102 protein-coding genes, 1 other RNA gene and 2 riboswitches (1 of these 105 running past the window's edge) are annotated in these 115,343 nt (G+C 31.0%); of the genes, 90 read left to right on the forward strand and 13 right to left on the reverse strand.

The features are described 5' to 3' along the window. From grdA to ssrA, 36 genes are all read left to right on the forward strand, one after another. On the forward strand, positions 1-284 hold a 284-nt coding region (gene grdA / locus RT714_RS07520), incomplete at its 5' end, for a glycine/sarcosine/betaine reductase complex selenoprotein A (RefSeq protein ID WP_313756962.1). Between the two features lie 48 nt (positions 285-332). Beyond that, positions 333-1,649, forward strand: coding sequence for a glycine reductase complex selenoprotein B (grdB, locus tag RT714_RS07525; RefSeq protein WP_313756963.1), 1,317 nt, complete (start codon positions 333-335; stop codon positions 1,647-1,649). A 109-nt stretch (positions 1,650-1,758) separates the two neighbouring features. Next, positions 1,759-3,297 carry a glycine/sarcosine/betaine reductase complex component C subunit beta gene (grdC, locus tag RT714_RS07530; RefSeq protein ID WP_313756964.1) on the forward strand — a complete coding sequence of 513 codons (1,539 nt, stop codon included), beginning with the start codon at positions 1,759-1,761 and terminating at the stop codon, positions 3,295-3,297. 10 nt (positions 3,298-3,307) lie between these two features. Then, a complete protein-coding gene (gene grdD / locus RT714_RS07535; RefSeq protein WP_313756965.1) occupies positions 3,308-4,495 on the forward strand; it encodes a glycine/sarcosine/betaine reductase complex component C subunit alpha in 1,188 nt (395 codons plus the stop codon). 145 nt (positions 4,496-4,640) lie between these two features. After that, complete coding sequence (locus RT714_RS07540) at positions 4,641-5,834, forward strand: BMP family ABC transporter substrate-binding protein (protein WP_313756966.1); 1,194 nt, start codon at positions 4,641-4,643, stop codon at positions 5,832-5,834. Positions 5,835-6,008: 174 nt separating this feature from the next. Then, positions 6,009-7,535 (forward strand): ABC transporter ATP-binding protein, encoded by a 1,527-nt coding sequence (locus tag RT714_RS07545; RefSeq protein ID WP_399326386.1) that lies wholly within the window; start codon positions 6,009-6,011, stop codon positions 7,533-7,535. Beyond that, complete coding sequence (locus RT714_RS07550) at positions 7,525-8,697, forward strand: ABC transporter permease (RefSeq protein WP_313756968.1); 1,173 nt, start codon at positions 7,525-7,527, stop codon at positions 8,695-8,697. The genes RT714_RS07545 and RT714_RS07550 overlap by 11 nt, the downstream gene beginning before the upstream one ends. Continuing rightward, positions 8,697-9,662: an ABC transporter permease gene (locus RT714_RS07555; RefSeq protein WP_313756969.1), complete on the forward strand. Its 966-nt coding sequence runs from the start codon at positions 8,697-8,699 to the stop codon at positions 9,660-9,662. The genes RT714_RS07550 and RT714_RS07555 overlap by 1 nt, the downstream gene beginning before the upstream one ends. Positions 9,663-9,809: 147 nt before the next feature. After that, positions 9,810-11,186: an RNA polymerase factor sigma-54 gene (rpoN, locus tag RT714_RS07560; protein ID WP_313756970.1), complete on the forward strand. Its 1,377-nt coding sequence runs from the start codon at positions 9,810-9,812 to the stop codon at positions 11,184-11,186. Between the two features lie 165 nt (positions 11,187-11,351). Continuing rightward, the gene (locus RT714_RS07565) at positions 11,352-12,386 is read left to right on the forward strand and encodes a sugar-binding domain-containing protein (protein WP_313756971.1); all 1,035 of its coding nucleotides are present in this window, start codon (positions 11,352-11,354) and stop codon (positions 12,384-12,386) included. Between the two features lie 47 nt (positions 12,387-12,433). After that, positions 12,434-13,438 carry a type I glyceraldehyde-3-phosphate dehydrogenase gene (gene gap / locus RT714_RS07570; protein ID WP_313756972.1) on the forward strand — a complete coding sequence of 335 codons (1,005 nt, stop codon included), beginning with the start codon at positions 12,434-12,436 and terminating at the stop codon, positions 13,436-13,438. Positions 13,439-13,526: 88 nt separating this feature from the next. Beyond that, positions 13,527-14,720 (forward strand): phosphoglycerate kinase, encoded by a 1,194-nt coding sequence (locus RT714_RS07575; RefSeq protein ID WP_313756973.1) that lies wholly within the window; start codon positions 13,527-13,529, stop codon positions 14,718-14,720. A gap of 11 nt (positions 14,721-14,731) precedes the next feature. Then, positions 14,732-15,475: a triose-phosphate isomerase gene (gene tpiA, locus RT714_RS07580; RefSeq protein WP_313756974.1), complete on the forward strand. Its 744-nt coding sequence runs from the start codon at positions 14,732-14,734 to the stop codon at positions 15,473-15,475. Positions 15,476-15,489: 14 nt separating this feature from the next. Then, entirely contained in the window at positions 15,490-17,019 is a 1,530-nt protein-coding gene (gene gpmI, locus RT714_RS07585) for a 2,3-bisphosphoglycerate-independent phosphoglycerate mutase (RefSeq protein ID WP_313756975.1), read from the forward strand. Between the two features lie 118 nt (positions 17,020-17,137). Then, entirely contained in the window at positions 17,138-18,430 is a 1,293-nt protein-coding gene (eno, locus tag RT714_RS07590; protein ID WP_313756976.1) for a phosphopyruvate hydratase, read from the forward strand. Between the two features lie 119 nt (positions 18,431-18,549). After that, positions 18,550-18,736: riboswitch (cobalamin riboswitch) on the forward strand. A gap of 135 nt (positions 18,737-18,871) precedes the next feature. Beyond that, positions 18,872-19,891, forward strand: a complete 1,020-nt coding sequence (locus RT714_RS07595; RefSeq protein WP_313756977.1) for a DUF4430 domain-containing protein — start codon at positions 18,872-18,874, stop codon at positions 19,889-19,891. Between the two features lie 19 nt (positions 19,892-19,910). After that, the gene (locus RT714_RS07600; protein WP_313756978.1) at positions 19,911-20,588 is read left to right on the forward strand and encodes an ABC transporter ATP-binding protein; all 678 of its coding nucleotides are present in this window, start codon (positions 19,911-19,913) and stop codon (positions 20,586-20,588) included. 20 nt (positions 20,589-20,608) lie between these two features. Further along, positions 20,609-22,438 (forward strand): hypothetical protein, encoded by a 1,830-nt coding sequence (locus tag RT714_RS07605; RefSeq protein WP_313756979.1) that lies wholly within the window; start codon positions 20,609-20,611, stop codon positions 22,436-22,438. A gap of 3 nt (positions 22,439-22,441) precedes the next feature. Beyond that, positions 22,442-23,752, forward strand: a complete 1,311-nt coding sequence (locus tag RT714_RS07610) for an ABC transporter permease (RefSeq protein ID WP_313756980.1) — start codon at positions 22,442-22,444, stop codon at positions 23,750-23,752. 207 nt (positions 23,753-23,959) lie between these two features. Beyond that, positions 23,960-24,838 carry a DUF4430 domain-containing protein gene (locus RT714_RS07615; protein WP_313756981.1) on the forward strand — a complete coding sequence of 293 codons (879 nt, stop codon included), beginning with the start codon at positions 23,960-23,962 and terminating at the stop codon, positions 24,836-24,838. Between the two features lie 71 nt (positions 24,839-24,909). Then, entirely contained in the window at positions 24,910-29,349 is a 4,440-nt protein-coding gene (locus RT714_RS07620; RefSeq protein ID WP_313756982.1) for a DUF5018 domain-containing protein, read from the forward strand. A gap of 13 nt (positions 29,350-29,362) precedes the next feature. Next, positions 29,363-32,815: an InlB B-repeat-containing protein gene (locus RT714_RS07625; protein WP_313756983.1), complete on the forward strand. Its 3,453-nt coding sequence runs from the start codon at positions 29,363-29,365 to the stop codon at positions 32,813-32,815. 46 nt (positions 32,816-32,861) lie between these two features. Then, positions 32,862-33,884, forward strand: a complete 1,023-nt coding sequence (locus RT714_RS07630) for a prenyltransferase/squalene oxidase repeat-containing protein (RefSeq protein WP_313756984.1) — start codon at positions 32,862-32,864, stop codon at positions 33,882-33,884. A gap of 25 nt (positions 33,885-33,909) precedes the next feature. Then, complete coding sequence (locus RT714_RS07635; RefSeq protein ID WP_313756985.1) at positions 33,910-34,590, forward strand: DUF4430 domain-containing protein; 681 nt, start codon at positions 33,910-33,912, stop codon at positions 34,588-34,590. Then, positions 34,590-35,480 (forward strand): energy-coupling factor transporter transmembrane component T, encoded by an 891-nt coding sequence (locus RT714_RS07640; protein ID WP_313756986.1) that lies wholly within the window; start codon positions 34,590-34,592, stop codon positions 35,478-35,480. The genes RT714_RS07635 and RT714_RS07640 overlap by 1 nt, the downstream gene beginning before the upstream one ends. Further along, positions 35,453-37,084, forward strand: a complete 1,632-nt coding sequence (locus RT714_RS07645) for an energy-coupling factor transporter ATPase (RefSeq protein ID WP_313756987.1) — start codon at positions 35,453-35,455, stop codon at positions 37,082-37,084. Before RT714_RS07640 ends, RT714_RS07645 begins: the two co-directional genes overlap by 28 nt. Further along, entirely contained in the window at positions 37,066-37,797 is a 732-nt protein-coding gene (locus RT714_RS07650) for an ECF transporter S component (protein ID WP_313756988.1), read from the forward strand. The genes RT714_RS07645 and RT714_RS07650 overlap by 19 nt, the downstream gene beginning before the upstream one ends. Positions 37,798-37,977: 180 nt before the next feature. After that, positions 37,978-38,205 carry a preprotein translocase subunit SecG gene (gene secG / locus RT714_RS07655; RefSeq protein WP_313756989.1) on the forward strand — a complete coding sequence of 76 codons (228 nt, stop codon included), beginning with the start codon at positions 37,978-37,980 and terminating at the stop codon, positions 38,203-38,205. A gap of 17 nt (positions 38,206-38,222) precedes the next feature. Further along, complete coding sequence (locus RT714_RS07660) at positions 38,223-40,217, forward strand: sodium-translocating pyrophosphatase (RefSeq protein WP_313756990.1); 1,995 nt, start codon at positions 38,223-38,225, stop codon at positions 40,215-40,217. A 110-nt stretch (positions 40,218-40,327) separates the two neighbouring features. Further along, positions 40,328-41,092, forward strand: a complete 765-nt coding sequence (locus tag RT714_RS07665) for an alpha/beta hydrolase (RefSeq protein WP_313756991.1) — start codon at positions 40,328-40,330, stop codon at positions 41,090-41,092. A 75-nt stretch (positions 41,093-41,167) separates the two neighbouring features. Then, positions 41,168-42,541: a UDP-N-acetylmuramoyl-tripeptide--D-alanyl-D-alanine ligase gene (gene murF, locus RT714_RS07670; protein ID WP_313756992.1), complete on the forward strand. Its 1,374-nt coding sequence runs from the start codon at positions 41,168-41,170 to the stop codon at positions 42,539-42,541. Further along, positions 42,532-42,669 (forward strand): hypothetical protein, encoded by a 138-nt coding sequence (locus RT714_RS07675; protein WP_313756993.1) that lies wholly within the window; start codon positions 42,532-42,534, stop codon positions 42,667-42,669. The genes murF and RT714_RS07675 overlap by 10 nt, the downstream gene beginning before the upstream one ends. Positions 42,670-42,690: 21 nt before the next feature. Beyond that, a complete protein-coding gene (locus RT714_RS07680; protein WP_313756994.1) occupies positions 42,691-43,854 on the forward strand; it encodes a D-alanine--D-alanine ligase family protein in 1,164 nt (387 codons plus the stop codon). Between the two features lie 117 nt (positions 43,855-43,971). Further along, the gene (gene rnr, locus RT714_RS07685) at positions 43,972-46,083 is read left to right on the forward strand and encodes a ribonuclease R (protein WP_313756995.1); all 2,112 of its coding nucleotides are present in this window, start codon (positions 43,972-43,974) and stop codon (positions 46,081-46,083) included. A gap of 116 nt (positions 46,084-46,199) precedes the next feature. After that, a complete protein-coding gene (gene smpB, locus RT714_RS07690) occupies positions 46,200-46,664 on the forward strand; it encodes an SsrA-binding protein SmpB (RefSeq protein WP_313756996.1) in 465 nt (154 codons plus the stop codon). Between the two features lie 80 nt (positions 46,665-46,744). Further along, positions 46,745-47,073, forward strand: a transfer-messenger RNA (tmRNA) gene (ssrA, locus tag RT714_RS07695). Between the two features lie 306 nt (positions 47,074-47,379). Here ssrA and RT714_RS07700 read toward each other — a convergent pair. Then, on the reverse strand, positions 47,380-47,895 hold the full coding sequence (locus tag RT714_RS07700; protein WP_313756997.1) for an LAGLIDADG family homing endonuclease: 516 nt from the start codon (positions 47,893-47,895) through the stop codon (positions 47,380-47,382). On the opposite strand from RT714_RS07700, the gene RT714_RS07705 reads away from it, so the two are divergent. From RT714_RS07705 to RT714_RS07880, 36 genes are all read left to right on the forward strand, one after another. Beyond that, positions 47,882-48,133 carry a hypothetical protein gene (locus RT714_RS07705; RefSeq protein WP_313756998.1) on the forward strand — a complete coding sequence of 84 codons (252 nt, stop codon included), beginning with the start codon at positions 47,882-47,884 and terminating at the stop codon, positions 48,131-48,133. The two genes, RT714_RS07700 and RT714_RS07705, sit on opposite strands and share 14 nt — an antisense overlap. A 311-nt stretch (positions 48,134-48,444) precedes the next feature. Continuing rightward, a complete protein-coding gene (locus tag RT714_RS07710; protein WP_313756999.1) occupies positions 48,445-48,915 on the forward strand; it encodes a GNAT family N-acetyltransferase in 471 nt (156 codons plus the stop codon). 95 nt (positions 48,916-49,010) lie between these two features. After that, positions 49,011-49,322, forward strand: coding sequence for an AraC family transcriptional regulator (locus RT714_RS07715; protein WP_313757000.1), 312 nt, complete (start codon positions 49,011-49,013; stop codon positions 49,320-49,322). Positions 49,323-49,391: 69 nt separating this feature from the next. Then, positions 49,392-49,871: a GyrI-like domain-containing protein gene (locus tag RT714_RS07720; protein WP_313757001.1), complete on the forward strand. Its 480-nt coding sequence runs from the start codon at positions 49,392-49,394 to the stop codon at positions 49,869-49,871. 166 nt (positions 49,872-50,037) lie between these two features. Further along, positions 50,038-50,964 carry a LysR family transcriptional regulator gene (locus tag RT714_RS07725; RefSeq protein WP_313757002.1) on the forward strand — a complete coding sequence of 309 codons (927 nt, stop codon included), beginning with the start codon at positions 50,038-50,040 and terminating at the stop codon, positions 50,962-50,964. A gap of 255 nt (positions 50,965-51,219) precedes the next feature. Then, positions 51,220-52,560, forward strand: a complete 1,341-nt coding sequence (locus RT714_RS07730; protein WP_313757003.1) for a 2-hydroxycarboxylate transporter family protein — start codon at positions 51,220-51,222, stop codon at positions 52,558-52,560. Between the two features lie 80 nt (positions 52,561-52,640). Beyond that, entirely contained in the window at positions 52,641-53,315 is a 675-nt protein-coding gene (locus RT714_RS07735) for an RraA family protein (protein WP_313757004.1), read from the forward strand. A 69-nt stretch (positions 53,316-53,384) separates the two neighbouring features. Then, a complete protein-coding gene (locus RT714_RS07740) occupies positions 53,385-55,328 on the forward strand; it encodes an aconitate hydratase (protein WP_313757005.1) in 1,944 nt (647 codons plus the stop codon). A gap of 245 nt (positions 55,329-55,573) precedes the next feature. Then, the gene (locus tag RT714_RS07745) at positions 55,574-55,939 is read left to right on the forward strand and encodes a metalloregulator ArsR/SmtB family transcription factor (protein WP_313757006.1); all 366 of its coding nucleotides are present in this window, start codon (positions 55,574-55,576) and stop codon (positions 55,937-55,939) included. Beyond that, positions 55,929-57,263: an MATE family efflux transporter gene (locus RT714_RS07750; RefSeq protein ID WP_313757007.1), complete on the forward strand. Its 1,335-nt coding sequence runs from the start codon at positions 55,929-55,931 to the stop codon at positions 57,261-57,263. The genes RT714_RS07745 and RT714_RS07750 overlap by 11 nt, the downstream gene beginning before the upstream one ends. Before the next feature lie 565 nt (positions 57,264-57,828). Beyond that, entirely contained in the window at positions 57,829-59,259 is a 1,431-nt protein-coding gene (gene nhaC, locus RT714_RS07755) for a Na+/H+ antiporter NhaC (protein ID WP_313757008.1), read from the forward strand. Between the two features lie 193 nt (positions 59,260-59,452). Then, the gene (gene mprF / locus RT714_RS07760) at positions 59,453-62,035 is read left to right on the forward strand and encodes a bifunctional lysylphosphatidylglycerol flippase/synthetase MprF (RefSeq protein ID WP_313757009.1); all 2,583 of its coding nucleotides are present in this window, start codon (positions 59,453-59,455) and stop codon (positions 62,033-62,035) included. 17 nt (positions 62,036-62,052) lie between these two features. After that, positions 62,053-62,805, forward strand: a complete 753-nt coding sequence (locus RT714_RS07765) for a sugar phosphate isomerase/epimerase (RefSeq protein WP_313757010.1) — start codon at positions 62,053-62,055, stop codon at positions 62,803-62,805. An 11-nt stretch (positions 62,806-62,816) separates the two neighbouring features. Continuing rightward, positions 62,817-63,674, forward strand: coding sequence for a cobyric acid synthase (locus RT714_RS07770; RefSeq protein WP_313757011.1), 858 nt, complete (start codon positions 62,817-62,819; stop codon positions 63,672-63,674). Between the two features lie 57 nt (positions 63,675-63,731). Beyond that, positions 63,732-64,664 carry an adenosylcobinamide-phosphate synthase CbiB gene (gene cbiB / locus RT714_RS07775; RefSeq protein ID WP_313757012.1) on the forward strand — a complete coding sequence of 311 codons (933 nt, stop codon included), beginning with the start codon at positions 63,732-63,734 and terminating at the stop codon, positions 64,662-64,664. A gap of 47 nt (positions 64,665-64,711) precedes the next feature. Continuing rightward, a riboswitch (cobalamin riboswitch) is annotated at positions 64,712-64,895 on the forward strand. Between the two features lie 159 nt (positions 64,896-65,054). Next, a complete protein-coding gene (locus RT714_RS07780; RefSeq protein ID WP_313757013.1) occupies positions 65,055-65,783 on the forward strand; it encodes an energy-coupling factor ABC transporter permease in 729 nt (242 codons plus the stop codon). After that, a complete protein-coding gene (locus RT714_RS07785; RefSeq protein WP_084725356.1) occupies positions 65,767-66,060 on the forward strand; it encodes an energy-coupling factor ABC transporter substrate-binding protein in 294 nt (97 codons plus the stop codon). The genes RT714_RS07780 and RT714_RS07785 overlap by 17 nt, the downstream gene beginning before the upstream one ends. After that, the gene (gene cbiQ, locus RT714_RS07790; protein WP_216543947.1) at positions 66,044-66,724 is read left to right on the forward strand and encodes a cobalt ECF transporter T component CbiQ; all 681 of its coding nucleotides are present in this window, start codon (positions 66,044-66,046) and stop codon (positions 66,722-66,724) included. The genes RT714_RS07785 and cbiQ overlap by 17 nt, the downstream gene beginning before the upstream one ends. Further along, positions 66,725-67,528, forward strand: a complete 804-nt coding sequence (locus RT714_RS07795) for an ATP-binding cassette domain-containing protein (RefSeq protein WP_313757014.1) — start codon at positions 66,725-66,727, stop codon at positions 67,526-67,528. After that, positions 67,525-68,274, forward strand: a complete 750-nt coding sequence (locus RT714_RS07800; protein WP_072976055.1) for a sirohydrochlorin cobaltochelatase — start codon at positions 67,525-67,527, stop codon at positions 68,272-68,274. Before RT714_RS07795 ends, RT714_RS07800 begins: the two co-directional genes overlap by 4 nt. Beyond that, positions 68,274-68,927, forward strand: a complete 654-nt coding sequence (locus RT714_RS07805; RefSeq protein WP_072976053.1) for a precorrin-2 C(20)-methyltransferase — start codon at positions 68,274-68,276, stop codon at positions 68,925-68,927. The genes RT714_RS07800 and RT714_RS07805 overlap by 1 nt, the downstream gene beginning before the upstream one ends. A gap of 44 nt (positions 68,928-68,971) precedes the next feature. Further along, entirely contained in the window at positions 68,972-70,021 is a 1,050-nt protein-coding gene (locus tag RT714_RS07810) for a histidinol-phosphate transaminase (RefSeq protein WP_313757015.1), read from the forward strand. Next, the gene (locus RT714_RS07815) at positions 70,022-71,341 is read left to right on the forward strand and encodes a cobyrinate a,c-diamide synthase (RefSeq protein WP_072976049.1); all 1,320 of its coding nucleotides are present in this window, start codon (positions 70,022-70,024) and stop codon (positions 71,339-71,341) included. A gap of 2 nt (positions 71,342-71,343) precedes the next feature. Then, positions 71,344-71,964, forward strand: coding sequence for a precorrin-8X methylmutase (locus RT714_RS07820; RefSeq protein ID WP_313757016.1), 621 nt, complete (start codon positions 71,344-71,346; stop codon positions 71,962-71,964). Further along, positions 71,961-73,037 (forward strand): cobalt-precorrin-5B (C(1))-methyltransferase CbiD, encoded by a 1,077-nt coding sequence (gene cbiD / locus RT714_RS07825; protein ID WP_313757017.1) that lies wholly within the window; start codon positions 71,961-71,963, stop codon positions 73,035-73,037. The genes RT714_RS07820 and cbiD overlap by 4 nt, the downstream gene beginning before the upstream one ends. Then, on the forward strand, positions 73,031-73,627 hold the full coding sequence (gene cbiE / locus RT714_RS07830; protein WP_313757018.1) for a precorrin-6y C5,15-methyltransferase (decarboxylating) subunit CbiE: 597 nt from the start codon (positions 73,031-73,033) through the stop codon (positions 73,625-73,627). The genes cbiD and cbiE overlap by 7 nt, the downstream gene beginning before the upstream one ends. After that, the gene (gene cbiT / locus RT714_RS07835) at positions 73,614-74,168 is read left to right on the forward strand and encodes a precorrin-6Y C5,15-methyltransferase (decarboxylating) subunit CbiT (RefSeq protein WP_313757019.1); all 555 of its coding nucleotides are present in this window, start codon (positions 73,614-73,616) and stop codon (positions 74,166-74,168) included. Before cbiE ends, cbiT begins: the two co-directional genes overlap by 14 nt. Further along, entirely contained in the window at positions 74,161-74,916 is a 756-nt protein-coding gene (gene cobM / locus RT714_RS07840) for a precorrin-4 C(11)-methyltransferase (RefSeq protein WP_313757020.1), read from the forward strand. Before cbiT ends, cobM begins: the two co-directional genes overlap by 8 nt. Then, positions 74,913-75,938, forward strand: a complete 1,026-nt coding sequence (cbiG, locus tag RT714_RS07845) for a cobalt-precorrin 5A hydrolase (protein ID WP_313757021.1) — start codon at positions 74,913-74,915, stop codon at positions 75,936-75,938. The genes cobM and cbiG overlap by 4 nt, the downstream gene beginning before the upstream one ends. Beyond that, positions 75,931-76,653, forward strand: a complete 723-nt coding sequence (gene cobJ / locus RT714_RS07850) for a precorrin-3B C(17)-methyltransferase (protein WP_313757022.1) — start codon at positions 75,931-75,933, stop codon at positions 76,651-76,653. Before cbiG ends, cobJ begins: the two co-directional genes overlap by 8 nt. Then, positions 76,650-77,393, forward strand: coding sequence for a precorrin-6A reductase (cobK, locus tag RT714_RS07855; RefSeq protein WP_313757023.1), 744 nt, complete (start codon positions 76,650-76,652; stop codon positions 77,391-77,393). Before cobJ ends, cobK begins: the two co-directional genes overlap by 4 nt. Beyond that, positions 77,394-77,648 carry a cysteine-rich small domain-containing protein gene (locus tag RT714_RS07860; RefSeq protein WP_313757024.1) on the forward strand — a complete coding sequence of 85 codons (255 nt, stop codon included), beginning with the start codon at positions 77,394-77,396 and terminating at the stop codon, positions 77,646-77,648. It begins immediately after the preceding gene. Between the two features lie 19 nt (positions 77,649-77,667). Then, positions 77,668-78,741, forward strand: coding sequence for a nicotinate-nucleotide--dimethylbenzimidazole phosphoribosyltransferase (cobT, locus tag RT714_RS07865; RefSeq protein WP_313757025.1), 1,074 nt, complete (start codon positions 77,668-77,670; stop codon positions 78,739-78,741). A 14-nt stretch (positions 78,742-78,755) separates the two neighbouring features. Continuing rightward, positions 78,756-79,292, forward strand: coding sequence for a bifunctional adenosylcobinamide kinase/adenosylcobinamide-phosphate guanylyltransferase (gene cobU / locus RT714_RS07870; protein WP_313757026.1), 537 nt, complete (start codon positions 78,756-78,758; stop codon positions 79,290-79,292). Beyond that, positions 79,289-80,023: an adenosylcobinamide-GDP ribazoletransferase gene (gene cobS / locus RT714_RS07875; protein ID WP_313757027.1), complete on the forward strand. Its 735-nt coding sequence runs from the start codon at positions 79,289-79,291 to the stop codon at positions 80,021-80,023. The genes cobU and cobS overlap by 4 nt, the downstream gene beginning before the upstream one ends. Continuing rightward, positions 80,014-80,580, forward strand: coding sequence for a histidine phosphatase family protein (locus RT714_RS07880; protein ID WP_313757028.1), 567 nt, complete (start codon positions 80,014-80,016; stop codon positions 80,578-80,580). Before cobS ends, RT714_RS07880 begins: the two co-directional genes overlap by 10 nt. 36 nt (positions 80,581-80,616) lie before the next feature. Here the strand turns inward: RT714_RS07880 and RT714_RS07885 are convergent, their stop codons facing one another. The 4 genes from RT714_RS07885 to RT714_RS07900 all read right to left on the reverse strand — a co-directional run bounded on the left by RT714_RS07885 (position 80,617) and on the right by RT714_RS07900 (position 85,522). Continuing rightward, on the reverse strand, positions 80,617-81,087 hold the full coding sequence (locus tag RT714_RS07885) for a YbaK/EbsC family protein (protein WP_313757029.1): 471 nt from the start codon (positions 81,085-81,087) through the stop codon (positions 80,617-80,619). Positions 81,088-81,392: 305 nt separating this feature from the next. Further along, positions 81,393-82,859, reverse strand: coding sequence for a nucleoside recognition domain-containing protein (locus RT714_RS07890; RefSeq protein WP_313757030.1), 1,467 nt, complete (start codon positions 82,857-82,859; stop codon positions 81,393-81,395). A 37-nt stretch (positions 82,860-82,896) separates the two neighbouring features. Beyond that, entirely contained in the window at positions 82,897-83,856 is a 960-nt protein-coding gene (gene speB, locus RT714_RS07895) for an agmatinase (RefSeq protein WP_313757031.1), read from the reverse strand. A 202-nt stretch (positions 83,857-84,058) separates the two neighbouring features. Further along, on the reverse strand, positions 84,059-85,522 hold the full coding sequence (locus tag RT714_RS07900) for a sigma 54-interacting transcriptional regulator (RefSeq protein WP_313757032.1): 1,464 nt from the start codon (positions 85,520-85,522) through the stop codon (positions 84,059-84,061). A 273-nt stretch (positions 85,523-85,795) separates the two neighbouring features. Between RT714_RS07900 and RT714_RS07905 the strand changes: the two genes are divergently transcribed. Then, a complete protein-coding gene (locus RT714_RS07905; RefSeq protein ID WP_313757033.1) occupies positions 85,796-86,395 on the forward strand; it encodes a nitroreductase family protein in 600 nt (199 codons plus the stop codon). Between the two features lie 56 nt (positions 86,396-86,451). Here the strand turns inward: RT714_RS07905 and RT714_RS07910 are convergent, their stop codons facing one another. The 4 genes from RT714_RS07910 to RT714_RS07925 all read right to left on the reverse strand — a co-directional run bounded on the left by RT714_RS07910 (position 86,452) and on the right by RT714_RS07925 (position 89,839). Further along, positions 86,452-87,177 carry an amino acid ABC transporter ATP-binding protein gene (locus RT714_RS07910; RefSeq protein ID WP_313757034.1) on the reverse strand — a complete coding sequence of 242 codons (726 nt, stop codon included), beginning with the start codon at positions 87,175-87,177 and terminating at the stop codon, positions 86,452-86,454. Continuing rightward, on the reverse strand, positions 87,170-87,826 hold the full coding sequence (locus RT714_RS07915) for an amino acid ABC transporter permease (protein ID WP_313757035.1): 657 nt from the start codon (positions 87,824-87,826) through the stop codon (positions 87,170-87,172). The genes RT714_RS07910 and RT714_RS07915 overlap by 8 nt, the downstream gene beginning before the upstream one ends. Positions 87,827-87,917: 91 nt before the next feature. Then, entirely contained in the window at positions 87,918-88,739 is an 822-nt protein-coding gene (locus tag RT714_RS07920; RefSeq protein ID WP_313757036.1) for a transporter substrate-binding domain-containing protein, read from the reverse strand. A 233-nt stretch (positions 88,740-88,972) separates the two neighbouring features. Then, positions 88,973-89,839, reverse strand: coding sequence for a DMT family transporter (locus RT714_RS07925; protein WP_313757037.1), 867 nt, complete (start codon positions 89,837-89,839; stop codon positions 88,973-88,975). A 507-nt stretch (positions 89,840-90,346) separates the two neighbouring features. On the opposite strand from RT714_RS07925, the gene RT714_RS07930 reads away from it, so the two are divergent. From RT714_RS07930 to RT714_RS07960, 7 genes are all read left to right on the forward strand, one after another. Next, a complete protein-coding gene (locus RT714_RS07930) occupies positions 90,347-93,781 on the forward strand; it encodes a pyruvate carboxylase (RefSeq protein ID WP_313757038.1) in 3,435 nt (1,144 codons plus the stop codon). Positions 93,782-93,906: 125 nt separating this feature from the next. Then, positions 93,907-94,755 carry a DMT family transporter gene (locus RT714_RS07935; protein ID WP_313757039.1) on the forward strand — a complete coding sequence of 283 codons (849 nt, stop codon included), beginning with the start codon at positions 93,907-93,909 and terminating at the stop codon, positions 94,753-94,755. Positions 94,756-94,907: 152 nt separating this feature from the next. After that, positions 94,908-95,102 (forward strand): DUF4177 domain-containing protein, encoded by a 195-nt coding sequence (locus tag RT714_RS07940; RefSeq protein ID WP_313757040.1) that lies wholly within the window; start codon positions 94,908-94,910, stop codon positions 95,100-95,102. A 226-nt stretch (positions 95,103-95,328) separates the two neighbouring features. After that, positions 95,329-95,862: an RNA polymerase sigma factor gene (locus RT714_RS07945; RefSeq protein ID WP_313757041.1), complete on the forward strand. Its 534-nt coding sequence runs from the start codon at positions 95,329-95,331 to the stop codon at positions 95,860-95,862. Then, positions 95,849-96,943: a hypothetical protein gene (locus RT714_RS07950; RefSeq protein ID WP_313757042.1), complete on the forward strand. Its 1,095-nt coding sequence runs from the start codon at positions 95,849-95,851 to the stop codon at positions 96,941-96,943. Before RT714_RS07945 ends, RT714_RS07950 begins: the two co-directional genes overlap by 14 nt. A gap of 232 nt (positions 96,944-97,175) precedes the next feature. Further along, entirely contained in the window at positions 97,176-97,355 is a 180-nt protein-coding gene (locus RT714_RS07955) for a hypothetical protein (protein ID WP_313757043.1), read from the forward strand. Between the two features lie 187 nt (positions 97,356-97,542). Further along, positions 97,543-98,532, forward strand: coding sequence for a type II CAAX endopeptidase family protein (locus RT714_RS07960; RefSeq protein WP_313757044.1), 990 nt, complete (start codon positions 97,543-97,545; stop codon positions 98,530-98,532). Between the two features lie 37 nt (positions 98,533-98,569). Here RT714_RS07960 and RT714_RS07965 read toward each other — a convergent pair whose 3' ends face one another. Further along, on the reverse strand, positions 98,570-99,793 hold the full coding sequence (locus tag RT714_RS07965; RefSeq protein ID WP_313757045.1) for a cation:proton antiporter: 1,224 nt from the start codon (positions 99,791-99,793) through the stop codon (positions 98,570-98,572). 304 nt (positions 99,794-100,097) lie between these two features. On the opposite strand from RT714_RS07965, the gene RT714_RS07970 reads away from it, so the two are divergent. Further along, positions 100,098-100,997 (forward strand): LysR family transcriptional regulator, encoded by a 900-nt coding sequence (locus tag RT714_RS07970; RefSeq protein ID WP_313757046.1) that lies wholly within the window; start codon positions 100,098-100,100, stop codon positions 100,995-100,997. 50 nt (positions 100,998-101,047) lie between these two features. Continuing rightward, positions 101,048-101,641 carry a YdcF family protein gene (locus RT714_RS07975; protein WP_313757047.1) on the forward strand — a complete coding sequence of 198 codons (594 nt, stop codon included), beginning with the start codon at positions 101,048-101,050 and terminating at the stop codon, positions 101,639-101,641. A 310-nt stretch (positions 101,642-101,951) separates the two neighbouring features. Here the strand turns inward: RT714_RS07975 and rbr are convergent, their stop codons facing one another. Next, positions 101,952-102,545, reverse strand: coding sequence for a rubrerythrin (gene rbr, locus RT714_RS07980; protein WP_313757048.1), 594 nt, complete (start codon positions 102,543-102,545; stop codon positions 101,952-101,954). A gap of 15 nt (positions 102,546-102,560) precedes the next feature. Continuing rightward, complete coding sequence (locus RT714_RS07985) at positions 102,561-102,986, reverse strand: Fur family transcriptional regulator (protein ID WP_313757049.1); 426 nt, start codon at positions 102,984-102,986, stop codon at positions 102,561-102,563. Positions 102,987-103,398: 412 nt separating this feature from the next. Between RT714_RS07985 and RT714_RS07990 the strand changes: the two genes are divergently transcribed. The 5 genes from RT714_RS07990 (at position 103,399) to RT714_RS08010 (ending at position 112,278) form a co-directional block, all read left to right on the forward strand. After that, positions 103,399-103,734: a DUF6054 family protein gene (locus RT714_RS07990; protein ID WP_313757050.1), complete on the forward strand. Its 336-nt coding sequence runs from the start codon at positions 103,399-103,401 to the stop codon at positions 103,732-103,734. 66 nt (positions 103,735-103,800) lie between these two features. Then, positions 103,801-103,965 (forward strand): hypothetical protein, encoded by a 165-nt coding sequence (locus tag RT714_RS07995; protein ID WP_313757051.1) that lies wholly within the window; start codon positions 103,801-103,803, stop codon positions 103,963-103,965. A 648-nt stretch (positions 103,966-104,613) separates the two neighbouring features. Further along, positions 104,614-105,867, forward strand: coding sequence for a UV DNA damage repair endonuclease UvsE (gene uvsE, locus RT714_RS08000; RefSeq protein ID WP_313757052.1), 1,254 nt, complete (start codon positions 104,614-104,616; stop codon positions 105,865-105,867). 129 nt (positions 105,868-105,996) lie between these two features. Then, positions 105,997-110,334 (forward strand): DNA polymerase III subunit alpha, encoded by a 4,338-nt coding sequence (gene polC / locus RT714_RS08005; protein ID WP_313757053.1) that lies wholly within the window; start codon positions 105,997-105,999, stop codon positions 110,332-110,334. A gap of 135 nt (positions 110,335-110,469) precedes the next feature. Next, positions 110,470-112,278 (forward strand): thioredoxin domain-containing protein, encoded by a 1,809-nt coding sequence (locus RT714_RS08010; protein WP_313757054.1) that lies wholly within the window; start codon positions 110,470-110,472, stop codon positions 112,276-112,278. 44 nt (positions 112,279-112,322) lie between these two features. Here RT714_RS08010 and RT714_RS08015 read toward each other — a convergent pair whose 3' ends face one another. Continuing rightward, positions 112,323-113,702, reverse strand: coding sequence for a sodium-dependent transporter (locus tag RT714_RS08015; protein ID WP_313757055.1), 1,380 nt, complete (start codon positions 113,700-113,702; stop codon positions 112,323-112,325). A 227-nt stretch (positions 113,703-113,929) separates the two neighbouring features. Here RT714_RS08015 and RT714_RS08020 point away from each other — a divergent pair, with 227 nt between their 5' ends. From RT714_RS08020 to RT714_RS08030, 3 genes are all read left to right on the forward strand, one after another. After that, positions 113,930-114,511 carry an HDIG domain-containing metalloprotein gene (locus RT714_RS08020; RefSeq protein WP_313757056.1) on the forward strand — a complete coding sequence of 194 codons (582 nt, stop codon included), beginning with the start codon at positions 113,930-113,932 and terminating at the stop codon, positions 114,509-114,511. Between the two features lie 54 nt (positions 114,512-114,565). Next, positions 114,566-115,069 carry a gamma carbonic anhydrase family protein gene (locus RT714_RS08025; protein ID WP_313757057.1) on the forward strand — a complete coding sequence of 168 codons (504 nt, stop codon included), beginning with the start codon at positions 114,566-114,568 and terminating at the stop codon, positions 115,067-115,069. 106 nt (positions 115,070-115,175) lie between these two features. Beyond that, a protein-coding gene (locus RT714_RS08030; RefSeq protein ID WP_313757058.1) for a Na+/H+ antiporter family protein crosses the window boundary here: on the forward strand, positions 115,176-115,343 show its start. Its footprint extends 1,137 nt past the window's final position; 168 of the gene's 1,305 nt are visible here — the first part of the coding sequence; it begins with the start codon at positions 115,176-115,178; the stop codon falls past the right edge of the window.

Below are 115,343 nucleotides of genomic sequence, written 5' to 3' on the forward strand. Positions count from 1 at the left end.
AAAAATACGGTGCAGAAAATATGCTAGTATTAATCGGTGGTGCAGAAGCTGAATCAGCAGGATTAGCAGCTGAAACAGTTACAGCAGGAGACCCAACTTTCGCAGGTCCATTAGCAGGAGTTCCGTTGGGACTTAAAGTATATCACTCAGTAGAACCAGAATTCAAAGAATCAGTAGATGCTGATGTATATGATGAGCAAATTGGTATGATGGAAATGGTTCTAGATGTTGATGCAATTATTGAAGAAGTTAAAGCAATGAGAGATGAATTTACAAAATTTTAATAAATAATAAAAAATCCCGATACGAAATATACGAGAGGAGGGAAACAAATGGGGAAAATTAAAGTTGTTCATTATATCAACCAATTCTTCGCTGGTATAGGTGGGGAAGAAAAAGCTGACCATAGACCAGAGGTGAGAGAAGAAGTATTAGGGCCAGGTCTAGCTCTTCAAGCAGGATTCAAAGGTGAAGCTGAAATCGTAGCTACAATTATTTGTGGGGACAGTTATTTTGGTGAAAACTTAGAAGAAGCTAAAAAAGAAGTATTAGAAATGGTTAAAAAATATAATCCAGATCTATTTATTGCTGGACCAGCATTTAATGCAGGTAGATATGGTGTTGCAGCAGGTACTATAACAGAAGCAGTTCAAAATGAATTAGGTATACCAGCTTTAACTGGTATGTATATAGAAAACCCAGGTGCTGATATGTTCAAGAAATCAGTTTATGTTATTTCTACAAAGAACTCAGCTGCTGGAATGAGAGATGCAGTTAAGAAAATGGTTCCTCTAGCACTTAAATTAGTTAGAGGTGAAGAAATAGGTTCTCCAGAAGAAGAAGGCTATTTACCAAGAGGTATTAGAAAGAATTACTTTACTGATAAAAGAGGTTCTGAAAGAGCTGTTGATATGCTTATAAAGAAACTTGCAGGTGAAGAATTCGTTACTGAATTCCCAATGCCAAACTTTGATAGAGTAGATCCTAATCCAGCTGTAAAAGACTTATCTAAGGCTACAATAGCTATAGTAACATCTGGCGGTATTGTTCCACATGGCAACCCTGATCATATAGAGTCATCATCAGCTCAAAAATATGGTAAATATGATATTGAAGGCGTTGATGATCTAAAAGAAGGCGAATGGGAAACAGCACATGGTGGTCATGACCCAGTGTATGCTAATATAGACGCAGATAGAGTTATTCCAGTTGACGTTTTACGTGACATGGAAAAAGAAGGTAAGATTGGAAAACTACACAGATATTATTATTCAACTGTAGGTAATGGTACAGCTGTAGCAAGTTCTAAAAAATTCTCAGAAGAATTTAGTGCAGAAATGAAAAGAGATGGAGTAGACGCAGTTATCTTAACTTCTACCTGAGGCACTTGTACACGTTGCGGTGCAACAATGGTAAAAGAAGTTGAGCGTGCTGGCATTCCAGTAGTTCATATATGTACAGTAGTTCCAATATCACTAACAGTAGGAGCTAATAGAATAGTTCCAGCTATAGCTATTCCTCACCCATTAGGAGATCCAAAATTAGAACCTAAGGAAGAGAAAGCTCTTAGAAGAAAATTAGTTGAAAGAGCATTAGAAGCTTTATCAACTGAAGTAACAGAACAAACTGTATTTGATGTTAAAAAATAATTAATTAATAAAACTTATAAAAGGGTGATTTTTCTTATCACCCTTTTATAAGCAAAGCTTTTAAAAAAGAAATTTACAATTACATACCAAAATTTATGGAGGTGGACATATGAATTATTCAGTAGTAAAAGGAGCATCTTATGTATTGATACAAGCACCAGATATGATCATTCACAATGGTACAACTCAAACAACAGAAAGAATATTACATCCAGAGTCAGAGTATTTGAAGGAGTTACCAAATCATATACGTAGTTTTGAAGAAGCAGTTAACTATTTACCAAATCAAGTATATATTGGAAATCATAAGCCAGAGGAGCTTAAGAAAGTTGAACAACCATGGTATGATAAAGATGTTAAAGATGCAAAGAGAGATGGTAAATATGGTGAAATAATGCCACAAGATGAATTTATAGGTCTAATCAAAATAGTAGACGCATTTGATCTTGTGTTATTATCTAAAGAATTTACAGCAGAAATCAAACCAAAATTAGAAGCTCATCCATTAATTAAAGATGAACTTGTTGCAAAGCTAAAAGAAGGTGCAGAATTAGCAGATATTGAAAAGTTCATTAATGAGCAACATGCAGAACCACTATATAATGATAAAAAAGTAGTAGGTTGTGTAAAGAGAGCTCATGACGTAGATGTTAACTTAACAGCTCATGTTATGTTTGAAAATCTAGTTACAAAAGCATCAGGAGTATTAGCAGCATTACATGCATTAGCTAAAAATGATATAAATCCAGAAGACATTGAATATGTAATAGAATGCTCAGAAGAAGCTTGTGGAGATATGAACCAAAGAGGCGGCGGTAACTTTGCTAAAGCAGTTGCTGAAATGGCAGGACTTGTAAATGCTACAGGTTCAGACTTAAGAGGGTTCTGTGCTGCTCCTGCTCACTCTATGGTATCAGCAGCTTCTTTAGTTCAGGCAGGAACTTACAAAAATGTTATGGTTGTTGCAGGTGGTTGTACAGCTAAATTAGGTATGAATGGTAAAGACCATGTTAAGAAAGGTATGCCTATTTTAGAAGACGTTATAGGTGGATTTGCAGTTGTGGTATCAGAAAATGATGGAATAAATCCAGTTCTTAGAACTGATTTAGTTGGTAGACATACTGTAGGTACTGGTTCATCACCACAGGCAGTAATTACTTCATTAGTTACAGCACCACTTGACAAGGCTGGATTAAAAATAACTGACATTGATAAATACTCAGTAGAAATGCAAAATCCAGATGTTACAAAGCCAGCAGGAGCAGGAGATGTTCCAGTAGCTAACTATAAGATGATAGCAGCTTTAGGAGTTAAAAGAGGCGAAGTAGAAAGAGCTGGTATAGATGCATTTATTGAAAAGCATGGTATGGAAGGATGGGCACCAACTCAAGGACATATTCCTTCAGGAGCGCCATATATAGGATTTGCTAGAGAGGCTATGTTAGCAGGTGAAATAAATAGAGCAATGGTAGTAGGAAAGGGAAGCTTATTCTTAGGTAGAATGACTAACCTATTCGATGGTACCTCAATAGTTATGGAAAAAAATACTGGAAAGTTAGATGACGGTAAAGGTGTATCACAAGAGGAAGTTAGAACACTTGTAGCAGAAGCTATGAGAGATTTTGCTTCTCATCTACTTCAAGATTAGAGGTGATAATATGTCAGATAATAATATAAAAAGCATGATCGGTAAGGTATTTAACGATATCGCTGATGCCATGGAGACTGGACAATTTGGTGAAAAGGTAAGAGTAGGTATTACAGTAGCAGGTTCAGAACTAGGCATTGATAATATAGTTAAAGGTGCCGAGATGGCTCAAGCTAGAGATAATAGTATTGAAGTAGTATTAATTGGACCAAAGGTTGAATCAAATCTTACTCAATATAATGTTGAAGGTGAAGATGCTCAACATAAAAAAATGGAAGAATTACTTGACAGTGGTGAAATAGGAGCATGTGTTACTATGCACTATAATTTCCCAATAGGAGTTTCCACTGTCGGTAGAGTAGTAACTCCAGGTAGAGGCCGAGAAATGTTCTTAGCTACAACTACTGGAACATCATCACCACATAGAGTTGAAGCTATGGTTAAGAATGGTATCTATGGTATTATAGCTGCAAAGGCTATGGGAATTAAAAATCCAACAGTAGGTATTTTAAACGTAGATGGTGCAAGACAAGTAGAGAGAGCATTTAAAGAGTTAAATAGTAAAGGATATCCAGTTAATTTTACAGAGTCAGGAAGAGCAGACGGTGGATCAGTAATGAGAGGTAATGACCTTTTAACAGGTACACCTGATATAATGATAACTGATACTTTAACAGGGAATCTTTTAATGAAAGTCTTTTCATCATTTGTAACAGGTGGATCTTACGAAGCACAAGGTTTCGGATATGGACCTGGTATTGGGGAAGACTATGATAGAACAATTCTTATTCTTTCAAGAGCATCAGGTACTCCAGTGGTAGCTAATGCAATAGGTTATGCTGCATCATTAGTAAGAGGAAATGCAAGTAAAATAGCTAAGGAAGAATTTGAGAAGGCTAATAAGGCTGGACTTAAAGATATTTTAAAAGGACTTACAAAGGATACTAAAAAAGCTGAAGCTAAGGAAGAAGAAGTTGTAGAAGCACCACCAGCTGAAACAGTAACTGGTACTATTAGTGGTATAGATATTATGGAACTAGAAGATGCTGTTCAAGCTTTATGGAAAGCAGGTATCTATGCTGAGTCAGGAATGGGTTGTACAGGACCAATAGTAATGGTTAATGAAGCTAAGTTAAACGAAGCTCTTAAAGCATTAGCAAAAGCTGGTTATAATGTAGGCGAATCTGATCCATGCTAATACAGAAGCTCCAAGGAAACTTGGAGCTTTTTAATTGTAGGTTTTTAACAAAGGCTTTATTGACATAATAGTTGTAATTTTGGCTGGAAAAGGTTATAATTATCTCAATAGTAGTAATTAAATGAATTAATTAGGGGGGTAAAAAATGAAAAAAATACTAACCATTGCTTTGGCAATAATGTTGGTAATGATGAGTGTAGTTGGATGTGGTAAACAAGATGCTACTACTCCAGATGCAGTTGATTCAAACAATTCAAGTAATGAAGGAAAATCAAGTAAAGGCCATGAAATTGCGCTTATTACAGATAAGGGTAATATTGATGACAAGTCATTTAATCAAGGATCTTGGGAAGGTGTAATTGCTTTTGCAAAAGCAGAAGGAATTTCACATACTTATATTAAACCAGAAGAAGCTTCAGATGCTGGTTATTTAGCAGCTATTGATTTAGCAGTTACAGGTGGAGCTAAGGTAATTGTAACACCTGGATTTTTATTCGAGGTTCCAGTTTACGAAGCACAAACAAAATATCCAGATGTTAAGTTTATTCTTCTTGATGGAACACCTCATACAGCAGATTATAAGACATTTGAAACTAAAGAAAATGTTGCAAGTATATTGTATTCAGAGGAACAATCAGGCTATCTAGCAGGTTACGCTGCAGTTATGGATGGAATGACTAATCTTGGATTCATGGGCGGTATGGCAGTTCCTGCTGTTCAAGCTTTTGGATATGGATATCTTCAAGGTGCTGAAGATGCTGCAAAAGAATTGGGTATTGATGATGGTGCAATAAAATCTATGTATCATTATACTGGAAATTTTGAAGAAAATGATACTAATAAAGCAACTGCAAAAACAATGTATCAAGAAGGTACACAAGTAATATTTGCATGTGGTGGTGCAGTAGGTAAATCTGTTATGTCAGCAGCTAATGAGGCTGGTGCAAAGGTTATAGGTGTTGACGTTGATCAAAGATATGATAGTGAAACTGTAATAACATCAGCTACAAAAGGTCTTGCAGCTTCAGTAATATCTGTTCTTGAGTCTATTTATAAGACAAATGATTGGGAAAAATTTGGCGGTCAAACAGTATATTTCAATGCTGCTAATGATGGAGTTGGACTTCCAACTACAGTAATTGGTGATGCAAATGCAGATGCATTTGATAGATTTGAATCCTTTAGCAAGGAAGAGTATGAAAAAGTATTTGCAAAATTAGTAGATGGAAGTGTTACAGTAAAACGTGAAATTCCAGTTGCAGCTGAAACAGGATATGCAACTGCTGATGAACTTACTTCTGCTCTAAATCTAAAGAAAGTTACAGTTACTACAAGATAGTAATAGGAATATTAGCCATATGGGCTATTGCAAGTAAAAACATATAAAAATGGGGGAAGACTAAAAATTTCCCTCATTTTCTATCTCATTTTATAGACAGTATTTATGAATGTTTCAGGAAGTAAAAAATATAATTGATAGGAAGAAGTTAAAGTGGAAAATTATATTGTTGAAATGCTTAATATTACAAAAGAATTCCCGGGTATTATTGCTAACGACAATATTACCCTAAGATTAAGAAAAGGAGAAATACATGCACTTTTAGGAGAAAATGGGGCAGGAAAATCTACTCTTATGAGTGTACTCTTCGGTCTTTATCAACCTGAAAAGGGTGAGATAAGAAAAAATGGTAAGGTTGTTAAAATTAACAATCCTAATGATGCTAATGCATTAGGGATTGGAATGGTTCATCAACATTTTAAATTAGTTGAAATTTTTACAGTCCTTGAAAATATTATTCTTGGTGTTGAACCTAATAAGATGGGCTTTCTTGAAAAAAAAGAAGCTAGAAAAAAAGTTATGGAACTTAGTAAGAAGTATGGGTTAATGGTTGATCCAGATGCGTTTATTGAAGATATTACAGTAGGTATGCAGCAGAGGGTTGAAATCTTAAAGATGCTATATAGGGATAATGAGATTTTAATTTTTGACGAACCTACAGCTGTTTTAACTCCACAGGAAATTAAAGAACTTTTACAAATAATGAAGGGATTTGCTGAGGAAGGGAAATCAATTCTATTTATAACTCATAAACTTAATGAGATAATGGAGGTTGCAGATAGATGTACAGTTCTTCGAAAAGGAAAATACATTGGAACTGTTGATATTAAAGATACTAATAAGGAAGAGCTTTCTAGAATGATGGTAGGACGTGACATTAGTTTTAAGGTAGATAAGAAAAAGATGGATGCTGGAGAAATAGTTCTATCAGTTAAGAATATTACTGTACCATCAAAAACTCATAAAAATAATGCAGTAAAAAATATATCCTTTAATATTAAGGCAGGAGAAATAGTATGTATTGCTGGAATTGATGGAAATGGACAAACGGAATTTGTAAATGCACTTACAGGACTTGATAGACCTAGTTCAGGAACTATTACTTTAAAGGGGAAAGATATAACTAAGACATCTGTTAGACAGCGTTCCATATCTGGTATGAGTCATATTCCGGAGGATAGGCATAAACATGGTCTTGTATTAGATTATAAATTAGAGGAAAATCTTGTACTTCAAAGATACTGGCAGCCTGAATTTCAAAAAAGAGGATTTATCAAATTTGATGCAGTAAGGAAGTATTCTAAAAAACTTATAGAAAAATATGATATCAGATCTGGCCAAGGACCAATAACTGTAGTGAGGAGTATGTCTGGTGGGAATCAGCAGAAGGCAATTATAGCAAGAGAAATCGACAAGGAACATGAACTTTTAGTAGCGGTGCAGCCAACAAGAGGTTTAGATGTAGGTGCTATAGAATATGTACACAAACAGCTTGTTGCAAGGCGTGACGCAGGTAAAGCTGTATTACTTGTATCATTAGAGCTAGAAGAAGTTATGAATGTACCTGATAGAATTTTAGTAATGTATGAAGGAGAAATAGTTGGAGAACTTAACCCCAAGACAACAACTGTTCAGGAGCTTGGACTTTACATGTCAGGCGCAAAACGTGATATCGTAAAGGAGATTAACGATGCAGGATAATAAAAGGACTAATTTAAAAAATATAATACACAATATTGGGTTTGCCTCATTTTCATCAGCATTGATGGCTATTATCCTTGGACTATTTTTTGGATTCTTAGTAATGCTTGTTGCATCACCAGAAAATGCATCAGCAGGATTTAGATATGTTGTCTTAGGAGGATTTAGCCGTATTGGAGATGTATTTTATTTTGCAACTCCAATACTTATGACAGGCTTGGCTGTAGGGTTTGCATTTAAAATGGGATTATTTAACATAGGAGCTTCTGGTCAATATACAATGGGAATGTTCTTTGCACTATATGTAGGATTTATGTGGGAATTACCAAGCAGTATACATTGGATTGTAGCTGTTCTGGCTGGAATGGTCGGAGGTATGATTTGGGGGTTTATACCTGGTGTTTTTAAAGCATTTATGAATGTTAATGAAGTTATTACCTCTATAATGTTTAATTATATAGGTATGTATCTTGTTGATATGTTAATTCAAGGCAGTTCAGTAATGTATGTATCCAATATGACTAGAACCAACTATTTACCAGCGGAAGTACAGCTTCCATCTCTGGGGATTACTGGCTCAAATGTAAATGTTGGAATTATTCTAGCAATAATTATTGGAATAGTTATATATATTGTGCTTCAAAAGACTACCTTTGGTTATGAATTAAAGGCTACAGGATTTAATAAATATGCTAGTGAATATGCTGGAATGAGAGGTAAAACAAATATAGTTATTACTATGATAATAGCTGGAGGACTTTCAGGATTAGGCGGAGCTTTTGCAATACTTGCACCATCAGCTATTGCAGGAAGTAGCATGACCTATGAACCTATTAATATTATTGCTGCCAATGGTTTTAATGGTATAGCTGTTGCACTTCTAGGAAGTTCCCATCCAATAGGGATAATTTTCTCATCAATCTTTATTTCTCATATACAGCGTGGTGGTACACTGGCAAGTCTTGTAGGATTTAAACCGGAAATAATAGATGTGGTTATAGCTGTTATTATTTATTTCTCAGCTTTTGCAATGATAATGAACTCTGCAATAGCTAAGTTTATTAAGAGAAGATTTAAAAACATTCATATAAATCATGGGAAAGATCTAAAACAAGTGAATATAGATAAGGTCTCTGATGATAGAGGGGAGGGGGCAGAATAATGGCTACTGTATATTATTTAATTCAAAATATGCTACCTGTAGCAATGCCACTACTTCTTGTAGCCCTAGGTGGAATGTTTAGTGAAATAGGTGGAGTAGTAAATATTGCACTTGAAGGGATTATGCTCTTTGGAGCATTTTTCGGGGCATTATTTGTTTACTTTGTCCAGAATTCAGGTATGAATCCACAAACTGTTTTACTTCTAGGAATGTTAGTCGCTGCAGTTGCAGGTTTAATTTATTCACTGTTATTATCCTTTGCAGCAGTTACTATGAAGGCAGACCAAGTTATAACAGGTACTTCACTTAATATGCTTATTCCGGCTGTAATATTATTATTTGCAAAGATGTTTTTCATCAGTGATGGTATTACTACAAATATGAACTTTTATATTAAAGAAATACCTGTTTTAGGAAAGATTCCAGTGTTAGGAGATATGTTCTTCCAGAAAACTTATCTGACAGTTATGATTAGCTTTGTATTTCTTATAATAGCAATTATTATATTCTATAAGACAAAATTTGGTCTACGACTTAGAGCTTGTGGTGAACATCCCCATGCTGCTGATTCTGTAGGTATAAATGTTCATAGAATGAGATATGCAGGTACTAGTATTTCTGGCATATTAGGTGGAATCGGAGGATTTTTTTACTCTGTAGGAGTTATGGATGGAAATGTAAATGGACATACTGGAGTAGCGGGATTTGGATTTTTAGCTTTAGCAGTAATGATTTTTGGACAATGGAAACCAATTAAGATTTTTTTTGCAGCTATGTTCTTTGCATTTTTAAGGACTTTGGCATATTCAGTTTCATTAATACCTTTCCTAGCCAATTTAGGAATTAATCAAACATATTATAAAATGTTACCTTATATAGCTACAATGGTAGTTCTTGCATTTACATCAAAAAAATCAAGAGCACCAAAGGCAGAAGGTATACCATATGATAAATCCCAAAGATAGGAAATTTTAATTTAAAATATAGAATTGAGAATTAAAATATTAGAAAAGACAAGGTTTATAAAAATTCCTTGTCTTTTTTGTTTTTGTACTTTGTTAATTTTCTGATATAATATAATTATACAAATAATATCTGGAGGATTGAGCTGGATGAGACTTAGTTATGACTTAACCCTTGAACAATCACAAAAATTGATAATGACACCAGAATTAAGACAAGCAATAGAACTGCTTCAATTCAATAGTCTAGAATTAAAAGAATATATAGCTAATGAGATGGAAGAAAATCCAATGCTTGAATCATTAAGTTCCTCAGAGGAATTTGATAACTTGGATAAATATGCAAATGATAACGATATAGACTGGAAAGAATATTTTGAAAAATATGACGATATTAGTTATAGACCTCAAGTAGATAAAAATATAAAGGAATATAATTATGAAGCGTTTGTATCCTATGAACCTACATTAAAAGAGCATCTAATGTCACAACTAAGATTTATTCCATTGGAAAACAAAGAATATAAAATTGGAGAAAATATTATACAAAATATTGATGAAAATGGATATTTGAGTACTTCCACAGAAGAAATTTCAAAGTTTATGAAATGTGGAAAAGAAGAAGTAGAAATAATATTGGATATTATACAAACATTTGAACCAATAGGAGTGGGAGCTAGGAATTTGAAAGAATGTCTATCAATTCAAGTAAAAAATAAAATGGATGCTAATCACTATATTATTACAATAATTGAAGATTATCTAGAAGATCTTGGATATAATAGAATACAAAAAATTTCCAAAGAATTAAATCTTGATTTAAAAGAAGTCCAAGAAGCCTGTGACTATATAAAAAGATTGGAGCCTAAGCCAGGCAGCTCCTTTAGAAGTGATTCAGAAGATATAAGATATATTATTCCTGATGCTGAAATTCAATTAATAGATGGAGAATTTGTTGTTATATTAAATGATGTTACTGGACCTAGGCTTAATATAAACAATTATTACAAAGGATTAATGAAATCAGGTGGAGATAAAAAAACTATTGATTTCTTAAATGAAAAGTTTAACTCTGCAATGTGGATTATTAGAAGTATAGAACAAAGAAGAAATACGATTAAAAGAGTAATAGAATCTATATTAAAATTTCAAAAGAATTTCTTTATTGAAGGTGAAATAGCTTTAAAACCTTTAACTTTAAAGGATATAGCAGATGACATAGATATGCATGAATCAACTATATCTAGAGCAACAAATGGTAAATATGTACAGACTCCTAGAGGATTATTTGAACTAAAGTATTTCTTTTCATCAGGAATACTAGGGGATGAAGGTGATGTATCTTCAACAAGTATTAAGGTAAAATTAAAAGATATTATAGATAATGAAGACCCTAAGAAGCCATATAGTGATCAAAAAATATCAGAATTATTGAAAATGCAAGGTATAAATATTTCAAGAAGAACTGTTGCAAAATATAGAGATGAGCTTTGTATACCTTCATCTTCAATGAGAAGAAGATATTAATATGGAAATTTATTTTAATATTGCATAAAAAATTAAGATAATGTATACTATAAGTGGTAGAATTTGTATTCTGCCATTTCTTTAAAAATAGCGGGACAAATAATACGTATCCGGGACATAAAACGTCCAATCACGAGGTGATATTTCCTATTAAGAGGTGATTTGATGGAAGTACTAGAATTATTGAAAAAAATAACTCCAGAAATAATTGAGATAATTGAAAAGAGATATCTTATTCTAAGATCTATTTCCTATAATCAACCAATAGGCAGAAGAGCTTTATCAGGAGAACTAGGTTTTAAAGAAAGGACTATAAGGGATGAAGTAGGAATCCTAAAAAATCAAGGGTTATTAAATGTAGATTTAATGGGTATGTATATTACCGAAGATGGAAAGAAAGCTTTAATAAACCTTCATTCAATTTATAGTAATTTAAAGGGTATTCCGAAACTGGAGGAAAAATTACAAAAATTATTAGGAATAAAGAAAATGATTATAGTTCCTGGAGATTCTGCACAAAATAATATGGTACTAAAGGATATGGGGAAGATTACATCTAAGGCATTAAAAGATAATATTAATCCTAAAGATATAATAGGGATAACTGGTGGAAGTACAATGGCAGTTGTAGCTGATGAAATCACACCTGATAATAAAACTAGAGATATAGTAGTTATACCTGCAAGAGGTGGTCTAGGACGTGAGGTAGAAACTCAGTCTAATTCCATAGCAGCAAAACTTGGACAACAATTGGGAGGCTCTTATAGACTATTATATGTACCAGATGGATTGGAAGAAAAGGCTTTAGAACTTATGTTAAAGAATGAAGAGATCAGAGAGTCAGTAGAACTGCTCAATAATATGAATACTCTTATATTTGGAATTGGCAGAGCAGATACTATGGCAAAAAGAAGAAATTTATCGGAGGAAAGAATAGAGGAGTTAATCAATTATGGGGCAGTGTCAGAAGCATTAGGACATTACTTTGATATTGAAGGTAAAGAGATTTGGGAGTTTAAAACTATTGGATTATCCCTTGAGAAATTCAAATCATTAAATAGTGTTATTGGAGTTGCCGGAGGAGAAGAAAAAGCAGAGGCCATACTTTCAGTATCTACTTTAAATAAGAATATGACTTTAATAACGGATGAATCTGCAGCAAGAAAAATACTTGAGATTGTAAATAAAGCTACAAAGTAGCTAATATATAAAAGAATAAAAATATAAATAAATAGGAGGAGTTTTTTATGGTAATGAAGGTTGGATTAAGTGGATTTGGTAGAATTGGTAGAGATGTATTAAGAGCTTATGCAGAAAATGGTGTAGATGAATTTGAAATAGTAGCATTAAATGCATCAGGTAATTTAGAAGATTTAGCTCATTTATTTAAATATGATACTATGTATGGAAAATTCAATGGCACAATAGAAGTAGCAGAAGATGGATTTGTTATAAATGGCAAAAAAATTAAGGTAGTGGCTCATAGGGACCCAGCTGAAATCCCTTGGAAAGAACTAGGTGCTGAGTTGGTAATTGACTCTACAGGAGCATTTAAAGATAGAGCAGGCTTATCTAAACATATTGAAGCAGGAGCTAAGAAAGTAATCATAACTGCACCTGCTAAGGATGAAGACATTACAATAGTATTAGGAGTAAATGAAGAAAAATATGATCCAGCTAATCATCATATTATTTCAAATGCTTCGTGTACAACTAACTGCTTAGCACCAGTGGCTAAGGTAATATTAGATAAGTTCGGTATTAAGAAAGGTTTAATGACTACAATCCATGCTTATACAAACGATCAACAAATTCTAGATAAAAGACATAAAGACCTTAGACGTGCAAGAACAGCAGGACAAAATATTGTTCCTACAACAACAGGAGCAGCAAAGGCTGTAGCATTAGTACTTCCAGAATTAAAAGGAAAGTTAAATGGTTTCTCAGTAAGAGTTCCAGTACCTACAGTTTCTATGGTAGACGTAGTATTTGAAGTAGAAAAACAAGCTACAGCAGAAGAGATTAATCAAGCATTAAAAGAAGCTAGCGAAGGTGAATTAAAAGGAATATTAGGTTACTCTGAAGAACCATTAGTATCCTCAGATTATATTGCAGATCCTCATTCATCAATAGTAGATGGATTGTCAACTATGGTTATTGACAATATGGTTAAAGTGGTTTCATGGTATGACAATGAGTGGGGATATTCTGAAAGAGTAGTAGATCTTGCAAAATTAGTAGCTAACAAATAAATTAAGATTATTTAAATAACTTCACTTTTTGGTGCCAGGCACCAAAAAGTGAAGTTATTATACAAATATTGGTGATGGGGGAGTTAGAATGCTAAATAAAAAATCATTAAAAGATTTAGATTTTGCAGGTAAAAAGGTACTGGTTAGATGTGACTTTAATGTACCTATGGATGAAGAGGGTAGAATTACAGATGATATAAGGATAAAATCGTCACTGCCAACTATAAATTATTTAGTTGAAAAAGGTGCAAAGGTAATACTTATGTCACATTTAGGCAGACCAAAGGGAGAACCAAATAAAAAACATACATTAGAACCAGTAGCAAAGAGACTAAGGGAATTGTTAAATAAAAAAGTTATATTTGCACAAGATGATTTTGTTGTATCTGATATGGTAAAAAAACAAGTAGATGCTATGAAAGATGGAGATATTCTACTACTTGAAAACACAAGATTTAGAAAAGAAGAAGAAAAGAATGAGGAAAATTTTGCAAAGGACTTAGCATCCTTAGGAGAGCTGTATGTAAATGATGCTTTTGGTACTTCTCATAGAGCACATGCATCTAATGTAGGTGTATCTACTTATCTACCATCTGCCGTAGGATTTTTAGTAGAGAAAGAGATATCTATTATGGGCAAGGCTTTAGAATCGCCTGAAAGACCTTTTATAGCCATATTAGGCGGTGCGAAGGTATCTGATAAAATAGGTGTAATAGAAAACCTTATAAATAAAGTAGATACCATAATAGTAGGTGGCGGTATGGCTTATACTTTCCTAAAGGCACAAGGATATGAAATAGGAAAATCCTTATTAGAAGAAGATAAGATTGATTTAGCAAAGGAACTATTACAAAAGGCAAAAGATAATAATGTGAGGTTATTATTACCAGTAGATGTAGTAGTTGCAAGAGAATTTAAAAATGATACGGAATTTAAGGCTGTTAAGATAGAGGATATACCAAATGATATGATGGGACTAGATATAGGCGAAGAATCTATAAAACTATTTTCAAATATAATTAAAGAAGCAAAAACTATAGTATGGAATGGACCTATGGGAGTATTTGAGATGGAAAACTTTGCAAAGGGAACATATGCCATTGCAAAGGCTATGGCAGAATCAGATGGTATAACTATAGTAGGTGGCGGGGATTCCGCTTCAGCAGTTGAAAAATCAGGTTATGCAGATAAAATGATTCATATTTCTACAGGTGGTGGAGCTTCCTTAGAACTACTAGAAGGAAAAATCCTGCCAGGAATTGAGTCAATATCAGAAAGATAAGGGGGATGGATATGCGAACTCCTATAATCGCAGGTAATTGGAAAATGAATAATACAATAAATGAAGGGTTACAATTAGTAGAGGAAATTAAATCTTGTAAATTAAGTGAAGATGTTGAAGCTGTAATTTGTGTACCTTTTATTTGTCTTTCAGAAATAAAAAAAGCTATAGAGAATACTAATATAAAGCTAGGTGCTCAAAACATGCATTGGGAAGAAAATGGAGCTTTTACAGGTGAAGTTTCTCCTAAGATGTTAAAGGACATAGGTATTGACTATGTAATAATTGGGCATTCTGAAAGGCGTCAATATTTTAATGAAACAGATATTACTGTAAATAAAAAAATAAAAGCTGCTATTTTTCATGATATTAAACCAATAGTTTGTGTAGGGGAAACTTTAGAAGAAAGAGAAGCAAATATTGAAAAAGATATAGTGAAAAACCAAGTTCTAAAAGCTTTTGAAGGAATAGAAGAAAAAGACCTGGATCATATAGTAATTGCCTATGAGCCAATTTGGGCTATAGGTACAGGTAAAACTGCTTCATCAGATGATGCTAATGATATGCTAGGATTCATACGAGAAACAATAGGAAATAAATATGGTGAAAAGAAAAATATAATTAGAATACAATATGGCGGTTCTGTAAAGCCAAGTAATATAAAGGAATTAATGGATAAATCTGAAATAGACGGTGCATTAGTAGGAGGAGCTAGTCTAAAGGCTCAAGATTTTGTTGATTTAATAAATTTTTAATTTGGAGGATTAATATGGTTAAAACACCAGTTATGCTAATAATATTAGATGGATTTGGTATAGGGAAGGAATATAACGGAAATGCTGTGAAATTAGCCAATACACCTAATTTAGATAGATTGTTTATAGAGTATCCAAATACTACATTAGAAGCATCTGGACTAGCAGTAGGTCTTCCAGAGGGACAAATGGGTAATTCTGAGGTTGGACATCTGAATATTGGCTCAGGACGTATAATATATCAGGACTTAACTAAGATATCTAAGTCTATAAAAGACGGTGATTTTTTTGAGAAAATGGAATTTTTAGATGCAGTAGAAAATGCTAAAAAGAATAATTCTAAAGTTCATTTAATGGGCTTAGTATCATCAGGTGGAGTCCATAGCCACAATACCCATCTCTATGCATTATTGGAATTAATGGAAAAACAAAATTTCCATAATGTATATATTCATGCTATATTAGATGGAAGGGATGTATCTCCAGCTGCTGGTAAGGAAGATGTAGAAGAATTAATGAGAAAAATAGATGAAATAGGTGTTGGAAAAATAGCAACAATTTCAGGCAGGTATTATGCTATGGATAGGGATAAGAGATGGGATAGAATAAAATTAGCCTACGATGTTTTTACTTTAGGGAAGGGAAATGAAAGTAATGACCCTGTACTAGCAATAGAAAAATCCTATAGTGAAAATATTACAGACGAGTTCATTGTTCCTACTGTTATAAAAGAAAATAATCAACCTGTGGCAACTGTTGATAACAATGATTCAATTATATTCTTTAATTTTAGACCAGATAGGGCTAGACAAATTACTAGGGCTTTTGTAGATGAAGATTTTGATGGATTTGAGAGAGAAAAAAAAGTAAATACTTTTTATGTAACTATGACAGAGTATGATAAAACTATAGAGAATGTAAAAGTGGCTTATAGTGATGAAGCTCCTAAAAATACTTTAGGAGAGTATATTAGCAATAAAGGATTATCACAACTTAGAATTGCTGAAACTGAAAAATATGCTCATGTAACATTTTTCTTCAATGGTGGTATAGAAGAGCCTTATGTTAATGAAGATAGGGCATTGATCCCATCTCCAAAGGTAGCCACCTATGATTTACAGCCAGAGATGAGTGCTGTAGAAGTAAAGAATGAAGTATTAAATAGATTAAAAATGAATAAATATGATTTAATTATATTAAATTTTGCAAATCCAGATATGGTAGGTCATACTGGAATAGTACCAGCCACAGTAAAGGCAATAGAAACTGTAGATAGTTGTTTAGGGGAAATAATAGATCTCCTAATAGAAAAGGGTGGTAAAGCTTTAATTACAGCAGACCATGGAAATGCAGAAATGTTAATAAATGAGGATGGTAGTCCTATAACATCTCATACAACTAATAGAGTACCATTGATATTAGTAGGGGAAAAGAATGCAAAATTACAAGAAGGAATATTAGCAGACTTAGCACCAACCATATTGGAACTTATGAGTTTAGAAAAACCAGAGGAAATGACTGGTCACAGTCTTATAAGACTATGATAATGGACAATAATTAAAATATTAGAAATGTAAAAGATAGATTTTAATTTTATTTAGGATGATAGTCATGTAGTCTGGAATATAAGGAATCATCTTTAATTATAAAGGAGGAGTCAATTTGAGTATAATAGTAGATATCTATGCAAGAGAAGTATTGGATTCAAGGGGCAATCCTACTGTAGAGGTAGAAGTATGGACAGAAGATGGTGCATTCGGTAGAGCATTAGTTCCGTCAGGAGCTAGCACAGGAGCCTTTGAAGCTGTAGAATTGAGAGATGGAGATAAGGAAAGATTTTTAGGTAAAGGTGTTATGAATGCAGTAAACAATGTTAACGATATAATAGCAGAAGAAGTAATAGGTATGGATGTGTTTGAACAAGGGGCAATAGATAAATTAATGATTAGATTAGATGGTACTTCTAATAAAGGCAAATTAGGTGCCAATGCAATCCTTGGAGTATCTTTAGCAGTAGCAAGGGCTGCAGCAGATGAACTAGGTATGCCTTTATACCAATATGTTGGTGGAGTTAATTCCAAAACATTACCAGTACCTATGATGAATATTCTAAATGGTGGAGAGCATGCTGATAACAATGTAGATATTCAAGAATTCATGGTAATGCCTATAGGGGCTAAGAATTTTAAAGAAGCTCTTAGAATGGGAGCAGAAATATTCCATAGTCTAAAATCAGTTCTTAAATCCAATGGATTGAATACAGCAGTAGGAGATGAAGGTGGATTTGCACCAAATTTATCTAGCAATGAAGAAGCATTAAAGACTATAGTAGAAGCTATAGAAAAAGCAGGATATAAACCAGGAGAAGAAATAATGCTAGCATTAGACGTAGCAGCATCAGAGATGTATGATGATGATAAAAAGGTTTATAATTTAGCAGGAGAAGGCAGAATTCTTACTGTAGAAGAAATGATAGACTATTATGAGGAATTAGTGAATAAATATCCTATTATATCCATTGAAGATGGTTTGGCAGAAGATGATTGGGATGGATGGAAACTATTAACAGATAGATTAGGCAAAAAAGTTCAATTAGTAGGTGACGATTTATTTGTTACAAATACTGAAAGATTAAATAAAGGTATAGAATTAGGAATTTCAAATTCAGTATTAGTAAAGTTAAATCAAATAGGTACCTTAACTGAAACTTTAGATACAATAGAAATGGCAAAAACCAATGGATATACAGCAGTTATATCCCATAGGTCAGGAGAAACTGAGGATACTACTATAGCAGATTTGGCAGTAGCAACAAATGCAGGACAAATAAAAACAGGAGCTCCTTCAAGAACTGATAGAGTAGCAAAATACAATCAATTACTTAGAATAGAAGATATGCTAGGTGAAGAAGCAGTTTATAAAGGAAAGAAGACATTTTATAATATAAAAAAATAGTATAGACATTAAAGGTTCCATAACATGTTATGGAGCCTTTAAACATATATGGATAAATTTGTATCAAAAGATATTGATTAAAGGAAAAATATGGTATATAATGAAATTAATTCTGAAAATTGAATATAAACTATTTAGGTTCTTTGTATAACAAGGATTAAAAGGGAATCGTGTGCAAATCACGAACGGTCCGGCCACTGTAAATGGAGAGCAATCTTTTAAAATGCCACTGGAAATATCTCTGGGAAGGTAAAAGAAAGCAATGACCCATAAGTCAGGAGAACTGCCTAAGTAATATTTTCATTAGCCTTCCAGGATTGAGGCGAGATGTATCGACTGTATATTGGCATATAATTATACTTATATAAAATGTCTTAACCTCTGGAGGTTAAGACATTTTTTTATTTATATAATCTATATAGTTAAGAATAGAGGGATAATATGAAACTAAAAATCAAAAATATTTTTCTCTTATTATTACTGTCCGTAGCAATCATTTCAGTTAGTTTTCAAATCGTTGGAATCGTCAAAGATTATTTTTCTAGTAATAAGGCATTTGCAAAATCAAATAGTTTGGATATTGAATATTGGATTGACCATAATTCAGAGGAAAATCTTGAAGAACAAGAAGCAGATTCTCTTTTAGCACAGTTAAGAAATCAAAAAAAACAAGATAAGGATTTATCTCAAAAGGATTCTGAAGATACAGAATCAGATATAGATACTAAAGAAAGAGAAGAATCTACATGGAAAAAATTACTAGAGTCCAAGGGGAAAGATAAAAGAGTTACCCAAAATCCCATTATAGAGGAAACAAAAAAAGATAACCATAATAGTCAGAAGGAACGTGAAAAAGAGGAGTTAATAAATGGGTTCCAAGAAGAGATAAATAAATCACGAGAAAATGCAAAAAAGAAATCTGAAGAAACAGAAAATAAAAAAGAAAAAGAAAATGAAGCTAATAAATCTGCTGAAGAAGAAAAAGTAAAAGCCATAGCAGAAGCTAAGAAAGCAAAGGAGAAAAAAGAAAGGGAAGAAAAAGAAAAGGATAAAAAGGATAATATAGTAACTATGCATATTCGATGTGATACAGCAGTTGCAAAGGGCATGGCAGATGATCCCAAATGGCAGGGGATAGTTCCCCCTAGTGGAGTCATATTATCAACTACTAAGTTTAAGATAAAGGAAGGAGATACGGTTTTAGATGTACTTATAGCGGCAAAAGATCAATACAAGTTTCATATGAAATATAAAGGTAGCGGAGCCTCTGCCTATATAGAAGGTATAAATAATCTTTATGAATTTGATGGGGGTCGTTGGAGTGGGTGGATGTATTGTGTAAATAATTGGTATCCGAATTATGGAGCAGGAGTATATACACTTAAAGGCGGAGATGTTATTGAGTGGAATTACACATGTGATTTAGGAAAAGATTTAGGGCAAGATTGGCTAGGAAATTGAGACTAGAGGGTGAAATTAATTGGGTGCATACATGGAATTAATAGATGTTCATAAGGAATTTATACTTGGGAATAACAAAATAAAAGCAGTAGATGGAGTAAGTTTATCAGTACATAAAGGTGAGAGATTAAGGATTTCAGGCAGATCTGGTTCTGGAAAATCTACACTTTTAAATTTAATGGCAGGACTTGAAAAAATCACTTTGGGAAAGATAATAATTGATGGGAGTCATTTAGAACAGTTAAATGAAAGAGATAGAATTAGGTATAGGAGAAAAAACATAGGATTTATATTTCAATCCTATAATCTTTTGCCACAATATACAGCATTGGAAAATGTTGCACTTCCTCTAATATTAAGGGGGATGGAACCAAAGGAAAGACTGGAAAAGGCAAGGGAAATTATGGAACGTGTAGGTATATATTCTCATGCAAAGCATAAGCCAAATGAAATGTCAGGGGGACAGCAGCAAAGAGTAGGAATTGCACGAGCATTAGTTACTAATCCTAATATAGTATTTGCAGATGAGCCTACAGGAAACTTAGATACAAGGACAAGTAAAGAAGTAATGGATTTGTTGATAAAATTTTTTATAAAAGAGGGAACAACTTTTATATTAGTATCACATGATGAAATAGCAGCAGAATATACTACAAGAACCATATATTTAGAGGATGGTAAACTAATTAATTCATAGGTAGATGAGGGGGAAAATAATTGAATCATAAAACAACTATGTTCTTAAGATTGACAATATCTCTAATAATCATATCATTCCTACTGATAGGAAGACTATCTGCCATTTATGCAACAGATACATCTAATACGCCAAATACAAATACAAAATCAAATATAGGACAAGATAAAATTGAAGTTAGTGATAAAAAGGCAATTGTATTGGCAGATACTGGGGCAAAAACAGTTAGTGGCAATCCAGGAGATAAAATACAAATAGAACTTCCATTAGCCATAAATAGAGAGTATATACCAAGTCTAAATTACATAATAAGAAATATAACTATAGAACCAGTAATACCAACAGAGAGATCAGAAATAGAGGATTGGCCCTTTGAAATTAAAAATGCAAGCTATATAAAACAAATAAAGGATATGACTTACAACAGCAGAGCAGATGTTTTTTATGATTTTGAAATTTCTAAAACAGCACAGAAAGGAACTTATCCAATACCATTTTTAATAAATGCAACAATATGGAGAAAAGATGATATAAATGGAACTCAAATAAAAGAGGATGTGGAATTTAAACTTATTACATATATAAAGGTAACTGATGATGGAAGCGAATCTAAAGTAACAAATCAGTTAGGAGCTTTGAGTATAGCTACTATTGATAAGGATGGTTCAATTATTCCAGCACCGGCAGGAGATGCAGGACAGAGGATAAAATTGAAACTTCCATTAATTAATAATGGAGGAACATTAACAGATATAAATATTACCCCTGTAATATCCAATTCACTGGAAGAATGGCCTTTTATAGTGGAGGTAATTAACTATGGTAAAAAGCTTCCTAATATGGCTCATGGAGATGTAGTAAGTCTAGAATATGAATTTAAGATATCAGAGGAGGCTTCATCAGGAGCAAAACCAATAAATTTTAGGGCAACATATAAAGAAAATGGAACACCAGAGGAAAGTCTTTTTTCTGCATATATTAATGTAGTTAAAGGAAAGCCAAAGGAGGATCCAAAGGAGTTGCCAGATTCTATTCCAAAATTAATGGTAATAGGGTATACTACGGAACCAGATATAATTTATTCAGGGGAATCCTTTGATTTAACTTTGGAATTTAAAAATGCTTCAAAGAATAAAAGTATAGAAAATTGTCTTATATCTCTAACTTTAATTCAGGATGAATTAATGCCAGATTCAGGGAAAAGTGACAGTGCTTATATTGATTATCTGGGAGCTGGAAAAGTGGCAAGACGAACATTTAATTTAAAAGCATTGCCAACAGCTACAAATCCAACATCAACAATTGTAGTAAATATGGATTATGAAACATCTAAAGTAAGTCCGGGTTCACAGGTTCAAGGCATAGTTTTAGAGATAAAACAAGAAGTAGATATATCTATAGAATCACCTACAATATATGGAAACGAAAATAGAATAAATGAACCAATAGCTGTTACTATTCCAATAGTCAATAAAGGGAAAAGCAAGGTGTATAATCTCCAAATAGATATTGAAGGAGAAGAAATATCAATGATAGAAAAATTCTATGGTGGAGATTTGCTGCCTGGAGCTAAAAGCAGTGCTGATTTTCAGATTTTATGTCATAAAGCAGGTAAAATAGAAGGAAATTTTATTATCACATATGATGATATAGATGGAGTAGAAAATATACAAGAATTGCCTTTTAACATAGATATCAAAGATGAAGATTATTTGGGGAACAAGGTCATTGAAGAAGAAATAAAACCAGAAAATGGACAGGCTAGTATTGTAGTAGTTAGTGGGGGAGTAGGATTATTGACAGCGATGGCAGGTGGAGCCTACTATTTTATGAAAAAGGGTAGGTGGTAATCCATGAGGATAGCAGATTTTTTCTATATGGGATTTATAAATCTATGGAGAAGAAAGGTAAGGACTATTTTAACTGCCTTAGCTATGACAGTAGGGGTAGCATGTATAGTTGTATTGATATCTGTAGGAATAGGATATGATAAAACCTACAAAGAATCTATAGAAAAAATGGGAAGTCTGACCAAGATAGATGTCATGCCTCCACGTGAATCTAAGGGAAAAGTAGCCTTATTAAATGAAAAAGCAGTACAGTCATTTAATAAATTAGATGGAGTGGAGGCGGCAACACCAGTATTACAAGTAGTACCTTATTTAAAAAGTGGCAAATATATAGCACCTATTAAATTATATGGAATAGATATGGATACTGCTTCTAGTTTTCAACTTATACCATTGGAGGGTGAACTTCCCTTAAAGGGTACAAGGGTGAGACCTGAAATAATGGTAACTGATGATGTGCAAGATTCCTTTGCAGACCCAGAAACTTGGGAAGTAATAGAGAATGAAAATATTAAAGAATTAGTAAATCCTATGAAATCCAATATCAGAATGGCATTTGATTATGATACATTAATGGGTCAATATGAAGAAGGTAAAGATGGCAGAGCTATTCCTACAGGAATAAATTATCAAGCAATAGTAACAGGGATATGCACCAATCAAAATCACAACTATACTACATCAGGTTTCATAGAATATAAAAGATTAGAGGAGATAATGAAAGATAATAAAGAATATCTTCCTTCACCACCAGATGATGATGAAAATGAATTATCTAAACTTCAAACATATCAAATGGTATGGGTGAAGGCAAAGGATACTGATTCAGCACAGGATGTAATAAATATAATTAGGGCAGCAGGATTTGAAACATATTCTCTAAACGACATGTTAGAGTCAGTAAAAAAACAATCAAGACAAATTCAAGGTATGCTTGCAGCAATAGGGGCAGTTGCCCTCTTAGTAGCAGGCATTGGTACAGCAAATACAATGATGATGGCAATAAATGAAAGAACTAAGGAAATAGGTATATTGAAAGTATTGGGAAGTGAATTGACTGATATATTGAAAATGTTTCTTGTGGAATCAGCAATTATTGGTGTAATAGGGGGGATAGCAGGTTTGTTAATGAGTTTTGGATTGAAAAATCTATTACCAGTGTTGCTTAGTGAAATGGAAGTACGCTCTATAATTCCTTTATGGCTGGCAGTAGGGGGAGTAGCCTTTGCAGGAATAGTTGCCGTACTTAGTGCATTAATTCCAGCTATAAAAGCAATGAGAATAAGTCCACAAGTAGCTATTAGGGCAGAATAAATATATATTTATTATATTTATATTTCATATTAAAGGGGATGGTTGCTATGGTAAATTGATATAGTCATTTGATTAAATATGACTATAAATAAGATTTAATCATGGTAGCTAATAGCTATTGTTAGGAGAAGTTATCCTAACGGCAAGAGAAAAGTAAATAGAATAGGCTATTTACTAAAAAAACAAATTCTAAAAGGGGGCAAAAATATGTTTAAGAGATTTGGGAAAAGCAGTAAGATTTTAAGTTTGATGTTAGCATTAATTATGGTATTTGGTTTGACAAGCACTGTACTTGCCACAGGGGAAGATCAAATAATTGTTGATACAAGTACACCAAGGGATTTTAGGATAACTGCAGATGGTGCAGATACTAGTTACAAGGCAGTGACTATAAAACATGCAGAAGGTTCAGAGTGGCCAGATGATACTAAATATACAGCTTATTTAAACTTTACTAATTCTTCAATAAATTTAGCTAATGTTAGTGTAAAGGTTAGATATGATTCAAAAACATATAGTCTAAAGGTTAATGATGCATTAGTAAATGGTTCAAATATAGAAAATGTAGATTTTAGTAAAGGGTATGTAAATTTTACATTAGTTAATATTTCAAATGGGAAAGAATATAAAAATTATCAAATTAATGCTGGTATAAAGGGAACAGATGTTAATTTAATGGTAATTTTCAATGTTAAAAATGCTACTAATTGGTTAAAAACTGCTTCAAAAGACCATAAAGATTATAAAAAGGTAGAAAATGCCTTAGAAGGATTTAGCAAGTCTCAAGCAATTACAATATCTGTAAAAGTAGGAGACACTGCAATGAATGCACTAATGAAAGCAGCTGACCAGTTAGATTTAGAGCTTGATGGTGCAAGTCAAGGATATATTCGAGAAATAAATAGAAGAGGTTATTCAGGATTAAGGGAATTTGATATGACAAGTCAATCAGGTTGGATGTATAAAATGAATGGAATAATGCCAAATGTTGGAGCTTCTCAGTATACAATCAGTAATAATGATGAATCAATGGAATGGGGATTTACATTAAATTGGGGACAAGACTTAGGTGGAGCACCTTGGTAAAATAAAGTATTAGAATAAGGGGAATGAAGATTCATTCCCCTTATATACAGTAAGAAGGGAGATAAGGAAGTATGAGGGGGAAAAATCAAAGGTTTTTTATTTTAATTTTAGTATTAATAACATTGTTTACTACAACTATACCTTCTTTTGCAGAATGGCAAGGTGTGATTCCAGATTGGTGGGTATATAGATTTAATACTATTCTTTCAAAGGAATATAATCAAGTTTCTGGGGGAATGATGTCCTATAATTTAACATATGGAACAAATGATAAACATTCAACTTTAGTTCCCATGAGATTGGCAAATAATCTTAACTATGTGGGAATAGAAGATTCATCTAAATTAAATGATTATAATTTGACCATAAAGAAAGTAGAAAGCAGAAGATATTGGACAGAAGGTATGGGCAATGTAAATGATTTTAAAGATCCGGGGGAATTAATACTTGATAATAAAAAACATGATTATTTCTTGCCTTATAAACATTTTTATAAATTTACATATGATAGTGGAAGAAAAATAGATAAAATACCTGTTTGGATGATGTTGATAATAGAAAGAAATTCTGAGGATAAAACTCCAAAGGAAGAGGTTCAGGATTTATGGGATGAGTTTATATCAGTCTATGAGGAGTTAGATGATTTTTCCAGAGAAATAAAGGAACAGGGACAGCCTAGAAAATCAGGGGATTATCATCCAATGCATGCTGGATTTATAGATAATATAAAAAGAGAGCTTAATGCCATAATAAATCCAGGATGGAATGCAGACCCTAGACTGGAATATGTATATGTTTGGATAGAAAAAATGTACAATCCAAAAACCATTGATCCAAATTTAAAAAGAGAACAAATAGAAGCTCTACTTGAAACATGTTATGAGGCTATGGAATATGTTAAGGCTCATAGGGTAAATGAAGCTGAAATATTAGAAGTAAAATATGAAAATTATACTGGAATTATAGATAAAAATAATAATAATGTAAAATTATATATTACAAGTGATACCGAAATTGATAAAGATAAATTAGAGATATTAACACCAGATTGGGTTAAAGCAAAGTTCAAATCAGGAGATTTTGAAATAGGTAAGTCAGTAGTTTATACAATTAAAGCGTTGGATGCACTTCATGAAAAATTTGAAGATGTAAAGGACTATGATGTAAAGCAGGATTGGACTATAGAATTCATAGAAGGGGAATCCGAGCAGCTAATAAATTCTGCAAGATATACCAGCCCAGATGGAAATAAGATAGAAGCTAGTATTTCAGATGATGAGATAAATCTTAATATTCCTTTTGAAGTTGATTTAATTTCATTTCCAATAGAAATATATCATACAGCAGAAAAACTATTTTACATAGATGAAAATAAAGAGGATATTGAATTCAAAGATGGAGATTTAATAGATGTATCTAAACCATTAGATATAAAATTAAAAACTGGAGATAAAGAAAAAACATACAAATTGAATGTAGTATCAAATAAGTCTGATGAAAATCAGATAACATCCTTTAAGATTAATGGTTCATTGGGAAAAATAGATCATGATAATGGGGAAATTATAGTAACAGTACCCTTTGAAACTGATATATCTAATTTAAAGCCAAATATTAAAACAAGTTATAAATCCACCGTTTTACCACGGTCAAATGAAGTTCAAGATTTTTCTAAGGGTTCTGTAATATATACAGTGAAATCAGAGTCTGGAAAGGAAAAAACATATAGAGTCAAGGTGGAAAAAGCAGGAGCTTCTCAAGAAAAAGAAATTTTGAGTTTCAAAATAGGGACAATAGAGGGTAAGATAAAGGATAATATAATAGAAATAGAACTACCTTCTAGTATAAAACTAGATAATATTAAGCCAACTATTGAGGTATCTAAGTTTGCAGAGATATCTCCTAAAAGTGGGGAAGAAGTTGACTTTTCATCTAAGAAATTTATATATACAGTTACTGCACAGGACGGGAGTAAAAAAGAATATATAGTAAATATACAACAAGAAGGTAGTGGAGGGGAAATAGAATTTCCAGATAAGGAATTTTATAAGAAATTAATAACCCTTAGAGATAATATTTACAAAAGATATAAAGAAGATGCATCAGATGACTGGGAATGGATGAACATAGGATTTTATGAAGGTAGAGATAATGGGAAAGATATCACAAATGGAGTTGTAGACAAGTATGAAGATATTCCTAAAAGGTTTGATATATATGGAAAGATTTCCAGCTTAAATCCCAATAAGCAAACAGACCCAGACAGATTTGTAATGACTTTAACTGCCATGGGGATCGATGCTACTGATCTTAAAAAACTTCAAAAAGATGGCAAACCATTTATGATTAAGGGAGAAGAAGTTACAGATTTAGTTGAAAGGATATATAATTTTCCTACACCTATTAAGGACACAACAGTAAATGATCAAATATTTGGTTTAATAGCACTGGATATGGGGAATTATTCAGTTCCAGCAGATACAAGGTATTCTAGAGAGTTTATGATTGAATATATTTTAAATCATAAATATGGAACAGATGGTTTTGGTATAGATATGGTAGGTATGTTAATGCAATCATTATACCCTTATAGGGATGATCCTGTTTATGGAATAAGAGTGAAGGAAAAACTAGATGAAGGATTAGATATAATACTTGGACATAAAGTAGTGGAAAAAGTGAATTCTATGAGAGATGATTTCCTTTTTGATGCTTGGGGTGCTGTGAATAATGAGTCTACAGCTCAAGTTATAATAGCACTTTGCTCCATGGGAATAGACCCTTATTCAGATTATAGATTTTCTAAAGGATCAAATAACAATATGATAGTTAATTGGATTAATAAATTTGCTACTAATGACTTAGATGGTTTTGGTCATGCAAATAAACAATATAATCCTATGGGTACCTATCAAGGAATGTATGCATTACAATGGTATATTAATTTTATAGAAAATGGTAAGAAACCCTATTCTCTATATAAAGATGGAGTACCATTTGAATTTGGTAAAGAGTTTAGTAAAGAGGCTAAAATAGATAAATTTGTACTTTTAGGAAAAGAGGCTATTATAAATCATGAAACAGGTAGTATAGTAATAGAGCTTTCCAATGAAGTATCAGATGAAGAGTTAAAAGAACAAGTTCCTATTATTAATATATCTAAAGGGGCAACTATATCTCCTGAAATAGGAGAAAAACAAGATTTTACTAAAGATATAGAATATATAGTAACTGCAGAAGATGGTAAAACAGTGAAAAAATATATGGTAAAAGTTCAAAGGAAAGAAGGAGTAGAAAGCAGCAAAAAGGATATTATAGATGGAAAAGTAGAGGGACTTTCAAATGCTAAGATTGAAATAGATAATCAAAATCAAAATATAAAAATAGAACTTCCAGCAGGTACTAATGAAAGTGAATTGAAAAATATCAGAATATATTTTAATCATCAAGGTGTAAATATATCTCCAGATGAAACTGAACCTCAGGATTTTACTAATGGTACAGTTGTATATACAGTAACAGCAGAAGATGGAACTACCAGAGAATATAAAGTTCAAGTTACTATTAAGGAGGAAGATTTATTTTGGTTTACTAAATTTGTATTAAGGGGAGTAAATGGAAATATAGATAAAAATAATAGAAAAATTCATTTAAAACTTCCCTTTGGGACTTATGTAGAAGAAATATATATAAATGAATCCAAATTTGAACCAAGTGACTCTAATACGTCAGTAAGACCGGGATTAGGACAGCCCCAGAATTATTCTTATGAACCTAATGAAGATAAAGAAAAACCTAAGGTGTCTATAGTTCCATATCCTTTACCATCAAGTGGAACAATAGATTATGAAGTTGATATAGAATATATATCCCCCACAGGAAATAGTAAAATTGAAGAATTTTCAGTACCAGGTGTAGAGACCAATATAAAGGGAAATACTATAGAGCTTAGATTACCAAAGGGTATAGATAAACATGATATTGAAGATTTAGTTCCTAAAATTAAGTGGACTGGAAAGACCATAGATCCAGAACCTAATAAAGAAAATAACTCCTTAAAAGGTTATTATAAGGATTATGTACTAACAGATGAAGAAGGAAATATAAATCTATACACTATAAAGATTGTGGAATCAGGTGGAGATTCCAATGGTGGCAATGATGGGGACACAGATAAAGAGAAGGAAGAAATGAAAATTGAATCATTTAAAATAAATGGCATAGAAGGAGAAATAGATAATGTAAATGGAAAGATATATATAGAACTTCCCTATGAACTTGATTTAAGGAATTTATCTCCGACTATAAAGACATCTAAGGGAAGCAATATATATCCTGCATCAGGACAGCCATTAAACCTTAGACGTTCTGCCAGATTTACATTAAACAATGGAAAAGATATCAAAGAGTATAAATTGATTATTACAATATCTGAGCCGAAGCCAGCTACAAAACTATGGGAGTATATAGATGACTATAATGATACAGAAGATTATCAAGTTGTATATTAAAGGGGGAAGTATTTTGAAAAAAAGAACATTGAATAAAATTCTAGGTTTTATACTATTGTTTATAAGTATATTAACTGTAGGCAATGATATGGCATTTTCTGAAGGTGCTCTTAATACGGATGGTGGAAATAATCATTCCATTGAAATGGAAGAAGGACAGAATCTTACAAAACCAATAGGATTAGCAGAAACATTTGAATTATTAGATGTTAGATTGTATGATATGTTTGAAGAAGAAGAGTGGCTTTTAGAATATAAGATTAAAGATAAAGTAATTGAAATGTTTTTGTTGGAAGACAACCTACGAAATATAGAAGAGAATCTTTTTTTTCTTGAAGAGGTTAAGTTAAAAATAAAAACTCAAGGTGTAAAGAATATAACATTAATAAATAAGAATGAGAAACATAATATAGATAAGACCATTACAAAATCCTATACAGAATGGGAAGAAGGGATATTATTTCCAGAATTTGGAGTCGAATATGGAGAAGTAGATATAGAAAATCCACCTATACTTATTTTTCACACTGAAATTGGAGAGGATATTTCATACAAATTGAATTTTAGAGAAGGAGAATTGCCATTTAAACTTGAGATATCCCTAACTGCAGGGAATCCCTATGATAAAACTGCAACAGGAGGAATTGTCAAATATGACGAAGACGGAGAAGAAAAATTTATTTCCTTTGGACATTATGAAATAGGGGATACAGTTACAATCAAAGCCATAGACGGAGAGAAAAGTGAATTTAAAAAATGGTGGTCAGGAAATTGGTATCAAAACCCTCCTGAAGGACATGATCCATCAAAATATATAATGCTTGAGGATTTTATAGGAGATATAACTAAGAATGAATTGACATTTACAATAAATGAAAAGTTTAAAAACTTAAAAGATGCTGGTGGTAAAGACCGATTATCTATAATTGCAAATTTTGATACATTTAGCAAAATATATATAAATACTAGTGAGCCTACAAATAATAAGTTAATCGCAACTGTAGATAGAGATGTGGTTCCAACTGGAGAACAATTTACAATAGAAGCAAAATCTGAAGATGAAAACTTGGTATTTGACAGGTGGGAAATGGATCCTATAATAACTGGATATCAGACTGACAATCCTAATGTGAATTTAGAGATGAATAAATTAACACTGAATATGCCAAATTTAGCAAATTCTTATGAACTTGAAAATAGCCATAGGTTAAATGTAACAGCCCATTTTAAGGAGAGAGATAAAGAACCAGAAATTGAAAAGATAGAGCCAATAAAAATAGAAATCAGTGAAGAACTACCAAATAAAATAAGTATTGTAACAACTAACAATGAAACTGTAGAAGTAGGTGTAAAACAATGGAGGACAGAAAATATAGATCTATCACAGCCAGGAAAATATACTGTAAAAGCCCTTATAGATTGGAATTCAAAAGAGAGAGAAGTAGAGGTAAATATAACAGTAGAAGATAAAACAGAAGAAAAACGAAAGTACACCATAAACTTCAATACCAATGGTGGAAATGCTATGCCATCTATAGAAGTAGAAGAAGGACAAAAACTTATAAAACCAACAGACCCAACCAAAGAAGGACATAAATTCATAGGCTGGTATGAAGATTCAAATTTAACTAAGGAGTTTAGCTTTGCTACACCAATTACTAAAGATATAACCCTATATGCAAAATGGGAAGAAGAACAATTACAAGAAATTCTAGAAATAAAATCTGTAGAATTAATAAAAGATGGGAAAATTATTTCCAAGGGAATTATAAAAGGTAAAACAATTACCCTAGAACTTCCAGAGGGCTTTGATGAATCTATTATTGGAGGTAAACATATTCTTAAAATAACTGGTACAGAAGGAACAAACATTTCTCAAGATAGAGGATACGATGGCTCTATAGAAGAATGGGCTACTGGTAAGGTAACCAATAGTATTATGCCAGGACAATCAGCAAAATTTACTATATATAAAGATGATAACTCAGTGGAATATATTATAGAAATAGTAGAATCTACAGTAAAAAAATATACAGTAACCTTCAACACTAATGGTGGCAACAATATATCATCAATAGAAGTAGAAGAAGGAGAGAAACTTATAAAACCAACAGACCCAATAAGAGAAGGATATAAATTTATATCTTGGTATGAAGATTTAAATTTAACTAAGGAATTCAACTTTAATATAGAGATAACCAAGGATTTAACTTTATACGCAAAATGGGAAGAAGAACCAACAAAAGAATATACAGTAAATTTCAATACCAATGGTGGAAGTATTATAAACTCAAAGAAAGTCAAAGAAGGAGAAAAGCTTTCTAGACCATCGGATCCTACTAAAGTAAATTATAGGTTTATGGGGTGGTATGAAGATTCAAATTTAACCAAGGTATTTAACTTTGATACACCTATTACCAAGGAAATAACTCTATATGTAAAATGGGAAAAGGTTGAAAAACCAGAACCAGAAAAACCAGCTGAAAAGAAGGATGCTAAAATCCTTAGCTTTAAATTATTAGGTATAGAGGGTTCAATTAATCATTCCACTGGGAAAATATATGTAGACCTTCCGTATAGGACAAGTTTAAAAGATTTAATACCTGTAATTATCTATTCGGAAGGGGCAACTATTTCTCCAGATATAGGAATGGCAAAGGATTTTGAACGTACAGTAAGATATACACTATCTGGTGAGAATTTTAATTCAAAGACTTATGAAGTAGATGTTTCTATGCCAAGGGAAAAGGAATATGAGGAGATAATCAATAGAGATTCAAATTGGTATAGAGATAGGCACAGGGATAGCCGAAGATCAAGAAGGGATGAAAAAGACTGGTATGAAATAACTCAAGAGATTAAGAAGGAAAGATTGAGAGAAGAAGAAAGAAAAACTAGAGCAGAAATTAGGAGAGATGCACTGGATGAGGTTAGTAAGATTACAGCTCAAAGTGAAAATATAAGGAGAGATTTATCTTTTACTCAATTCAGTGATTATATGGATATAAGATTAAATACAATTGGAATGAATGATTTATATAAAAATAAAATTAATATTCCAGCAGGCGTATTGAAAAATCTAAAAGAATTGGAATTCGATTATTTAAAATATAGTACAGGTCTATTGGGAATAAAAATATATCCATCTATGGATAGTCCCGATGGAGTATATATAAATATAAAGCCTGCACCAAATGAGCCATATAATAATGTTCAAGCCCAGTGGTCAAAGATTAAGGGGGCTGGAAGAATATTTGAAATTGAGACAAATTCAACAAAGGCTGGACTTTCTATAGAAATAAAATTGGAAAAACTTTTACCAGCAGAATATATAAGGGTTGTAAAATATAATTATATGAAGAGGCAATTTGAAGATTTAGCACCTGAAAAATGGTCAATAATAGATGGATATATTCATATGCAGCAAGTATCAGGGGGAATATATGGAGTTATTTATAAGAGATAATTGATTAAACAGTTTATAAAATAATTAAATAAAGAAGGGGTTGTCTATGTGTAAATATAAAAAGATAATTTCTATATTTATATTATTGATTTTGTCTCTTAATCTTATTGCTTGTAATGCAACTACAGTAGTAAAGAGAGATAATAGTATAGATAGAGTTATTAAAGAAACAGCAAAGATTATGCAAGAAACAGTACCTAATCCAATAGTATCTTCTCTAGGAGGAGATTGGACTGTAATGTCTTTAGCTAGGGCAGACTTAGATATTGATAGGGATTATTTTGAAAAATATTATAATAATGTTGTAGATACTCTCAAAGAAAACCAAGGTGTTTTACATGAAAGAAAATATACGGAATACTCTAGGGTTATCCTTGGATTAACTGCAATTGGAAAGGATCCAAGAAATGTGGCAGGATATAATTTGCTTGAAAAACTGGCAGATTATGAAAAGGTCATATTCCAAGGAATAAATGGACCTACCTTCGCTTTAATAGCCTTAGATTCTAAGAATTATGAAATTCCTATAGTGGAAGATGTGGAAGTTCAAGCTACTAGGGAGATGTATCTAAACAATATTTTAGAGAGACAATTACCAGACGGAGGATTTACCATAGCTGGTGATGATTCCCCAGCTGATGCGGATATGACAGGAATGGTATTGCAAGCTTTATCTAAATACCAAGATAGACCTGAGATAAAAGAGGCCATAGATAAAGCAATTGAATGCCTATCCAAACTTCAATTAGATGATGGTGGGTATAAAAGCTGGGGAGCTGCTAATTCTGAATCCGTTGTACAGGTTATCATGGCTTTAATAGAGTTAGGCATTGACCCAAATGATAGCAGATTTATAAAGAATGATAAAACTTTATTAAATAATTTGATGACTTTTTATGTAGATGGTGGTGGGTTTATGCATATAAGAGAAGGGGAAGAGGAGAATGGAGGAGCACAAGCAGGAGTTGTAGATCCAATGGCAACTGACCAAGGAATGTATGGAATAGTAGCATATAAACGATTCATAAATAATAAAAATAGTTTCTATAATATGACTGATGTTAATTAATACAGGAATATAGGGTGGTAGGGAAATGAAAAATAAAAAACTTAGGTTGGGTTTATTCATAGTATTTATATTGGTTCTTGCTTTCTTTTGGGGAGGGAACAAAGAAGTTATACCATTGGAATCCGATGAAATAAATATACAAGATAGTAAAAATGAAAAGGAAAGAATTATAGTTAAAGATAATGAAAATAAGGATAAAAAGGATAAATATTTAACTGACCCAATTCCTGAAGGTAAGCCAAAACCAGTAGAATGGCAAGATATAACAAAGAATACAGATAAAGAACTAAAGGCTACTTTATCTGTAACTTGTAAGTCTATATTAAATAATATGCATCTATTTAATATGGATAAACTTGAAGTATTGCCAGAAGACGGAATCATTTATGGAACTAAAACTGTGGTGTTTTATGAAGGGGAATCCGTCTTCGACCTTCTCCTAAGAGAAATGCAGGAAAATAAAATTCATATGGAATTTGTAATGACACCTATATATAACAGTCATTATATTGAGGGGATAAACAATATATATGAATTTGATTGTGGAGAGCTTAGTGGTTGGATGTATAAAGTAAATGATTGGTTTCCTAATTATGGGGCCAGTAGATATTTGCTGAAGGATGGAGATATAGTAGAATGGATATATACTTGTGACCTAGGGAGAGATATAGGCGGCAGTTTTAGTATTACAGGAGGTGAGGAATAATGTGTGATAGTTTTTCAACATTTCATCCTATAATCAACTTCATTTACTTTACATTTATGTTAGTATTTAGTATGTTTTTCGTGCACCCAATATTTCAAGCAATAGCACTTTTTAGTTCATTTATATATTCAATAATATTGAAAGGTAAGAATGGTTTTAAGTTTAATCTTTTATATATATTACCTATGCTGTTATTTATGGCAGTTCTCAATCCTGTTTTTAACCACGAAGGGGTTACTATATTATTTTATCTTAAAAATGGAAATCCCATTACCTTAGAATCTATAATATATGGAATTTCTGCAGCTTGTATGTTTGTAACTACAATATTATGGTTTTCCTGCTATAATGCCATAATGACATCAGACAAGTTCATTTATTTATTTGGAAGGATAATGCCTAAATTATCTTTAATATTTTCTATGGCATTACGTTTTATTCCTAGATATTCAGAGCAAATAAAGGTAATTTCAGATGCTCAAAAATGTATAGGAAGGGATATGTCTCAAGGAAACATATTAAAAAGGGCTAGAAATGGCATCAAAATATTATCTATTATGACTACATGGGCATTGGAAAATGCCATTGAAACCTCAGATTCTATGAGGGCTAGAGGATATGGATTACCAAATCGCACTAGCTTTTCAATATTTCGTTTTGATAATAGGGATAAAATAGTATTTTCCATTATATTTTGTCTATCAACAATTGTATTAGTAGGGGCTTTTAAGGGAGAAAATACAATTCGTTTTTTTCCTTCAATTAAAATTATGGAAATTACAAGTTTTAGCATTATAGTCTATATAGCTTATTTTATTTTATGTATGATGCCTATTATTATAAATGTTCAGGAGGCAAGGAAATGGAAATATATAGAATCAAGAATTTAAGCTTTACATATCCTGAAAGAACCAAAAAGGCTTTATCAAATATAAATCTTATTGTAAATGATGGAGAATTTATAACCATATGTGGTGAATCTGGTTCTGGAAAAAGTACATTAATAAGGCAATTAAAAACCTTACTGACCCCTTATGGTAAAAAAGAAGGGGAAATTTATTTTCTAGGGGACAAATTGGAAAAAGTTGAAAATTTTAGACAGGTTTCTCAAATTGGTTATGTACTTCAAAGTCCAGACAATCAAATAGTTACAGATAAGGTTTGGCATGAACTTGCTTTTGGACTTGAAAGTCTAGGGTATGATAATAATACTATCAGATTACGGGTAGCGGAAATGGCAAGCTTTTTTGGTATTCAGACATGGTTCAATAAAAAGGTAACAGAACTTTCAGGGGGACAAAAGCAAATTTTAAACTTGGCTAGTATTATGGCTATGCAACCTGCTGTATTAATCCTTGATGAGCCTACATCTCAATTAGATCCTATTGCTGCTTCGGACTTTATAGAAACAATAAAAAAGATAAATAGAGAATTGGGAACTACTATTATTATGACTGAGCATCGATTGGAGGAAGTAATCCCAATGTCAGACCGTATTATTGTAATGGATAAAGGAAATATTATAGTTGATGGTTCGCCAAGGGAAGTAGGTAGAGAATTAAATAAAATAGAGCATCCAATGTTTTATGCAATGACTTCTGCTATGCAGATCTATACAGAAATAGATAATAATTTAAAAACTCCCATTACTGTAAATGAAGGGAGAAGATGGATTAGTAGCTTTATGAAAGATAAAGCAGTCAAAAAAGATATTTTTGTGGAAAAAGATATTGAAGGTGAAAGAGATATTGCTATAAGGCTTAAAGATGTTTGGTTTAAATATGATAAAAATCTTCCAGATACTATAAAGGATTTATCTTTAGAAGTAAGGAAAGGAGAATTTTATTGTATAGTAGGAGGTAATGGTACTGGAAAAACAACTATATTAGCTATTATAGGTGGTATAAAAACTCCTTATAGGGGGAAGGTTCTTATAAGAGACAAGGATTTGGGAATTTTACCTCAAAACCCCCAAAGTTTATTTGTTAAAAAGACGGTAGAATTGGACTTATATGAGATTTTATCGGATATTAAATTAACTGACGAAGAGAGAAAAAAGAGAATAAATAAGGTAGTAGAGATTACAGAAATTCAGGAATTGCTATCCATACATCCATATGATTTAAGTGGGGGAGAACAACAAAGAGCTGCCCTTGCTAAGGTGCTTTTATTGGAACCGAAGATATTATTATTAGATGAGCCGACTAAAGGATTAGATAACTTTTTTAAGGAAAAATTTGCAAGAATTATTAAATCTTTAACCAGCAAAGGTATAACTGTTGTTATGGTATCCCATGATATTGAATTTTGTGCAAGACACGCTGATAAATGTGCTATGGTTTTTGATGGCAGTATTATAAGCTCTAATACTCCAAAGAAGTTTTTTTCTGGAAATAGTTTTTATACTACTGCAGCAAATCGTATGGCTAGACATATTTGTGAAGAGGCAGTAACTATAGAGGATGTGGTTAAATTATGTCAGGGAAGTCTTTAGAAAAAAAACACTTAAATCGAAGAACTATAGTTTCGGCAATAATGATTTTAATAGTCATTCCAGCTACTATTTTTTTGGGAATATACTTTTTAAATGATAGAAGATATTATTTTATCAGCCTTTTAATTATTATATATACTATGGTTCCCTTCATTATGATATTTGAAAAGCGGGAACCACAGGCTAGAGAATTAGTTATTATTGCTGTACTAACAGCTATAGCAGTTGCTGGTAGGGGAGCTTTTTATATGATTCCTCAATTTAAGCCTGTTGTGGCTATTGTAATTATTACGGGAGTATCACTTGGAGCAGAATCTGGATTTCTTGTAGGTGCCTTAACAGGGTTTGTATCTAATTTTTTCTTTGGTCAAGGCCCATGGACACCTTGGCAGATGTTTTGTTTTGGAATAATAGGTTTTTTAGCAGGAATATTATTTCAAAAGGGGATTATCAAAAAAACAAGATTATCCTTATGCATTTACGGTGGATTATCTACATTTTTCATATATGGGGGAATTATAGATCTTGGAAGTCTTTTAATATTTACTTCTAATTTTTCATGGAAGGCTTTATTGGCAACCTATATCTCAGGGTTTTGGTTTAATATAGTTCATGCTATTGCTACGGTTTTTTTCTTATTCTTTATTTCTCAGCCTATGATTGAAAAATTAGATAGAGTCAAAATTAAATATGGTCTCATTGAAATAGAGTAGTATGGGAGATAAATTTTTATTAGTTTAAGACTCTATGTATTTGATAATAATACGGAATATACACATTATTATTTCATAGGTACGGTTGGATATGCTATTGATTTTATGTTTCCGCTATGTTAAAATAGTAATGTTTTAGGGGATATATAACTAGCTACTATATTTGTAGGAGGTGTAAATATGACAACGTTTTTTTCAGTATTGGTTCTTGTATCAAGTTTAGCTTTAATAGTTTCTGTAATAATGCAGGAAGGCAGCGAAGCAGGACTAGGAGCCTTATCAGGTGGTTCAGCGGATTCATTATGGGGTAAGTCAAGGGGACAGAGCCGCGAAGACATGCTTAAAAGAATAACAGTGGTATCAGCTGTTGTTTTTATGATATCTACTTTAGTTTTAGCAGCTAAATAACAAAGGAGGAATATAAGATGAATTTGGCATTAATTGCTGCGCCAGTAGTTGGGGTATTGGCGTTGTTATTTGCCTTATATAAGGCAAGCAGTATTGATAAAGTAAGCCCTGGAAATGACAGGATGAAGGAAATATCAAAATATATTCAAGATGGGGCCATGGCTTTCTTAAGTAGACAGTATAAATCTTTAGCAATTTTCGTAGTTGCGCTTTTTATTATTTTAACATTTGCAATTAATTTACAAACAGCTATTTGTTTCTTACTTGGTGCATTATTCTCAATATGTGCAGGATATTTTGGAATGAAGGTAGCTACAAAAGCAAATGTAAGAACTGCAAATGCTGCTATGGAATCAGGTATGACAAAGGCTTTAAATGTTGCATTCTCAGGTGGGGCAGTAATGGGAATGTGTGTTGTAGGTTTAGGAATTTTAGGGGTAGGTGTACTGTACATAGTATTTGGTGATGCAGATATTATAACAGGATTTGGACTTGGTGCTTCATCTATAGCATTATTTGCTAGAGTAGGTGGGGGTATATATACTAAGGCAGCAGACGTAGGTGCAGACCTAGTAGGTAAGGTAGAAGCGGGAATCCCAGAAGATGATCCAAGAAACCCAGCAGTTATTGCAGATAACGTAGGTGATAATGTTGGTGACGTAGCAGGAATGGGTGCGGATTTATTTGAATCTTATGTTGGAGCCATTATATCAGCTATTACTTTAGGACTTGCGTCATATGGAGAATCAGGAGTTTATTTTGCTCTTGCACTTTCCTCAATAGGAATTATTGCTTCAATCATTGGTGTTTATTTTGTAAGAGGAGATAAGGATCCTCAAAAAGCATTAAACAATGGTACATTAGTTAGCTCATTAATTACAGTGGTTGCAGGTTTCTTTTTAAGCAATTATATATTAGGATCATCTAAACCATTTATAGCAATATTATCTGGTCTTGCAGTTGGACTTATCATAGCTAGAATAACAGAATATTATACATCTGGAGACCATAAACCAGTACAAAGAATAGCAACTGAATCAGAAACTGGAGCTTCAACAAATATTATTGGTGGGCTTTCAGTAGGTATGATGTCAACAGCTGGACCTATTATTGTAATAGCTATTGGTATATTAGTAGCTTATTATGTATCAGGTGGCTCAAGTAATACAGCTGAAGGATTATATGGAATTGCTTTAGCAGCAGTAGGCATGTTGTCAACAGCAGGTATGACTATAGCAGTAGATGCTTATGGTCCAATAGCTGATAATGCTGGTGGTATTGCAGAAATGTGTGAGCTTCCAGAAAATGTTAGAAATATTACAGATAAACTTGACTCAGTAGGTAATACTACAGCAGCAGTAGGTAAAGGATTTGCAATAGGCTCAGCAGCTTTAACTGCATTAGCACTATTTTCTTCCTATACTCAAGCAGTAGGACTTTCAACTATAGATTTAACAAAGCCAACTGTTATAGCAGGTGCATTTATAGGTGGTATGTTACCGTTCTTATTTGCTGCAATGACTATGGATGCAGTAGGTAAAGCAGCTTTCTCTATGATTGAAGAAGTAAGAAGACAGTTTAGAGAGATACCAGGTATTATGGAAGGGAAAACAACTCCAGAATATGCTACTTGTGTAGATATTAGTACAAAAGCAGCACTTAGAGAAATGGTAATTCCTGGACTATTAGCAGTAGTAGTTCCTGTTGCTATAGGTCTATTATTAGGCTCAGAAGCACTAGGAGGATTATTAGCAGGTTCTTTAGTTACAGGTGTACTAATGGCTATATTTATGTCAAATGCTGGTGGAGCATGGGATAATGCTAAGAAATATATAGAAGAAGGACATCATGGCGGTAAGGGTAGCGAAGCTCATAAAGCGGCTGTTACTGGAGACACTGTAGGAGATCCATTCAAGGATACTTCAGGGCCATCACTAAATATATTAATCAAACTTATGACAATAGTGGCATTAGTATTTGCACAAATATTTGGAAATGGAATATTATTCTAGAAAAATCCCTCTTTAAGAGGGATTTTTTAATGCTGTAATAATATGGATAAATATGATATAATTATATAGTTAAGGGCATAATAATATATAAAAGAGTTGAGGTATATAAAATGGACATAAAGGGTTTAAATATAAACTACATAGTAGAAGGAGAGGGAAAGGATGTATTAGTGCTCCATGGATGGGGGGCTAATATAAATACAGTTTTTCCAATAGTTAATATACTAAAGGATAAGTTTAGAGTACATGCACTGGATTTGCCGGGGTTTGGTAAGTCTGAGGAACCAAAGAAGCCTATAGACTCTTTTAAATATGCAGAAATAGTGAAAAACTATATGGATAATATGGAAATAAAGAAAGTTATATTAATAGGTCATTCCTTTGGTGGGAAACTATCAATTCTTTTAGGTAGCAAATATCCTGAGATAGTAGATAAGATTGTACTTATAAATAGTGCAGGATTAATACCTAAGAGGGGTCCTAAGTATTATATAAAAGTTTATAGTTTTAAAACCGTGAGACTCTTATATAAAGTTTTTTTCTTTTGGTTAAAAAATGAAGAAAAGATGGAAAAATTTTATAAGAAGTTTGGTTCAACAGATTATAAGGATTCTTCAGGTGTTATGAGAAAGATACTGGTTATAGTAGTGAACGAGAACTTATTACCTTTACTAAATAAAATAGAGGCACCTACTTTATTAATATGGGGAGATAAAGATACAGCTACACCTTTATATATGGGGAAAATAATGGAAAAAGAAATAAAAGATTCAGGTTTAGTAGTATTAGATGGAACAGGACATTATTCATACCTAGATGACTATCAAAGATTTGCAGTAATACTAAGAAATTTTTTGCAATATGATGAAGAGTAGATGCAGTGAATAGTGAATAGTGAATAGTTATAAAACCAGTTATTAGTTATTCACTATATTTGTGGGGGGATTATTTTGTTAATTATAATTATTATAATGAGTATTATAGCACTAACTTTCATAGGGAATAAATCAAAATATTTTTTACATATGATTCAACTTGAGGGTTATAATTCAGAACAATTCCAGAAATGGATAAATAATAATAAAGAGAAAGCATTTTCTTTTAAAAACGATATAAATGAATCTAAGAAACCCTTAGTATTTACTAATAGGGCAAAGAGGTTATATTTTGCTAATATGATATTGAATACAGCCATAGTAGTTTTGTTTGTTTTAAAAGCTTGTAATTTTCTTAGTGCTCCTTTGGCATATATCATTGTAGCATTGACTATTTTAACCATTTTATTAGCAACATTATATTATCTTCAACCATTCTTTATGTTAATTTCAAATAATTTATTGGAGCCAATAGAAAAAAGAATAAATATGAGTTTTTATGAGCTGGCTCAAGAGAAGATAAAATCTATGAAAGAATTAAATGTAGTAGGGATAACTGGAAGTTTTGGAAAGACTAGTACAAAGTTTATAGTAGGAACTATATTAGGTGAAAAGTTTAATGTACTTAATACTCCAGAGTCATATAATACTCCTATGGGATTATCAAAGGTTGTAAATAATCAATTAACTAATAGGCATGATGTATTTATTGCAGAATTAGGTGCAAGAAATATTGGAGATATAAAAGAGGTGTCAGAATTAGTGAGTCCTAAAATAGGTGTTATCACATCTATTGGACCTACTCATATAGAAACCTTTAAAAACATAGATAATATAATGAAGACTAAATACGAACTTATAGAAGAATTACCTACAGATGGAATAGCTATATTTAATTATGATAATGAATATATTAAGAAATTAGCAGATAAAACATTTAAAGAGAAGATTCTTTATGGGATAGAGGATAAAGAAAAGTTGGATTTATATGCAGAAAATATAGAAGTATCAGAATTTGGTTCTACTTTTACAGTTAGAGATAAGGAAGGAAATTCCATAAGATGTACAACCAAACTGCTTGGTAAACATAATATTTATAATGTTTTGGCAGGTGTTGCAGTAGCTAAATCTTTGGGTTTATCATTTGATGAAATAAAAAATGGAATAGAAAAAATAGAACCAATACCTCATAGATTAAATATAATAAATCCAGGTACAGGTATTATAATAATAGATGATGCATTTAATTCAAACCCTATAGGTGCCAAGGCGGCTTTAGAAGTATTATCCCAGTTCAAAGAAGGGAGAAAGATAATTGTAACACCTGGCATGGTAGAACTAGGTTCAATGGAAGAAGAGGCTAATAAAGAGTTGGGTATAAGCATAGGTAAGGTTTGTGATTATGTTATACTCATTGGGGAAAAAAGGACTGAACCAATATGGAAGTAAATTATAATAAAGATAATATATTTATTGTGAATACTTTAAATGAGGCAACAACTGAAATTCAAAAGCTAGCAAAACCAAAAGATATAGTTTTATTTGAAAATGATTTACCTGATAACTATAGTGAATAATTGTGAAGGAGGCTCTTCATTATGAAAAAAATTGGAGTAATATTTGGAGGACGAAGTGTAGAACATGAAGTATCTGTAATTACAGGAATGCAGATAATGGAAAATATTGATAAAAGTGAGTATGAAGTAGTACCTATTTATGTTAATAAAGATGGAAAGTGGTTGACAGGAAGTAGTTTAATGGATTTTAAAAACTATAAAGATAATAACTTCAAAGATGCTAAAGAAATAATACTATCTTCTAATCACGGAGATACTAATATATATATGCATCCACAAAGTGTAGGAATATTTGGCAAAAAAATTCTTGGAGAAATAGATATAGTATTTCCTGCATTTCATGGAATGAATGGAGAAGATGGAACAGTACAAGGGATATTTGAGCTTATGGATATACCATATGTAGGTTGCGGGGTATTAGGTTCATCAGTAGGTATGGATAAAATATTGATGAAGGATGTATATAAGGCTAATGGATTGCCTGTAGTGGATTACACTTGGTTTTATAGGTCCAAATGGCTTAAAGATAAAGATGAAATTATAAAAGATATAGAAAAAAAACTGTCTTACCCATTATTTGTAAAACCAGCTAATTTAGGTTCAAGTATAGGTATTTCAAAGGCAAAGGATGAAGAAGGGCTTATTGATGCTATAGAAGTAGCTATTAGATACGATAGAAAAATAATTATAGAGAAAGCAGTAGAAAATCTTAGAGAAATTAATTGTGCAGTTCTGGGATTTGACGATGAAGTAATAACTTCTTTATGTGAAGAGCCAATTGGTTGGGAGGAAATTCTAAGCTTTGATGATAAATACGTAAAGTCTAATGAAAAAGGCGGAAAGGTAAGTGGTGAAAGAAGAATAGTACCAGCTGATATTGAAGATAACATTAGAGAAGAAATAGAAGATTTAGCAAAAAAAGCATTTATAACTATTGATGGTAGGGGAGTTTCAAGAATAGATTTCTTGGTAGATTCAAATAATAAGGTATATATAAATGAAATAAACACTTTACCGGGTTCAATCTCATTTTATCTATGGGAAGGGAAAGGATATTCTTTCAAAGATTTAATAGATGAATTGATATCTATTGCAATAAAAGTACATGAAGAAAAGAAAGAAAATATGTACTCTTATGAAGCAAATTTATTTAATAGAACACAGTATGGTTCAAAAATTAAGTAGGGTGAGCAAAGCTTACCCTAAATTTATATATTTTGGGATGATTAATAAATAATGGGTAAATACTAACAATAAAGAAAAGTATATAAAATAATAAACCCCAAATAGGGAGGAATAAAGATGAGTATTAGAGAAATGATTATAGAATTTATGGAAGAAAAGAATTATAAGCCTATGCTTAAAGAGGAATTGGCAGTGCAATTTAATCTAGAACGCAAAGATTTAGAGAGTTTCTATAAGATACTAGAAGGGTTAGAAAAAGAAGGAGTCGTTATAAAGGCTAAAAACCATAAATATGGATTAATTGATAACGATTACTTAGTTGCTGGTATTCTAGAAGGGCATGAAAGAGGATTTGGATTTGTTATTCCTAATGATAGAATAAGGGAAGATATATTTATCCCAGCTGAAAATATGAATGGTGCAATGCATGGAGATAGAGTAATAGCAAATATTATTAGAAGGCAAGAAATAGATAGAAGAGAAGAAGGAGAAATAATTAGAATCCTAGAAAGAAATAATAAGACTATTGTAGGAACCTTTGAAGATAATAGAAATTTTGGATTTGTGGTTCCAGATGATCATAAGATAGGATACGATGTATTTATACCAAAAGCTCATACTAAGGGTGCAAAAACCAATCAAAAAGTAGTTGTAGAAATAACAACTTGGCCAGAACCTAGAAGAAATCCAGAAGGAAAGGTAGTAGAAATCCTTGGATATTTAGATGAAAAGGGAACAGATATATTGTCTATTATCAGACAATTTAACTTGCCAGAGGAATTTCCAAATAAAGTACAAGAAGTAGCAAAAAATATTGAGCAAGAATTAGATTTAGAGGAAACAAAAGATAGAGTTGATTTAAGACATCTAAACACTTTTACAATAGATGGAGCTGATGCCAAAGATATAGATGATGCTGTAACTATTGAACTTAAGGAGAATGGGAACTATTATCTTGGAGTCCATATAGCAGATGTTTCTCATTATGTAAGAGAAAAGTCGGCTCTAGATAAAGAAGCATTAGAAAGAGGTAACTCTGTATATCTAATAGATAGGGTAATTCCAATGTTACCAAAGGAATTGTCTAATGGAATATGCTCACTAAATCCTAATGTAGATAGGCTTACATTATCTGTATTTATGGAGATAGATAAAAAAGGAAAAGTAGTAGACCATGAAATAGTTGAAGGTATAATTAACAGTAAACAAAGGTTAGTATATGATGATGTTTCTGATTTCTTAGAAAATGATGATGGAGAAGCTAAAGAAAAGTTATCTAAAGTAGCAGATGATTTAAAGTTAATGGAAGAGTTATGCTATATACTGTATGAAAAAAGAGAAAGAAGAGGAAGTATAGATTTTGATTTCCCAGAAGCAAAGATTATTTTAGATGAAAAAGGAATACCTGTAGAAATAAGAAAAGAAGATAGAAGAATAGCTAATAGGCTAATAGAAGAATTTATGCTAGTGTGTAATGAAACAGTGGCTGAAAGGTTTTTTTGGTCTCAAATTCCATTTTTATATAGAACACATGAGGAACCTTCGGCTGAAAAAATAGCTGCTTTTAGTAAGTTGATTTATAATTTTGGATATACATTAAAAGGACAACAAGAAATACATCCAAAAGAATTACAATTATTGACTAAAGAAATAAAAGGGAAGAAAGAAGAAACTTTGATTAGTACATTAATGTTAAGATCTCTGAAAAAAGCTATCTATAGTAGTGAACCAGGAATGCACTTTGGACTTGCAGCACAGTATTATTCTCATTTTACAGCACCTATTAGGAGATATCCAGATTTAGTTATACACAGAATAATAAAGGCATATTTAAATGGGAAGATAAATAGTCAAATGCAAGAAAGCCTTGAAGCAAGATTACCTGAAATAGCAGAACATACTTCTATGACTGAGCGAAGGGCAGAAGAAGCGGAGAGAGAAGTTGAAGATATGAAGAAGGCTCAATATATGACTAGGCATATTGGAGAAGAGTTTGAGGGAATTATATCATCACTAACTAGCTTTGGTATATTTGTGCAGCTAGAAAATACTATAGAGGGATTAGTTCACTTTAACAATATGTTAGATGATTACTATTATTTTGATGAAGAGAAATACTATATAATTGGAGAGAGAACTAATAAAATATATAGACTAGGTGATATAGTTAAAATAAGAGTAACAGATGCGGATGTCATTAGAAGAAACATTGATTTTGAATTATTGTAAGATTGACATCATCATATATATTTGTTAAACTAAATTAAAAGAAAGCTACAAGTCATCCTGAGCGACAGCGAAGGATCTTGATTTTATGTTTTCTATAATAATAATGTGGTGATAAAATGAAAAAGATAGGAACTAAAGTAGTTGCAACTAATAGAAAAGCAAGGTTTGAATATTTTGTAGAAGATACTATAGAGTCAGGATTGGTACTAACAGGTACAGAGGTAAAATCTATTAGACAAGGGAAATTAAATATTAAGGATAGTTATGCTTCTGTAGAAAATGGAGAAGTATTTATAAATAATTTGCATATTAGCCCATATGAGCAGGGAAATATATATAATGTAGATCCTGTTAGAAAGAGAAAATTACTTTTGCATAAAAGAGAAATAAGGAAATTAATGGCTGCAATAACACAAAAAGGTTATACTTTAGTCCCTTTGTCTGTATATATAAAAGATGGGCTAGTTAAAGTAGAGTTAGCTACTGCAAAGGGTAAAAAACTTTACGATAAGAGGGATGATATAGCTAAGAAAGATGCAGAAAGAAGGATGCAACAACATGCTTCTGAAAAATATAGGTAGATGCAATTGAATTGCGGTTGACATAACTCTATACATTTGCTATAATTAATTGCCAAAGGAATATAATATATGGGGGCGAATTTGGTTTCGACGGGGATGTGGAATCAGGAGTAGCGAGTCGTTGTCGCCAAGCAACGTTAAAAGTGGCAAACTAAATTAAACGCAAACGATAATTACGCATTTGCAGCTTAATTAAGCTGCTCGTTCTACCTAAGTAACCCACGGCTCGGGATAGAACGTCAATCTAGTGGGGCACCGCACTTAGCAAAGCTTTGAGCTAAGGACGGAATTTATGAAGCTACTGAAACTTGAACCTTGTCAGTAGGGGTCAGGTAGAGGGAATGTCAAATTACTGACTGCACTCGGAGAAGCTCTTGTGGAAATATTTTCGGACGTGGGTTCGATTCGGAGGAGTCGCCCTATAGAGTGATCTATAGGTGAAAATTTGGCTTTATCGGTGAAGGCTGTAAAATGCTAATACCGAGGGGTATGTGGAGAAATCCAACAGCCCTGTATCGACTTATAGACTGCTAAGTCATACGATATGCAGTACTAGGATGGAAGGAATAAACTAAACTTTACTTCCATAATACGCCAGAGGGGTTAAAGACCTCAAGATATAGTCAGTGCCTTTAGGAAACTATTGGATATCATGTCCCACCGCCTCCACCATACATAAAGAATTAAGCTCTAATGAGAAATCTCATTGGAGCTTTTATAATGCAAGAAAGTCAAGATAGAATTGTTCTTTAGCTAATTTTTGGGTTCCATTATATCTTCCATTTCTTATTGTTACTTCTTTATACTTAGAAATGATATGTTGTGCTCTAGATTTTTTCTTTTTTATAATTAAATAAGGTTCGATATCTTGTAAAAGTTGTATAGCTTCATCATATATTATTGTATATGTATAAGAGTTTTTATGTTTTTCTTCATTATAATTTTTTTTAGTAGTAATCTTATCAGATTTAACTGTATTTTTAACCCATTCCAATAATTCTAAATCTGTAGAAGCAATTGAAACATATGGAGAATGATATTGATTTTTATGGAATCTTGTAAGCATAATATTACCTTCTCCATCAATAATACCAGCTATATAAGCTTTTTCAGTATTAGTCATTGATACACCTTTAAAACTATTTAAAATAAATGTTGTTGACTGGAGCATAACAGAATATGATATTATCCAACTATCTATTGTTGGTACTGAATTTATGCTTAACCCCAACACTGGGAAAATAATTTTTAGTGATTTTCCAATTACATTTGATATTGATAATTTGTCTGAGTTTGAAATGTCTAAAGAAAAAATAACCTTATTTTATTATGATTTAGTAGAGAAAAAGCTTACATCAATAGATTCGTCGGTTGCAAAGATATTCAATCCTGAGTGGATAGACGATTTTACAATTGAATATGATAATCCAAAAGGTCAAGATAGAATAAGATATAAGTTAAAAGATTAATCTAAAAGATATAATAATCTTTTTTCCTTTTACCCTACTTAGTACATGGGAGATGGATTGAGTTTCTAGAGAAGGAATAGGTTGAAATAAGGTGAAAATAATTTAGTGTTAATGAAATATTGCTACAATAAAAACTCCTTGATTTCAAGGGGTTTTGTTTATCTTTAGGGATAAATTTAATAGAAATGTTAATATACTGGTAGAATAAAGGCAATCAAGGATATATAATTAAAATAATAGATATATTGCATAGTTGATATAATGGACAGATTTATAAAATTATATATAAATAGTATTGGGAGTGGTTAATGATGAATTATAGAAAAATTGACCTTGATTGCAGTAATATTGATAAAAAATTAGAACTGATTTTAATACAGATTGCAAGATGGCATAATCTCACGCCGAAGCTATGGATATCAGATTATAAAGTTTCCACCATAGACATAGAAGAGACAGTACAAAAAATTCAAAATACAAGAAATGAAGATTTGCTGCTTGTTATTGCAGAAGATGAAAAAGGGTATATACAGGGATTTATATGGGCTTGTAAACAAGAGAAATCTCAAGATAGTGTTATGATTTTATCTTTATATGTAACAGAGGATTATAGAGGTAAAGGTGTAGCTACAAATCTAAAAATATTATTAGAGGAATGGTGTCGGCTTGAAGGAATAAAAACAATAGAAACAACAGTACATTATAAAAATAATAGTATGATTGCATTAAATCGAAAACTTGGGTATACTCCTGGAATGGTACATATGATAAAAGAATTATAAGAAAAATATTTTATAAAAGACAAAACATAACAAAAAAAGTCGGGAACAATTACTTGAAAAGAGATAAGATATATTTACAGATAGGGGTGATGAATATGGGTTGGGTTGAAGGAATTGGTAAAGCTATTAACTATATTGAGAATAATATTACAGAGGAAATTTCAATAGAAGATATTGCAGAAAAAGCATTTATCTCTCCATTTTATTTTCAAAAAGGATTTACAATGCTTTGTGGTTTTACAGTTGGAGAATACATTAGACAGCGTAGGCTTGCTCTTGCTGGTAGTGAACTTATTTCCACTGATGAAAGGATTATTGACATTGCAGTGAAATATGGCTACACCTCACCAGATAGTTTTACAAAGGCTTTTATCCGATTTCATGGTGTTACACCTACTGCTGTTTGAAAAGATGAAGCAATGGTTAAATCATTTGCTCCACTAAAAATCAAATTCTCATTGGAAGGTGGTTATATTATGGATTACAAAATTGTTGAAAAAGATTCATTCACTATTATGGGTATATCAAGGATGTTTAAGTATGATAATGCAACTGTGAAAATTCCACAGTTTTGGACAGAGCATTATCAAACAGGAAAGGGTAAGTTTGTATGTGGAATGTATGGAATATGTATAGATGAGAGCATGATGGATTCAGATGAATTCCAGTACCTAATTGCAGATGATTATAATCCATCTTTGGAAATACCAGATGGTTTTATTACAAAGGTTATACCTAAACATACATGGGCTATTTTTGCTTGTAAGGGTGCAATGCCAAAATCTTTGCAAGATGTTAATAAAAAAATTTTCTCAGAATGGCTGCCTAATTGCAAGGATTATGAAATTGCAGCAGGTTATAATATTGAAATGTATACTAATATAGCTGATTATCCACAGGGGAATCAGGATGAAAACTATTATAGTGAAATTTGGATTCCTGTTAAAGAAAAATAATTAAGTAGGATAATGAATGGTTATAAAGAGTAAAACTCACTGGTTTTAAGGCGGTAATGCTTTAGATCGGTGGGTTGTTTTTTATTTCAAATATATTTTAAAATTAATAAAATTTTGATATGAAGATAAAATATGTTATACTCAAATCAAAAAGGGGGGATGATAGATGGAACTTAGAGAACTTATCTATATTATAACCGTTGCAGAGCATCAAAGTATTACAAAGGCTGCCAGTGAACTTTATATTTCGCAGCCATCCCTTAGCAATTTTATAATAAAGACTGAAGAAAGAATGGGAGTAAGGCTTTTTGATAGGTCCACTAACCCAATTTCACTTACATATGCAGGGGAAAGATATATTGAGATTGCAAGACAAATGATTAGACTTAATGAAAACTTGTTAAGAGAACTTAGAGATATTTCCAATGGCAGGAAAGGTAGAATTAAGATAGGTATTCCAAAGGAACGTGCAGCATATATGTTACCTTTAATGTTGCCAAAATTTCTAGAAAAATATCCTGGTATAGAAGTAAAAGTAACTGAAGCAAGAACTTCCGTTTTAATTGACAATGTGATCAAGGGACAAACTGATTTCGTTTTAATACCATCTCCTATGGACAAAACAAATTTAGAGACTGAATTCATATATGAAGAACAAATAGTATTAGTTGGCAAGGAAGATATAATAAGACGATCAGGATGCACTATAAATCCTAATAATGAAATAGATATCACTACCATAGGGAATTTACCATTATTAATACTTAAAAAAGGACATGGCATAAGGATGACTGTTGAGGGATTTTTTAGCAAATACAAAATAATACCTAATATTTCAATGGAGTTATCTAGTAATTTAACTGCATGCAGACTTGCAGCTGAAGGGTTAGGGGTTGCTATTGTACCTGAAATGACTGTTCATCTAGCTCAGAATATAAGTCAAAAAGATATATATACATTTTCCAAGAATCCCATTGGATGGGAGATTGTTGCCGCATATAGAAAGGATTCATATATAGGAACTGTAGAAAAAGCTTCTTTTGAAATTTTAAGAGTAGAACTTGCAAATAATAAGAACCTGGCTATTAAATAAGTATGATAGTCAAGTTCTTATTATTTTATAACGAATAGGAAAGTTCTGCTTTTTATATAATATACGGAATAAAAATATTAAAATAATTCAGACATATAACTTATAACCTATGACTTGCATATCTAAAATGGTATTTTACTTATACATGGCATTGGAATAGAATAAAGTTGATAAATAAAAATATAACAATCAAAGGAGGTTTCATTAGTATTACCACTTGATGGATTATAATTAGGCAAATAGGGAGGGTTATTAATGTCTGAATCTACTTTAGTAAATCAGCAGGAAAGCGTACTTAAAAGAAAACTTTATGGCATGCCAATTTGGATGCTAATACTTATTGTTGGAATTGTTTATATTGCAACTTTTACAGGGAAAATGCCCGATGATGACATGCTTAGTATTATAGGAATTATGTTTTCTTTGGGAATTGTACTTTATGAAGTTGGAGAACGTATTCCAATATGGAAAGATTACTTAGGTGGAGGTTCACTTTTAGCATTTTTAGGTGGGGCAGCCTTAGAGTATTACGAAATTCTACCTGTAAAGTATTCAGAAGGAATTACTTTTTTCTATGATGATTATGGTTTTCAAACTGTATTTATTTCATTACTTATAGTATCAGCTGTCTTGGCAGTAAACAGAAGGCAATTACTTAAGGCATTTAAAGGTTATGTACCTGCAATATTTGGTGGAATAATTGCGGCAGCTATTTTTGGATTAATTGGTGGATTATTGGTAGGAGTGGACGTTAAATCAATTTTAACTCTTTATGTACTTCCAACAATGGGTGGAGGAAATGGAGCAGGGGCTATTCCCCTAAGCGAAATGTGGGAAGCAACAACAGGTCAAAGTAAGGATGCATTTTATTCTCAGGCAATAGCAATTTTAACTTTAGCAAATAATTTTGCAATATTAGGTGCAGTAGCTTTAAACTCTATAGGAAAAAAATATCCGAATCTTACTGGAAATGGTGAACTTCTCAAGAATGCTGAAGTATATTTAATGGATGAAGATAAAATAAAAAAAGAGAAAAAAGAAATAACACAATTTGATATGGCAGGTGGACTTTTGTTAACATGTGCTATTTATGCTATGTCAAGACTGTTCTCAAAGAGTATCTTACCTGCTATAGGCCCTGTAACACTTCATATGTATGCTTACATGGTTATATTTAGTGCATTAGCAAATGTTTCAAATATAATACCGGATTCTATTAAACAAGGTACTAAGAAGTTATCTTCTTTCTTTACAGGTCCCCTTATGGGCATGTGTATGGTAGGTATAGGAATTGCTTTTACTGATTTAGGAGAATTAATTGGAGTACTTAATGTAAAAACTCTTGTAATATGTGCATTCGTAATTATTGGAGCAATAATCGGTGCGGGACTAGTTGGTATGTTATTTGGATTCTATTTTGTAGAATCAGCTATTACAGCAGGTCTTTGCATGGCAAATCGTGGAGGAAGTGGAGATCTTCAAGTATTAGGAGCGGCTAAACGTATGCAGTTAATGTCTTATGCACAAATTTCATCAAGAATTGGCGGGGCAATTATTTTATTAATCGGCAGCGTTGTATTTAGCTTCTATGGTTAATATCGTGTGTATAATTTAAAATCATTCTCATAGCTGGGGATTTTCCCCAGCTAAAATAAATATACTTTGGAGGTATTAATTTGGAAAATAAGATTGGTTATAGAATAAATCAAGAAATAAAAAGACCTAGTAAGGAATTACTAGATAGAATAAGAGAATTTAGTACATGTGAACTATGTGATGGTACAATTATTTATAACGCAATGGATTATCATATAAAACCAATGGTTACAAAGCAGAAGATTTGTGGACCAGCAATTACTGTAAAACTTCCTATGGGAGATAGTTTAATGGTAACAAAAGCAGTAGACCTAGCAAAATCAGGGGATGTTATTGTAGTTGATGGTAGAGGCAGTAAAAATAATGCTCTCTGGGGGGATCATAGAAGTCTTTCATGTAAGGTAAAAGGAATTGAAGGTGTTGTTATTGATGGTGCCTTTAGAGATTTAGAAGAAAATGAAGAAATTTGTTTTCCCATTTATGCAAAAGCAGTAACTTGTGGATCTAGTACGAAGAATTCTAATGGGGAGATAAATGTTCCTATTTCCTGTGGTGGTGTTACTGTAAACCCGGGTGATATTATTGTTGGAGATGTTAATGGTGTTTGTGTTATACCTGTAGAATACGCAGAACAGATTATGGAAAACGCACAAAAGAAAATAGATAGTATGGATATTGTTAAGAAAGAAATTCTTGAAAAGGGAAAAGTTTTGCCAGATAATTATGCAGCAAACCTTAAAAAGCTTGGATATTAGTTACTTGATAAAATAACTATGAAAATAATTTACTTTTTTATATAACAATGAAATAAGGAGGTTAAAACAATGGCATTAAACTTGGCACAAAAATTGATCAAAAGCCATTTAGTATCGGGTGAAATGATACCTGGTGAGGAAATATACATTAAAGTAGATCAAACTCTTACTCATGATATTACTGCAGTTATGGCATATCTTGCTTTTGAGGCACTTGATATTCCTAAGGTAAGGACAGAAGTATCAGTAAGCTATATTGATCACAATTTGCTTCAAGTTGATAGTAAAGGACCAGATGATCATTTGTTTCTACAAAGTATAGCAAAGAAATATGGGTTATATCTATCAAGACCTGGTAATGGAATCTGCCATATGATACATTATTCTAGATTTGGTAAACCTGGTAAAAGCTTATTAGGTACAGATAGTCATACAACAACAGGTGGTGCTCTAGGTATGTTAGCTATTGGAGCTGGTGGTATGGATGTTGCTACTGCTATGGCCGGTTTTCCTATGCGTTTAAAAATGCCAAGGATTGTAAGAGTTGAGTTAAAGGGCAAATTATCTCCTCAATGTTCTGCTAAGGACGTTATTTTAGAAATGTTAAGAAGATTAACTGTAAAAGGAGGAGTTGGAAAGATTTTTGAGTATGTGGGAGAGGGTATTAAAACATTAACAGTTGCTCAGCGTTCAACAATTGCAAATATGGGCGCAGAACTTGGAGCAACTACATCAGTGTTTCCAGCAGATGAAGAAGTTAAGAGATTTTTAAGAGGACAGGGCAGGGAAGTTGATTATGTGGAGTTATTACCAGATAAAGACTGTACCTATGACGAGTATATGGAAATAGATTTAAGTGAGTTACACCCAATGGTAGCATGTCCAGATATGCCTGACAATATCAGATTAGTTAAAGAGATGAAAAATGTTAAGGTAGACCAAGTATTTATTGGAAGCTGTACAAATGGATCTTATAGTGACATTAAAAAGGCAGCTGAAGTCTTAGATGGACATGTTGTAAATGAAAATGTATCATTAACCATTTCTGTAGGAACTAAACAAATTCTTCAAATGTTAATGGAAGATGGGATAATTCCCAAACTTTTATCTGCGGGAGCAAGGCTATTAGAATGTGCTTGTGGACCATGTACAGGGATTGGACAGGCAGCTCCTACAAATGGTATTTCTGTTAGAACTTCAAATAGAAACTTTAAGGGTAGAGGGGGTACTCAAGATGCGAAGCTGTATTTGGTAAGTCCTGAGGCAGCAGCAGCAACAGCCATAACTGGATATTTAACTGAACCATCTGAAGTATGTAATATTAGCAAACTAGCTGATATTACTGAACCTGAGGAATATTTAATTGATGATAAAATGCTTATTAAACCTATAGAAGGAGATACCACAGATGTAGAAATTATACGAGGACCAAATATTAAGCCGCTTCCCATTCCTGAGCCAATAGGTTTTACTTTAGAGGCACCAATATCATTGAAAACAGGTGATAATATAACTACAGATGATATTACACCAGCAAGTGCCAACTTCTCAGCTATGAGATCAAATATACCTTTGATTTCAGAATATGCTTTCTCACTATATGATAGAGATTTTGTACCAAGAGCAAAGGAGTTTGGCAAGAGTATAATTGTGGGTGGAGAAAATTATGGTCAAGGCTCAAGTAGAGAACATGCTGCAATTTGTCCTATGTATTTAGGTATAAAAGCAGTCATTGCTAAATCCATGGCAAGAATTCATAAAAATAATTTAATTAATCACGGAGTTTTACCATTAATCTTTAAAAATAAAGTAGATTATGATAGTCTTGAACTTGGAGATGTATTGGAAGTAAAGAACTGTGAAGAAGAAATCAGAAACAAAAAGGTCACTGTATATAATAAGACAAAGGGAACATCTTTTATATCTTTATTGGAACTTTCTGATGATGAAGTTGAAATTATTTTAGCTGGCGGACAGTTGAGGTTTATAAAACGGCAGATGGTAACCATATAATAATAAATAATATAGTATATCTCTAAAAAACCTTGATTAATTTAATCAAGGTTTTTTATGCTCCCCAAGTAATTACATAATAGCACAACAAAGTACAGTAAATACAAGATATCCAAATTTTGAGTAAGAAATATTTTATTAATGATTACAATAAATGGCAATATAGAAATATCCTTCTTGACAAAATAAGTATAATTTGTTAATTTAATTTAGTGAATACTTAATTAAATTAAAGGAGGAAGGATATGGATACAATAGAAATCATTCATGCAATTACAGAGCCCACAAGATTTCGATTGTTACAGCTTCTTTTTGAACATCATTACTGTGTTCGTGCGTTATCAAAGAAGTTGGAAATTACTGAATCGGCTGTATCACAACATATGCGTATTCTAAAAAAATATCAAGTTGTCTATGGAGTAAAAATAGGCTATCAAGTACATTATAGAGTAGATAGGCATCGTATTTCTTCTCTTTTAGAAGGAGCATTACATAGAATTTTACAATATCCATCTGAAACTGAAATAACAAGGGATTGCTCCTGTGAATTTATTTCAGAATGTATTAGAAAGGATTCTAAAATTTTGGAGGATCAGGAATATGGAAAATAATTATTTAGTAGAGAAAAAACCTCTAAATGCTTTGCTTATTTTTGCTTTGCCTATTATTATCGGGAATTTATTTCAACAAACATATACAATGGCAGATTCCGCCATTGTAGGACGATTCGTTAGTGAGCAGGCATTGGCTGCCGTTGGAGCTTCTTATTCTCTGACTAATATATTTATTTGTATTGCAATGGGTGGTGGAATTGGTGCATCTGTTACAGTAAGCAGATATTTTGGTTCAAAAGAGTACAATAAAATGAAGCTGGCTGTTTTTACGTCTTTTATATCCTTTTTATTGATTAGTATTTTACTAGGAGGATTTGGATTGTTGTTCAGTAAAGATATTATGATCCTTATGAATACGCCTAGGGATGTTCTTGATATGTCAGTAAAATATTTGAATATCTATTTTCTTGGTTTGCCATTTCTTTTTATGTATAATGTGTTGTCCTGTATGTTTAATGCCCTTGGAAAATCTAAGATACCATTGTATTTTTTGATATTTTCATCTATTTTCAATATTGTATTGGATTTTATACTTGTAACACAATTTCACATGGGGGTTACTGGTGTAGCATGGGCAACTTTAATTGCACAAGGGATTTCTTCTGTTTTATCATTTCTAGTTTTTATAAGGAAATTAAAAGAGTTGCAATGTGGCCATACAAAAGTTTTTGATAAGGCAGAACTGTGGAATATAACTAAAATTGCCTTGCCATCTATTTTCCAGCAATCTACGGTTTCCATTGGTATGATGTTAGTACAGTCAGTTGTAAATAGCTTTGGTTCAGAAACATTGGCTGGTTTTTCTGCCGCCATGCGGATTGAGTCAATTTGTGTAGTTCCTATGGCGGGGATTGGGAATGCATTATCCTCTTATACAGCACAGAATATAGGAGCAAATAAGCAAGAACGTGTAATAGAAGGGCATTACATAGCTAATAGAATGGTACTTATTTGCGGGGCAATTATTTGTTTTGTATTACAGTGTTTTAACTATCAGATTATTTCCCTTTTTCTCGGAGCTGATGGAACTAATATGGCTATTTCTACAGGACAATCTTATCTAGCTTTTATGGGCTGGTTCTTCTGTTTGCTTGGATTCAAAATGTCAGTAGATGGTTTGTTGCGTGGAGCTGGGGATATGAAGATGTTTACTATTGCAAATATAGTAAATCTCTTTATTCGTGTACTTCTTTCCGTTACCTTGGCTCCCAGATATGGAGTTGCAATGGTATGGTATGCTGTTCCCATCGGCTGGTTAGCAAATTGGATTATTTCTTCTGCACAGTACAGCAAGGGAAAATGGAGACAAATTTACTCATAGATTTCTTTTCCCTGGTGTTTTTATGAAAATACTATATGATTGTGATATTTATTTTGAATTTGAAAAACATTTTATGTGATTTATAACATAACCTTCTTTTGCTTTATAATGAGGTAAGCAAGCCTAATTACTTTAGCAAAAGGAGGTTTCTTGTATCTAAAGATTTATTAAAGGTAACTCTATATATTTATAATTTGTCATTAATATAGTCAATTCTTTTTTAGGGAAAGGATATAGAATAATATTTTTTAATGAAATATTTATTTTTCCATAAAAATCTTAGATTGTTTAGATGAGAATATTATATTATAATATCTGAATTGATTGCTTTAATTATTTTTTAAATCTTTCTTTAATAATAATTGGTTATTTAATCATCTTGGATTTTATATTTTGGTTATTTACATATTTAATGAAGATTTTTAAGATGTTATTTAATAATGTAAATAAGATAAATTTAAATTTTTATCGAAAATCCTAAACTTTTGTCTAAACTATTGACATGGTTTCTAAATTATAATATAATTTAGAAAATTTAAAATATTATATCAAGGAGGATGAAAAATTGAAAAAGGCAGCTCGTAAGCCATATTTATGGGAAGCATCCCTATCATTTGTATTCCTAATAATTGTCATGGGGACTAGTATTTACTTTTATGGAGCTAATCCACATATTCCAATGCTTATAGGAACTTTATTCGCATCACTTATAGCAATGAAAATTGGTTTTACTTGGAATGAAATTGAAAAGGCAATGTTTGATGGTATTTATCAAGCTTTGCAAGCGGTTATTATTTTAGCAATTATAGGTGTTCTTATTGGATTATGGTTGTTATCTGGTGTCGTTCCGAGTATGATTTATTATGGATTAGCAATTCTAAAGCCTGGAATTTTCTTAGTGGCAACTGTTCTTATTTGTTCAATTACATCCTTAGCTACAGGTACTAGTTGGGGTACTGCTGGAACTATTGGTATTGCTTTAATAGGAATTGCCAAAGGTTTAGGTATACCTGTACCAGTAGCAGCAGGTGCTATTATTTCTGGTGCATATTTTGGAGATAAGATGTCGCCTTTATCAGATACAACAAATCTAGCACCAGCAGTATCTGGAACAGATGTATTTACTCATGTAAAAAACATGGTTCCTAGTACATTAACTTCTTATGGTATTACTTTAGTAATATTTTTGATTATGGGATTCAAATATGGCGGTGAAGGTGTTGATATTTCAGGGATAAATGCCATTAGAGAGGGAATCTCTTCTTCATTTAATATATCCCCATTATTATTGATACCTCCTATAGCTGTAATAGTATCCATAGCATTTAAATTACCTGCAATACCTGGCATTACTATTGGTATAGTCTTGGGTGGAATCTTTGGTGTAGTTATGCAAGGTGCACATTTGGGAGATTTATTAACTGCAGCATATGAAGGATTTACATCGGAAACAGGAATTGAAATGATAGATGAGTTATTATCTGCTGGAGGATTAAATGGTATGATGTATTCCATCTCACTTACGATTATAGCCATGATGTTTGGTGGTATAATGGAAAAGACTGGACAGCTTGAGGTCATAGTAGGAGCTGTGCTAAAGAGGGTAAAACGTATAGGTTCATTGGTGACTATGACCATATTCACCTGTGTAGTTAGTAATGCAACAATGCCGGAGCAATATATTTCAATAGTAGTACCGGGAAGAATGTATGCTAAGTCATATAGGGAAAAAGGTTTACATCCTAAAGTTTTATCTAATACTTTAGAGAGTGCTGGGACGCTTACTTCTGCCCTTATACCTTGGAATACATGTGGTGCCTTCCTTTATAGTATTCTCGGAGTTACAGCATTTGAATATGGTAGATATGCATTTTTTAATTATTTAACGCCTATAATAGTTATTATATTTGCATATTTAGGACTAAATTTACCTAAAATAGAAGATGACCCAGATACTGTAGTAGGTTTAGAGAATGGAAAGAATATAAATATATAATTAAATTTTAATAAGTAAAGTAATAAAAGCTCTAAAGGGTTTGCCTATTAGAGTTTTTATTATTGTTGATAATATTTATAAAACCATGTAATATATTATTTATATCACGATACTATAGTATAAATGAAAAAATAGAATAAGTATTTAATAATAGAGAATATTAGAATAATAAGGATTGAATAGAGAGGGATATATGGAAAGATTTAAATTATTATTGAAGAAAAATGGAACAAAACTTTTAAAACTAGTTTTTATAATCTTTATAGTTGGGATTATAATCACTAGTGGAGTAGAGGAATTAAAATCTATAGACTATGCAAAAACAATTGCTATAATTAGAGAATTTCCTATAAATCGCATATTAATATTTACTATTTTAGGTATGATAGCAGTATCATCAATGAGTTTATATGACTTTGCAATAGTAAAATATTTAAATCTTAATATTAAAAGTATAACTATATTTAGTATTACTTTTGTTGCCAATACAATAAACAATATTTCAGGTTTAGGAGGGCTAACTGGCGCTTCTATTAGAACTATGTTATTCAAAAACAGTACAGATACTAAAGAAAAAATAATAGATTACAATTTATTGTTAATTCCTGCAACAGGTATAGGTCTTTCTTTTATGATGATTATTGCATTATTTAAATATCAATATATAGCTCCAATTATAGAAAAGTATAAACTTATTATTGTAGCCATTGTTATTTTTATAATATATTTTATAGTATACTTTTTTATAGATGAAATTTTTTACGGATTAAATAAAGGATTAATACATAGAAGAGATCATGGCAGGATGATATTAAAGGTAAAACTATTATTATTTTCCTTTATAGATTGGATAGTTGCCTTTAGTCTGTTTTTTACTATTGTAAGACAATTTAATAAAACTGTTAATTTAGATATTATATTTATTATATTTACTTTAGGATCCATAGCTGGAATTTTAAGTTTATTGCCAAGCGGAGTTGGTTCATTTGATTTGGTGGTATTATTAGGATTTCAGTATTATGGTATGATAACAGAAGATGTTTTGGCAATTCTAATATTATATAGAATTTTTTACTATGTAATACCTCTAATAATAGGTATAGTCTTTACTTTAATAGTACAATCCAAAAGTGAAAATAAGTTAATTCAATTTATTAAAATATCTAGGATAAAAGATTTTATAAATAAAGCATCTGTCATCACAAATCTGTTGTTATCTATATTGATATTATCAAGTGGAGTAATCTTATTATTATCGGCATTAATTCCAGGAATAATTGATAGAATTAAAATAGCCTCAAGACTTTTATCTTTTCCAATTTTGCAATTGTCACGTCAGTTATCTATATGTGTGGGTATATTACTTATAGCAATTTCTCGAGAAATAAGGATGAAAGTAAAACGAAGTTATAGAATTACCATGTGGTTATTATTTTTTGGCGCTATATTTACATTAATAAAAGGATTTGATTACGAAGAAACAATTTTTTTAGTTATAGTTCTAATAATACTGAAGATGTCTAAGGAAAGTTTTTATAGAAAAAGTCTACCAATTGATTGGTTTAAGTCTTTTCTAACTATGATATTAGCATTTATAGGAATCTTAGCATATATGAAAATGGGTCATAAAATACTACGAGATTTTATAAAGGTTGAGTATTTTAAGACTTTAATATTAAGAGGTACTTCATGGAATGTTCTTGGTGGCATTGTTGCTTATGGACTTTTGATTATCTTTGTTATTTATTATGAATTAACAAAAGATAGAATAACAAAAGATTCTAGGCATGAAGATGTTGATGAGGAAAAACTGTATAAATTTTTACATGAATATGAGGGTAATTTCTCTACTCATTTTATATTTTTGAAGGATAAGCATTTGTTTTGGTCTAAGAATAATAAAGTTTTAATTCAATATGAGATAAGTCATAATCTTGCAATAGTTTTAGGAGATCCAATTGGAGATCAACAGTACTTTGATGAAGCTTTAATAGAGTTTCAGGATTTTATAGATGAATATGGATATAAATCCATTTTTTACCAGTCTAGTGAGAAATTGTTACCATTTTATCATAATCATGGATATTATTTTTTTAAATTGGGAGAAACTGGATTAGTAGAGTTGGATAATTTTGATATAAATAGTCCTAAGAGCAGAGATTTTAGAAATACACTTAGACGATTTGAAAAAGATGGTTTTATTTTTGAGTTTTATAATGAGGGCGCCATGGATGAAAAATTATTTTTATCTATAAAAGAAGTCTCTGATGAATGGTTAGATGATAGAGAAGAAATGGGATTTTCTCTTGGATGGTTTAATAAAGAATATTTAAATAAGTCTAAAATAGGAATTGTGATGAATAAAGAAACTAAAGAAATAATAGCATTTGCATCTATAAGCCCTAGTTATGATAATAATTCGGCTTCAATTGATTTAATGCGATTTAAGAAAAATGTACCTAGCAATACTATGACATTTTTAATATTAAATTTACTCTTGAAATTTAAAGAAGACAATTATAAATTATTTAACTTAGGAATGGCACCACTTTCAAATGTTGGTATAACTCAAAATGCCCACATACAGGAAAGAATGGCACATCTAGTGTTTAAATATGGTAAGCATTTTTATAGTTTTGATGGATTAAGAAAATATAAAAATAAATTTGATCCAAGATGGGAAGGGAGATATTTAGTTTATGAGGATCTTACTTTACTTCCATCTTCATTGATAGAGGTTACATGGCTGATTCATTCAAAGAAGAAAAAGTCTTAAGGAAATGAGTGAATATTATGGGAAGAAAGATATTAAGAACTATCTCTACTATTGATAGTTTAAATATAGAAGAATTAAAAAGTCTAAATATGGGAGTTGAAATACAAGATTTTACAGAACCCAATTTATCCATACTTGAGGCTAACAAAATAGTATCTAAATATAAAGAAAAATTTCAAGAGTTTAATAATATTAAAGCTTTACATGGACCATTTTTAGACTTAAAACCTTCAAGTCCAGATAAATTAATTAGGGAAGTAAGCTATAATAGATATTTATATACTATAAAGGTAGCTAAAGAACTGGATATAGATTATCTAATATTTCATAGTCAGATAAATCCATATTTAAATCAGCCATTTCTAAGAAAGTTAAACAATACTCAAAATAAAGAATTTTGGGAAGAAATATTGAAAGAAGTACCAGATTATAAAGGGTTGATATTGTTAGAAAATATATTTGAAGAAACTCCAATGATGTTAAAGGAATTAATAGAAACTATAAATTTAACTAATATTAAAGTTAATTTAGATATAGGACATGCTAAATTGGGAAAAGTTTCAATAGAAGAATGGATAAGAGAGCTTAAAGAATATATAGTATATATTCATATACATTCTAATGATGGATTATATGATGAGCATCAGAGTCCAACCCAAGATGAGATAAGAAGTTTATATTCTATATTAGATAAATATGGTCTAGAACCAGTATTGTCTTTGGAATATAAGGTAGATAATTTAAAAAAAGAAATAGAAAGATATAGGTAGGAGGAAAAGATATGGCAAATATTATGGTACAAGGAACCACGTCTTCGGCAGGTAAGAGTCTTATGTGTACGGGACTTTGCAGGATATTTAAAGAAGATGGATATAAGGTTTATCCATTTAAATCCCAAAATATGTCGTCAAAATATTATACTACAAAAGAAGGATATAAAATAAGCACTGCTCAAACTTTACAAGCAATAGCTGGAGGGCTTGAGCCACATCCAAATATGAATCCAATCTTACTTATACCAAAATCAGATAAAGGGTCTATGGTTGTTATAAAAGGCGAGGATAAAGAAGATATGGAAGCAGTAGAATATTTTAAATATAAAAGTAGTCTTAGACCAATGATACTTAATATATATAAAGAGATAGAAAAAGAAAATGATATTGTAGTTATAGAAGGAGCAGGTAGTCCAGCAGAAATAAACCTAAAACAAAACGATATAGTAAATATGGGCATGGCGGAGATGGCAGATGCCCCAGTGCTTTTAGTTGCTGACATAGATAGAGGAGGAGTATTTGCCTCCCTTTATGGTACTGTAATGCTATTGGAAGAACATGAAAAGAAAAGAATAAAGGGACTTATAATAAATAAATTCAGGGGAGATAAGACTCTTTTAGATTCTGGTATAGAGATGATTGAAGAATTATTAAATATACCAGTAATAGGTACTATACCTTTTTCACATTTTGAATTAGTGGATGAAGATAGTCTAGTTGACTACGAAAAGCAATGTAATACAAGTCTACAAACGGAAGAGCAGATGGAAGAGGAGTTAAATAAATTAGCTGCTATATTACGAGAAAATATGGATATAGATTATATTTATAAAATAATGAGAATTAATAGGACAATTAACGGTTAACAAAGAGCAATTAACAATGTAAGTGCCACTTATGGTGGCTGTTAAGGAGAAATTAATATGTTAATTAGTATAATATTAGGAGTTATATTAGATTTCGTTATAGGAGATCCATATAGTTTTCCTCATCCTGTAAAACTTATGGGAAGAATCATTTCCTTTGAAGAAAAAATAGCTAGAAAAGTTACTCAATCAAAGAAAGGACTAAAACTTTCAGGATTTATTATAGTTATGGTTAATATTTCTATTGGCTTTTTTATCCCATATATATTATTAAAATCCATAAGACAATATAAAATCATTTATACTATAGTAAATACTTATCTAATCTATACATGTATAGCAGCAAGATGCTTACATAATGAGGCTATAAAAGTATCAAAGGCTTTAGATATAGGTATAGAAGAGGCTAGAACAAGACTTTCTTATATAGTTGGCAGAGAAACTAAAAACCTTTCGGAAGAAGAAATCATAAGGGCAACAGTTGAAACCGTAGCAGAGAATACATCTGATGGAGTCATTGCACCTTTATTTTATATAATATTTTTAGGAGCATCAGGAGGACTAGCATATAAGTTTGTTAATACTATGGATTCGATGTTAGGATATAAGAATGAAAAATATATAGATTTAGGCTTTTTCCCTGCAAAGGTAGATGATATGTTTAATTACATTCCTGCTAGGATTACTGGAGTATTTATGTGCATTGGTTCTATATTTAGATTTAATATAAGAAATGGCTTTAAAATCATGATTAGAGATAGAAAAAATCATAAAAGCCCTAATTGTGCATATCCAGAAGGAGCTGTTGCAGGGCTTTTAGATATTCAGTTGGGAGGAAATAATTATTATCATGGCAAGCTTTTTAAAAAGCCAAATATAGGAGATAAGATTAAAAAAATTAGTAGGGCAGATATAAGGAATACTATAGAAATTATGTATCGAAGTGAGATGGTATTATTACTTATTTATATTTTAATTTTTTGTCTATAAAAATATCTTGTATTAAATATAATTTTATGATAGCATTTAAAATGAAAAATTAATTGAATATATTAGGTTCTATACAAGAATAATAGGGAAATGGGTGTAAACCCCATACAGCCCCCGCTACTGTAAGTGATGATGAAATCAACTTATGCCACCGGAAAATAAAATCTGGGAAGGCGTTGACAGTAAAATGATTCACAAGTCAGGAGACCTGCCTAATATTATCAAAGTGACCTTCGGAGGGAAGGAAAAACTTAAACTATATAATTATAGTTAATTTATTATGATTTCCATCCCTAATCTATTTCAGGTTAGGGATTTTCTATTTTCCTCATAGGTCATCTACAAAGAAATAAAGGGTTTATCCTTTATAAATAAATGTGAGGTGATTTTATGAAAAAGAAATTATTAATGTGGGCTGCTTTATTTGTTTTAATTATAACCCCACAGATGGCACATGCAATGCATATTATGGAAGGATTTCTACCTCTTAAATGGGCAATTGTATGGGCAGTATTGACTTTACCATTTTTAGTGATTGGATTTAAAAGATTGGGAAGGAGTTTAAAACAAGGACAGGATCAAAAGATGCTTCTAGGATTAGTAGGAGGATTTGCATTTGTTTTATCTGCTCTTAAGATTCCTTCTGTTACTGGTTCTTGCTCCCATCCAACAGGTGTAGGACTAGGTGCAATATTATTTGGGCCAACAACTATGACTGTCATAGGAATCATTGTATTATTATTTCAAGCATTATTATTAGCCCACGGAGGAATTACCACATTAGGAGCAAATTCATTTTCAATGGCTGTAGTAGGACCCCTTGTTTCCTATGGTATTTACAAGGCATTAGGTAAGGAAGGAAAAAATAAGAGTTTAGCTGTTTTCTTAGCTGCAGCATTGGGAGATTTGGCTACTTATGTAATTACATCAATTCAACTTTCCTTCGCATTTCCAGATGCTACAGGAGGATTTGCTGCATCTCTTACTAAATTTATGTCTGTATTTGCTGTTACACAAATACCATTGGCAATTGTTGAAGGAATAATAACTTTAATGGTATTTAACCTTATTCAAGAATATAGAAAAGAAGGAGTGCTTAAAATTGAAGAGTCTATTTAAACAAAACATTATTTTATTACTTTTAATAATGATAATAATAATCACTCCCTTAATTCTCAAAGGAGATTCAGAGTTTGAAGGTGCAGATGGAGAGGCAGAAGGAGTAATACAAGAAATAAGTCCTGATTATGAGCCCTGGTTTGAATCGTTATGGGAGCCACCAAGTGGGGAGATAGAGAGTTTGCTTTTTTCTCTTCAAGTTGCCATAGGGGCAGGTCTTATGGGATATATTTTCGGTGTATTAAAGGAAAGACGCAAAGTTGCTGCTAATAGATAGATATGCATATACTAATAAACTAAAGGATTATCCTCCACAGGTAAAGATTATTTTTGCCTGTGGAGGAATAGTATTACCAAGATTAATTAATAACTATTATTTTGACTTGCTAACTATTACTATTATGGTGACTTTGGTTGTAGTCATAGCTAAAGTACCATTTAAAAACTATTTTAAGATGCTTCTTTTGCCTATTTCTTTTTTAATAATTAGTTTAATCACAATAATGGTTTCAATTAATGGTGATAATTATCTTCATTATCTTAGGATTGGGAATATGTATATTGGTATAACTAAAACTTCTCTATTTACTGTAACTAAATTGTTTACTACAGTATTATCATCTTTAACATCTGTATATTTTTTAATATTAACTACTCCAATAATTGACATTATCAAAGTTTTAAAAAGGACAAAGATACCTAGTTTGTTTATAGAATTGATGGTACTAATTTATAGAAGTATATTTATATTTATTGAGGAAGCAAGTAATATCTATCTGGCACAAACTATGAAATTTGGTTATGAAAATAATAAAAATACATTAAAATCTACATCTTTATTAATTAGAAATCTCTTTCTTAGGGTATTTTTAAAATATAGAGAAATGAATATATCTCTGGAATGTAAATTATATGATGGGGATTTTAAACTAGGTGATTAAATGATAAAAGTAGAAAATCTATATTATGAATATGAGGATGGTACAAAAGCACTAAATAACATAAATATGGATATGTCAAAGGGCAAAGTAATAGGAATTATTGGAGCTAATGGTTCAGGTAAATCTACTTTGTTTCTAAATATTATGGGTATTCTTAGACCTAGTAAAGGTTTTGTAAAATATAATGATATTCCTATAAAATATAGTAAATCCTATTTAAGAGAATATAGAAAACAAGTGAATATTGTATTTCAAAATCCAGAGCACCAAATATTTTATTCCAATGTATTTGATGATATAGCATTTTCTCTAAGAAATATTGGTATATCTGAGGATATAATAAAGGAAAAGGTAGTTCATGCACTTGATGAAGTTAATGGTCTTGATTTAGCCAATAAACCGGTACATTTTTTAAGTTATGGACAGAAGAAAAGAGTTGCTATTGCTGGTGTATTGGTTATGAATTCTAGGGTGCTGTTATTAGATGAGCCTACAGCTGGACTTGATCCTTATATGAGCAAACAGATGAAAGGTATAATCAATGAAATAAGTAAGGATAAAAATATTATAATATCAAGTCATGATATGGATTTAATTTATGATATATGTGACTATATATATATACTTAGAAAAGGTAGTATTATTGGAGAAGGAATACCACAAGAAATTTTTTTAAAAGATAATTTAGTAGATGAAGCATATTTAGTAAAGCCTTGGTTAATTAGAATACATGAGAAATTTGGTACACCTTTGTTTAAGAATGAAGAAGATTTTATAGCATATAATGGAAAGGAGAACCTATGAAAAAAGGAATAATAGTGGCAAGTTTTGGAACAACTCATGAAAACACTCGTAAACTTTGTATTGAAAGTATAGAAAATATAATAAAAGAAAAATATAAGGAGTATTTGGTTCTTAGAGCCTTTACTTCAGGGATGGTTATTAATATTTTAAAAAAAAGGGATGGAATTAATGTTTTTAATCCTAAGGAAGCTATAGAGGAAATGAAGGCTCAAGGTGTGGATGAAATATATATTCAACCACTTCATATAATTCCGGGTCATGAATATGAAAAACTCACTAAATATAATCTAAAGGTAGGACTACCCTTATTAAGTTTAAGAGATGATAATATAAAAATTGCCGAAGAAATAGGAAGTAATGAATTAAATGTAAATGAGGCAATGGTATTTATGGGACATGGTTCTGATCATAAGGCAGATATTGCCTATGAAAATTTAGAAAATATTTATCATGAAAAGGGTTTTACAAATGTGTTTATTGGTACAGTAGAAGGTAGAAAAACAATTGATGATATCATAATAGATTTAAAAGGAAAGAATATTAAAAAAGTTAAGCTTAGACCATTTATGTTAGTAGCAGGAGATCATGCAATAAACGATATGGCGTCTGAGGATGAAGATTCTTGGAAATCAATACTTGAAAAAGAAGGATATGAAGTTGAAGTAAGTCTTAAAGGTCTTGGAGAGTATAAAATTATCCAAGATATATTTCTAGAGCATCTTGAGGATATAATAGGAGAGAAATAATGAAAAAACTATATGGAATTGGCACAGGACCAGGAGATAAGGAGCTTTTAACCATTAAAGCTGTTAAAGCTATGGAAGATTCATCAGTTATATTTGCCCCAAATAATAGGGGGAAAAACATGGCTATAGATACTGCAAGAGATTTTATCCAAGATAAACCAATAATCTTTATTGATTTTCCCATGGGAAATGTTACTAGAGAGGACTATAAAAAAGCTTCTGAATTAATATTGGAAAAAATACCTGAAGGTGCTATAGGCTCATTTCTTACTATAGGTGATCCTATGATTTATAGTACATTTATATATATTATGGAAGAATTAGAAGGTAAGGATATAGATATAGAAATAATATCAGGAATTCCATCCTTTGTGGCAGCGGCAGGAAAGAGTAGGACTCCCATAACTTTAAAAGGAGAAAATTTTATATTATGTGATGAGTTTAAAGAGGAATTGCTAGAGAATATAGATTCAATAGCTATATTAAAAACCATAAAAGAAAAGGAGAATATACTAAATGCATTAGAAGGTAATGGCTTTAGTTATAAATATATTAAAAGAGCTACCTTGGAAGAACAGGAAATATTAAGTGATAAAGAAGATATATTAAATGATAAGGACTATATATCATTGATTATAGCTAGAAAAGACTAATATATTTAATTTGATATTTTAAATTATACAAAGAAGGTGATAAAATGGAGCATGGAGGAGACTTACTATCATATGAAGGATGCTATGATGGTGAGTTAATAGATTACAGTAGCAATATAAATCCATTGGGACCACCAAAAGGTTTAGAAAAGATAATTATAGATAGTTTTAAAAATTTAGAGGCATATCCGGATATTAAATATAGAAGGCTAAAAGATTCTGTAGCCAATTATTTGAATTGCAATGAAAACAATGTAATAGTTGGTAATGGTGCTGTAGAATTGATAGATAATTTTATAATTTTAGCTAATAGAGTAATAGTTTGCACGCCTTCTTTTTTAGAATATGAAAAAAGAAGTATTATACATGGAAAAGAGGTAATTAGAGTTCCATATAACTCTGATTTCACCATAGATATTTTAGATATAGGAAATAAAATAGAGAAAGATGATTTGTTAATACTAGGTAATCCAAATAATCCAACAGGTCTTAGAATAGATAAAATAGAACTTATAATGATATATAATATGGTTAAAAAGGCAGAAGCATATTTATTGTTAGATGAGGCTTTTTTTGAATTTTGCTCCATGGATTATGATAGTATAGAGTTATTTAGACAAACAAATTATGAAAACTTAGGTATCATAAGGGCTGCTACAAAATTTTTTGCATTACCTGGTATTCGTTTAGGTTATGGATGTACATCAAGGGAATTAGCTGATAAAATATATAATATACAGTTACCTTGGAGTGTAAATTCCTTCGCTGAAGCAGCAGGTAATTTTATATTTAATGATAAGCAATATATAGATGAGAGTAAAAGATATATAGAAAATGAAAGGAAAAATATGTATCAAGAGTTATCAAAACTTTCTAACATAATCGTATTTCCTACAGAAACAAACTATATATTAATTAAGCTATTAAAATGGAATGAGGAATATGTATTTAATTTCTTTTTACACAGGGGGATAGTTATCAGGAAATGTTCTAGTTTTGTAGACTTACCAGAAGGATATATTCGAGTGGCTATAAAGGATAGGGAAAACAACATAAAACTTATAAGAATTTTCAAGGAATTGGAGAGCGTTTAGATGAGGACTATAATGATAACAGCTCCATCGAGCAATACAGGAAAAACCACTATTACTCTTGGAATTATTAGGGCAATTAGAAATAGAGGATTAGATGTTTCTGCTTTTAAGACAGGACCTGATTTTATTGATACAAAATATTTAGAGCTTGCATCTGGAAAAAGAGCTGGAAATCTTGATATACATTTAATGGGAAGAAGTGGTATAAAAAAATCCTTGTCTATGAATAATGGAGAATATGGTGTTATAGAAGGTGTTATGGGATATTTTGATGGTATATATAATACTTATGAAAATTCAAGCTTTGATATATCTAAAGAATTAGATATTCCTGCAATATTAGTTTATAGACCTCAGGGAGAGATGTTTTCAGTTATTCCCAAGATTAAAGGAATGGTAGATTTCCCTGGCTCAAAGATAAAAGGTATTATATTAAACAAGGTTAATAAAGAGATGTTTTTATTATTAAAAGAAAAGATAGAGGAGTATATAGATATAGAAGTATTAGGATATCTTCCGAAGGATATTTCTTTAGAAGTTGAATCTAGATATCTAGGATTGATGCAAACCTATGAAAATACTGATTGTGAGGAGTTAATATCTAGGACAGCTGAATCTGTAGAAAAAACAATAGATATAGATAAAATATTGAAATTATCTAAAGAAATAGAAGTTTCTTCCTATAAATATGAAAGAAAAAGAAATATAGATGTTGCTATAGCCTATGACGAAGCATTTAACTTTTACTATAATGAAAACTTAAATTTGTTTGAGAATATATGCAATGTAAAATATTTCTCTCCTATTAGGGATAATATGGTTCCTAAATCAGATTTTATATATATTGGCGGAGGTTATCCAGAATTATATAAAGAGGAGTTATCTTCAAATATAGAGATGATTAGCTCTATAAGAGAAAATGCCATGACTGGAAAGCCTATTATAGCTGAGGCAGGGGGATTTATGTATTTAGTATCTTCTATAGAAGACTATTCAATGTGTAATCTATTCAATGGTAGTGCTACTATGACAGGCAGATTGCAAAGATTTGGATATGTAAATATTTTATTAAATAAAGATACTCTATTGGGGAAAAGAGAAAGTATGATTACAGGAAATGAATATCATCGCTCTATAATAGAACTAAGAGAAGAACCAGTATTTAATATTACTAAACCAATGAATATTAAGAAAAAATGGCAATGTGGATATATTTATAAAAATGTATTGGCCTATTATCAGCATATTAATTTCCTTGGAAATATGGAGGCTTTTAATTATTTACTGGATAATGTAGAAAACATAAGAAGAGAGGGATAATAGTGTATATTAAAAATCCTATGGAAATAGAAAATAAAAGTATGGACATTATAGATGAAGTTATGGGAGATACTAAATTTTCAGAGGAAGAAAAGATAGTAGCAAAGAGAATGATTCATACAACTGGGGATTTTGACTATAGAAATATAATTGTATTCAAGAATAATTTTATTAAAGAGGCTAAAAAAACTATTTCAGAAGGAAAGACTATATTTACTGATACTAAGATGGCATATACTGGTATTAATAAACCAGCACTAGCAAAGGCTGGTTGTGAATTGAAATGTTTTATAGATGATGATAGGGTATTTTCATTATCCAAAGAGCTTGGCACTACAAGATCAGCCTGTGCTGTGGATTTAGCTGTAGGGGAGGGAATTGATATATTCGTAATAGGAAATGCACCTACAGCATTATTTAGGATATTGGAATTAGTCAAAGAAGGTAAAGTTATTCCAAGATTTATAGTGGGAGTTCCCGTTGGTTTTGTTGGAGCCGCTGAGTCTAAGGAATATTTAAGGGAGTTTAATATGCCTTCCATATCTACAGTTGGAAATAAAGGAGGAAGCAATGTAGCAGCCTCAATAATCAATGCTCTATTATATATGGTGGTAGGTAGATGAGCTTAGATTTATATATAATAAAAGAAGGAAAAAGTTTGAGATGTGGATATACTACGGGTAGTTGTGCAGCAGGAGCAGCCAAGGCAGCAGCAATTATGATTGAAACAGGAGAGACAGTAAAATATGTGGAAATAGATACTCCGGCAAATATTAAATTAAAGCTAGAAGTAAATAATCCATCTATTGACGGTAAAAAGGCTACATGTTCAATTATAAAGGATGCAGGAGATGACCCAGACAATACAGATGGAATAGAAATATATGCAACATTATCAAAGAGAGATGACGGACAAGTTATTATAGAAGGTGGACAGGGAATAGGAAGAATAAGAAGAAAAGGGTTATTTGGCAAAGTAGGAGAGGCAGCAATAAATCCAGTACCAAGACAGATGATAGAAAAGGAAGTAAGAGAAGTTTCAAATAGTGGATATGATATTTTAATATTTGCACCTCAAGGAGAAGAAATTGGAAAGAAGACTTTTAATGAAAATATTGGCATTGAAGGTGGGATATCAATTATAGGTACTAAAGGAATAGTATATCCCATGTCGGAGGAAGCTCTTATAAAGACAATATATATGGAAATAGATATGTTGGAAGAAACTTATGGAAAATCTAATATTGTTTTAGTACCGGGAAACTATGGAGAGAAATTAGCAGAAGAATTAGGGATAAATGAGCCTAAAGTAAAGGTATCAAATTTTTTAGGGGATAGTTTATTATATATTTACAATAAAGGGTTTAAATCCATAACTTTGATAGGTCATGTAGGTAAATTCTCTAAATTATCCATAGGTGTATTTAATACCCATAGTAAGGTCTGTGATGGTCGAATGGAAGCCTTTATATATTATTTAGCACTTATGGGAGCACCAATGGAATTACTTAATAGAGTAAATAATGCCGTTACTGCAGAGGAAGGACTAAATATATGTATAGATGCTGGCTATGGTGAAGTCATAAGGCGTATGGAAAAGGGAGCTGAGGATAGGATAAGGAAGTATCTAAAGGATGAAAATTACAAAGTAAAGGTAATCATTTATTCTATGGAAAGAGGTGTAACCCTATGTTAACTGTAGCTGGAGTAGGCCCGGGGAATCCAAAATATTTAACTTGTGATGTAAGGATGAGAATAGAAAATGCAAGTCATATCTTAGCCTTTGGAAGGGTGGCAAATTCCCTTAAGTCCATTAGAGATGATATTATAGAGGTAAATAAAGTAGAAGAAATAATGAAATACATAGATATGGAAAAAGAACTACTATTACTGGCTTCAGGAGATCCGAATTTTTTTGGCATAGTGGATTATTTAAAGAAAAAAGGATTAAAAGTAAAGGAAGTACTGCCTGGATTATCATCCTTTCAATATATGATGGGAAAGCTTCAAAAATCATGGCAAGAGGCAAATTTTCTATCTCTTCATGGAAGAAATGAAAATCTAGATAGTGTTAAATCCAATAAAATTAGTATATTGTTAGTGGATAAAGACAATTCACCTAATAAAATATCAAAGGAATTATATAAATTAAATATTAAAGGAAAGATTTATGTAGGATTTAACCTATCTTATGATGATGAGAAAATAATTATAAAAAATATTGGAGAAGAAATAGAGAATATTTCATTTCTTGGAGTGGTGGTAGTTGAAAATGAAATGGATTAGAGATGAAGATTTTATAAGGGGAAATATTCCCATGACTAAATTTAATATTAGAATATTAATTATGGGATATCTGTCAATAGAAGAAGGAGATAGACTACTTGATATAGGAGCAGGAACAGGTTCTGTATCTATAGAAGCAGCTACTCATGGTGCTAAGGTTTGGTCAATTGAAAGAGAAGAAGAAGGAATAAGATTAATTAAATGTAATTCTAATAAATTCAATGTAGAAGTTAATATATTACATGGAGAAGCTCCCAAAAATCTTCCGAATCAAAAGTTTAATAAATGTTTTATAGGCGGCTCTGGTGGTAAATTAGAAGAGATATTTTTATATTTAGAAGAAAGTTTAGAAGATAAGGGAATATTATGTGGGAATTTTATAACCCTAAAAAATTTAAACCAGTTTATGGAACTATTAAATAAATATAATTATAGAGATATAGAAGTACAATTAGTACAAATATCTGTCATGGATAAAATAGGGCTTTTAAAAGGACAAAACCCAATATTTATAGTAAAAGGAGTGAAATATGATGATTAGTTTTGTAGGTGCAGGACCAGGGAATGTAGACTTAATTACAGTTAAGGGGAGAAAGCTTTTGGAGGAAGCTGATGTAGTTATATATGCAGGCTCTTTAGTATCTAAGGAACATTTGGAATTTTGCAAGGAAGGAGCTAGAATATATAATTCTGCCTCAATGACATTAGAAGAAGTAATTGAAGTAATGGATGTGGCAGTAAAAGATGATTTAAAGGTAGTTAGATTACATACAGGAGATCCTACAATATATGGAGCCATAAGAGAACAGATGGATTTATTAGATAATAAGGAAATTTCTTATGAAGTAGTTCCCGGAGTTAGTTCTTTTACTGGAGCCTGTGCATCTATAAAAAAGGAGTTTACACTTCCAGATGTTAGTCAAACAATTATATTAACTAGAATAGAGGGGCGTACTCCAGTACCGAAGGAAGAAGATTTAGAGTCTTTGGCTAAACATAAAGCATCCATGGCAATATTTTTATCAGTACAAGAAATAAGTAGAGTAGTAGAAAAATTAGTAAAGGGTTATGGAAGAGATGATGTGCCAGTAGCCATAATATATAAAGCTACTTGGGAAGATGAAAAGATAATATATGGAACACTTAAAGATATAGAGAAAAAGGTAAAGGAAGAAGGCATTAATAAAATGGCACAAATCTTAGTAGGGGATTTTATAGAAGGAGAATATGAAAGGTCAAAGTTATATGACCCAAGCTTTACCCATAAGTTTAGGAGTGCATCAAAATGAAAATAGCTTGTCTATCATTTACGGAAAAGGGGAAACTAATAGGTGATAGGCTAAAAAATCTAAATAAAGATGATGGAAAGTATGTATTAACTCACTATGCTAATGGAGAAGTAGAAGATAAGATAAAAGGGATAATGAATTATGTTTGGAATGAATATGATGGTTTAGTATTTATCTCATCAACTGGAATAGCAGTGAGAATGATAACTCCATATATAAAAGATAAAATAAAAGATCCAGCTGTTGTAGTTATAGATGATTGCGGAAGATTTTCCATATCTCTATTATCTGGACATCTAGGAGGGGCAAATGAACTATCAGAATGGTTGGGAGAAAAGATAAATGCAATTCCAGTTATTACAACAGCATCAGATAATAGAAAAATAGAAGCTGTAGATTTATTTGCCAAGAGGAATAAATATTATTTGGAAGACATGGAATCTATAAAAAAGATAACAGCTAAGATGGTAAATGGAAAAAACATAGGATTTTATTCAGAGGATAATAAAATAATAAATTATCCTAATCTTACAGTATTGGAAGATTTGGACTATATAAATCCTAATATAGATGGTATGATTATTGTCAGCTCTCAGGATATAAATTTACAAAATATTAATATACCAATTGCATATTTAAGACCAAGGAATATTAATATTGGATTGGGATGCAGGAAGGGCATAGAAGGTATGAGGATAATAGAAGCCATAGAAGAGGTTTTCTACAAGGCAAAATTATCTGTTAATAGTATAAAAGCTATTGGTACAGTTGAGGTGAAAAAAGATGAAAAAGGAATTATAGATGCATCAAAGTATTTTAATTGTCCAATGAAAATATTTACTATAGATGAAATAAAAGAGGTACAAGATAAATTTGATAAATCTCAATTTGTTAAGGATAATATAGGTGTTTATTCAGTATCAGAGCCTTCTGCATACTTGCTTGGTGGAAAATTAATTGTAAATAAATCTAAACATAATGGGATTACAATATCAATATCAAAGGAGATAAGAAATGGCTAAATTATACGTAGTAGGAATAGGTCCAGGTGGAAGAGAGCATATGACCTATAAAGCAGTAGAAGTAATAAGAACTAGTGATGTAATAGTAGGATATACACCATATATTGAATATCTTGGCGACCTAGTAGAAGGAAAAGAATTGTTTTCTACAGGAATGAAAGGAGAAATAGAGAGGTGTAAAGTTGCCATAGACATGGTGAGAAATGGAAAGGATACAGCAATAGTAAGTACAGGAGATGCAGGGCTTTATGGAATGGCAGGACCAATTCTTGAGTTAGCAGAAGATATAGAAGTAGAAGTAATACCAGGGGTAACTGCTTCATTTTCAGCAGCGGCAGAACTAGGATCCCCTATTATGCATGATTACGCTTCCATCAGTTTATCTGATTTATTGACTCCATGGGAAGTAATAGAAAATAGATTAGAAAAAGCAGCAGAGTCAGATTTTGTCATTACCATATATAATCCTAAATCAAAGGGAAGAAAAACTCATCTAGAAAAGGCAGTAAATATAATTTTAAACCATAGAAAGGGAAGTACTCCAGTAGGTATAGTTAAAAATTCAGGAAGAGCAGGCAGAGAAATAACAGTTACTACTTTAGATAATATAGATTATGAAAAGGTAGACATGCTATCTGTACTCCTTATAGGAAATTCAAATTCTTATATAAAGAATAATAGAATTATCACACCTAGGGGATATAATATAAAATGATTTGGATAATAGGTGGTACCAGTGAGGCTAGGGAAATAGTAGATAGAATAAAGGACTTAAATAACTATATTGTTACCATAGCTACAGATGGAGGAAAAGAGTTTATAAATAGTAATAGGGTATTAGTTGGAAGAATGAATTATCAGGAAATGGTAGAATTTTGTAAAGAAAATCAAATTTCTTTAATAGCAGATCTAACACATCCATATGCTGAAATAGTATCACAAAATGCTAAAAAGGTGGCAAAGGATTTGGGAATATACTATATTAGATATATGAGGGATAAAATATATCTAGGGGGAAATGCTGTTTATTTAAATAACTATGAGGAAGCCTATGACTATCTATCAACAATTTCTGGTACAGTATTTTTTACTACAGGATCTAAAAATATTGGAGATTTTGAGAAAATACGAGGAAATAATAGATTTATCTATAGAATACTTCCGGCTATTGAAAGCATAGAAGAATGTAGAAAATATAATATACAGATGAAAGATATAGTAGCAGTATTAGGTCCATTTTCTAAAGAATATAATAAAGCTATGCTTGAGGAATACAAGACAGAATATTGTGTTATGAAGGATAGTGGAGATAAAGGCGGAACCCTAGAAAAATTACAGGCCTGTAGTGAATTAGGTGTAGTACCAATAATAATAGGCAGGGAAGATGAAAAAGGAATTAATGATTTAGACTCAATAGAAAAAGTCATTAGGGAAAAAAGTAAAGGGGGAGAATAAATGGAGAATTCATATAGGTTTTATAGAAACACAGATTGTGATTATTTCCCATGTCACAAGGTAGAAAATGAAGAAGAATTCAACTGTATGTTTTGCTATTGTCCACTATATCTTATGGAAGAATGTGGTGGAAATCATATAGAAAATTATGGTGTTAAGGATTGCTCCAACTGTCTTATACCACATAGACCAAATGGATACGATTATATAAACAAAAAATTAATTGAGAGAAACAATATGAAAAGGAATAAATAATAAAAAGGGTGGAATACATATGAATCTATTAAAAGAAACTATAAGCTCAATAACGCCTTCAAATGAAGAGGCAAAGAAATTAGCTAGGGAAAAATGGGATGGTTTAGTTAAGCCAGTAGGCAGTTTAGGTACCTTAGAAGAAGCTACTATAAAAATAGCAGGTATGACTGGGAAAGTAATTAATAAAATTGAGAAAAGAGCCATAGTCGTAATGTGTAGTGACAACGGAGTAGTAGAAGAAGGAGTAAGCTCAGCACCTCAAATCTTTACTAAGGTGTTAACAGAAAGTATGCCTAAAGGATTAACAGGTGTTGCTACCTTAGGAAAATATGCAAATACTAATATTGTTACAGTAAATTTAGGGGTAATAGGAGAAATAAATGATCCTAGAATAATAAATAGAAAAATAGCAGATGGAACAAAGAATTTTGTAAAAGAACCTGCAATGACTTATGATGAAGCAATTAAAGCCATAGAGACAGGTATTGAAATTGGTGATAAATTATATGGGGAAGGATATGATATTTTAGGTACTGGAGAAGTAGGAATAGGAAATACTACTACTGCGGCAGCAGTTTTATCAGTCTTAGCAGATTTAGATGTAGATATAACTTGTGGTAAAGGTGCAGGGCTTACTGATGAGCAACATACTAATAAAAAGGCTGTAATAAGAAAAGGAATAGAATTGAACAAACCCAAGAAAGAAGATCCAATAGACACAATAGCAAAAGTAGGTGGTTTTGATATAGGCGGAATGTGTGGATTGTTTTTATCAGCTGCTAAAAACAAAAAACCTATAGTAGTAGATGGATTTATATCATCATCTGCAGCTCTTTGTGCTGTTAAATTAAATCCATTGGTTAGAGACTATATAATTCCTTCCCATCTATCAGGGGAACCAGGAGCAAAACATGTAGCAGAGGAATTACAGTTAAAACCAATGTTAAATCTAGGCATGAGATTAGGAGAGGGGACAGGTTGTCCATTAGCTTTTCAAATTATAGAGGCTGGGATGTATACATTGGAAAATATGGGGACATTTGAAGAGGTATCCTTAAGTAGCTCTGCACTAGTGGATATAAGAGAAGAATAAATGAAGGTGAGAAGATGATAGTTTTAGTTACAGGTGGGGCTCGTTCAGGTAAAAGTAGTTTTGCAGAAAGTCTATATAAAGATAAAACAGATGTAGTATATATAGCAACATCTAAAATAACAGATACTGAGATGGGAGAAAGAGTAAAACTTCATCAAAAATCTAGACCAAAAAAATGGCGAACCTATGAGGGGAATTATGGTATTAAAGATTCCATAGGTGAAGAGGAAAACTATCTCCTTGATTGTATAACTGTCCTTACATCTAATATAATGTTTGATATATCAAAGGATACCGATTATATAGACTATAATCTTCAAAAAGAAATAGAAAACAAAGTGGTTTTAGAGTTGGAAAATTTGGTTAAAGAAATCAGATTAAAAAACTATAATCTAATTTTGGTAACAAATGAAGTGGGAGATTCTATAGTTCCAGAACATCATATATCTAGGGTTTTTAGAGATATTCAAGGAAGGGTAAACCAAAGATTGGCATCCTTAGTAGATGAGGTTTATTTGGTATGTTGTGGCATACCAGTGAAAATTAAATGATAAAAGGGTTTATACTTTCCTTACAGTTCTTTTCTCATATACCTGTTAATATAAATGTAGATTTCGGTGGAAAAAATATTAATTATAGTATATTTTTTCTTCCATTAGTGGGAGCAATTATAGGAGCATTGGGAGGATTAGTATATTATTTAATTTATCCTTATAATAATTTAATTGCATCCTTCTTAGGATTATTAACTACAATAATAGCAACGGGTGGACTGCATTTAGATGGTCTTTCAGATACTTTTGACGGATTTTTATCCAATAGGGATAAGGAAAGAACCTTGGAGATAATGAAGGATAGTAGAATAGGAGCTTTTGGGGTACTTAGTTTAATTCTATTAATTCTATTTAAATTTATATTGATTTATAGTATTAAAAATCTACCCCTAGCTATAACCCTATCCTTCGCAAATAGCAGACTAGTAGTTGCAAGAATAATAGCATATAAGAAGAATGCAAGACCAGGGGGATTAGGAGATTTATTCCATCAGAGTAATCCTAAAAGCCTAATGATAGTAAGTGGAATTTTTTATATAACCATATTAATATTATTAGATATAAGATATATAATTCCATTATTAATTAATTTTTTAGTTGGAGAGTATATATCCTATGTAGCTTATAAAAAGATAGGAGGATTTACTGGTGATGTATATGGTGCTGTTATTGAAATAGGAGATACTATTTCTTTACTTGGTTTTTGGGGTGTGATGTTATGGATATAATTATGATACGGCATGGTGAATCAGAGGATAATATACAAAGAATATTCAGCAGAGATGATACCAATCTTACAGAAAATGGAACAATTCAGATAAAAAATACTAAAGAACTATTAAAAAAATTTAGCTATGATAAGGTATACTATAGTCCATTAAAACGAACAGTGGAAACTTTAGAGAATTTGGGGTTAACTGGAATAGAGGAATTAAGAATTAGAGAAATTAACTTTGGAATTTTTACTGGAAAAACCTTTGAAGAAATATCAAAGATTCATCCCAATGAAACTAAACTATGGTTAGATGATACACAAAATTATATTATACCTAAAGGTGAAAGCATATTAGGTGTATATAGTAGGATAAGTGAATTCTTAGAAGAAATATCAAAACAGGATGAAAATATTCTATTAATTACTCATGATTGTGTTATTCGATTAGCTCTATCATGGATATTCGATAATCCAGATTATTTCTTTAGGTTTAAAGTAGATAATGGAAGTATAAATATAATATCAATAGATGAAGGATATAAATATATAAAGAAGTTGAATTATAATTAATGACACAAGAGAGTTGCTCTCTTGTGTCATTAAATTTTATTCCCAGCCTTTACAAACATCTATCCATTTAGAACTTTTAGATATTCTTTCCAACTCATCTAAAGTAAGCTCAATTGCAGAATTGCTGCTGCCACAGGCAGGAAACATTGTAGTAAATCTTTTCATAGAATTATCTAGATATACCTTTATATTTTCTGGAAGAGCAAAGGGACATACACCTCCAATTTCATGTCCAGTAAAGCTTAGGGCATCTTTTGGAGTTAACATTCTAGGTTTAAAGTTAAATTCATTTTTAAACTTTTTATTATCAACCTTTGCATCCCCTGCAACTACTATAACCATGGCTCCATCTCCGTCATAGAAGGATAGAGATTTTGCTATCCTTGCTTCTTCAGTACCTAAAGCTATTGCAGCCAATTTAACTGTAGCTGTTGATTCTTTCAGTTCAAGAATATACTGAGCCTTATTGAATTGCTCTAAATAATCTTTTACTTTTTCTATAGCCATTTTCCTTTACTCCTTTAAATAATTAAGTATTTCAACTATAATACTGTAAATATTCAAAAAAATCAAGTTTAATTTAAAAGGAAAGATAAATATAGTTTACACAATCTAAGTTCTATTTGAATCTTAGTTTTACATTGTTATATATCAATTAAATTTTACTAAAAGAGTTTTATCTCTCTTAAGATATTATGACAATTCTATTTATTAAGAAAATGGAGTTTGTTTTAGAAAAGTAAGAACTATATAAAGGGTATAAAATATAAGGTGGAGTATTTTAATAAACTCCACCTTTGTAGTTCTAATATTTAAAATAATATATGCATAAATAATGCAGTTATCGGTATAGCTAAAATAGTTCTTTGAAAGAAACAAATAATTAATTCGCTTAATTTTACTGGTAATTTTGCTGCCATCATTACAACTATAGTTTCAGAAAAGAAAATAATTTGGACTATTGATATGGTTGTGACTACATATCTAGCACCTATATCTAGTAATTCTACTTTATCAGCAATCAATAATACTGGTAAAAACATTTCAGCAATTCCTACTGGGAGAGAAGGTGCTATTTCAACGGCATTAGGTACTTGGAACAATTTAAGTAGTGGAACAAATAAAGCACCAATCCAATTAAAAAATGGAGTATACTCAGCAACAATTAATCCTAAAATTCCCATAGAAGCTAATAAAGTCAATACTTTAGGAAATACAACATAACCATCAATTAAACTGGACTTTATTTCTCTAAAAATGTTATTAGCAGTATAAGATTTTTTTATAGCCCTATCAAAACCTGTTTTAATAATTCCCTTTCCTCTATTTCTTTGGGCTTTAATATCATCCTTCGTCTGGATTTTACCATTATAATAAATATCTTTCTTTTTACATAGAGGTGGTATTCTTGACATTATAGCACTAATCAATAAGGTAATGAATAATGCTATAAAATACACTTTTAAGAAATGATCAGCTAAGCCTGCCGTTTTAATTACCATGTAAGCAAACCCTACACTTACTGCGCTAAATCCTGTAGCAACTAGGACAGCTTCTTTTTCAGTATAAACTCCTGTATTATATAGTTTATTTGTAATTAAAACTCCTACAGATGAAGAACTAACAAAAGATGCTATAGCATTTACTGCTGCCCTTCCAGGTACTTTGAAGACAGGTCTCATTAGAGGTTCCATCAATGAACCTACAAAATCTATTACTCCATAATTCAATAGGAAAGGCATAAAGAAACAGCCTACAGGGATTATCCATGCAACACCCATTACTATTGCTGGGACAACAGTTCCTCCAGTGCTAGAGCCTACTATCCATTCTGGTCCTGTAAAGCCAGGGATTGTTGCATCAAGAGTATATACTAAGGTGAAGAAGCCGCCTAATAAATATAAAAAAGGATGAAATACAGAATCTTCACCAAAATAGTTATTTAGCATAGTATTTTTTTTAGCAAAAAATTTTCCATATACACTTAAAATTCCTGTAAATACTATAACTAAAGTTATTAACCATAGTCCAAAGTTTCCTAAAGCCTTTATAAAAAAATTGTATATAAAACCAAAAGGGACATCTGTTGTTCCTTTTATGGTTAAAGGTATAAAGAATATGAATATGGCAATTGCAGTAAAAAAGATAGATTTTATCAAACCTATTCGGCTGCTTTTTTTGTTTAAGGATAAAGAGTCTAGAACTGTCACATCATTTAAATCTAGATTTAATTTTTTTAGTTCTTCTAAATTATCTCCCTTAATCAAAGTATGGGACATATATAAATCCTCCAGTCTTTGGTCTATTTTTATCTTATTATCTACTATTCTTTTTCTTTAGGGCAAGAATTGATAAAAATTCGAAAGCAATATTAGCAGCCATATAGGATGTAATCTCTCCAAAATCATATGGTGGTGCGACTTCAACAATATCGAAACCTACAAAGTTTAATTCTTTAATTCCTCTTATTAAATTTAAAGTTTCAAGTGAAGTGAATCCTGCTACTTCTGGTGTTCCTGTACCAGGAGCATAGGCTGGGTCTACAAAGTCAATATCAAAAGTAAGGAAAGCTTTTTTATCTCCTACTCTTTCTTTAATCTGTTTTAATAGTTCGTCAAAGCCCATTTCTCTGATTTTATGAGCTGGGATTAGCTTTAGACCTAGTTCAGCAGCCATTTTATGTTCGTTAGGGTCATATAAGGAACCTCTCATACCAATTTGGATAGAATGTGAAGGATCTATTAAGCCTTCTTCAATAGCTCTTCTAAAAGGAGTTCCATGATTATATTTTTCACCAAATACTTCTTCATTAATATCTGCATGGGAATCAAAATGAACCAATGCTACTGGACCATGTTTTTTGGCAACTGCTCTTAATTCTGCAAGGGTTATGGAGTGATCTCCTCCTAAAGCTATAGGTGTAACATCTGCATTGACGATTTTAGTCATTTCCTCTTCGATTTTTTCATAGCTAGGTAATATATAACCAGGGACTATATTTATATCTCCATAGTCTCCGCCCTTTAGTTCATCTAAGATATTGATTTCCATTATTACATTATTAGGCTTCATCATTACAGAGATGTTTCTTATTCCATTAGGACCAAATCTTGCACCAGTTCTAAAGGAACTTGCTGTGTCAAAGGGGATTCCCACAATAGCAAAGTCTAAACCTTCTAATCTGTCAATTCTTGGCATCCTCATAAATGTACCCATGTTAACAAATCTTGGTGAGGATGATGCACTTGCTGGTTGGTTTGCATTAATATTTTCCATTTTATACCTCCAAATAAATTTTATTTTTCGATATATTATATAGCAAGTATTGTGCCAAAAAAATAAGACGATAAATCAATGATTTATAACAAGGACATTGAAAACAGGAGGAATAATTTCCTCCTGTAAATGTTTAAATTCTTATGAAATAAGAGTTAGTCAACACAAAGAATTTAAAGAGGAATGATTTCCTCGAGGGAAACTATTCCTCTTTAAATTCTAGTTTAATATTTAGTCTTTTGAACTTTTTTCTTATGGTGCTTCTATCTAAGTCTAATATTTCAGCCATTTCATAGGTGCTTTTGCATTTAGACATTATATCTAGGAGTAATTTTCTTTCATATTCTGCAATAATATTTTTATAGCTGCTGATCTTATTTATATCGAAACTTGAATAATCTGTTATAGAAACCAGTTGGCAATCAATGATATCCTGCTTATTAATAATATCATCATTAGTTGTGACTACTAGCCTTTCAATAAGGTTTTCAACTTCTCTAATATTTCCAGACCAATTATAACGCAATAATATTTTCATAGCTTCTGGACTTATTTTTTTATTATAATTATATTTTTCATTAAACCTATTTAAGAAATTTAAAATAAGTGGGGGTATATCTTCTTTTCGCTCTCTTAGAGGAGGAATTGTTATGGGAACCACATTAAGTCTATAATATAAATCTTCTCTAAAGGTTTTATTTTTTATCATATCCTGTAAGTTTCTATTTGTGGCTGCAATAATTCTAATATCAACAGGTATTATAGTAGTACCTCCTACTTTAGTTAATTCTCTATTTTGTATTACGTTTAGTAGTTTTACTTGTAAATTCAGTGGTAGTTCTCCTATTTCATCAAGAAATAAAGTTCCTTTATCTGCCAGTTGGATTAATCCTACTTTTCCCTCTTTATTTGCCCCAGTGAAGGATCCTTTTTCATAACCAAATAATTCTGATTCTAAAAGGTTTTCTGGTATTGCACCGCAATTAATTTTAATAAAAGGCTTATTATATCTAAGACTGTTGTTGTGTAAAAAATAACTTAAAACTCCCTTACCAACACCAGATTCACCCTCAATAAGAACTGTTGAATCTACTTTAGCTACCCTTAGTGCTAAATCTATTATTTTATCCATTTTTTCACTATTATAGATGATGTTGTTGTTCTTTGCTTTATCTTTAGAACTGATAATATCTAGTTCTTGTTGATATTTTTTGTTAATTAATTTAGCTTCTTCCAAACCTCTTTTTAAATCTCTTAATTCAGTTATATCTCTGGAGTTTATAACAATTCTATATAATTCTCCATTTTTAAATATTGGAGTTCCTGTTCCTATAACTTCTTTACCATTTACTTGTTGGAGCATAGAAATTTGTTTTTGTTCTTTAATCACAGCTAAGGCAACGGACTCGGAATATATACCTTCTGCTACTAATTCTTCCATGTGTTTTCCTATTACATAGTCAGCCTTTACACCATCAATTCTTTCACAGGATTTATTAAATCTTAAAGTAACTCCTTTTCCATCTGTAATATGTATTCCGTCGTTTGAGGCATCAAGAATAGCATTGAATTCTTCCATTAAATCTTCATAAGCATTTTCGCAGTCTTTTAAACCATTGTTTTTTACGATAATAGGAATATCCTTTGAAAAGCTATTTTTAGTCATAATTTTATCCTCCATAAAATAGAAAATTAGATTCAGATAAATTTGTATATTTATTTTACAACGTTTATATTATATCACTTAAATTTGCTTTATTAAAGGCAGATACAAGAGGAGGATTCTTATATATTATTAGAACAGACGAATTATTCACTTGCATCTAAGATATATTTGTATTTTAATGGGTATAAGAGTACATAATAAGTTAAAAGAAATTATTAAATAATTAATTAATAAATATTAATTATAGAAATAAAACTAAATGGAGGAATAAAAATGACAGTGAATTTTTATGAAGCAGTAAAAAATAGAAGAACATATTATGGTATTAGCAAAGATACAGTAGTATCCGATGAAAGAATTCAAGAGATTATAGAACATGCAGTAAAGCATACCCCATCAGCATTTAACTCCCAAAGCACAAGAGTAGTTTTATTACTTGGAAATCATCATACAAGATTATGGGATATAACTAAAGAATCATTGAGAAAAATAGTAGCAGCCGATAACTTTTCTTCTACTGAAGAAAAAATTAACTCCTTTGAGGCGGGATATGGTACAATCTTATTCTTTGAGGATTCTAGTGTAGTAGAATACTTACAAAGAGAATTTTCGACTTATAAAGAAAATTTTCCTATTTGGTCTCAGCAGACCAATGGAATGCATCAATTTGTAATATGGACAGCATTAGAACTAGAAGGGTATGGAGCATCACTCCAACATTATAATGAGCTTATTGAAGTAGATGTAAAAAAAGAATGGAATATACCTAATAAATGGAAGTTGATAGCTCAAATGCCCTTTGGAAAACCAACAGCAGAACCGGGAGAAAAAGAATATGCTCCCTTAGAAGAGAGAATTAAGATATTTAAATAATAAATACTCCTTTCTGGGAATAATCAAATAAGATTAAACTAGAGAGGAGTATTATTTTATCTTATAACTTTTCTTAAAAAGTCTTGAGTTCTTGGATGTTGTGGATTATTAAATATTTCATCAGGAGTACCGCTTTCTAAAATTTTACCATCATCCATAAAGATTACTCTGTTTCCAACTTCTTTAGCGAAACCCATTTCGTGGGTAACTACTACCATAGTTATTCCTTCATTTGCCAAAGATTTCATTACATCCAATACTTCTCCTACCATTTCTGGATCTAGAGCAGATGTTGGTTCATCAAATAACATGAGATCTGGTGACATGGCCAGTGCTCTTACTATGGCTATTCTTTGCTTTTGTCCACCTGATAGTTTATTAGGATAGGTATTTGCTTTATCGTCTAGGCCAATTCGTTTAAGTAAATCCATAGAAATTTTTTCAGCTTCTTCTTTTGCCATGTTTTTAATCTTCATAGGTGCTATGGTTATATTTTCTAATACTGTAAGGTGAGGAAATAAGTTAAACTGCTGGAATACCATACCCATTTTTTCACGCTGTTTATTTATATTATTATTTACATCAGTTATAGATACATCTTTAAAGAAAATATCACCGCTAGTTGGTATTTCTAATAAATTTAGACATCTTAGAAAGGTGGATTTTCCTGAGCCACTAGGACCTATTATAACTACTACTTCACCTTTTTCTATATTTTCATCAATTCCCTTTAATACTTCTAAATCACCAAACTGTTTATAAAGATTTTTAACTTTAATCACCAGAACCAAGCCTCCTTTCTAAAATACCTACTAATTTTGAAAGCGAGAAAGTGATAACAAAATAAATAATTCCTGCATATATTAGTGGAGCAAATGGTCTATAGGTTATACCTCTTAAAGTATCAGCATTGTACATAATGTCATGAACAGCAATAACAGATATTATTGCAGATTCCTTTATTAAGACAATAAACTCATTACCTAATGCAGGTAAAATATTTTTGAATGCTTGAGGTATTATTATATATCTCATAGTCATACCATAAGGCATACCTAAAGATCTTCCAGCCTCCATTTGACCTTTATCTATTGACTGAATACCTGCCCTTATTATTTCAGCAACATATGCCGCACTATTTAGGAATATGGCCATGGTTCCAAGAAATAGCCTAGAGTCTGGAAGAAAAGGAAGGACTTTAGGAAGACCATAATATACTAAGTATATTTGGAGGATTAAGGGAGTGCCCCTAACAATTTCTATATAAGTTGATGAAATACCTCTTAAAACTTTATTACTTGAAAGCTTCATTAAAGCTAAGAATATCCCAATAATCGTTCCAAAAATTACGCCAAAAAATGATATTAAAAGAGTTGTAGCAGTACCACTTAAAAAATAACTATAATATTCCATTAAAAATTCTAAATCCATTAATATACCTCCTAAAATGTAAGTTGTCTAAAGATATTGGCAAAAGAAAGTAAGCTTATTTAGCCTATTTCCTTTTGCCAAATATTTTCACCTAACTTTCATCTGCTAATGCAGAGGCATCTTGAATGAATTTATCTATGGAACCATTATTTATTAGTTTATCTAATGTTTCATTAATTGCTTTTAATAAGTCTGGGTTACCTTTATTTACTGCTACAGACACACCATCTTCTTGACCTAGCATAATTTCAGGCATATATAAATCTTTATTTTGAGCTACATAAGCAATAGCTACTGGCTCAACTAATATTAATCCATCTATTTTTTTATTTTTAAGTTCTAATACTAAGTCAGTTATCTTGCTTAAACCTATATATTCAGCATTAGAAAACTTTTCTGCTGCAATTTCCTCTTGAACTGTTGATTTTTGAGCTCCAACTTTTAAGTCATTAAAGTCTTTTGGCTCTTTTAATTTATCTTTATCTTCATTCCTTACTATTATTCTTTGTTTACCTTGATAATAAGGAACAGAGAAATCAACAGATTTTTTCCTTTTTTCATCGGCTACCATACCTGCAACTATAAAATCAATATCATCGGTAACTAAGGCAGGAAGTAAGCCTTCAAATTTCATATCTATGATTTCAAGTTCTACTCCAATATCAGTCGCAATTTCTTTAGCAATATCAATATCAAATCCTACTATTTCATCTTTGCCATTGATTAGCTTATGAAATTCATAAGGGGGATAATCAGCTGCTGTACCAAGTACTATTTTACCTTTTTCTTTTATTTTAGCAAGTTTTCCTGCAGCAGTAGAATTTGAATCTGCATTTATAGCTTTTTTATTACAGCCTACCATTGCAACCATCATACTTATAATAAGAATACTAATAATTATTTTTTTATACATTTTTATTCCTCCCAAAATTATATATTATTTGATTATAATTTTGAGAAAAATCTGGTGTCTTCGGAATTCTTTCCAAGTTGAATTGTAATAGAATTCCAAATGCTCTCGTAGTTGTCTGGACTTTTCAAGATTAAGGCCTCCTTTATACTTTATGATAGTAAATTTTAAAGACCATTATATTACATTTAATAAAAAGATGCAAGAAGAACTTCCAAGATTCTTCTTGCATCTTTTTATTTGTCAAAAATTGAAATCAATATTACTGCAATAAGTATTGCTCCTATTCCAATGAAGGTTCTTATTCCAAAACTTTCATTTAAAATTAATACTCCGATAATAACACTAGTAATAGGTTCAAAGGTACTCAGAATAGATGTACTTTGAGGCCCTACTATTTTAATTCCAATTTGGAATAAGTTTACACCCAATCCTACTGATAAAGATAAGAATAAAGACATAAGCCATCCTAAAGGCTTCATATGTATAGTAAATGTTTTTGTTATTATGCTAAATATGAACATCATAACTGCAGCTATTGAGCAAAGGTAAAAAGTTAATTTTATTGTATTCATTTCTTTTAAACCACTTTTATCTAGGTATATAGTATAAAATGCAAATGTAATACTTGATGCAAAAGCAAGAAATATTCCTATAAAATTAATGTCACCATTGCCATCATAGAACATTAAAACTCCAAGTACACAAAGTATAACTGCAATTATCTTTATAATATTTGGTTTTTCTTTAAAAAATAATATGCATCCAAGTATTACAAATATAGGATATACAAAATGTATTGTTGTCGCCATACCAGAAGGGATATAGTTGTAAGATAAATATAGTAGTAAAGCTGTTGCCCCATATCCAATAGTGCCAACTAAAATTATCTTTTTTAATTCTTCCTTAGTAATCTTCAAAGTTTCCTCTTTCTTTCTTTTTATTAATATATATAAAAAAGGAATTATTAATAAGAATCTATAGAAAGCTAGACTTGTAGGGTTTCCACCTTCTTTAAAGACTATTTTTGCCATTAAAGGCATACTACCAAAGATAATCGCTGAAATCATAACTGACAATGTTCCTTTTAATTTAGTATTCATAATTTTTCCTCCTTATGCAATTAATCATATTTTAAGTATATAGAACTTTTTTATTATAAGCAATTAATATACTAGAAAAGACTTAGATTTATTAGAATGTATTTTTATCAAATATAAAGCTCTTAACATGATGCAAGAAAGAAATAAAAACATGCAGAAATATACTTGCTATTATTAAAAAACTATGCTAGAATTGTTTAAAATATTGTTTACTGCATTAAAGTGAGATGTTAAAATTATAATCAAATCATTCTGCGAAAACAGCTAATGAACATGTTAAACAAGAATATGAAAAATCGAAACAAAAAAATATCCATATTTGTAAAAAAAGTATATTAAATGGTAAATTATAATTTTTCTATATAAAAAGAAATATAAAATAGATAAACTTGCAAAAAAATAAAAAGCTCATTAAAGGATGAAAACTGTAGAATAATAGATTTAGGAGGAAATTTAGGAACTAAAGAATTTATAGGAGAAATTATTAAGCATTTGGAGGTGTTATAAATGGAGAGAAAATTTAAAAAGATTTTAGTTGCCAATAGGGGAGAAATTGCCATAAGAATATTTAGAGCTTGTAGTGAGCTTGGAATAAGGACTGTGGCTATTTATTCCAATGAAGATAAAAATTCTTTATTTAGGACAAAAGCAGATGAATCTTATTTAATAGGAAAAAACAAAGGGCCTATAGAGGCATATTTGAATATAGACGAAATAATTAAGTTATCATTGAAAAAAGGAGTAGATGCTATACATCCAGGATATGGTTTTTTATCTGAAAATCCAGAGTTTGCAAGAAAATGTAAAGAAGTAGGCATTGAATTTATAGGACCAACTCATAGTATGATGGATAGTTTAGGAGACAAAATAAAGTCTAAAAAAGTAGCAAATAGTGTAGGAGTGCCAACTATCCCAGGAATTGAAAAGGCTGTAAGTTCTGAAGAAGAAGCTATGGAATTTGCTAAGTTCTCTGGATATCCTGTTATACTTAAAGCTGCTGCTGGTGGCGGTGGTAGAGGTATGAGAGTAGTAAAAGATGAAAAGGATTTAATTAGAGAATATTATAGTGCAAAGAATGAAGCTAAAAAAGCCTTTGGTATTGACGATATATTTATTGAAAAATATCTTGAAAAGCCAAAGCATATAGAAGTTCAAATATTAGGGGATAAATATGGAAATATAGTTCATTTATTTGAGAGGGATTGCTCAATACAGAGAAGGCATCAAAAAGTTATTGAATATACTCCTGCATTTTCAATTAGTGGTGAGCAAAGACAAAATATATGTAATGATGCAGTTAAAATAGCAAAAGCAGTTAATTATAGAAATGCTGGAACTGTTGAATTCTTATTAGATAGACATGGAAACCACTATTTTATTGAAGTAAATCCTAGAATACAAGTAGAACATACTGTATCTGAAATGGTTACTGGAATTGATATAGTTCAATCCCAAATTTTAATAGCTGAAGGATATCCTTTAGATTCTGATGAAATAGGAATAAAAGGACAGGAAAGCATAGAACCAAGAGGTTATGCAATACAATGTAGAGTTACTACAGAAGATCCATTAAATAATTTTGCTCCAGATACAGGAAATATAGATATATATAGAACTGGTTCTGGATTTGGTATTAGACTTGATGGAGGCAGTGGATTTACTGGTGCAAATATTAGTCCATATTATGATAGTCTTTTAGTAAAGGTAACTTCTTGGGCTAGGACTTTTGAAGATGCAGCAAGGAAAGTTAAAAGAGCATTGAAAGAAGTAAAAGTCAGAGGAGTAAAGACTAATATTCCTTTTTTAATAAATGTATTAAATCATGAAGAATTTTTAGCTGGAAAATGTGATACTGGTTTTATCACATATAATCCAGGACTATTTGATATTACTACAAAAGCTGATGTGGAGCTTAAGGTTTTAAACTTTATAGGAGAAAAGGTAGTAAATGAAACAAAAGGAAATAAACCGGATTTTGATATTCCAAAGGTTCCAAAGGTAACTAGACCTAAAGAACAATATGGTACTAAGCAAATATTAGATGAAAATGGGCCTGAAGGCTTAGTAACCTGGATTAAAAACAATAAGTCCTTGTTAATTACAGACACTACATTGAGAGATGCACACCAATCTCTAATGGCTACTAGGATGAGAACTGCTGATATGTATAGGATTTCTAAAGCTCTTTCTGTATTAGGAAAGGATTTATTTTCTATAGAAATGTGGGGAGGAGCAACCTTTGATGTAGCTTATAGATTTTTAAATGAATCTCCTTGGGAAAGGTTAGAAGTCTTAAGAAAAAAGATACCTAATATATTATTCCAAATGCTTCTAAGAGGTGCAAATGCAGTAGGATATAGAAATTATCCTGATAATGTAATTAGAGAATTTGTCAGAGAATCTGCTGAAAGAGGTATAGATGTATTTAGAATATTTGATTCATTGAACTGGTTAAAAGGTATGGAAGTAGCCATAGATGAGGTATTAAAAGTAGGAAAAGTAGCAGAAGCTTGTATATGTTATACAGGTGATATATTAGATAAATCAAAGACTAAATATACTTTAGATTATTATATAAAGACTGCTAAGGAAATAGAAAAGACAGGAGTTCATATACTAGGGATTAAAGATATGTCTTCTCTATTGAAACCTCAGGCAGCTTATGAACTTATTAAAGCATTAAAATCAGAAATCAGTATTCCGATACATCTTCATACCCATGATACCAGTGGAAATGGAATAGCAACAGTACTGATGGCAGCTCATGCAGGTGTAGATATAGTGGATACTGCTTTTAATAGTATGTCAGGATTAACAAGTCAACCTGCGTTAAATTCAGTGGTTGCTGCTTTAGAACATACTGATAGAAGTACAGGTCTAGATTTAGATGATTTACAAATTATATCTGATTATTGGAGTACTATAAGACCAATATACAATCAATTTGAATCTGGATTAAAATCAGGAACTGCAGAGATATATAAATATGAAATTCCAGGTGGTCAATATTCCAATCTTAAGCCACAGGTTGAAAGCTTTGGATTAGGTCATAGATTTGAAGATGTAAAAGAAATGTATAAAGTTGTAAATGAAATGTTAGGTGATATTGTAAAAGTAACCCCAACTTCTAAGGTTGTAGGAGATATGGCTATATTTATGGTTCAAAATGATTTGACTCCAGAAAATATTTATGATAAAGCTAAGGATATGGCATTCCCAGATTCAGTAGTATCATATTTTCAAGGTATGATGGGTCAACCTATGGGAGGATTTCCTGAAAAACTTCAAAGATTAGTATTAAAAGGAGAAGAACCTATAACCTGTAGACCAGGAGAATTACTAGAGCCTGAAGATTTTAGCAAAATAGAAAAACATATTAGTGAAAAATATAATATAACTCCAGAAAGAAAAGACATATTGTCATATTCCCTATATCCAAAAGTTTTCGAAGATTATTTAAAATATGCTGAAGAATATGGGGACTTTAGCAGAATGGACAGTGATATATTTTTCCATGGTTTAAGGGAAGGTGAGATTGGAGAAGTAGAAGTTGAAGAAGGAAAGATTTTAGTCATTAAACTTCTAGAGATAGGTAGATTAGATGATGAAGGATATAGAACCTTGTATTTTGAGGTCAATGATAGTAGAAGGGCAATAAAAATCCTAGATAAGGCAAGTAATATTGTAAAGGAAGGATCCTTTACAAAACAAATGGCAGATATGGAAAACAAATTTGAAATTGGAGCAAGTATCCCAGGAACTGTAGCTAAGATTTTAGTGAAACTTGGTGAAAAGGTTGCAGAAGGCCAATTAGTTGCAATAATTGAAGCTATGAAAATGGAAACTCAAATTACAGCAGCAGCTTCGGGCATTGTATCCTCAATAGCTGTTAAGGAAGGACAAAATATAGAAGCAGGGGAACTCTTAATAAGGTTAGAATAAATTATAAAAAGGTTAGGTTAAATAATTAGCTTAACCTTTTAATAATTTATTAAAAAGGGATAGCAAGATTAAATAAAATTAGATAAAATATATAGAATGAAATATTTTCTAAAGGGGCTGGAGTGATGGAAATAAAAAGTGATCGATATAAAGGAATAATTTTAGCAGCTATTGCTTCGATGATGTGGAGTACAGGTGGAATATTTATTAAATTAGTAGATTGGAATCCCATATCAATATCAGGTTTTAGAAGTCTTATAGCTGCATTAGTGATGTTGACTTATATAAAAAAGCCTAAATTCACAAAATCAAAACCACAAATTCTAGGTTCTATAACCACTTGTACTACTATGTTGTTTTTTATTATAGCAAATAAACTTACTACATCGGCAAATGCAATATTATTACAGTATACAGCTCCTATTTTTGTAGCAATCTTAGGAGTATGGATTTTAAAAGAGAAAATCAGGTGGTATGATATAGTTTCAATAATAGCTGTATTTTTAGGAATGATATTATTTTTTATAGATAATGTAAATATAGGGAATACATTAGGTAATATTATAGCGATATTATCAGGGTTTTCTATGGCATGTATGACTATTTCTCTTAGATTACAAAAAGATGGCTCAGCTATAGACACTACTTTTTTTGGAAATATGTTGACATTTATTATAGCAATTCCTTTTATATTTATATCATTACCAGATGTAAAAAGCCTGATTATAATTATTATAATGGGAGTATTTCAACTTGGAATCCCATATATATTTTATGTAAATGCAACAAAATATCTTAGTGCATTAGAGGCCATTTTAATTACTGTTATTGAGCCTTTATTAAATCCGTTATGGGTATATATCTTTGCAGGTGAAAAACCAGGGACTTATGCTATTATAGGAGGTATAGTGGTTATAGTTACTGTAATGCTTAGGGGGATTTATGTATCAAAGCTGGAAGTTCAGGAGGAGTAAAAGGTTAAATGTTACTGAATTGATTTTATTTGTTTTGCAATATAAGAAAAATAAGTATATAAGATATATATTTGAGATATTTAGAGAATCATATATAGAAGAGCAAAAACTTTATTATTAAAGCAGAATATATAATAATTGGAGGGATTATCATGGAAAAATGGGAATATAAGACTATTAAGGTTGAACCTAAAGGTATGATGGGAGGGATACTAGATATAGAGGAATTTGATTATCAACTTAATAAATTGGGAGAGCAAGGATGGGAATTAGTATCTTGCTTTTCAACAAATGCAAGTAATGGTTATAGTAGAGAAGCAATAGCTGTCTTTAAAAGGAGAAAATAGTATTAAAAACCATTATTTTACTTATTTCACTGTTATATAGGAACTTGCTATAAATGGGCTAAACTAGTAAACTTTTATATTATAAGATTTGCTAGTTTAGCTCATTTTTATGTTATAAATTATAAAAAATATGAACCAGATTAGAAGTTATTACAATATATAAACGAGAGGCCGCTCAATATATAATCTTTTTAAGAAAGGTTAAGACAGAGGGGGGGGTAAGGGATTGGATGTTGCAGATTTAACTTATTTAATTGAAAGCTATGGTAAGGATGTCTATGGATTTTGTTACAAATTAACAAGAGATAAGCACCAAGCAGATGATTTGTATCAGGAAACCTTTTTAAAAGCTACAGAATTATGTCATAAAATAGATAAATCTAAAAATCCAAAGAGCTTCCTAATAGCTATTGCAGCAAATACGTGGAAGAATCAATGGAGAAAATTTGGATGGAGGAATCGGATTGCAAAGATGGTAGAGTTTCAAGATGATTTTGATAATGAGTCATACATGATTGATACTACAACACCAGAACTTGTAGCCATAAGCAATGAAGTTTATACGATGATTGATAGAGCTTCAGCATCGTTGAATGATAAATTGAAAATACCTTTATATATGTACTACAATACTGGATTATCAATTGAAGATATTGCATACTCACTTAAAATTCCAACTGGAACTGTAAAAAGTAGGCTTTACAAGGCTAGAAAAATGATAAAGGAATATATGGAGGTCAATGGATATGAAGGATTTTAAAAAAAATGAAAAAATAGATAAACTGCTATGGCATGTACTTTCTTCAAACAATGAACCAGATCATAGTTTGAATCAAAAAATTATAAATAAAATAGGAGAGAGAAATAGAATAAAATGTATAAATAAAAGGAGATTATCAATATCAGCTGTGGTTGCTATACTTATAGTAACAACATCTCTTTCAGCATTTGCAGCATGGAAGCTATTAACACCCAAGGAAATTGCAGAAAATTTAGGGGATAAGGGACTTGCTCTTGCTTTTGATAGTGAAGGAGCTGTAGCTATAAATCAGACTCAGATTATTGGAGATTATAAGATAACCTTAATGGGAATAGTATCTGGTAAAGAAATCAGTGATTTTAAGCACTCCGCAAAAGAAATATTTCCTGATAGAACATATTCTGTACTGGCTATTTCCAAGTCAGATGGAACACCAATGCCGGAGCCCCTTGATCCTTTATATGATGAAATGTCATTTCTTGTTTCACCTTTTATAAAGGGGCAGCACCCGAAAGACCTTAATATCTTTACGATGAATGGTGCAGCAAGCTGGTTTATAAAAGATAGGGTAATGTATAGAACCATGGAATGTGATGATATAGAAGTTTTTTCAGACAGAGGCTTGTACATTGCTGTTATGGATAATTTTAATGTCATCGAAGCCTATAATTTTAATTCGAAAACAGGTGAGATTAGTCGTAATACTGACTATAAAGGAATCAATGCTTTGTTTGATTTACCTTTAGACCAATCAAAAGGGAATTATAAGGAAGCAGAGAAGTATATTCAGACATTGCTAAGGGATGATGAGGAAGTATTAGATGAAGAATTACCAGAGATAGAAGAGCTATTAAAAGATGCAGTATTAATACCAGAATCTGTACAGAAAGTGGTTCCAGACAAAGATGGTATTTTTAATTACTATTTTGCCAAACATAAACTTAAAGCAGATATTAAGAATTTATTTGAAGAAGGCCAAGTAGGTTTTTCTAATAGTAGATATATGGATAATGGAAATATTCTTGTTTTTTCAAGAGATGATAATGGAGTTATTACAGTTATGACCTATAGAAAAAAATAAAGGTAGAGATACAATATTAGTGTAGAATTTATAAGATAAAGATCATTAAAACTATAATAATGAGGAATTAGAGAGGGGATAAGGAAAAAATTAGATTAGAAAAAGACCATGAACTTCCATAGCTAATGATTAGACTTAGCTTAGATCAAAAGGGGGTATTAGGAGGATTGGTGTCATTTTCCGTTATAATTAAGTTTATAATGCAGGTTTTCAACTAATTGCACCATTAACATTGCCGTTGATTTCCTATGGTGGAATATCTACAGTAATAAATGTGTTTCTCATAGGCATTATGCTTTCAGTATATAAATCGGGTGGCTTATATAAAAAGGATAATAAGTTAGATATCAGCAAATACAAGACTTTTCAGTTTGTAGATGGTAAAATAATTATTAACTTAGATAGAACATGAATTAAATTTATCAATACTACAAACTATTTACAATATAATTACAATTTGCTGTGAGTGGATTAATTTACCATATTATATGATAATATGATATCAATTGGGATATAAAATTTAAAAGAAGAGGTAAATTAAGGACGAAACAGGATATAGAAACAATTTTTAAAAGAAAAAAGATTATAGGAGTGATAAATTGGGAAAATATAATGTTTCAAATCGAGATCTTGTTTTATTTTTGATAATTACTTTTGGCTTAACATCTATAATGGGGATTGCCATGGGTTTAGGATATCCTACATATTCAGTGGATTCTTTCCCTTTAACACAAATGTATTACCCTGCTCTTGGTGTTATGGTTGCTTTATTATTAAATAAAAAATGGCGAGATAAATTACCAAAAAAATTTTTTTTGACATATTTATTTTTTACAATTACATCAATTATTTATCTTTTAGTAATAGTATTTGGATTTAATCAAAGTCCAAATGTTCATTTAGAGATTTGGCTTATGGTAGGTAGCATTTCATTGATTATTGCATATAACAGTGATACTAAGGAAAAAATAGAGAACTTTGGATTAAAATTTAGAAGTAATATAAAGTCATCAATTATCTATATTTTGTTATTTATTGTTCTATATTTGACAGCCATATTTATATCTTCAATGTTGGCTGGAGAGATTGATGATTTTATAGCACCATTTAAGAGTCTAAAAACATGGTTTATATTATTCTCTTTACCTTTTTCATTTCCATTTAGCTTTATTGCATTTTTAGGAGAAGAATATGGGTGGAGATATTTTCTGCAACCAGCTTTTCAAGAAAGAATTGGAAAGAGAAAGGGAGTAATACTTGTAGGATTGATTTGGGGAATTTGGCATTTACCAATAAATATGTTCTACTATAGTCCAGAAACATCTTTTTATTCTGTTATGAATCAATTAATAGTTTGTGTTGGCTATTCAGTTTTCTTTGGATATGTATATATAAAGACTCAAAATATATGGACTATATCTATGATTCATTTTATTAATAATAATCTTGGTTATGTGCTATATGGTGCTACTGGAGCTAATATAGTATTTACATGGCAGGCAGTATTATTTAATTTATTACTTTTTTCAATGATATATATGCCCTTCTTATTAGCTAAGGAGTATAGGAAATCAGACATAAGGGTTTAAATAGCCCTATTTATCTATTTACATGAACTTTTGCCTTCTATACTTTCTCTAAAGCTTTGATTCTATCTACTTTGATGGATTCAGAGTATATTAATGCTAACTTAGCACATGCTGGACCAACCAATTCATATAAAACTGAAGATGCTAAGATAATGGTCATCATGCGATTTCCTATATCAACAGGAAGTATTCGCTGTCCTAAAAATGCAAGACCAATAGAAACTCCAGCTTGTGGAATAAGCGCAAGACCTAAATAATTACGAATTTTTTTATCTGTAGAAGTAATAAAGCATCCTAAATATGCCCCTATATACTTTCCAATAATTCTAACAAAAAAATAAGCTATTCCTACTAATCCCAATGTTCCAAGTGAACTTATATCTAAGTTTATACCTGATATTATAAAAAATAGCGATAAAATTGGTGGAGTAAAGTTATTGATTTGTTTATACAAATTCTTATCTTGAGTTGTATTGATATATGTTGCCCCAAATACCATACAAGATAAAAGTGGAGATATATCAAAGATTGAGCATAGTCCAGAAATACCAAGTAATAATGCAATCACTAGTATCAAGCGATTATCATTACTTCTATTTGGAGTAAGTAATTTACTTAACATAATACCAAATAGAAGTCCTACTACTAATGCTCCAATATTATATATAATTGGTAGTATTACATAAATAAATGAGATATTACCAGTTTCTGTTGTATTGATAAAAGCAATAACTATGCTAAATATAATCAAGCAGACAACATCATCTAAAGCTACAACTTGCAGTAATGTGTTTACAAACTCTCCACGAGCCTTGTATTGATTTATTGTCATCATTGTACTTGCTGGAGCTGTAGATGTAGCAATTGCACCTAGCAATAATGAAAAACTCCAATTTAATGAAAAAATATAACGCATAGATATAGCAATCATAATGCCTGCAAGTAATGATTCCAATAAGGTAATTATTATAGACCTTATACCTGTTTTTTTGAATAATTCTCTTTTAAGAAACTTTCCAACGTCGAAAGCTATAAAAGATAATGCTATATCCCCTATAAATCCCATGTTCTTTGCTCTATTAATAGGTATTATATTGAGAACATAAGGACCTAATAAGATACCAGCAATTATATACCCGCTGACATTGGGAAGCCTTAGTATTTTTGTAACACGAGTTAATAAAAAGCCAGAAAGCAACATTGTTGATAAAGAGATAAGAATTATTGTTATATCACTAAATTGACTAAATAAATTGTTCATTACATCACTACTCCTTTAAGCAAATAATATTTTCAAAGATAATGAAAAATAAATAAGTTAATGACTAAATAGGATGTAGCATTAAATTAAAAAATACAAATAGTAACTTCATAGAATTAAGCTTGTATTTGAAAAGCAATATATGGAACTTGTAAATGTGTAGGGCAAAATAAACATTTACTTTACCTCCTCTACAATTGCCAATTGTTTGAAAATTTGTTATTATATTATAATAATTCATGTATAAAGTAAAATTATAATTATTTTTATATCGATAAAAAAAACTAATGTAGAGGTGTTTTTTATGTTAGATGCAAAATTGGATACATTACTTATGGTCTGTGAAACATTCAACTTTACTCGTGCAGCTAAGGAGCTCTCATTAACTCAACCCGCAGTGAGTCAGCATATTAGTCAATTAGAAAAGGAACTAGGCGTTAAAATATTTAATCGCAGTAAAGGAGAACTAAAATTAACATCTGAAGGTGAAATTATACTTATGTATGCTAAGCGTATTAAATCATTATATAGTAAATTACAGCAAAGTCTGTTAGATAAAAATCATCAGTCAACAAGGCTGACAATTGGAATTACGCATACAGCAGAAAGTAACTTTGTTGCTGAAGTTTTGGCGAAATATTGCAATATAAATAAGGGTGTTACCATTACAATAATTACTGAGTCCATAAAGAATCTTTATAATATGTTAATGAATTATGAGTTGGATTTGGCAATTGTAGAAGGAAATATAAATGATCCAAATATAAATTCATTATTGTTGGATACTGATTATTTGGTGCTTGTAGTTTCAAATAATAACCGATTTGCAAAAAAAGGTATGGTAACGATTAATGATATTAAAAATGAAAAGATGATATTACGTCTACCTAACTCTGGTACAAGAAATTTATTTGTTGCACATCTTGAAAGTCTTAATATGTCAATCGAGGACTTTAATGTTATACTTGAGGTTGATAATATTGCAACAATAAAGGACTTAATTCGCCGAGATTTTGGCATTTCTATACTTGCACGTAGTGCCTGCCTAGATGAATTAAAAAAAGGTAAAATTACAATTTTACCCATTGAGAATTTAAGTATGATTAGAGAAACTAGTATTTTATATCACAAAGATTTTAATCATACTGATATTTTACAAGATATCACTAAAATATATAATGAAACTGCTAGATTATATAAATAAAAGAGGATAATGACTTCTAAAATTGGTGGAATGGAAAAGTAGGTGATAAGTTGAAAAGGCTAATATATAGAGTAGCAAGATTGGTATTATTTATTTCCTTGTTAATTTTTATTGCGATTGAGAGTCTGATTATTATAGGGGGTAGAAAAACTCCAGATGTTAAGGTGGATTATGTTATGGTTTTAGGAGCTAGATTATATGGGGATATACCGTCCCCTGCTTTATTAGAAAGACTTAAAATAGCTAAGGATTATTTAATAGATAATAAAGATGTAAAGGTAGTGGTATCAGGTGGACAAGGTTTAGATGAAGATGTTGCTGAAGCCTATGCTATGGAAAAATATTTAATAGATAATGGGATTGAAAAAGATAGGATAATAGTTGAGGATAAATCCACTACTACTTTTGAAAATCTAAAATTTAGTTTAGATAAAATAAAAGAAGTTAATGATAGCAATAATATAAGTCTTTTAATTGCATCTAATAGATATCATATTTTTAGGTCAAAGTTACTGGCTAAAAGATTGGGGATAACAGCCTATGGATTACCTGCTAAGACACCTCTTATGATAGTCTTACAATCATATATAAGAGAGTTTCTTGCAGTTATTAAATCATATTTTATTGATAGGGTAAGAGTATAGACTATCTACAAGATTGAATACAAAAGATCTATTAAAATTAATATATATGTATTTTATATAGTATCAATAATTGTTATGCTAACATTTATAGAATTCTTATTATGAAATATGAATAATCTTTGTTTCTATAAGTCTATTGTTTGGCAATATCTTATTAACTATATTAATTTATTAAAATTGTAAATTCCATTTTAAAAGGATATAAGGGGTGGAATTGAAATTAGAAATTGCTACAGGATATTTCAAATAAATAATAGCATGGTGAATATTATACAAAAAGATAATATTCACCATGCTATTATTTATTAGATTAATATGTTTCTACAAAAAGTTCAAAGTGTGCTTGTGGATGAATACAAGCAGGACATACTTCAGGAGCATTTGAGCCTTCGTGTACATATCCGCAATTTCCACATTTCCATAATACTTTTTCTTCTTTTTTAAATACTTTGTCATTTAATATATTTTCAGCAAGTTTATTAAATCTAGTTTCATGAGCTTTTTCAGCATCAGCTATAGCTCTAAATGCAGTTGCTATTTCTTGAAAACCTTCTTCTTCGGCAATATCTGCAAATGCTGGATATAAGTCTTCCCATTCTTCATTTTCTCCACTTGCTGCACTTTTTAGATTATCTAATGTATTACTTTGAGCAACTGGGAAAGAAGCTTCTATATTTATAGTAGCTGGAAGTTCATCTTTTAATCCAGCAAGTAAAAACTTATAAAATCTTTTTGCATGTTCTTTTTCATTGTCAGCTGTTTCAATAAAGATATTTCTAATTTGCTTAAATCCTTCCTTATCCGCTACAGAAGCATAGTATGTATAGCGATTTCTAGCTTGTGATTCTCCTGCAAATGCTTTCATTAAATTTTCTGCTGTTTTTGTCCCCTTTAAATTTTTCATTTTTACCTCCTAATATTAGTGTTTTTTATTATTAATGCATCTAGGACAGATACCTTTAAAATAAACATTTTTTTCATTAATCTTAAAATTATTCAGTTGATTATCAATAAAATTATCTAAATCAATAGGGAAATCAAAGATTTCATTACAAGATTCACATTTGAAATGACCATGATTTTTCATATCAATATCATACTTGGCTTCACTGCCGTCTATAGATATTAATCTGACTAACTGAGCTTCAATAAACAGGTTTAAAGTGTTATAAACCGTAGTCTTTGAAAGGACAGGTATTTCATTATGAAGATCACTATAAATCATTTCAACTGTGGGGTGACATTTGTTTATTAATAAATATTCCAAAATTTTAATTCTCTGGTGAGTAGGTTTTATACCTTTACCAGCTAATATATTGGATAAGTTTTTGACTGATATTTCCATAGATATTCTTCCTTTTATTTTAAGATCAATATTTATAACCATTACTAATTTGTAACCATTACAAATACGATTATAGTATTAATTCCATGATTTGTCAACATATTATTTTTTGAAATAAAGATATTTATTCAAATCCTTACTTTATCTGTAGATTTACTATAAGTTTTTTTCGATCTTCTTTTGACTAAGCAACTAATATAGATTGATTTAATAATTTATATATTAATAATACATAAATTATTTCTTTATGATAAAATGACAGTATATAATTCAAGATTATAAAAAGGTAGATATTAGTTATTGACGTGTAAGTGAAATTATATGTATTAATAATTTTGATTTTGAAATATAACATTGAAGCTTGGTACTAAAGTTTATAATGTGAATATAGCTATACGAAGGGGGATAGAAAATGAATAATACACTAAATGTATCTATATCCGTTGAGAAAACAGTAAATTTAATATATGAGGAAGTTGTTAATTGTAGTATCACTGGGGAATTGTTAGATAAATATGAGATTAATAGCTTGGATAATAAGAAATGCATAGTAATGGTATTTGATAAACATTATTATCGAGCAGGAAACAGGTTAACTCTAACAGTTATAATAGATAGTTTAGAAGATGTTACAAGAGTGCATTATATTAGTGGTGGTGGAGGAAAGGGATTATTTAATTTTGATGGGGGAGCATCTGAAAGTTTTGCAAATATTGTTCCAGAAGTATTAAAAGAATATATTATTTGATTCATTTTTAAATAAATGTTCAATAAATTATATTGAGTTTTAAATAATAATAAAGGAGAGATTATTATGATGCCAAATATAGGGGGATTTATGGGAGCTCTTGGATATTTAAGTATTATTTTAAGTTTTATTAAAGCAATATTGGAAATTTTACTTTATATTTCAGCTATTTTTGTGTCGTTCAAAGCAGTACAGGCATTGAACATATATATTAATAAAAATATAATATAATATATTAAAGTATTATTTTATATAAGAGAAACAAAAAGGGATTTTCAAAAGTGATATATTGAATCACTTTTGAGAGAATCCCTTTTTAATATTATAAATCTATTTTGTTATTAACGGTTATAGATTGGTTCTTCCCATCATCCAAAAGCAATTCTTCCACTAGCTGCTAGATCAGGTGTTTCTGGATTAGATAAAAACACTAAAAAAGAACCACCAGGAGGAAAAATAAACTTTCCTTGTTCATCATCACAGTTACATGCAAATTTATCCCTGAATTAGGGGGATTAAACAGTCTAGCGTATACTAACTTGGTATTCAATATATGGTTTATATATTGATGGATTAGGTAGGTTGCAAGATATATTAGGACAGTTATTTATATTAGGATATTTGGGATTATTCCATTCTTGAAAGTATTTAGAATCATTGAGATTAATATTATTGGATATAAATAATACTCCTTTGCATTTAAATTTAATTCATTATATGTTCAATATTATTAAATGTGAAGGATAGCTATTATTTCTATATAATAAATTTAATTATTAGAGGATAGGAATGTTGATAAAAAATAAATTTAAGATAAACATAGATAATAAAAATATATTTATATAAAATGATAATTATAAAAGTTCAAGGAGAAAAAATATGAGAATAGGATATGCATGTTTAACAGTAGGAGTTTTAGAGACAAATTTTAAAAGTTGCATGGTTAAAAATGCTAATGAAAAAAAGCTCTTAGAAATTATAGAGTATAATTTAAAATCATTAAATAATATTATAGATTATAATATTGAGAATAATATAAAACTTTTTAGAATAAGCTCTGATTTGATTCCCTTTGGTTCAAGTCCAGTAAATAATATACCTTGGTGGGAAGTCTTTTTTTCACAAATATCTTCAATTGGATCTAAAATAAGAGAAGCAGATATGAGAGTTTCCATGCATCCGGGACAATATACTGTGCTAAATTCTCCAAATGAAGATGTAGTTTTGAGAGCAATTGAAGACCTAAACTACCATAATAGAATACTAGATAGCCTAGGTATGGACAGAGAAAGTAAAATTATACTTCATATAGGAGGAGTTTATAATAATAAAGACAAGGCTATAAAAAACTTTGTTTCAAACTTTCAATTACTTGCTCAAGGAGTTAAAGAAAGATTAGTAATTGAAAATGACCATAAATCTTATAACATAGGAGAAGTTTTAGAAATAGGGAGGACTTTAAAGATTCCTGTTGTATTTGATAATCTTCATAATCAGGTATTGCCATATGATATCTCAAAGGATGATCAATATTGGATAAAGGAATGTAAGAAAACTTGGGAAAAAGAAGATGGACCTCAGAAAATTCACTATTCACAGCAGGATAAAGGCAAGAGAACAGGTGCACATTCAAATACTATAGAAATAGAACAGTTTATGAATTTTATTGAAACAATAGATGACAAGATAGATATAATGCTTGAAGTTAAGGATAAAAATCTTTCAGCAGTAAAATGTATTAATAGTACTTCAAAAAGTAAAAGAATAAAAACCCTTGAGCTGGAATGGAGCAAGTATAAGTATAATATATTAGAGCATTCTCATTTAAATTATAATAAAATTCGTGGGCTACTCAAAAATAAAAGTGAGTATCCTGTAATTGAATTTTACAAATTAATACAAGAAACTCTAAATATTGAAGAAACTATAGGTAATACAGTTAATGCCGTCCTTCATGTCTGGGGATATTTTAAATTAATTTCCACAGAGGATGAAAAAAAGAAATTTATGAAATTATTAGAAAACTACGAGGAAGGTAAAAGATCTAAAGATTCTTTAAAAAAATTTTTATGGAAATTGGCTTTAAAATATGAAGAATCTTATCTTTTAAATTCTTATTATTTTCATTTGTAATATATTTTCGTGATATACTTTATTGAGAATCTAGTTGGATAATTGTTAATTATCTCGACTTTAAAATTATAAGTATATCTTGTATAATAGTATGATGTTGAAATATTTATAAAAAGGTTAGGGAATAGAATGAAAAGAATAAATGAAATTTTCAATGATTATGAAACAAAGGGAAATATAAATACTGCAATAGTAGAAGGTGTAGTCTTAAGAAAAGATGAGAAGACATTGGAGATGAAGATTAGAACTGATAAATTTATTCAAATTAGAGAAATTGAAGGACTTAATAAGTTTATAAGGGAAAGATTTTCATTAAATGATTCTAAAATCATTGTAGAGTATGCTGAAGAAATTGATAAGATACCTAGAGAAGAGGAGTTAAGAGATATTATATGTGTCATGTCAGATAAATATCCTGTCTTAAAGGCAATTATAAACAATTGTGAATTTGAAGTATTTGAAAATACCATTAACTTTAATTTTAAAATTCCAGCATCAAAGCTTTTAAGATCTATGAGTTATGATAAAGAAATCAATAGGGCTATAAAAAATCTTTACAATACAGAATATGAAATAAATTTTATTGATAAAGTATGCAATGAAGAGTTAAAAAGGCTGCAAGAAGATGTGTATTCAAAAGAAATTATGTTAATACAAAAAGAGGCTGCCATCCAACAAAGTAATAATGCTTCTAAATTTCCCAAGGAAACTTTAGGAAAGCAGGATGTGAAGGCAGAAACTAATAACAAAAAGAACGATCCATTCTTAATATTAGGCAGAAGCTCTAAAATTAAAGATACTATAACAAAAATTACTGATATTACACCATATGAGGGGAAGGTAGCCATAGAGGGTGAAATATCTAATATAGAATCCAGGGAGCTGAGAAGTGGGAAAATTTTAGTTTCTTTTGACTTATATGATGGCTCAAGTTCCATAACATGTAAATCCTTTATAAAAAGTGATGATATTGGGGTATTAGATAAAATTAAGAAAGCCAGAGGTGTTAGACTTTGTGGGAATGCAGCTTATAGTAAGTTTTCTGGAGAAGTTGAGATTATTGCTAATACTATAATAGAAACAGAAGGAATAAAGAAGGTTAAAAGAGATGATAATGCTGAATTGAAGAGGGTAGAGCTTCATATGCATACACAAATGAGTCAGATGGATGCTATGACCAGTGCTACTGATTTAATTAACAGAGCCATGAGCTGGGGGATGAAATCAATTGCCATAACTGATCATGGAGTGGTACAGGCTTTTCCCGAAGCTCATAAGCTTTTAGGAAGAAATAATCCAGATATGAAAGTTATATATGGAGTAGAAGCCTACTTGGTACCAGATAAAAAGCCATCTGTAACAAAACCTAATGGACAGGGGATTGATACTACATATTGTGTACTTGATTTGGAGACCACAGGCTTTTCCCCAGTAACAGAAAAAATTACTGAAATAGGAATTATGAAACTTAAGGATGGAGAAGTAATAGATAAGTTTAGCACATTTGTAAATCCTGAAAAGTCTATTCCGCAAAGAGTTGTAGAAATTACCAATATAACTGATGATATGGTTAAAGATGCAGAAACTATAGATAAGATTTTTCCTAAAATGTTAGATTTTATTAATGATAGTGTTTTAGTTGCACATAATGCTGACTTTGATATAAATTTCTTAAGACATAATGCAAAGATATTGGGATATGACTTCGAATTTACATATATAGATACCCTGTCCTTAGCTCGGGAAATCTTTCCTGATTTTAAGAGCTATAAATTGGGAAGAATAGCTAAAAATCTTGGGATAAAGGTAGAAGTCGCTCATAGAGCCTTAGATGATGTGGATACCACCGTAAAGGTATTTAATATTATGATTGAAAGACTAAAGGAGTTGGGAGCTGAAACTCTTGAGGATATAGATAGATGTGCTTCTAGCCAGGAGGCTAAGAAGGAGGAGTATAAAAAGCTTAGAACCTATCATGCTATAATACTTGCAAAAAATTATACGGGATTGAAGAATTTATACAAACTCGTATCTTATTCCCATTTAGATTATTTTTATAAGAGGCCACGTATTTTGAAGAGCATATATAAAAAATATTCTGAGGGATTAATTCTTGGAAGTGCCTGCAGTGAAGGGGAGCTTTATCAGGCAATACTTTTAGGAAAACCCGAGGAGGAAATTGAATCAATTGCAGAGGAGTATGACTATTTGGAAATTCAGCCTTTAGGAAATAACGATTATTTGGTAAGAAATGAGCAAGTGGGAAATATAGAAAGCTTGAAGGAAATCAATAGAAAGATTGTAGCTCTTGGAGAGAAATTTAAAAAACCTGTAGTGGCTACTGGAGATGTTCACTTCTTAGATCCTGAGGATGAGATATATAGACGTATATTGGAAACAGGTCAAGGATATAAAGATGCAGACAATCAAGCTCCTTTGTATTTAAAGACTACAGAGGAAATGCTTGAGGAATTTTCATACTTAGGAAGGGAAAAGGCTTATGAGGTTGTGGTTACAAATACTAATATAATTTCTGATATGTGTGAACAAATTAGTCCTATTTCATCGGAAAAGGCTACACCACATATAGAAGGCTGTGAGCAGACTATTCGAGATATTACTTATGGAAAGGCTCATGAGCTCTATGGAAATCCACTACCTGAAATTGTTCAAGAAAGACTTGATAGGGAGTTGGATTCCATTATAAAGAATGGATTCTCAGTAATGTATATTATCGCACAAAAATTGGTATGGAAATCAAATGAAGATGGTTATCTTGTAGGCTCTAGAGGTTCCGTTGGTTCTTCTGTTGTAGCATATATGACTGGTATAACAGAAGTAAATGCTTTACCACCTCATTATAGATGCACAAAATGTAAGCATTCAGATTTTACAGATTACGGCTATAAACTTGGATTTGACTTACCTGATAAGTTGTGTCCAGTTTGTGGCGAAAATTTAACTAAAGATGGTATAGATATACCTTTTGAAACTTTCTTAGGTTTTAATGGGGATAAAGAGCCAGATATAGATTTAAACTTTTCTGGAGAATATCAGGCAAAGGCTCATAGGTATACAGAAGTTATCTTTGGAAAGGGGACGACATTTAAGGCTGGAACTATAGGTACTATTGCAGAAAAGACAGCCTTTGGCTATGTGAAAAAGTATTGTGAGGAGAAAAATATAACCGCAAATAAAGCAGAAATTCTTCGAATTTCAAGAGGCTGTACAGGCATTAAAAGGACTACAGGTCAGCACCCTGGGGGAATAATAGTTGTGCCAAAGGGACGGGAAATCTTTGAATTTTGTCCAGTTCAGCATCCTGCTGATGATACAAACTCAGATATTATAACAACACATTTTGATTATCACTCTATTGATGAGAATTTATTAAAGCTAGATATATTAGGGCACGATGATCCCACTGTTATAAGAATGCTCCAAGATATTACTGGAGTAGACCCACAAAAAATACCTATGGATGATAAAAAGACCATGTCTATATTTTCATCTACTGAGGCTTTAGGTGTAACACCAGAGCAGATAAACTCCAAAGTAGGAACCTTTGGTATTCCTGAATTTGGCACTAGATTTGTAAGAGGAATGCTTTTAGATACAATGCCAAAGACTTTCATGGATTTAATATGTATATCTGGACTTTCCCATGGTACTGACGTATGGCTTGGAAATGCCAAGGATTTAATCGATTCAAAAATAATTACAAGCATAAGTGAGGCAGTATGTACTAGAGATGATATTATGGTTTATCTTATTAAAAAAGGTTTGCCGCCAAATACTGCCTTCAAGATAATGGAAACAGTTCGTAAGGGAAAGGCTTTAAAAGATTCCAAATGGGCAGAGTATGAGGATTTAATGAGGGAATTTGAGGTTCCAGAGTGGTATATTAACTCATGTAAAAAGATAAAGTATATGTTTCCTAAGGCCCATGCTGCAGCTTATGTAATGATGGCTTTCAGGATAGCATGGTTTAAGGTTCATATACCTAGAGCATATTATGCAGCATATTTTTCAATTAGGGCAAAAGCCTTTGATGCGGAATTTATGATATTTGGAAAAGAAAAGGTTAAAGAAAAGATGAAGGAAATTGAATCCATGGGGAATGATGCTGCTCCTAAGGATAAGGATATGTATGATGACCTGGAACTGGTCCTGGAAATGTACGAAAGGGGAATTAAATTCCTGCCTATTGATTTATATAAATCCCATACAACAAAATTCTTACTAGAGGGAGATTCTTTAAGACCACCTATAAACAGTATACCTGGAATGGGAACTGTGGCTGCAGAAGGTATATATAAGGCGGCACAGGAAGAACCCTTTAGCTCCATAGAAGATTTAAGGAAACGGGCTAAGATTGGAAATACGGCTATAGATTCACTTAAAAAGTTTGACTGTTTAAAAGATCTTCCGCAAAGTGATCAAATAAGTTTTTTTGATGCAATTTAGCAACTATGTCCTTTCACGCAAGTATATAAAATTTATATTAAATAAAAAGATCGCAGGCTTGATTTGCACCACAAATATCAGACGAGGACTAATATTTGTGGTGTGCTTTTTTTATCTTAATATCCAGAGTACTCATTGGATATAATATTTAATAATAATAACTTAAAGGATAGTGATATTATGAACAGATTATCTAATGAAAAATCTCCATACTTACTACAGCACAAAGATAACCCAGTAGATTGGCATCCATGGGGAGAAGAAGCTCTAACAAAAGCTAAAACTGAAAACAAACCTCTATTTGTATCCATAGGTTATAGTACTTGTCATTGGTGTCATGTAATGAATAGACAATCTTTCCAAGATACTGAGGTTGCAGAAGTCTTAAATAAAAGTTTCATTCCAATCAAAGTAGATAGAGAAGAAAGACCAGATATAGATAAAGTATATATGATATTTTCTGAGGCCATGACTGGCTCTGGAGGATGGCCACTTAATATTTTAGCAACTCCAGAGGGCAAACCTTTTTTCGTTGGGACTTATTTTCCTAAGAGAACGAAAAATAGGATGACCGGAATAATTGATTTGCTAGAAAAGATTAATAGATTATGGAAAAATGATAGAGATAAGGTTCTGGAAGAATCTCAATATATCTTAAATGAAGTAAAGAAAAGATACTTAGTAAATGAGGAAGGAAATATAAAAAGAACAATAGACAAAAAAGTAAAAGATGGATTAAAAAGAATATTTGATAATAAAAATGGTGGATTTGGTTCTTATCCAAAGTTTCCTATGCCTCAATATATTTGGTTTCTTTTAGAGTATGGCAGTAAAAATAATGATAAAGAAGCATTGGAAATGGCAGAAATTACTTTGGAAAAGATGTATAAAGGCGGCATTTTCGATCATATAGGTTATGGCTTTTATAGATATTCAGTAGACGAAAAATGGTTAATACCCCATTTTGAAAAGATGCTTTATGACAATGCATTATTGGGAATAGTTTATACAAGGGCCTATGAAATAACAAAAAAATCTTTATATAGAGAAGTGGCTCAAAAAATATATGGATTTACAGTAAGGGATATGTTCTCTAGTGAAGGAGGATTTTTTTCAGCACTAGATGCTGAGTCAGAAGGTAAGGAAGGAAAGTTTTATATATTTGATTATAATGAGGTATTAAATGTTTTAGGAGAGGAGCTAGGAGAGTTATATTCTAAATACTATGATATTACAGAAGAAGGTAACTTTGAAGGTGCTAATAATCCTAATCTAATATTATATGATTTAGAAGAAATATCAGAGTCGGATAAATCGAGTCTTGATAAAGCTAATAAAATATTATTTCAATATAGGGAAAAACGAGTTAAGCCACATAGAGATGAAAAAATATTAACTTCATGGAATGGTTTAATGATAGCTAGTTTAGCATATGCTTCTAGAATATTTAATAATGAAAATTACAGTGAAGCAGCAAAAAAATCAGCAGATTTTATTATCGAAAACTCTATGGATAAAGATGGTCATTTACTATCTACACATATAAATGGAGAATCCTATAATACAGGGTATTTAGAAGACTATTCTTTCTTTATATATGGATTACTTCAATTATATGAAACTGTAAAGGAAAATAAGTACCTAGATTTGGGAATTAAGTTATCAGAAGATATGATAGAACTATTTGGTGATGATAGAGAAGAAGGATTATTTTTCTATAGTAATATATCAGAACAGCTAATAATGCGTCCAAAAGATATATATGACGGTGCTATACCCTCTGGTAATTCTTTGGCTATAATGAGTTTAGTTAAAATATATAAGTTAACCGAAGAAGAAAAATATGAAAAGAGGGCAAAAGAAATACTTTATGCCTTTGGAGAGGATATAAATAATAATCCTCTTGCATATCTGTATTCATTAATTGCATTAGGGAAAAAATAAAAATAAGTATCATTTTTGGTTACTGCACCAAAAATGATACTTATTTAGATAATTCCTATTGAATTTAGAAGTACAATTAACAATAATAATGGTGATATATATTTTAAAATAAAATAATAAAGGTTTATGGTTCTTAGGTTGTTTAATTTATGCCCATTTGAAAGTTCATCTATTATACTATCTTTATTAGCAAAATAACCAACAAAAATTGCTATAAGAAGTCCCCCTACAGGCAGCATAATATTGGATGATATAAAGTCAAATAAATCAAAAAAGTTCTTCTTGAATAAAGTAAACTCTCCAAATATACTAGTGGGATGAACAGTTAATGCACCTACTGAAAATATTATTCCAGATATAATTATTACTGCATATTTTCTTTTAATATTCCATTCCTCAGACATAAATGCAACTGGTACTTCTACCATTGAAATCATTGCTGTAGTAGCTGCAATAGATGCTAATATAAAAAATGCAATAAGTAGAATATTGCCAAATGGTATCTTTGAAAAAACTAAGGGAATAGTACTAAATAATAAACCAGGGCCAGAATCTGGAGCTAATCCAAATGTGAAAACTACTGGAAATATGGCTATACCTGCTAATCCAGATACCAATGTATCTGATAATGCAACCTTAGCAGAGGTATAAATCATATTATTATTATCTGTAAAGTAACTTCCATAAGTAATCATAGTACCCATGCCAAGAGAAAGTTTAAAGAAGGCCAAGCCCAAGGCAGCAAGAATAACAGAGGGTTTTATTTTCGAAAAATCAATACTGAACAGAAAACTTAAACCTTCCTTTGCTCCTTTTAGAGTTAGGGCTCTTATTGAGCATAAAATTAAAAGAATAAACAAAATAGGCATAAGGGTTTTTGTAATTTTTTCTATGCCATTTTTTACACCTGCAATTAATATTAAAGAAACCACTAATAATACAATTCCCTGCCAAATAATAGGGGAATATGATCCACTTACAGTGGTTGAAAACTTATTTATAACTATTTCTGTTGCATCTTCGATTGGAAGATTTCCTAGATTGAAAAATTCTCCCTTTATTGTTTTAAATACATATGAATATACCCAGCCAGCTACACTGCTATAAAAAAACATTATAAATAATGCAGCTATTATTCCCATATAACCAATAATATTCCAAAAAGGGCTTACTTTAAGTTTTGCAAAAGCAGCAACAGCATTAGATTTAGTTTTTCTGCCTATATAAAATTCTGATATCATTACAGGCAAACCTACTAATGATATAGATGTTAAATAGATAAGTACAAAAGCTCCACCACCATTTTCTCCCACAAGATATGGAAATTTCCATATGTTTCCCAAGCCAACTGCAGATCCTAGTGTAGCGAAGAATATTGCCAATCCAGATGAAAAGGATTCTCTCTTTTTATTTGGGTCTATCATTTTAAATTCCTCCTAAGCATAATCAATTTTAAAAAGTCTGAAAATAAATATAAAAAACATTGTATTATCAAAGCCATTTTATGTCAATACCAATTTTTTATTTAATATTCTAATTACAATAAATTTAAAACCAATACATGAACATAAATTTTAATAATTAAAATACTTGACATCTCGATTTTCTTACTTTATCATGTAGTAAAGCAATAAAGAAAGAGAGTGATTTAATGACAAATAAAAAACCGACGAGAGAAGAAGCTTTATTATTATTTAAGAAATACAATAAGTCCGATAGTTTATTACGTCATGCACTAGCCGTTGAAGCTACAATGAAACATTTTGCTGAACTTTTTAATGAACCAGATGTAGAAAAGTGGACTATAGTAGGTCTTATCCATGATTTGGATTATGAAATGTATCCAGATGAGCATTGTATAAAGGTACAAGAAATACTTAAAGAAGAAGATTATCCACAGGATTATATAAAAGCAGTAGCAAGTCACGGTTATGAAATATGTTGTGATGTACAACCTACAGAAAAAATGGAAAAAGTACTATATGCCATTGATGAATTAACTGGTCTTATTACTGCTGTAGCACTTCTTAGACCTAGTAAATCTGTATTGGATTTAGAACCAAAATCAGTAAAGAAAAAGTGGAAGGATAAGGGATTTGCAGCAGGAGTAGATAGAAGTATTATAGAAAAAGGTATAGAGATGCTAGGTGTGGAGAGAGATGATATAATTATGGAAACCATTCTTGCTATGAGAAAGGTAGCAGAAGAAATAGGTTTAAAAGGGGAATTATAATAAAAATTGGGTAATAATTGACATATATGAATATACAAGAAGGAGAGACTGCATATGATAAGAGATTTGAAAAATAAGAAAACTAAAATAAGTGATAAAGCATTTATTTCAGAAACATCAGATGTTTTGGGGGATGTAACTATGGGCGAAGGAAGTAGTATCTGGTATGGTGCAGTGGCCCGTGGGGATATGAGCTATATAACTATTGGAGAATACACTAATATACAGGATAATGCAACAATACACGTTGATACAAATTCACCATGTAAGATAGGAAATTATACTACTGTAGGACATAATGCAGTGGTTCATGGATGTGAGGTAGGAAACAATTGTTTAATAGGAATGGGTTCAATAATTTTAAATGGAGCAGTTATTGGAGATAATTGCATAATTGCAGCTGGAGCATTAATTACAAAAGGTACAGTCATACCTCCGAATTCTATGGTTATGGGCTCACCTGGAAAAGTTAAAAGGGAAGTAAGTAAGGAGGAAATAGAAACTATAAGATATAATGCTATTAGGTATGAAGAATTATGGAGAAATGAGCATATATAAATGAATATTAGATATTCAGCACATTTTTAGTTCTACAGTTTATCAAAGTTGAATAACATATACCAGATTAATTGTTCCTAAGTATTTAAAAAATAGGGGGGATATTATGTTAACAAATCCAGTGTTATTATCAGTATTAGTTATGACGGTATTATGTTTACTAAAAATGAATGTATTGATTGCACTTATTTTATCTGCATTAACAGGTGGTTTATTAGCAGGAATGTCATTTAAGGAATCCATAGGAGTTCTTATTGGAGGCATGGGTGGAAAT

It is taken from the genome of Tissierella sp. (genome assembly GCF_032104385.1).
GTDB lineage: Bacteria > Bacillota > Clostridia > Tissierellales > Tissierellaceae > Tissierella.

Coding starts and splice junctions, on each gene's coding strand:
- grdC (WP_313756964.1), top strand. CDS start 1,759: ATGAATTATTCAGTAGTAAAAGGAGCATCTTATGTATTGATACAAGCA.
- grdD (WP_313756965.1), top strand. CDS start 3,308: ATGTCAGATAATAATATAAAAAGCATGATCGGTAAGGTATTTAACGAT.
- RT714_RS07540 (WP_313756966.1), top strand. CDS start 4,641: ATGAAAAAAATACTAACCATTGCTTTGGCAATAATGTTGGTAATGATG.
- RT714_RS07545 (WP_399326386.1), top strand. CDS start 6,009: ATGCTTAATATTACAAAAGAATTCCCGGGTATTATTGCTAACGACAAT.
- RT714_RS07550 (WP_313756968.1), top strand. CDS start 7,525: ATGCAGGATAATAAAAGGACTAATTTAAAAAATATAATACACAATATT.
- RT714_RS07555 (WP_313756969.1), top strand. CDS start 8,697: ATGGCTACTGTATATTATTTAATTCAAAATATGCTACCTGTAGCAATG.
- rpoN (WP_313756970.1), top strand. CDS start 9,810: ATGAGACTTAGTTATGACTTAACCCTTGAACAATCACAAAAATTGATA.
- RT714_RS07565 (WP_313756971.1), top strand. CDS start 11,352: ATGGAAGTACTAGAATTATTGAAAAAAATAACTCCAGAAATAATTGAG.
- gap (WP_313756972.1), top strand. CDS start 12,434: ATGGTAATGAAGGTTGGATTAAGTGGATTTGGTAGAATTGGTAGAGAT.
- RT714_RS07575 (WP_313756973.1), top strand. CDS start 13,527: ATGCTAAATAAAAAATCATTAAAAGATTTAGATTTTGCAGGTAAAAAG.
- tpiA (WP_313756974.1), top strand. CDS start 14,732: ATGCGAACTCCTATAATCGCAGGTAATTGGAAAATGAATAATACAATA.
- gpmI (WP_313756975.1), top strand. CDS start 15,490: ATGGTTAAAACACCAGTTATGCTAATAATATTAGATGGATTTGGTATA.
- RT714_RS07595 (WP_313756977.1), top strand. CDS start 18,872: ATGAAACTAAAAATCAAAAATATTTTTCTCTTATTATTACTGTCCGTA.
- RT714_RS07610 (WP_313756980.1), top strand. CDS start 22,442: ATGAGGATAGCAGATTTTTTCTATATGGGATTTATAAATCTATGGAGA.
- RT714_RS07615 (WP_313756981.1), top strand. CDS start 23,960: ATGTTTAAGAGATTTGGGAAAAGCAGTAAGATTTTAAGTTTGATGTTA.
- RT714_RS07620 (WP_313756982.1), top strand. CDS start 24,910: ATGAGGGGGAAAAATCAAAGGTTTTTTATTTTAATTTTAGTATTAATA.
- RT714_RS07630 (WP_313756984.1), top strand. CDS start 32,862: ATGTGTAAATATAAAAAGATAATTTCTATATTTATATTATTGATTTTG.
- RT714_RS07635 (WP_313756985.1), top strand. CDS start 33,910: ATGAAAAATAAAAAACTTAGGTTGGGTTTATTCATAGTATTTATATTG.
- RT714_RS07640 (WP_313756986.1), top strand. CDS start 34,590: ATGTGTGATAGTTTTTCAACATTTCATCCTATAATCAACTTCATTTAC.
- RT714_RS07645 (WP_313756987.1), top strand. CDS start 35,453: ATGGAAATATATAGAATCAAGAATTTAAGCTTTACATATCCTGAAAGA.
- RT714_RS07650 (WP_313756988.1), top strand. CDS start 37,066: ATGTCAGGGAAGTCTTTAGAAAAAAAACACTTAAATCGAAGAACTATA.
- secG (WP_313756989.1), top strand. CDS start 37,978: ATGACAACGTTTTTTTCAGTATTGGTTCTTGTATCAAGTTTAGCTTTA.
- RT714_RS07660 (WP_313756990.1), top strand. CDS start 38,223: ATGAATTTGGCATTAATTGCTGCGCCAGTAGTTGGGGTATTGGCGTTG.
- RT714_RS07665 (WP_313756991.1), top strand. CDS start 40,328: ATGGACATAAAGGGTTTAAATATAAACTACATAGTAGAAGGAGAGGGA.
- RT714_RS07675 (WP_313756993.1), top strand. CDS start 42,532: ATGGAAGTAAATTATAATAAAGATAATATATTTATTGTGAATACTTTA.
- RT714_RS07680 (WP_313756994.1), top strand. CDS start 42,691: ATGAAAAAAATTGGAGTAATATTTGGAGGACGAAGTGTAGAACATGAA.
- rnr (WP_313756995.1), top strand. CDS start 43,972: ATGAGTATTAGAGAAATGATTATAGAATTTATGGAAGAAAAGAATTAT.
- smpB (WP_313756996.1), top strand. CDS start 46,200: ATGAAAAAGATAGGAACTAAAGTAGTTGCAACTAATAGAAAAGCAAGG.
- RT714_RS07705 (WP_313756998.1), top strand. CDS start 47,882: ATGCTTAACCCCAACACTGGGAAAATAATTTTTAGTGATTTTCCAATT.
- RT714_RS07710 (WP_313756999.1), top strand. CDS start 48,445: ATGAATTATAGAAAAATTGACCTTGATTGCAGTAATATTGATAAAAAA.
- RT714_RS07715 (WP_313757000.1), top strand. CDS start 49,011: ATGGGTTGGGTTGAAGGAATTGGTAAAGCTATTAACTATATTGAGAAT.
- RT714_RS07720 (WP_313757001.1), top strand. CDS start 49,392: ATGGATTACAAAATTGTTGAAAAAGATTCATTCACTATTATGGGTATA.
- RT714_RS07725 (WP_313757002.1), top strand. CDS start 50,038: ATGGAACTTAGAGAACTTATCTATATTATAACCGTTGCAGAGCATCAA.
- RT714_RS07730 (WP_313757003.1), top strand. CDS start 51,220: ATGTCTGAATCTACTTTAGTAAATCAGCAGGAAAGCGTACTTAAAAGA.
- RT714_RS07740 (WP_313757005.1), top strand. CDS start 53,385: ATGGCATTAAACTTGGCACAAAAATTGATCAAAAGCCATTTAGTATCG.
- RT714_RS07745 (WP_313757006.1), top strand. CDS start 55,574: ATGGATACAATAGAAATCATTCATGCAATTACAGAGCCCACAAGATTT.
- RT714_RS07750 (WP_313757007.1), top strand. CDS start 55,929: ATGGAAAATAATTATTTAGTAGAGAAAAAACCTCTAAATGCTTTGCTT.
- mprF (WP_313757009.1), top strand. CDS start 59,453: ATGGAAAGATTTAAATTATTATTGAAGAAAAATGGAACAAAACTTTTA.
- RT714_RS07765 (WP_313757010.1), top strand. CDS start 62,053: ATGGGAAGAAAGATATTAAGAACTATCTCTACTATTGATAGTTTAAAT.
- RT714_RS07770 (WP_313757011.1), top strand. CDS start 62,817: ATGGCAAATATTATGGTACAAGGAACCACGTCTTCGGCAGGTAAGAGT.
- cbiB (WP_313757012.1), top strand. CDS start 63,732: ATGTTAATTAGTATAATATTAGGAGTTATATTAGATTTCGTTATAGGA.
- RT714_RS07780 (WP_313757013.1), top strand. CDS start 65,055: ATGAAAAAGAAATTATTAATGTGGGCTGCTTTATTTGTTTTAATTATA.
- RT714_RS07795 (WP_313757014.1), top strand. CDS start 66,725: ATGATAAAAGTAGAAAATCTATATTATGAATATGAGGATGGTACAAAA.
- RT714_RS07800 (WP_072976055.1), top strand. CDS start 67,525: ATGAAAAAAGGAATAATAGTGGCAAGTTTTGGAACAACTCATGAAAAC.
- RT714_RS07805 (WP_072976053.1), top strand. CDS start 68,274: ATGAAAAAACTATATGGAATTGGCACAGGACCAGGAGATAAGGAGCTT.
- RT714_RS07810 (WP_313757015.1), top strand. CDS start 68,972: ATGGAGCATGGAGGAGACTTACTATCATATGAAGGATGCTATGATGGT.
- RT714_RS07815 (WP_072976049.1), top strand. CDS start 70,022: ATGAGGACTATAATGATAACAGCTCCATCGAGCAATACAGGAAAAACC.
- cbiD (WP_313757017.1), top strand. CDS start 71,961: ATGAGCTTAGATTTATATATAATAAAAGAAGGAAAAAGTTTGAGATGT.
- cbiE (WP_313757018.1), top strand. CDS start 73,031: ATGTTAACTGTAGCTGGAGTAGGCCCGGGGAATCCAAAATATTTAACT.
- cbiT (WP_313757019.1), top strand. CDS start 73,614: ATGAAATGGATTAGAGATGAAGATTTTATAAGGGGAAATATTCCCATG.
- cobM (WP_313757020.1), top strand. CDS start 74,161: ATGATTAGTTTTGTAGGTGCAGGACCAGGGAATGTAGACTTAATTACA.
- cbiG (WP_313757021.1), top strand. CDS start 74,913: ATGAAAATAGCTTGTCTATCATTTACGGAAAAGGGGAAACTAATAGGT.
- cobJ (WP_313757022.1), top strand. CDS start 75,931: ATGGCTAAATTATACGTAGTAGGAATAGGTCCAGGTGGAAGAGAGCAT.
- cobK (WP_313757023.1), top strand. CDS start 76,650: ATGATTTGGATAATAGGTGGTACCAGTGAGGCTAGGGAAATAGTAGAT.
- RT714_RS07860 (WP_313757024.1), top strand. CDS start 77,394: ATGGAGAATTCATATAGGTTTTATAGAAACACAGATTGTGATTATTTC.
- cobT (WP_313757025.1), top strand. CDS start 77,668: ATGAATCTATTAAAAGAAACTATAAGCTCAATAACGCCTTCAAATGAA.
- cobU (WP_313757026.1), top strand. CDS start 78,756: ATGATAGTTTTAGTTACAGGTGGGGCTCGTTCAGGTAAAAGTAGTTTT.
- cobS (WP_313757027.1), top strand. CDS start 79,289: ATGATAAAAGGGTTTATACTTTCCTTACAGTTCTTTTCTCATATACCT.
- RT714_RS07880 (WP_313757028.1), top strand. CDS start 80,014: ATGGATATAATTATGATACGGCATGGTGAATCAGAGGATAATATACAA.
- RT714_RS07885 (WP_313757029.1), bottom strand. CDS start 81,087: ATGGCTATAGAAAAAGTAAAAGATTATTTAGAGCAATTCAATAAGGCT.
- RT714_RS07890 (WP_313757030.1), bottom strand. CDS start 82,859: ATGTCCCATACTTTGATTAAGGGAGATAATTTAGAAGAACTAAAAAAA.
- speB (WP_313757031.1), bottom strand. CDS start 83,856: ATGGAAAATATTAATGCAAACCAACCAGCAAGTGCATCATCCTCACCA.
- RT714_RS07900 (WP_313757032.1), bottom strand. CDS start 85,522: ATGACTAAAAATAGCTTTTCAAAGGATATTCCTATTATCGTAAAAAAC.
- RT714_RS07905 (WP_313757033.1), top strand. CDS start 85,796: ATGACAGTGAATTTTTATGAAGCAGTAAAAAATAGAAGAACATATTAT.
- RT714_RS07915 (WP_313757035.1), bottom strand. CDS start 87,826: ATGGATTTAGAATTTTTAATGGAATATTATAGTTATTTTTTAAGTGGT.
- RT714_RS07920 (WP_313757036.1), bottom strand. CDS start 88,739: ATGTATAAAAAAATAATTATTAGTATTCTTATTATAAGTATGATGGTT.
- RT714_RS07925 (WP_313757037.1), bottom strand. CDS start 89,839: ATGAATACTAAATTAAAAGGAACATTGTCAGTTATGATTTCAGCGATT.
- RT714_RS07930 (WP_313757038.1), top strand. CDS start 90,347: ATGGAGAGAAAATTTAAAAAGATTTTAGTTGCCAATAGGGGAGAAATT.
- RT714_RS07935 (WP_313757039.1), top strand. CDS start 93,907: ATGGAAATAAAAAGTGATCGATATAAAGGAATAATTTTAGCAGCTATT.
- RT714_RS07940 (WP_313757040.1), top strand. CDS start 94,908: ATGGAAAAATGGGAATATAAGACTATTAAGGTTGAACCTAAAGGTATG.
- RT714_RS07950 (WP_313757042.1), top strand. CDS start 95,849: ATGAAGGATTTTAAAAAAAATGAAAAAATAGATAAACTGCTATGGCAT.
- RT714_RS07965 (WP_313757045.1), bottom strand. CDS start 99,793: ATGAACAATTTATTTAGTCAATTTAGTGATATAACAATAATTCTTATC.
- RT714_RS07970 (WP_313757046.1), top strand. CDS start 100,098: ATGTTAGATGCAAAATTGGATACATTACTTATGGTCTGTGAAACATTC.
- rbr (WP_313757048.1), bottom strand. CDS start 102,545: ATGAAAAATTTAAAGGGGACAAAAACAGCAGAAAATTTAATGAAAGCA.
- RT714_RS07985 (WP_313757049.1), bottom strand. CDS start 102,986: ATGGAAATATCAGTCAAAAACTTATCCAATATATTAGCTGGTAAAGGT.
- RT714_RS07990 (WP_313757050.1), top strand. CDS start 103,399: ATGAATAATACACTAAATGTATCTATATCCGTTGAGAAAACAGTAAAT.
- RT714_RS07995 (WP_313757051.1), top strand. CDS start 103,801: ATGATGCCAAATATAGGGGGATTTATGGGAGCTCTTGGATATTTAAGT.
- uvsE (WP_313757052.1), top strand. CDS start 104,614: ATGAGAATAGGATATGCATGTTTAACAGTAGGAGTTTTAGAGACAAAT.
- polC (WP_313757053.1), top strand. CDS start 105,997: ATGAAAAGAATAAATGAAATTTTCAATGATTATGAAACAAAGGGAAAT.
- RT714_RS08015 (WP_313757055.1), bottom strand. CDS start 113,702: ATGATAGACCCAAATAAAAAGAGAGAATCCTTTTCATCTGGATTGGCA.
- RT714_RS08020 (WP_313757056.1), top strand. CDS start 113,930: ATGACAAATAAAAAACCGACGAGAGAAGAAGCTTTATTATTATTTAAG.
- RT714_RS08025 (WP_313757057.1), top strand. CDS start 114,566: ATGATAAGAGATTTGAAAAATAAGAAAACTAAAATAAGTGATAAAGCA.